This is a genomic window from Stenotrophomonas sp., assembly GCF_050737575.1.
Lineage (GTDB): Bacteria > Pseudomonadota > Gammaproteobacteria > Xanthomonadales > Xanthomonadaceae > Stenotrophomonas.
In genome coordinates this window covers 1-112,262 of record NZ_JBOHXW010000011.1, presented here as the reverse complement: position 1 = coordinate 112,262, position 112,262 = coordinate 1, and the positions used below count along the sequence as shown (strand labels likewise).

Genomic DNA, 112,262 nt, shown 5'->3' with positions numbered 1-112,262 from the left:
GTAGGCATCAAGCATGACCTTGATCACGCCGATCAACGTTTCCAGCTGCGGGTTGTCACCGATGTGGGTGACGCTGCCGACCATGTTCACGTTGACGCGACGGAAGAACACGCTGGCCTTCTGGCCGATGGTCACCATGTCGATCTCGGCGCCCTTTTCCTGCCAGCCGCGCATTTCTGTCACAGCCTTGCGGAACAGGTTGTTGTTCAGGCCGCCAGCCAGACCGCGATCGGACGAGATCACGATGTAACCGACGCGCTTGACGTTCTCACGCTCAACCAGGAACGGATGCTGGAAATCGGTGCTGGCCTGGGCCAGGTGACCGATGACCTGCTTCATCGCCTGCGCGTACGGACGCGAGGTCTTCATCCGATCCTGCGCCTTGCGGATCTTGGAGGCCGAGACCATCTCGAGCGCGCGCGTCACCTTGCGGGTGTTCTGCACGCTCTTGATCTTGGTTTTGATTTCGCGTCCGCTTGCCATTTCTCGCTCGCTCTACTTACTTGGTTGAGGAGCGGCCGAGTGGCCGCTCCCTGCCGGTCGTCGCTTCGCGATTACCAGCTGCCAGTGGTCTTGAACTCGGAGATGCCCTTCTTGAAAGCGGCTTCAATCTCGTCGTTCCAGGCGCCGGTGGCATTGATCTTGGAGACCAGCTCACCTGCGGTGTTGGCGAAGTGCGCATGCAGGCCCGCTTCGAAGCCCAGCAGCTTGGCGACCGGCACGTCGTCGAGGTAACCCTCGTTGACGGCGTAGATCGACAGCGCCTGGTCGGCGATGGACATCGGCAGGTACTGCTTCTGCTTCATCAGCTCGGTGACGCGCTGACCGCGCTCCAGCTGCTTGCGGGTCGCTTCGTCCAGGTCCGAGGCGAACTGCGCGAACGCAGCCAGCTCACGGTACTGGGCCAGCGAGATACGAATACCGCCGGACAGCTTCTTGATGATCTTGGTCTGGGCCGAACCGCCCACGCGCGACACCGAGATACCGGCGTTGACGGCCGGACGGATACCGGCGTTGAACAGGTCGGTTTCCAGGAAGATCTGGCCGTCGGTGATCGAGATCACGTTGGTCGGAACGAACGCGGAAACGTCGCCGGCCTGGGTTTCGATGATCGGCAGCGCGGTCAGCGAACCGGTCTTGCCGGTGACGGCACCGTTGGTGAACTTCTCGACATACTCTTCCGACACGCGAGCTGCGCGCTCGAGCAGACGGGAGTGCAGGTAGAACACGTCACCCGGGTAGGCTTCACGGCCCGGCGGACGCTTCAGCAGCAGCGAGATCTGGCGGTAGGCAACGGCCTGCTTGGACAGATCGTCGTACACGATCAGGGCGTCTTCGCCGCGGTCCATGAAGTACTCACCCATGGTGCAGCCGGAGTAGGCGCTGATGTACTGCATCGCAGCCGACTCGGAAGCGGTAGCGGCCACGACCACGGTGTGGGCCAGTGCGCCATTCTCTTCCAGCTTGCGCACGATGTTCGCAACGGTCGAAGCCTTCTGGCCGATCGCGACGTACACGCACTTGATGCCGGTGCCCTTCTGGTTGATCACCGCATCGATGGCCATCGCGGTCTTGCCGGTCTGGCGGTCACCAATGATCAGCTCGCGCTGGCCACGGCCGATCGGAATCATGGAGTCGACCGACTTATAACCGGTCTGCACCGGCTGGTCGACGGATTTGCGCCAGATCACGCCCGGCGCAACGCGCTCCACCGGAGCGGTCTGCGAGGTGCCCAGCGGGCCCTTGCCGTCAATCGGCTCGCCCAGCGCGTTCACCACGCGGCCGAGCACTTCCGGACCCACCGGCACTTCCAGGATGCGACCGGTGGTCTTGGCCACGTCGCCTTCGCGCAGGTGCTCGTAGTCACCCAGCACCACGGCGCCGACCGAGTCACGCTCCAGGTTCAGCGCCAGTGCGTAGGTGTTGTTCGGCAGTTCGATCATTTCGCCCTGCATCACGTCGGCCAGACCGTAGATGCGCACGATGCCGTCGGACACCGAGGTCACGGTGCCTTCGTTGCGCGATTCCGCGGACAGGGCGACCTTCTCGATGCGGTTCTTGATCAGTTCGCTGATTTCGGAGGGGTTGAGCGTGGTAGCCATCGTCAAGTCCTAGTGCCGGCAATCAAGCCGGACGTTAAATTGAATTCAGTGTGCGAGTGCGGTCTGCAGGCGCGACAGCTTGCCCTTGAGCGAACCATCGATAACCACATCGCCGGCATCGATCACGGCGCCGCCGATCAGCGAAGCGTCCACCGCGGTCGATACCTCGACGTCGCGGCCGAAGCGCTTGCGCAGCGCGGCCTTGATCTTTTCCAGCTCGTCTGCCGACAGTTCAGCAGCCGAAGTCACCGTGGCTTTCAGCACGTTTTCGGCGTCGGCGCGCAGCTGGTCGAACAGGCCGGAGATTTCCGGCAGCTGCTGCAGACGGTGCGACTCGGCCAGCAGCCCCAGGAAGCGGCTGTAGGTTTCACCTGCCGCTTCCGGAGTCAGCAGGGCAACGGCATCGCCGCGGCCCAGCTGAGGGTTGGACAGCAGGGCCGACACGCGCGGATCGGCGGCAACGCGGGCGGAGAACGCAAGCGCGTCCGACCACGGCGCGAACTTGCCATCCTCACGCGCAATCGCGAAAGCGGCGCGGGCGTACGGGCGGGCAAGCGTGAGGGCCTGGCTCATCTCAGATCTCCGCAGCCAGCTCGTCGAGCAGCGCCTTGTGGGCGTTGGCATCGATTTCGCGCTTGAGCAGCTTCTCGGCGCCGCTCACGGCCAGTGCGGACACCTGCTTGCGCAGATCTTCGCGGGCGCGATTGGCAGCAGCGTCGATTTCAGCCTGGGCCAGATCTTTCTGACGGTTGGCTTCAGCAACGGCTTCGTTCTTGGCCGCTTCAACGATCTGGTTGGCGCGGACATGAGCCTGATCGATGATTTCGTTGGCCTTGCCACGAGCGTCCTTCAACGCTTCGTTGACCTTTTCCTGCGTCTGGGCCAGATCTTTCTGGCTGCGATCGGCAGCAGCCAAGCCTTCAGCGATCTTCTGCTGACGCTCTTCGATAGCCTTCATCAACGGCGGCCAGATCAGGGTCGCGATGATCCAGATCAGCGCGGCAAACGCCAGGGCCTGCGCAATGAGGGTGAAATTGATATTCATGGATTAGCTCAGTCGCTGTGTCGGGGGTGGTTGCGCCGCCGTGGCGACGCAACCGAACCTTCATCCGAGGCCGGATGCCCGAAGGCAACCGGCCATCTCACTGCAGCTGGATCAGCCAGCCAGCTTGGCGGCTTCGGCCAGCAGCGTGGAAGCCAGCGGGTTGGCGAAGGCCAGCAGCAGGCCGACGGCGACCGAGATGATGAACGCGGCGTCGATCAGGCCGGCGGTGATGAACATGCGGACCTGCAGGACCGGGATCAGTTCCGGCTGGCGAGCGGCCGATTCCAGGAACTTACCGGACATGATGGCCAGACCGAGGCCTGCACCCAGCGCGGCCAGGCCGATCATGATGCCGACGGCAAGGGCGGTGGAGCTCTGAACTTGGGCGAGGTTGGTCAGGACGGCGAAGTACATGGTTATCTCCAGGAACTTAAGTAGCTAAGGGTGATGAAACGGATGAAGGTTGAAACTGGTTGAAGCTTGTAACTCAGTGACTGTCTTCCGACAGGCTCAAGTACACGATGGACAGCATCATGAAGATGAATGCCTGCAGCGGGATCACCAGCAGATGGAACAGCATCCAGCCCAGGCCGAATGCACCACCGGCAATGGCACCGAACAAACCGGCACCACCCAGCACCCAGATCAGCAGGAAAACGATTTCGCCGCCGAACATGTTGCCGAACAGTCGCATCGCCAGAGAGATCGGCTTGCTCAGCCACTCGACGATGTTGAGGATCAGGTTGAACGGCATCATCCACTTGCCGAACGGGGCCGTCAGGAATTCCTTGATGAAGCCCAGCACGCCCTTGGACTTGAGCGAGAAGAAGATCATCAGGAAGAACACGCTGATCGACATGCCCAGGGTGGCATTGACGTCAGCGGTCGGCACCGGCTTCCAGTAGTGGATGCCCGCCCATTCCAGCGGCTTGGAAATGAAATCGGCCGGGATCATCTTGATGAGGTTCATCAACAGGATCCAGAAGAAGATGGTGATCGCGATCGGCGTCACCAGCTTGCTCTTGCCGTGATAGGTGTCCTTGGCCTGGCGGTCAACGAACTCCAGGCAGATTTCAACAAACGCCTGCCACTTGCCCGGCACGCCGGCCGTGGCCTTGCGCGTCGCCATCCAGAACGCGAACACCATCAACAGGCCCATCAGGACTGAAGTAAAGATGGTGTCTACGTGGATCGTCCAGAAACCGCCGCCTTCACCGACCGGAGCGGTCAGGTTCTGCAAGTGATGCTGGATGTAGCTGGTAGGAGTTAGAGCCTCGCCCGCCATGTGTCCGTAACCTTTATGAATTCGATCAACGTCTGGCCAGAGCCAGGACTTGGAACATCATTCCCACCGCCAAACCCGCGAACAGCGGCAGCGCGGGAAGCTTCAACCAGACAAGGCCAATTGCAAACACGGCGATGACCAGTACCCATTTCAGCAACATCGCCAGAATCAGGCGCATCATTGCCGAACCAGCGGCCTGAACGCCGCCACCGAGTGCCATACGGGCCGCAATCCAGCCCCCTGCCACCACTGCCAGACCCGACGCCGCAGCGCCGATGGCGGACTTAGGCCCCGCCATGAAGAGGAAGGCCAGAGCCAGGACAGCCACTGCTGCCAGCGGATAGACCGCGGCGCGCAACATCAGTCGCCGACCCGCGTCAACGGAGTTCAGCACGTCAAAGTGTCCTGCAAGGTGAAAGTGGGAACCGAATCGCGCAGAGGCGCCTCGTCGAGCCGCGAAAGTATAACAGTGAGACATTTTGAGAGACAACCGGCATCTGGCATCCCATTTGACTATGCAAGTTGCCGCAATTTCAGGAATTTTCGCCAAATCGGCCCTTTTTGCAGGCCGCGGATGCGGCAATGCAGCAGCGGGAACTTCCTGCCAGCACCCCGGTCTGACCCCTGCGTCTGCCGCCATTACCTCGTCGATGGCGGCGGATCCGGGTGAGGTGGTGCTGCCAGCCCTCTGCAGCACCACCTCACCGCATTCATTTTCAGGCATCTCTACACATCACCTACACGCGTGGTCACGCCGACGGTACGCACGACCTATCAAGGTCCATTGCTTTCAAGCAACACGAAGGCAACAACGATGCGCAATCCCCGCTTCATTCCCGTAATCGCTCCCTGCGCGTTGGCGCTGGGTCTTTTCAGTGCAGCCGCGGCACACGCCGCCGAAGACGATCCGCGTTTCACGCTGCGCTTGGGGGCGATGAACATCGACACCGACAACACGATCCGTGGCAGCACCAACATCGGCGGGCAGGATGTCGATGTGTCCGAAGATTTCAGCATGGGCGGCAAGGAATGGGAGCCGCGCGTGGATGGCATGTTCCGCATCAGTGATCGGCAGCGATTGATCTTCGACTACTTCAAGTACGACAAGGATCGCCGCGAGACACTCGGTGATACGGTCAACTACGGTGACACCACGGTGCCTGCCGGCAGCTTCGTCAAAGGCGAACTGAAGTACCAGGTCGCGACGCTGGTCTACGACTATTCGGTGGTGGACGGTGAGAAATTCGACGTCGGCCTGCAACTGGGTGCCGAGTACGCCAAGATCAGCGCAGATGCCTATGCCGATCTTGGCGATCTCTACCAAGGCCGTTTCATCAATGAAAAAGCCGACGGCATCGCGCCGGTGGTGGGCGCGCGATTGACCTTCACGCCGTCCGAGCATTGGATGATCAACCTGCAGGGCCAGTACCTCAACACCAGCTGGGGCAACTTCGACGATTACAAAGGCGACCTGAGTCGTGCGAATGCAATCGTGCAATACAACGTCAACCAGAACTTCGGCATCTTCGCCGGCTACGACTGGTTCAAGCTGGATGCCGACAAGCGCGGCAGTGATGGCGTTGTCGGCTTGAAGCAGGAATTCAAGGGACCACTGGCGGGCGTGAGTTTGTCGTTCTGACGCGACGTTTGTAGCGCCGAGCCATGCTCGGCAGCGGCTGCAACGCGACATCACTGCTCGCTACAAAGGCTGCCCTCACCTCCACTCCGTGCCCCAGCCCTTGCGCTGGCGCAAGGGCGTTCGGGGAGCAGCGAACCAATGGTTCGCAAGCTGCTCCTCTCACCCCGCACGCGGGAGAGGGGCTTGTAGCACCGCGCGCTTATCCGGGCTACGGCGCAGGCGGCGGCATCAACTGGGTGGCCACGCAAATGTAATCCGCCAACGGCATCTCACCCACAGCCGCGCGACGTTGATCAACTTGATCCGGCACCTCCATCGGCTTGGGTTGCCACTTTCCACCCACCGCCAACAACTGGCTGCCATAACGCTGCGGCTGCTCCGAGTTCACCAGCACGCGATCCGTCAGCAACGCGAATTCGCGCGATGACACTTCGCCGCGCGCTACGAGCGGCATGATCTGCTCCAACACGCCGCGCTGGAAATCCACATCACGGTCAGCATGCTGCACCAGCAACCAGGCAGCAGATAAGCCATCCGCGCCAACCTGAGCAACACCCGGAAGCCCGCGGTATTCGGCAACGATCTTTTTTATTTCCGGCAAGTTGGCCGCATCCACGGCAAGCATCTTCTCGATCATCGACGGCGACCAGTCGCCGGTGCGCGCCTCCTGATCGACACGCGCCATCTCAAGCAGTTGCACACGCAACGCCGGCTCGCTTGCAATCACATCAGCCTGCACACCGACGCGGGACGGCCGATGCAGCTTGGCTGCTTCGATGAAGGCCGCCGCATCCGGGCACTTCAACAACGCCGCAGCAAGCGCTGGGTCGTCATCATCGGCCCGCGCATTGCACGCAAACGCCAACATCGCAACCGCCGAAATCGCCCGCAACATTCCCTTGCTCCTTTCCAATCAGCAGATACAACGACGCCCCGGTGAAGGGGCGTCGTGTGAATTACTTCTTCTTCGGAATGTACAGATCGGTGATGGTGCCGTCGTAGATTTCCGCTGCCATCGCCACCGACTCACTCAAGGTCGGATGTGCGTGGATGGTGTGGCCGATGTCTTCGGCTTCGGCACCCATTTCGATGGCCAGACCAATTTCGGCGAGCAACTCACCGGCATGCACGCCGACGATGGCGCCGCCGATGACGCGATGGGTTTCTTCGTCGAAGATCAGCTTGGTGAAGCCTTCGGTGCGACCAATACCAATCGCGCGACCACTGGCCGCCCACGGGAACTTGGCCACGCTCACCTTCAAACCCTTGGCCTTGGCCTCGGTCTCGGTGACGCCCACCCAGGCGATTTCCGGGTTGGTGTAAGCCACCGACGGAATCACGCGGGCCACCCATTCCTTCTTCTCACCGAAGGCCACTTCCGCGGCCAACTTGCCTTCGTGCGTGGCCTTGTGAGCCAGCATCGGGTTACCGACGATGTCGCCGATGGCAAAGATGTGCGGCACGTTGGTGCGCATCTGGCGATCCACCGGAATGAAGCCGCGATCGGTCACTTCCACACCAGCCTTGTCGGCGTCGATCTTCTTGCCGTTGGCCGAGCGGCCCACCGCGACCAGCACGCGATCAAAGGTGGCGCTTTCCATCGCCGGCTTCTCGCCTTCGGTGGCAGCCTCGAACGTTACCGTGATGCCCTTCTTGTCGGCCGTGACGCCCGACGCCTTGGTCTTCAGGTGAACGTCGATGCCCTGCTTCTTCAGGCGGTCGGCCAGCGGCTTGACCAGATCCTTGTCGGCACCCGGCATCAGCTGGTCCATGAACTCGACCACGGTGACCTTGGCGCCGAGCGCGCTGTACACGGTGGCCATTTCCAGGCCGATGATGCCGCCGCCAACCACCAGCAGCGAACCCGGCACTTCGGCCAGTTCCAGCGCGTCGGTGGAATCCATCACGCGCTTGTCGTCCCACGGGAAGTTCGGCAGCTTCACTGCCTGCGAACCGGCGGCAATGACGCACTGCTCGAAGCGCAGCAGCTGGGTCTTGCCGTCGTCGCCGGTGATTTCCAGCTCATTGGCAGAGACGAACTTGGCCAAGCCGTGAACGGTGCGGATCTTGCGCTGCTTGGCCATGCCGGCCAGGCCCTTGGTCAGCTGACCGACGACCTTTTCCTTGTACTCGCGCAGCTTGTCCAGGCTGATCTTCGGCGCGCCGTACTCGATGCCCAGTTCATTGGCGTGCGAGGCGTGGTCGATGATCTCGGCCGCGTGCAGCAGCGCCTTGGACGGAATGCAGCCGACGTTGAGGCAGACGCCGCCGAGGTTGGCGTAGCGCTCGATCAACACGGTATCCATGCCCAGATCAGCGGCACGGAACGCAGCGGTGTAACCACCCGGACCGGCACCCAACACCACGATGCGGCACTCGATATCCGCAGTGCGACCGCTGGACGGCAGTGCCTTGGCGGCAACGGCGGGGTCCGGTGCGCGGTGCGATGGCGTTACCGGCGGCTTGCTGCCCGGTGCAACCTTGCTGGCCGGGGCAGCCGCAGCGGCGCCTTCGGCTTCCAGAATCACCACGACATCGCCTTCGGACAATTTGTCGTCGAGCTTGACCTTGATTTCCTTGACCACGCCGGCTGCCGAGGACGGCACTTCCAGCGTCGCCTTGTCCGATTCCAGCGTGACCAGGCCCTGATCCTTGACCACCGTGTCGCCCACGGCCACCAGGATTTCGATCACCGGCACGCTGTCGTAATCGCCGATGTCCGGCACCTTCACTTCGACCAGACCGGTGGCCGCCGGTGCACTCACCGCGGCTGCAGCGGGCGCAGCAGCCGGTTGTGCCGGCGCTGCCACAGGCGCGGCCGGTGCAGCCGCCGCCGGAGCCGCCGCAGCGACAGGCGCAGCGGCCTCGCCTTCGGCTTCCAGAATCACCACCACGTCGCCTTCGGACAGCTTGTCGTCGAGCTTGACCTTGATTTCCTTGACCACGCCTGCGGCCGAGGACGGCACTTCCAGCGTCGCCTTGTCCGACTCCAGCGTGACCAGCCCCTGATCCTTCTTCACTGTGTCGCCCACAGCGACCAGGATTTCGATCACCGGCACACTGTCGTAATCACCAATGTCCGGAACCTTGATTTCAATCGTCGCCATTGTTTTCTCCAGTGGGCTCAGCCGGCGTCTTCGCCGGAGAACCGGTTGTGCATCTTGTCGAGCGCGCGTTCGATTGCCTCGTAGCGCTTCTCGTACTTTTTGTCTTTGCTGTGTGCCAGTTCGGTCAGCAGCGTGGCCTGCTCCAGCAGCGCTTCCAACTGCCCGCAACCCGGCCGCAGTCCGCTGTAGCGTTCACCGTTGATGGTGAAAGAAACCACCTCGCCATCGGTGACCGGCGCACGCGCCGCCACTTCCGGCGTGGACAACGCCTGGGCCCAGACCTGGACCACACGCTGCGCCAGCGCATCCGGCAACGGTGCCCGTGCGAATGACGGGCTCTGCTCCAGGCGCAGGTTGACGCCTGCCCGGCTGGCGCCGCTGTTCCAGCTGTAGATGCGCTTCTCGGCCATCCCTGCCAGCACGGTCCACTGGCCGCTGCCCGCGTCACGACGCAACAACACCTGCGATTCCTCGCCCCGCGCCGGCAACATCAGCAACGACAGCGTGTCTTCGGCCTGCCCGCCCAACAACTGCGACGCGGCCTGACCGTAATTGCCCACCGCCGGCGGCCAACCTTCGCCCACCACCGGCTCGCACTGGCGCGCGGCCAGTGCAGGCACGGCCAGCACCGCAAGCAGTGCCAGCAACAACGCGCGCTTGGGCGCGGTGCGCATCACAGAAGGACGCGACGCATGTCGGCCAGCACCTGCGACAGGTACGTGGTGAAGCGTGCAGCCAGCGCGCCGTCGATGACGCGGTGGTCGTAGCTCAGCGACAACGGCAACATCAGCTTCGGCGCGAATTCCTTGCCGTTCCAGATCGGCTGGATCGCCGACTTGGACACGCCGAGGATGGCCACTTCCGGTGCATTGACAATCGGGGTGAATGCGGTGCCACCGATGCCGCCCAGCGAGCTGATCGAGAAGCAACCGCCGCTCATGTCGGCCGGGCCCAGCTTGCCGTCACGGGCCTTCTTGGCCAGCTCGGTGGTTTCCTGCGCAATCTGCACCACGCCCTTCTTGTCCACGTCGCGGATCACCGGCACGACCAGGCCGTTCGGCGTGTCAGCGGCAAAGCCGATGTGGAAGTACTTCTTCAGCGTGAGGTTCTCGCCGCTGGCATCCAGCGAAGCGTTGAACTCGGGGAACTTCTTCAGTGCCGCGGCGCTGGCCTTGATCAGGAAAGCGAGCATGGTCAGCTTGATGCCGGCCTTCTCGTTCTCCTTGTTCAGCGCAACGCGCAGGCCTTCCAGGTCGGTGATGTCAGCCTGCTCGAACTGGGTGACGTGCGGGATCATCGCCCAGTTGCGGGCCAGGTTGGCGCCGGAAATCTTCTTGATGCGCGACAGCTGCACCACTTCGGTTTCACCGAACTTGCTGAAGTCCACCTTCGGCCACGGCAGCAGGTTCAGGCCGCCACCGGCTGCGGCCGGCGCAGCGCCGGCAACCGCAACACCACCGGTGAGCAGGCCCTTGACGAACTTCTGCACGTCGTCCTTGGTGATGCGGCCGCTCTTTTCGCTGCCGGACACCTGCGCCAGGTCCACGCCCAGCTCACGGGCGAACACGCGCACCGCCGGGCTGGCATACGGCACCTTGGACGGCAGCACGCCTTCGGCGTTGAACTGCACCGGCGGGCTGGCCGGCTTGCCGGTCGGCACTGCGGCCGGTGCCGGCGCGGCAGCCACCGGGGCGGCGGCCACTGGCTCAACCTTGGCGCGGGTTTCGGCGGCGGCCTCGACCTTGGCCGGCGCCGCGGGTGCGGCTGCAGCAGCCGGCTGGGCGGCGGTTTCGGTGACCTCGATCAGCGCCACAACCTTGCCTTCAGACAGGTTGTCGCCGACCTTGACCTTGATCTCCTTGACCACGCCGGACACCGACGAAGGCACTTCCATCGTCGCCTTGTCCGACTCCAGCGTGACCAGACCTTGGTCTTTCTTGACCGTATCGCCGACGGCAACCAGCACTTCGATCACCGGAATGTCGCTGTAGTCACCGATATCGGGGACAAGGGCTTCCTTGATTTCGGCCATGAAACTACTCCAGCAACAGTGAGGGAATCCTCTATTGTGGCGTCCCCGGGCCGCAGCGCCAACCGCTAGTGCTGAATTCGCCTGCGTATGTCCCTGGTCAGGCGCAAGCCAGCGCCGGCAGGGCCTTGGCCTTGCGCCGCCCATTGGTGGACAAGCTGACTTGCCGCTTGTCTCCGATGTCCTGCCCGGTCAGCCGCCCCAAGGCCGCGTTGTGGGCGATTCCGACGGGTGCAACCACGGCCGCAACTGGCCCCACGCCTCCAGCAGGCGCGGCAATGACCACGCCGCATTGGCCGGACTGGTCGAGGGCAGCGACAGCACCGGCAACGCAACCGCCACAACCGGCAAAGCCGGTTGCACCCACCGCTGGAACGCAGCGTGTGCTGCACCGCCGTTACAGGCGATGACCTGCAGCGCGGGCAAACCCGCAATCAGCGCCGGCAGCGGATTGGCCACTTCGCTGCCACGCACGATTGCCGCATCCAGACTGCCGCTGCGCCGACATTGACCAATGACATCCCACACGCCCACGCCGGCACGCTGCAACTGCTGCATGCGTTGCGGGTAATCCAGCGTTGCATCGAATCCGCACAGCGTCGCCATCACCGGCCAGAAGCGATTGCGTGGATGCGCGTAGTAACGCGCTTCATGCAATGACACCGCACCTGGCATCGAACCCAACACCAACACGCGACAGTGCGAATCCACCTGCGCGGGCAATCCCTGCAACACGTTGTTCTCCATCACAGCCACCACACGACCGTGAACAGAAATTTTGTGTTTGCGCGTGTGTCCATGGGATTCCACTCATTTTTGCTGAACATCAACATAGCGAAAAACCCCTGCGTTTAGCGCGATTCATCTACGCATCGCTACGGTTGGCACGCCCCGCAACGAGGGCCTCGACAACAACGATAGTCCCGACTGAGAGACTGAGGAGTCTGTTATGCGTTCGATCAAAATTCTGAGCCTTGCCACCCTGGGTGCACTTGCACTGTCGTCCACTGCGTTCGCGCAGGATGCCAGCAGCGACACCGCGTCGGGCAAGCATTTCGCGGTCGTCGGCGGCATCACGTTGCTGCAGCCCAAGAGCGATCCGATCAATGGCATCGACAAGTTTGACGGTGGCCCGGCGCCGACCGTGAGCGCCAGCTATTACTTCAACGACAACATCGCCGTTGAGTTGTGGGGCGCTGTCGACAAGTTCAATCACCGCGTGCGTACCGATGGCGGCGCCAAGGCCGGCACCGTTGAGCAGCAGCCGCTTGCGCTGAGTGCGCAGTACCACTTCGGCGCAGCGGACAACGTGTTCCGTCCGTTCGTTGGCCTGGGCTACTACGAGTCGAACTTCAGCAACGAGAAGATCGATGGACTGTCTGACACCGGCAACCATGTGGGTGTGGACACGGCCAAGGGCGCCATCGGCACCGTGGGTGTGGACATGAACATCAACTCCACCTGGTTTGCGCGTGCCGACGCACGTTACATGCATGCACGCCCTGACCTGCGCGTGGCTGGCAGCAACGCCGGCGAGCTGAAGATGGATCCGTGGACCGTGGGCTTCGGTATTGGTGCGCGCTTCTGATAAGCGACATCGTTCCGGTTTAGTGGAGCATGAAGAGCACGGGCCGTTCGCGGCCCGTGTTTTTTTATTGCTCTGTTGTCGGCGGCAGCTTGTGCTGCTCTCCCCTCTCCCCAACCCCTCTCCCGCAAGGGGAGAGGGGCTTTGAAGCGCAGCGAGCACAAGCATTGTCTGCGACCGCAGCTGTAGCCCCTCTCCCCTTGCGGGAGAGGGGCGAATTTCGCCTGCACACTACGGGCTGCCGTCATCACTCCACTGCAGGGCGAGGTAGTCGAAGTTGGTCTGCAGGCGCGGTTTGACGATGTCGAAGAAAGGCGACACATCGAAGTCGCGCGGGGTGTAGAGGCTGTAGTTGCGGATGTGCAGAATTTCCTGCCGCTGCTGTCGCGCACCGGCCTGCGCGGAGACGGTTTCGATCTCCGGCAGGATCGGGTAACGGATCGACTCGAATGCCTGCGCCAGTAACGTCGAACAGATCGCCTTGGTCGGTTCACCACTGCCCAGTGCAATCAAACGTCGACGCATATGCCCAGGCACCGGCGGCTGCCGGATGAGGTAACGGGCCAGATCGAAGACGTTCTTCAAGTCGTAGCTGTAGCCGAGGCGGGCGCGCATGAAACCCACCAGTTGCTCCACGGCCGCCGGTGCCAATCCCTGCGGGCGGCAGATGCGGGTGTGTTGATGGGCGAATTCACTGAGCGGAATCCGGCGCACGCCCTCCTCCACATCCACGTCGATCATCATCGGTTGTGGCTTGCCGCCTTCCACCAGCGATTCCTCGCCGATATACAGCGCCGCATGCGACCAGGTGGATTGGCTGAGGTATTTGATGGCGGTGGAAAAGCGACTATTGCCTTCCACCAACAGCACATCACCGCGCCGCAAGGTATGCAGCAGCAATGCGGGATCACTGGTGGAGGGCCGCGCCTGGTTGCGGCGCGGCTGCGCCAGAAAATGTGCCAGATGCCGCCCAAGCAAACTCAACAAGCCCATTGCATGACCTCCCCGAACCGTAGCGCCAGCGTAATGGCTGCGCGGCCCTGCCGCCATGCAGCCGGCTCAGATGGATAGGCAGAAGCTGCGTGCGTCGCGGGCTTGAGCTGCCTGCGCGGCTTGGACGTCGCGGGCTACATCGGCCTCGACGCTGCCCCGCCTTCCGTCACTCAGTGCGGGCTGCGGTCGTAACCACGGTAGCGCTGGTGATGCCGCACCCTGCGTCGCAGCAGCAGTGCGTACATGCCCGCGTAGCCCAGCAGCACCGCCGCCATTGCCAGCAAGCCGGCGTGACTGAGCCAGCCCGTCTGCGGCCACGCCACACCATTTACCGAGGCCTGCCAGCCTTGCACCATGCCCGCCACCACGCGCACCAGAATCATCAGGGTGAGTGCCAGCACCAGCCAGGTGTTGGGCTTGTAGAACAGGGTTTCGGCATTGGCATCGAAGCGGGTCAATGCATGCCCCAAGGCACCCAGCAGGAGCCCGGCCAACCAACCCAACGCGGCATACGTCCACGCGCCCGGCCACCAGAAACCGGCGACGGTGGCAAAGATCGCAAACAGCACGGTGGACACCGCCGTGCCCCAGAGATTGAACGTGACCAGCCACGGCCGCGCCAGCCGACGTGCGCCGCTGCTACGGAAGCGTTGCCACAGCGACAACGGCAGCAGCATCAACAGGATGGCCAGAAACACCAGCAAGGCGAGTGGCACTGCAAGAAGCAAAGGCATGGTCACGTGATCCAGTGATGCCGTGCCTGCGATCAATGCGTGCACAGCCGTGTAGAGGTGCACGCGCGGCAGCAGACCGGAATGGAAGACCCGCCATCGTGCGGGTCAAGACTACGCAGCGGCGTGTCATCGCCGCGTGGGCAGATGGCCTGCTGGAATCACGGACGTTGGGGTGATCGCAGGCTGGGACGAAATCCCAGCCTACGGTGTTGCCGGCGCGCGGGGCTCCCGCTTTGCGGGCGGCTGAGCGGAGCGGTGCTCCGCTGCGATATCTACCGGGAAAGCTGCTTGCCGAGCGTGGCTCGGCACTACATTTACCGAGTCGATCAGAACGCAGGCAGGACTGCGCCCTTGTACTTCTGTTCGATGAAGGCTTTCACTTCCGGGCTGGTCAGCGCCTTGGCGAGCTTCTGCACGCGGGGGTCGTCCTTGTTGTCGGTGCGCGCGACCAGGAAGTTCACGTACGGCGACTCGCTGCTTTCAATGGCCAGCGCGTCCTTGGTCGGGTTGAGGCCGGCATCGAGTGCGTAGTTGGTGTTGATCAACGCCAGATCGACCTGGTCGAGCACGCGCGGCAGCATCGCCGAATCCAGTTCGCGGAACTTGAGCTGCTTGGGGTTCTCGACGATGTCACGCTGGGTGGACAGCGCGTTGCTGGCGTCCTTGAGCTTGATGACGCCGGCGGTGTCCAGCAGGATCAGCGCGCGGCTGTTGTTGCTCGGATCATTCGGGATGACCACGTCGGCGCCGTTGGGCAGTTCGGCCAGCGATTTGATGCGGCGCGAATAGGCACCGAACGGTTCGATGTGTACACCGGTCACGGTGACCAGCGTGGTCTTGCGGTCGCGGTTGTAGGCATCCAGGTACGGCTCGGTCTGGAAGTAATTGACGTCTACCTGTTTCTGCACCAACTGGTCGTTGGGCTGCACGTAATCGTTGAACACGCGCACGTCGAGTTTGATGCCCTCTTTCTCCATCAGCGGCTTGACCACATCCAGAATCTCGGAGTGCGGCACGGCGGTGGCGGCGACGATCAACTTGGCGTCGTCGGCAGCGGGCTTGCCGCAGGCCGAAAGTGCCAAGGCGGCAGCGAACAGGGGAAGAGCGAGCAGCTTGTTCATTGGAATCAGAATCCTGTGGGGAAGGACGGTGGCACTACGCTAGCAGGCCGACACGCTGCGTGCCGGTCTGTCGTCATTGCATTATTTTCGGCTGTAATGCGAAACCAAGCGGTCGCCGATCATCTGCAGCACCTGCACCAGCACCAGCAACAGCACCACGGTGACCAGTGCGACATCGGTATGCGAGCGCTGGTAGCCATCGCGGAAGGCCAGGTCGCCCAGTCCACCGGAACCAATCGCACCGCCCATCGCGGTGAAGCCGATCAGCGCGATGGTGGTGACCGTGGCGCCGGCAATCAGACCGGGCCGCGCTTCGGGCAGCAGCACCTTGAAAACAAGCTGTCGCGTGGTGGCGCCCATTGCCTGACTGGCTTCGATGACGCCGCGATCCACTTCACGCAATGCGGTTTCCACCAAGCGCGCGTAGAACGGTGCGGCGCCGACAACCAGCGGCAGAATCGCGCCGCGCACGCCGAGCGAGGTGCCCATCAAACCCAGCGTCACCGGGATCAGCACGATCATCAAAATGATGAAGGGCACCGAGCGCAGCAGATTCACCAGCAGCGCCAGCACGCCGTAAACCACCGGCTTGCGGTGCAATTGCGGTGAGCCGGTGAGGAACAGCAGCACGCCCAGCGGCAGGCCGATGGCCATGGTCAGCGGCAGCGAGCCGGCCAGCATCAGCAGGGTGTCGAAGGTGGCTTGACCGATGTCGGCCCACTTGCCGGCATCCAGATGGCGGAAGAAACCGCCTGCGGTAGCGAGCATCATCGGCGCAGCTCCTGTACATGGACGCCGGCCGCGATGAAGGCGGCCTGCGCGGCGTTCTGATCACCGCCCACCAGGGCAACGGTGAGCTGGCCGTAAGGCGTGTCCTTGATGCGGTCGATGCGGCCGGACAGGATGTTGTAGTCCACGCCGGTGTCGCGGGCGATGCGCCCGAGCAGCGGTTCGTAGGTGTCGTTGCCGAGGAAGGTCAGGCGCATGATGCGGCCGCCAACTGCGGCGTAGCTGTGCAGTTGCTCACTTTCGTCCACATGCTCGGATTCGGAGACAAAGCGGCGCGTGGTCGGGTGCTTGGGATGCAGGAACACATCGGTCACCGGGCCCAGCTCGACCAGATGGCCGGCGTCGAGCACGGCAACGCGGTCGCAGACGCGGCGGATCACATCCATCTCGTGGGTGATCAGCACGATGGTCAGGCCCAGCTCGCGGTTGATCTTGCCCAGCAGCGCCAGCACCGAGGCGGTGGTCTGCGGATCGAGCGCGCTGGTCGCCTCGTCGCACAGCAGAATCTGCGGGCGCGTGGCCAGGGCGCGGGCAATGCCGACGCGCTGTTTCTGGCCGCCGGACAACTGCGCCGGATATTTGTTTGCGTGCTCTTCCAGCCCAACGGTGCGCAGCAGCTCGGCCACCCGGGTATCGATCTCGGCCTTGGGCGTGCCGGCCAGCTCCAGCGGGAAGGCGACGTTGCCCGCCACGGTACGGGCCGACAGCAGGTTGAAGTGCTGGAAGATCATGCCAATGCGGCGGCGCAGCGCACGCAGGCCATCGGCGTCCAGCGCGGTGGCATCCTGCCCGTCGATCAGCACCCGCCCGCCGCTGGGTTCTTCCAGGCGGTTGATCAGGCGGATCAGGGTCGATTTGCCAGCGCCGGAGTGGCCGATGATGCCGAACACTTCGCCGGCCTGGATCTGCAGGTCGAGCGGATGCAGCGCCGTGATCGCGCGACCGTCGACGAGGTAGGACTTTTGCAGGTTCTGGAACGCGATCACTGCCAGGGCAACCGGGGGGTCAGAAGGGGGGCGTGCAGCCTAGCAGCGCAGGCCGCCCGGCGCGCGTGCTGCGTCGGTCAATCTTATTCCTTTTGGTTCTAAGTGGTGGCCGTCGTAGGCGCAGCCTTGGCAGCAAAGCGCCGCGCTACCCGGCCATGACGCCTGTCTGTGATGGCGGCCTGCCCGCCAACGGAGCCGGAACCGGTGCCGGTGCCGGTGGCGGTTTCGCGGCCGAGGCCGCTCCTACACGCGCTGATCCAGCGCCAACAGTTCAGAGGTGATCGATCTGATCCGGCCGCTGGGCACGCTGCACCCGCTCGCGGTGCAGCAGGTACAGGCCGCTGGCGACGATGATCGCCGCGCCGGCCCAGGTCCAGCGGTCGGGCAGCTTGTCCCACAGCAGCAGATCCCAGCCGATCACCCAGACCAGGCCGGTGTATTCCAGCGGCGCGATCATCGAGGCCTGGCCCAGTTGGAACGCCCGGGTCAGCGCGATCTGCCCCAGCGCACCCGCCAAACCCATGCCGGCAATCAGCGCGGCGTGCTTCCATTCCAATGGCCGCCATTCCGGCCAGGCAAGCACGCCGGCGCCGATGGCCATGATCAGCAGGAACCACACCACCATCGATTGCGGCGTATCGGTGCGGGTCAGCAAGCTGACCGTGACCGCGGCGATGGCATAGGCGGTGGCCGCCAGCAGCACCATCAGACCGGGGAAGGAGATGAGGCCGTCCACGCCGGGGCGCAACACCACCAGCACGCCGATCAGGCCGATGCCGATGGCGATCCAGCGACGCGGCCCGACATGCTCACCCAGCAGCGGCACCGACAACGCCGCCACCAGCAGCGGCGCGACGAAGTAGATGGTGTACGCGGTGGACAACGGCAGCGTGCGCAGCGCGTAGACGAAGCAGCCGATCATCACCATGCCCAGCACGCCACGCAGCAGGTGCAGGCCCCAGCGCACCGGGATGATTGAGCGCGGGCCGGCCGAGGCCAACACCCACACCAGCACGAACGGCAACGACGCCGCACCGCGCAGCATGGTGACCTGCAAGGTGGGATAGCTGGCCGCCAGCATCTTCATGCCGGCATCCATCAGCGAAAAGAAGGCGACGGCCGCCAGCATCCAGACGATGGCGCGCGCAGGGGATTTGGTTGGAGACATGGCCGGATTATCCCCTGTCGTGCGGATTGCGGATATCTCCGGGCAGAAGCGCGGCATGATTCGCGCCCTCGCATGGGCGCGGCCCCAGGAGGAGGTTGCCGAGCGACGCGGTTGGCTTCAGGTGCAGAGCCCCCCGCCCTCCCCTTGCCTTCGGCAAAGAGAGGGGTTGGCCTTCGTTCTTGTTCCGCGCAGGCCTTGTTCTCTGCTCGTTTTGGCGAAGGAAGGCGGCCGTTCGCCTAGAATGACGGCTGATTTCATTGATGGGAGCAGGCCGATGCCTTCCTTTGACGTTGTTTCCGAAGTTGACAAGCACGAGCTGGCCAATGCGCTGGACCAGGCCAACCGTGAACTGTCCACCCGCTTCGATTTCAAGGGCGTGGATGCCAAGTTCGATCTGGAAGACGAGAAGCTGATCAAGCTCACCGCGCCGACCGACTTCCAGCTCAAGCAGATGGCCGACATCCTGCGCCTGCGTCTGGCCGCACGGAACATCGATTTCCGCTGCATGGAGTTTGGCGATATCGAAACCAACCTCGGCGGTGCGCGTCAGCAGGTCACCGTCAAGCAGGGCATCGAGCAGAAGCTGGCCAAGCAGATCGCCGCCAAGATCAAGGAAGCCAAGATCAAGGTCGACACGCAGATCAACGGCGACAAGCTGCGCGTCAACGGCAAGAAGCGCGATGACCTGCAAGAGGTCATGGCGCTGTTGAAGAAGGGCGAGTTCGAGCAGCCGCTGCAGTTCGACAACTTCCGCGATTGATTCATGGCTGCAGCAGGGTCAGTCGCCCTGCTGCAGTTTGCGGTACAGCGTGGTGCGCGAAATGCCCAGCTTGCGCGCCGCCGCGCTGACGTTGCCGCGGTAGCTGTCCACTGCATCGCGTACCGCCTGGATGCCCTGCGCACGCAGCGAGCCCTTGACCGCATCGCGTGCGGCAGCCGGGATGGCCACGCTGCCGCGTCGCGTTACCGGCGCGCGCAGGTACTGCACCTGCAATGCGCTGTCTTCGGAAAAACGTACTCGCCGTGCCGGCCCGGCCTGCAACAGGCGCCGCCGCTGATGCACGTTGGCGGCAGCGAACACTTCCTCCAGCGTCACTTCCGGCAACGGCCCACGGCGCGGCAAGCCCAGCAACCGCCGTGCGACGCGATTGGCCGCACGAATGCGGCCGTTCTCTTCGATGGCCAACAATCCCTGGAACGGCGTGTTCAACCAACGGGCGTCGTGCTGCAAGGCCAACAGGTGGCACGGCCGGCATTCCTGCAGCAGCCGGTTCTCGATGGACAACGCGCCCTGCCGGAAGTAGTCCAGCAGGTAATCCGGATCGCGCTCGCCCAAGCCCGTGACGTTCAACGCACCGGCCACTTCGCCATCCAGCCCGTGCAGCGGCACGCTCAGGCAGAACATCGGCGTGAAGTGGTCCAGATAGTGCTCGTTGCCGCGCACCAGGATTGGCGTGTCCTCGCTCAACGCGCAGGTCGGTGCGTTGGTGCCCAGGTGCGACTCACGCAACTGCCGGCCCACCTGGATGGTCCGCAGCAGCGGTGAATCGGTCAGCCCGTGCTCGCGTTGGGCCACGATCACGCCCTGCGTGTTGATGCAGTACATCAGCCATTGGCGGCCGCCAAAGGCGGACCACAACTGATCCATGTCGTGCTGCGCGCAGCGCGCCAGGCGGCGATCGGCGTGGCCTTCCGGCTGCGGCGGGCGGGCCACGCGCGGCAGCTGAAGCGGCGTTTCGTGCTGCTGCATGCCCGCGGCACGCAGGCGTTCCCACGACCGTTGCAGCGGCTGCGCCAGCAGGTCATCCGGCAGCGGCGCGCCATCGGAGAATTCTTTGCGTGCGCTGGCCAACAACTGCTGGTGTTCCAACGCCGCGCCACGCGTGGCGTGTCCTTTGGGTGCGCTCATTGGGGGGCTCCTGCTTCAGAACGAGTACGCGGGCGCCTGGCCCTTGATGGTCAACCACTGCCACTGAGTGAACTCATCAATGTTGGCCGGCCCGCCTATGCTGGTCCCGTTGCCCGATACGCCGACTCCACCAAACGGGTTGATGGCCTCATCGTTTACCGTCTGGTCATTGATGTGCAGAAGCCCGGTGTGCAGTTTTTCGCTCAGTTTGAGCGCGCGCCCGACATCGCTGGAGAGGATGCCCATCGACAATCCATAGACCGTGTCGTTGGCCAGCGACACCGCATCGTCGTCGCTGTCGAACGGCACCACCACGGCGACCGGGCCGAACACTTCTTCACGAAATGCCGGGTTTTCCCGGGTGACATCGGCCAATACCGTCGCTTCAAAGAACAACTCGCGGTAATGCCCACCGGCCGCCAACATCGCGCCGGCAGCCAGCGCATCGGCAACGATCTTCGCGGCGTGATCGCGCTGTTGCGCGTTGATCAGCGGCCCCAACGCGACATCCTCGCGCGCCGGATCGCCCACCTTCAGCGCCCTGGCTTTGGCGACAAATTTTTCCAGGAAGCGTTCATAGATACGCCGCTGTACCAGGATACGGCCGGTGGCCATGCAGACCTGTCCCTGATGCAGGTACGCGCCCCATGCGGCATTGGCCACGGCCAGGTCCAGATCGGCGTCGTCCAGAATGATCAGCGAGTTCTTGCCGCCCAGTTCCAGCGACATCTTCTTCAACAGCTTGCCGGCCGTCTCCCCCACTTTGCGACCGGCAGCGGTGGAGCCGGTGAACTGGATCATGCGGATGTTCGGATCGGCGGTGAGCGCGGCACCGGCGTCGCCTTCCCCCGGCAAGACGTGCAGCACGCCAGCCGGCAGGCCGGCCAGTTCAAACAGCCGCGCGATGACGAACCCGCCGCACACCGTAGTGCGCGGGTCGGGCTTGAGCACGACCGCATTGCCCAGCGCCAACGCCGGCGCCACCGCGCGCATGGCCAGGTACAGCGGGAAGTTGAATGGGGAGATCACTCCGACCACCCCCAGCGGACGGCGCCGGGCCAGGCTCAGGCCGGCTGACCGCGTCGGCAGCACCTCGCCCAGCGCGCGCGACGGCAAGGCGGATGCTTCATGCAGGGCGCGGGTGACGATACTGAGTTCCGCGCGGGCCTTGAGCCGGGTGGCACCGCCTTCGCGGACCAGCCAATCCTCGATCTCATCGACATGCGTCTCGGCCAACGCCGCCGCGCGGCGCAGCACGCCGGCACGGGTTTCGTACGGTGCCGCAGCCCACAGCCGCTGCGCCTGCGCGGCGGCGGCAGCCGAGCGCGTCACCTGCGCCGGGTCGGCCAATGCGACATGGCCGAGCAGCGCAGCAGTGGCCGGTTCCACTACATCACGCAGCGGACCACCGGCACTCCACTGTCCATCGAATTGCTTGCCCGACCACAGCTTGGTGGGCAGAAATGCGTGCGTTGCCATCTTCCAGAACTCCATTGCAGGGGGTAGTTCGCCGATTGGACACCTGCCCACATCGCTTGCCTATTGGCCGCCAGCGGCAATCGGCCAAGCCCTTGTCGTGGAAGTGATTTGAACGGCGGCCGATGTCCCATGCGTGGACAGTCACACCGGCGTCGTGACGGGCTGGCACTACAATCGCCTACCCAGCACGCATGCAAGGCCACCATGAACGACACCACCGCGCCCCTCGGCGACCCGATCGCCGTCACCCGGAACTGGCTGGAGAAGGCCGTTATCGGCCTGAACCTGTGCCCCTTTGCCAAGGCGGTGTACGTCAAGCAGCAGGTGCGCTTTGTACTCAGCGACGCCAGCACCCCCGAAGCCCTGCTGGAAGAACTGGCCGAAGAACTGGTGCTGTTGCGTGACACCCCGGCCGAGCAGATCGACACCACCTTGCTCATCCACCCGGACGTGCTGACCGATTTCCTGGACTACAACGACTTCCTCGAAAACGCCGACATGGTCGTGGAAACGCTGGATCTTCAGGGCATCCTGCAGGTGGCCAGTTTCCACCCGCAGTACCAGTTCGCCGGCGCCGCGCCGGATGACGTGAGCAACTACACCAACCGCGCGCCGTATCCGATCCTGCACCTGTTGCGCGAAGACAGCGTGGAACGCGCGGTCGCCGCCTTCCCGGATCCGGACGTGATCATCGAACGCAACATCGAAACCCTCGACAAGCTGGGTGTCGAGGGCTGGAACAGGTTGCTGTCTGGCGACAAGGCGCACTGAACGATTCGGGACAGCAATCGTCCCGTGGGCTGGGCTGAAATCCCAGCACCCGCAATGTGATTCAAGGCCAATGCGACGCTGGGATGTCATCCCAGCCTACGCAGCGCGTGCTGCTTCTACGCGGTAGCGATTTCGGAGTTGCCCAGCATCGGCTGCAGCAATGCATGCACATCGTGCAGCGAGCCGGCGATGCGGTGGCCCAGCGCGCGCACGGTGTCATCCGGGTGCACCAGGTCGGGCACTTGAATGGCGGTCATGCCGGCGCCGAGTGCGGCGCGGATGCCGGCCGGGGAATCCTCCAGCGCCAGACAACGTGCCGGCGCATGGCCCAGCCGCTGTGCGGCCAGCAGATAGATATCCGGCGCGGGCTTGGGATGGGACACATCGCTGCTGGTCACCACCGCATGGAAATACGGCAACAAGCCCGCCGCTTCCAGTTTGCGATCCGCACGCGGCTGGCGCGTGGAGGTGGCGACCGCGCGCGGAATGTCGTGGGCCTTGAGCAGTTCCAGCAATTCGACGATGCCCGGACGCAGCGGCAAGCCGGCGTGGGTGCGTTCGTCGTACAACAGATGACACTGCTCGGACATCGCGTCCACCTGCGCATCATCAGCCAGATGCTGGCGCAACATCGCGCGGCAATCGCGGTCACCAAAACCGACCATGCCGAGGAAGAACGAACGCTCCAGCACCAGTCCGAATTCCTCGGCCGCCTGGCTCCAGCACGCCACCGAAACCCGCTCGCTGTCGATCATCAAACCGTCCATGTCGAAGATGACGGCGTCGGGAAGAAACGGCAGCGCAGTGAGGGTGTTCATGCAGCGAACAAGGTGTCCAGATCAGCGGCGGTCAGCATCCGCCATTGGCCTTCTTCCAGCCCATCCAGGCTGAGACCGCCAATGCGGCTGCGGTGCAGCGACGCCACATGATTGCCGGTGGCGGCGAACATGCGACGCACCTGGTGATAGCGGCCCTCGTGCAGCACCAGCTGTGCGTGACGCGGGTCGTGCACGTTCAATTCGGCCGGCAGCAGCGGGGTTTTCTCCGACTCCAGCAGCAAGGTGCCGCTGGCGAACAACGCCGCTTCGTTGCCACTCAGGTCCTGCGCCAACTCCGCCTCGTAGACCTTGGACAACTTGGACTTGGGCGAGATGATCCGGTGCAGCAGCGCGCCGTCGTCGGTCATCAGCAGCATGCCGCTGGTGTCGCGATCCAGCCGGCCCACGGTCGACAACACTGGCGCACGCTCGCGAAAACGCGGCGGCAGCAGGTCGTAGATCAAGCGGCCCTGGTCCTTGGTCGAGCAGGTGTAACCGGCCGGCTTGTGCAGCATCAGGATCATGCCGGCCTTCGGATCCAGCGGTTCGCCGTCAACGCGGATCGCCTCATGCTCCAGCTTGTCGTCGGCATACAGCACCTCGCCATCGGCGTCGGTGATACGGCCTTCGCGGAACATCTGCTGCACCTGCTTGCGGCTGCCGTAGCCGAGGTTGGCAATGAGCTTGACCAGCCTCACGCACGGCCCCCGCGCGTACCGACGATGACCTTGAAGCCATCACGCTCGGCGGCCACATGCACCTTGCCGAAGCTCTCGTTGAGGATGTGCTCGTACGGCAGGTGGCGGTTGGCCACCATGAACAACTGACCGCCCGGGCGCAGCGCTTCGGCGGCCACGGCGATGAAGCGGCGGCCGATGTCCGGGCGGTCTTCGCGCGCCGGGGTGTGGAACGGCGGGTTGGAGACAATGAAGTCGTAGCGGCCGTCGATGCCGGCGGTGACATCCTGCCAACGGAAGCCGAGCTGCGCGGTGCTGTCGGCCAGGTTGCGGCGGGCCAGCGCCAGCGCACGCGCTTCGGCTTCGTACAGATCCAGCGCGGTGACGTTCGGGCAACGCGCCAGCACTTCAGCCGACAGGTAACCCCAGCCCGCGCCAAGGTCGGCACCACGGCCGGCCAGCGTCGCCGGCAACTGCTCGACCAGCAGCGCCGAAGCCGGGTCGATACGGTCCCAGGCGAACACACCCGGACGGCTGTGGAAACGGCCATCGAGGATGGTGCGCGGCGCATCCAGCGCAGCCCAGCGCTTGCGCAGGGCTTCGTCATGGCTGCCGTCCAGCGGCGCGGTCCAATAGGTACGGCAGTGATTCTTGGTCAGCTTGCCGCCCAGCCCGGCCAGCTGCTGCAGGTCGCCTTCGCCGGAGCGCGCGCCTTCGTTGTTGGACTGGCAGGCCACGATCTGGCCACCCGGCGCGACCATTTCCAGCGCACGCGCAAACAGGGCGCGGGCTTCATCGCGCTGACGCGGCGGCAGCACCAGCACCAGCGGGTAACGCTCACTGGATTCCTCCAGCACCTGCTCGCTGCGCACTTCCCAACCGCTGCGCTCCAGCGCCTCGGCGAACGGGCGGAAGCTCTGCGCGCAGACCAGCTGCGAGGCGGTGGCGTGCTCGCCCAGCGGCCAACCATCGCGGGCGCGCAGGAACAGCACCTTGCCCTGCGGCCAGCGCAGATTGGAGGCGGAGAAGGGAAGGAACAGGGTTTCCAGCGGGGCGTCGTACGGAGCGGGCATGCCGATACTTGGTCGAACGGGGGCGCCCATTCTACCGGCGTGGCCGTCACCGGGCCCGTACGGGGTCGAAACGGGCGGTTGGCGGGCCGGAAAGTGCTGGGCGGGATTTCGGAAAGGCCTTGGTTGGCCGGCGCTTCGGGAGTGTCGAGCCCTGCTCGGCAGGGGCTTTCCCGAGGTCCATCCATTCTTCCTGCCCTTTTCGTAACTCGTCGTCCTTTCGAGGAAAAGACCTGAGTCAGGGCGAATTCGAGTGTTTCCGGCATTGGAGCTGAAGGGCGGAAACAAGCCAAAAAGCAACGGCGGCCCTCACCCCAACCCCTCTCCCGCTGGCGGGAGAGGGGCTCAGATTCGCCGTTGATCGGTATGCGGGAGTAACGAGCTGCCGGCGCCGAAGCGTCCACCCCGCCCTACAGCGTCTCCGCCATTGGCAGACGCACTACCTGGCGCACGCTGTCCAGCCACAGCAGGTGCTGCTGGGAGATGCGGACCAGGTCGTCCAGGCGCACGGTGGCATTCACCCCGGGGCAGTCGTCGTGGTCGGCGAAATGCTGCAGCACCGGCCGCATCGTCACCGTGCCGGCCACGCGGGCGCCGCCGTCCAGCACCAACATCACGCGCGCTTGCCCCGGCAGTTCACCCGCCAGGGTTTCAAGCAGCGCGATCGTGATTGGATCGCTGTAAACGTGGGGCGCGTACTGGGCCATGACGGCGTCCGCAGGTGACGGTGATCACACTACCCCCGTCGCGCGTGAACTCCATGCAAAGAAACTCAGGGCAGGCGCGCGTCGCGGATGGCGCCTACCAGTTGGGCGACGCTGTACGGTTTGGCGATGTGGCCCTGGAAGCCGGCCGAAAACGCGCGCTTGCGGTCATCGGCACGCGCCAGTGCGGTGACCGCCACGGCCGGTAGCTCGTCGCCGGGTACGCCCATGGTTTCGCGCAGGGTGTGCACCAGGCCGTAGCCGTCCATGCCGGGCATGCCGATGTCGCTGATCAGCACATCGAAGGCGGTGTGTCCGCGCAGGTCGAGCAGTTCCAGCGCCTCGGCCGCAGTGGCCGAGATCACCACCGATGCGCCCTGCTCTTCCAGCACGCGGCGGATGTAGCCAAGCATGTCCGGCTGGTCTTCCACCGCCAGAATGCGCACGCCCTGCAGCGCGTTGGCGGCGACCACCTGGTCGCTGATGCGGCCGCGCTGCACCTTGCGGCGCGGGCGGCCCACGGCCTTCTGCACCTGGAATTCGGGCAGGCGCACGCGGAACGTGGCGCCGCACCCGGCCCCTTCACTCTCGGCCGAGACCGTGCCGCCGTGCAGTTCTGTCAACTGCTGCACGATCGCCAAGCCCAATCCCAACCCGCCGTAGCGGCGCGTGGTGGTGCCGTCGGCCTGGCTGAAGCGACTGAAAAGGTGTTCCAGGAATTCCGACGCGATGCCATCGCCGTCGTCGTGTATCTGCACCACGTAATGGCCGTCTTCCTTCCACAACTCCACGTCGATGTGGCCATCGACCGGGGTGAACTTGATTGCGTTGGACAACAGGTTGGACAGCACCTGGCGCAGCCGCGTGGCATCGCCGAGCACCGGACACGGTTTGTCCGGGGTCGTCACGCGCAGCGTCTGCGCCTTGCCTTCGGCCACCAGCTCCTGCGCGCGTACCGCTTCGCGCACCTGCTCGGCCAGGTTCAGCACTTCCACTTCCAACTGCACCTTGCCCAGCAACATGCTGCTCAGGTCGAGCATGTCGGACATCAGATGCTTCTGGGTCATCGCGCTGCTGGCGATCACTTCCATGCCGCGACGCATCGGGTGGTCGCTTTCCATGCGCTGCAGCAGCAACTCGCTCCAACCAAGAATGGTGGTCAGCGGCGTGCGCAGTTCATGCGACAACGTGGCCAGGAACTCGTCCTTCATCCGCGCCATGCCTTCGGCGGTATTGCGTGCCGCGCGCTCGGCTTCCAGCAGTTCTTCACGCGCCATTTCAATCTCGCGGCGCTCGGTGATGTCCGGGCTGCTGCCGGCCAGGCCGATGAAACGGCCATCGTGCGAAAAACGCGGCACCGCGTTCATTTCCAACCAGCGCCATTGCCCATCGTGACGACGCACGCGCACGTTGATATGCAACTCGCGGCGCTCGACCAGCGCAGCCTGCAGTTCGTACTCGAACGGCGCCAACTCATCGGGATGCAGCAGCTTGCGCCACCAGCGTGGGCCGAGGTCACTGTCCTGCGCGATGCCGAAGAACGCGGTGAATGCCGTGTTGGCAAACCGCACATGGCCCAGGTCGTCCAACACCCACACCGGCATTGGCAAACCATCGGCCAATGCGCTGAAGCGCGCCTCGCTTTCGGCCAGATCAGTCTCGATGCGCTTGCGTGCGGAGATATCAAACAGCAGCACCGCCACCTGCCGCTGCTCGGGCGCGCCGATGCGCACCGCCTCCACCGAATACCAGCGGCCCAGCTGCGACACCTCACGCTCGAACTGGGCCATCACCCCTTCGGTGGCGACCCGCCCGAGCACCCGGAACCAGTAGTCCTCCAGTCCCGGCAGCACCTCGTGCGCGCTGCGCCCCTTGGCGGCCTGCAAGCCGGTAATGCGCTCGAACGCGGCGTTGACCTTGCGGTAGATGAAGTCCACCGCGCGGCCTTCCTCGAACACCATTTCGATCACACAGAAGCCCGAGCCCACGGCGTCGAACACGTCCCGATACAAGGAGGTGCTGCCAATATCTTCTTCGGCCAGGGTCAGCGGCGGTTCGTGATTGAGCGGGAGCATCGTCTGCAGGTGAAGGAAGCCAGCGGCGGGAGTTCTGACGCGTCCGGGAGTCTGGGCAGCGCGCGCTTTACGGAGTGTGATGATGAACCATCACGCCACTCCACGCCGCCGTTACCTGGGCCATTCATTGCCTCGTATGGCTTGCAGGCGCACACTGTGTCCACTTCCAAGCCATAGGAGTTCGTCATGAAAACCCTTACCGTGACTGGACTTGCCTTGGCCTGCCTGCTGGCTGTGGGCAGCGCTGACGCCAAACCGCGAAACGTTGCCGACCCCGAAGCCCCGCGCGCCCTGACGGCGGAAGGACCGGTGCAGGTACAGTGGAGCGACCCCGCCCAGTTCACCGAGTTGCGCCAGAGCCGCAACCGCCGGGACGCCCAGCGTGGCGACTGGGTGGAGACGCTGGCCGAACACCTGCGCAAGCAGGCCAGCAAGCAATTGCCCGAAGGTCAGAAGCTGGACGTGACCATCACCGACATCAAACTCGCCGGTGACTACGAGCCGTGGCATGGCCCCAACTTCGACGACGTGCGTTTCATGCGCGACGTCTACCCACCGCGCATCAGCCTGCAGTTCACGCTGACCGATGCCAATGGCCAGGTAATCGAGCAGGGCGAGCGCAAGCTGTCGGACAGCGGCTATCTTTTCAACAGTTCGCGGCCGAGCAACACCGACCCGCTGCGCTACGAAAAGCGCCTGCTCGATGAGTGGGTACGCCGCGAGTTTCAATCCGAAAACAGAACTGCCGGCCGATAACGGCGCAGTGGTTTTGCAGACAAAAAGGGCCGCATTGCGGCCCTTTTTTTGCGCCAAAGATTCAGTGCCGTTGTGGGAGCGGCTTCATGGGGCCGGTCGAACGCCATCGGAATTTCAGTGAATGAAAAAGCCGCATCGCTGCGGCCCTTTCGTTTACCCGGAGATGTACACGCGCGGTGTGCGCTTGAGACTGCACGGCAAGCGGTACGCACTGGTGTTGCAGCGCGGTGCCAGCTCGGAAATCGTCGGCGCGTTGCCCCACAACTGCACGATGCTGTCACGGCCGGCCTGCGGGTGATCGGTGAGATCAACGGTGAGCATGTCCATCGACACGCGGCCGATCAATTGCCCCGGAACGCCATCGATCAATACCGGTGTGCCGTTCGGTGCGAACTGCGGGTAGCCATCGGCATACCCCATCGCCACCACGCCAACGCGGGTCGGCTTGTCGGCGACAAAACGTGCGCCGTAGCCCAGCGGTTCGCCGACGGCCAGTTCGCGTACCGCGATCACCCGCGACTGCAACGTCATCACCGGGCGCAGCTGCGCCGCGTGCGGGCTGGGCTGCGGGTACAACGGATCGGCGCCGTACAGCATCAGGCCCGGGCGTACCCAGTCGCTGCGCACGTCCGGCCAGCCCAGCAATGCGGGTGAATTGCACAGGCTGGTTTCGCCGGCCAGGCCGTCGATGGCGCGGGTAAAAATATCCAACTGCTCGCGGGTGCGGTTGCTGTCCAGCTCGTCGGCGCGGGCCAGGTGCGTCATCAGCACCAACGGGGCGACGTTCGGCAACGCGCTCAGGCGTGCATGCGCGTTGCGGAATTCTTCGACCGACAAACCCAAGCGATGCATGCCGCTGTCCAGCTTCAACCAGATGCGCAGCGTGGCGTTGGTCTTGAACGCTTCCACCGCTTCCAGCTGCCATTGCGACGACACCACCGTCCACAGATCGTGCTCGACGATCAACGGCAGTTCGGCGGCGTCGAAGAAGCCTTCCATCAGCAGGATCGGCCCACGGATGCCGGCCTGGCGCAGCTCCAGTGCTTCTTCGATGCAGGCCACGCCAAAGCCATCGGCTTCGTCCTGCAGCGCGCGGGCGCAGTTCACCGCACCGTGGCCGTAGGCGTCGGCCTTGATGATGGCCAGCGCCTTGCCACCGCCCAACTGCTTGGCCAGGCGGTAGTTGTGCCGCAGCGCGTCCAGGTCGATCAGTGCCTGTGCCGGGCGCATCAGTGCTGCCCCTTGCCGTAGCGGAAGATATCCAGGCCTTCGGTACTGATCTGCGGCGTTTTACCGCTCATCAGGTCAGCCAGGTAACGGCCCGAGCCGGCGGCCATGGTCCAGCCCAACGTGCCGTGGCCGGTGTTGAGGAACAGATTGCGGTACGGCGTGGCGCCGATCACCGGCGTGCCGTCCGGCGTGGCCGGGCGCAGGCCGGTCCAGAACACGGCCTTGGACAGGTCACCGCCATCGGGATACAGGTCGTTGACCACCTTCTCCAGCGTGGCGCGGCGACGCGGCTCCAGCGACAGATCAAAGCCGGCTACCTCCGCCATGCCGCCGACCCGGATGCGGTCTTCAAAGCGGGTGATGGCGATCTTGTAGCTCTCGTCGAGGATGGTCGAATTGGGCGCCTTCGCCGCATCGGTGATCGGCAGGGTCAGCGAGTAACCCTTCAGCGGATACACCGGCAGTTGCATGCCCAGCGGTGCCAACAGCTGCGGCGAATAACTGCCCAGCGCCAGCACGTAATGATCCGCGGTTTCCAGCTTGCCGTTGATGTACACGCCGGTGATGCGGTCGCCGTCGCGCTTGATCGCGGTGATGGTCTGGTCGAAGCGGAACTCCACGCCAGCCTCCGCCGCCAGCGCCGCCAGTTTGTCGGTGAACAACTGGCAATCGCCGGTCTGGTCTTCCGGCAGGCGCAGCGCGCCGACCAGCATGTCGGTCTTGCTGGCCAGTGCCGGCTCAACGCGGGCAATGCCCTGGCGGTCCAGCACTTCATACGGCACGCCGTACTCGCGCAGCACTTCGATGTCCTGCGCGGCGGCGTCCAGCTGTTGCTGGGTGCGGAACAACTGGGTGGTGCCCAGCAGGCGGCCTTCGTAGTCGATGCCGGTGGCGGCGCGCAGCTCATTGATGCAGTCGCGGCTGTAATCGGACATGCGCACCATGCGCGCCTTGTTCACCGCATAGCGGGCCGAGGTGCAATTGCGCAGCATCTGCCACAACCAGCGGTACTGGTTGAGATCGCCGGTCGGGCGGATGGCCAGCGGTGCGTGTTCCTCGAACAGCCACTTGATGGCCTTGAACGGCACGCCCGGCGCGGCCCACGGCGAGGTGTAGCCGAACGACAGCTGGCCTGCATTGGCGTAGCTGGTCTCCAACGCCGGCGCGGGCTGGCGGTCGACGACGGTGACGTCATAGCCAGCCTGCCGCAGATACCAAGCACTGGTCGTGCCGATCACACCGGCGCCGAGCACGAGAACTCGCATTGTCTTCTCCTGACCCCATCATTCCCTGCACCGGGGTGGCCAGGGACTGGAAACGGCGCAGTATATTCACGCTTGAGCAGTGTTTATCGCTGTATTGCATGACCAATACAGGGTAATTTCCCGTTTCGTTCATCAAAAACAGAGCGCCATGGCCACCCGCAGCCGCGAACTGGACAAGATCGACCGCAAGATCCTGCGCATCCTGCAGCAGGAGGGGCGTATTTCCTTCACCGAACTGGGCGAACGCGTCGGACTGTCGACCACGCCCTGCACCGAGCGCGTACGCCGGCTGGAACGCGAAGGCGTGATCACCGGCTACTACGCGCGGCTGGACCCGCAGTTCGTCAAAGCCGGCCTGCTGGTGTTCGTGGAGATCAGCCTGGCCTACAAATCCGGCGACATCTTCGAGGAGTTCCGGCGCGCCGCGCTGAAGCTGCCCAACGTGCTGGAATGCCACCTGATGTCCGGCGATTTCGACTACCTGCTCAAGGCCCGCATCAACGAAATGGCCTCCTACCGGAAGCTGTTGGGCAGCACCTTGTTGACCCTGCCGCATGTGCGTGAATCCAAGAGCTACATCGTGATGGAAGAGGTGAAGGAGACCTTGTGCCTGCCGATCGATGATTGAGGCCCGGTAGTGCGGCGCCATGCTCCGCTGGAGCATGGCCGGTGAAGCCACTGCCGAGCATGGCTCGGCACTACGCAGCCACACCTGCCCGCACCGCGTCACTCATCGCTACCCGTCGGTCGGCTGCTCTTCGGCGGCGGCACCACGCGCTGGCCGGTGCCGCTGGGCACGGTGTCGTAGTACCTGCCGGTGCGGCTGTCCATCACCCGGTTGGGGCCGGTCTGCCGCATGTGATTCAACGGTTGGCCATCGCTGCCGTAGATCGGGCGCGGCGTGGTTGGTTGGGTGATCGGCGTGGGCTTGTTGATCGGCTTGGGACGCAGCGCCGGTTTTTCCAGCCGCTCGCGCAGACGCGCGTTCTCGGCCGCCTGGCTGCGGTCGTCCGCCTTCGGTGTGGGGGTCGGCGGAGGCGGCAACTGCACCGGCCGCGTCGCCGTGGGCGGCGGCGGTGTTTTGAGCTGGGCCACGGCCACGCCCGGCAACAAGGTCGCCAACAGCATCCATCCGGTGAATCGCTTCATCCGCTGCCCCTGTCCGAAACCTGCGCCCAGCATGCGCCGGTGTGGCTGGCGCACGAGTGAACGCACCGCGCGCGATGGATTGGTGCGAGGGTCGCATCGGCCTACCATGACGCCCTGCCCCACGGAGCCATCACCATGACCGCCTTCGACCTCACCCCGCCCACTGCCAGCCAACGCGATGCCCTCGTCGCCAGCCTCAATGACGAGGAAAAGCGCGTGCTGCTGCATCACGGCACCGAGGCACCGTTCTGCGGCGTGTTCCTGGACAACAAGCGTGACGGCGTTTACTGCTGCCGGCTGTGCGCGCTGCCGCTGTTCCGCAGCGATACCAAATTCGACTCGGGCACCGGCTGGCCCAGCTTCTTCGCCCCGTTCGAGCCGGCGCATGTGCGTGAAATCCGCGACGCCAGCCACGGCATGGTACGCACGGAAATCGTCTGCGCCCGTTGCGGCAGCCACCTGGGCCACGTATTCCCGGATGGCCCGCCGCCGACCTTCGAGCGGCATTGCCTGAATTCGGTATCGCTGGGCTTTGTCGGCTTGGGCGAGGCCTACCCGAACCCGCTGCAGCGCGATGGTGCCGAGGCATCGTTGGCGGTTTGATTGACTGAAAGCAGCCGCTCCACGTTTCCCCTGCACGCGGGGGAAACGCCGACAGATGTAAGCGGGAACCCGGCGCTACCCGGCAAAACCCCGCAAGCGCATGGCATCGCGCCACAACCGCCGCCGGACTGAATTCTCAGTTCCGGGCGCGACTTCGCCCATCGGGCCTTGTCCTGTCGTAATCCGGCCGTTTACCCACTTCACACTTCAGATCCGGGCGCCGGGGCCGACAACGGGATGTCCCCTACTGCCGTGCCTGCCCCCATGCTTATTCTCGTCGGCCTGCTCATTGTCATCATCAGCGTGCTCGGCGGTTACGTCGGCGCCCACGGTCGCTTGGGAGCACTCTGGCAACCCTACGAACTGGTCATCATCGGCGGCGCGGCGCTGGGCGCGTTCCTGATCGGCACGCCGTTCAAGACCGTCAAACAAACCCTCCGCGCCGTGGTGGGGACGTTCAAAGGCCCGCAATACAAGCGCCAGGACTATCTGGACGTGCTCAGCCTGCTCTACGAACTGCTCAACAAGGCCCGCCGCGAAGGCTTCATGGCGCTGGAAGAGCATGTCGAGAATCCGCAGGACAGCCCGGTCTTCGCCAACTACCCAAAAGTGCTGGCCGACCATCACCTGCTGGACTTCATCACCGACTGCCTGCGGCTGATGATCGGCTCCAACATCGAGCCGCATGAGCTGGAACCGCTGCTGGAACTGGAGCTGGACAAGCACCATCACGAGGCGATGGAACCGGCCCATGTGCTCAACAAGGTGGCTGACGGATTGCCCGGTTTCGGCATCGTCGCGGCAGTGCTGGGCATCGTCATCACCATGGGTTCCATTGGTGGCGACATCAAGGAAGTCGGCGCCCACGTTGCCGGCGCGTTGGTGGGCACCTTCCTCGGCATCCTGCTGGGCTACGGCTTTGTCGGCCCGCTGGCGGCAGCGGTGGAAGCGCGCGCCGAACAGGACGCGCGCATCTACGAATCGGTCAAAACCGCGCTATTGGCCTGCCTGCGTGGCTACAACCCGAAGATCGCGTTGGAGTTCGCGCGCAAGACCGTGCCGTCTGCATTGCGCCCGGGCTTCAGCGAGTTCGAGCAGCACCTGAAGTCGGTCAAGTAAGGCGCACGCCATGACCGAGACCAAGCCAACGGTGATCGTGCGCCGGGTGAAGAAGGTGCAGAAAGGCGGCCACCACGGCGGTTCGTGGAAGGTGGCCTACGCCGACTTCGTCACTGCGATGATGGCGTTCTTCATGGTGATGTGGCTGCTGGCCGCCACCACCAAGCCCGAGCGCGCGGCCATTTCCGATTACTTCCGCAACCCCAGCCCGTTGAGTGGCGCCAGCAGCACGCCGGCACCGGGCATGGCCGGCCCGGGCGGCGCCAGCACCTCGATGATCAAGCTCGGCGGCGCCACCGATGTGTCGCGCGGCAACAGCAATGATCCCTTCCAGAACCAGCAGGAAGCCGTGCCCACCGCCGTGCGGGAACGCGAGCGCGAGAAGCAGCGGCTGGAAGCGCTGAAGCAGGAGCTGCAGGAAGCCATCAGCAAGAGCCAGGCGCTGGAGCCGTTCAAGGACCAGCTGTTGCTGGACATCACGCCAGAGGGCCTGCGCATCCAGATCGTGGACCAGCAGAACCGGCCGATGTTCGACCTGGGCAGCGCGCGCCTGATGCCGTACACCAAGGCGATCCTGGTGGAGCTGTCGCACTTCATCAACCAGGTGCCCAACCGCATCAGCATCACCGGCCACACCGACACCACCGCGTATTCCACGCAGTTGGGCTACGGCAACTGGGAGCTGAGCGCCGACCGCGCCAATGCCGCCCGCCGCATCCTGCTGGAAGGCGGCATGGACGAAGCCAAGGTGGCGCGCGTGGTCGGCTTGTCCTCGTCGGTGTTGTTCGACAAGGCCAACCCGCAGAACCCGATCAACCGCCGCATCAGCATCGTGGTGATGACCAAGGATGCCGAAGCTGCCGCGCTCAACGAGACCGGCTCGATGGCGTTGCCTGCGTCGGCTGCGTTGCCTGCGGGTGCCGCCATTGCGCCTACGGCTGCTGCCGCCGACTGACGGCGCTGTTCGCTGCGCGGTTCGGTGGGAAACGGGGCAGAAGCGCTTCATCGCAATCTGATGGATCACAGAATTTCCCGTCTCTCCCCTTCGCTACGCGAAAGGGAGGGGGCAAAAGCATGACTGCGCTGCGGGCTGATCGAACTGCATGAACCACTCCCTCCCTTGCGCCAAAGGCGGAGGGGAGGGCTGGGGAGAGGTGCCTTTGGCTGGTTCCCAAAGGCCCAAAAAAGCCACTTCCAACCGCCTTTACCCGCCAAGTCAGGGCACATGCGGCGTGGGCGCCTACAATGGGCGCTGTTTTCTCCTACGACCGAGACTCATGTCCAAGCTGTCCAAAGCCAAGCGCGACAAGCGCAAGAAGCAGGCCCCGCGCCGCCCGTTCTCCCGCCTGAACGGCCAGCAGCCGGTGCAGAACCACGCCGTGCTGATGAATGAAGAAGGCCAGGTGGTTGCAGCCATCGGCATGCAGGGCAGCGAATGGCTGCTGGCCATCGGCGGCCAGACCATGGGCAATGCCGACAACCCGGTGCCGATGCTGGCCATGCTCAAGCACCTGTCCAACGTGCAGGAAAAGGAAGGCCGCAAGGTCACCCTGGAATACTCCGCACAGCTGCAGCAGATGATCGACGACCTGGCCGCCGACGAAGGCAAGACCGCCGACGACTACCTGGCCACCCTGGTGTCCGAGTTTGAAGGCGTGGACGACGAAGCGACGGAAGAAGCTGACGTGATCGAAGCCGATGCGGCACCGGCTGCCGAGGTTGCAGCGGACGCGGACGCCGAAGACAAGCCCAAGGCCTGAGCCCGGGCCACTCGTGACGGTCTATATCGACGATGCGGTACATCCCTGGCGCGGCGAGCGCTGGGCGCATCTGATGGCCGACACCTTGCCCGAGCTGCATGCGCTGGCGCAGCAGCTCGGGATCCCCCGCCGCGCCTTCCAGAATCGCCCCAGCGGCGTGCATTACGACGTGCCCGCGCCGCTGCGCGAACAGGCCATCGCACTCGGCGCGCAGGCGATTTCGCGGCACACCGATCGGGACATGATGCGCAGGGTGATCGCCAACGCGCGGGCGCTGTACCAGCCGTAGCAGCGATCTTGGCTGCGACATCGATGGCAATGCGCTAGCGGGAGTGACCCGCAATCCGAGAATCCATGTGCTTCGCGGCCGAGGCCGCTCCTACGGGCGGGACTGCGATCAGAACGGATCGCTGCCCGGCCGCACTTCCACACCCAGCAGCGAGCACAGCGCCAGCATCGCCTCGTCGTCACGGCGCAGCGCGATCCAGCCGGCATAGGCATCGCCGCCGGTGTTCCAGTTCCACACGGTATAGCCGTACTCACGCAGGCGATCGTGGGCGATGGTCATCAGCGTGGGCACGTCCATGTCGGCGGCGAAATCCTCGTCGTCCATGTCGCCGCCCCACTCGATGCGCAGGCCCCAACGGGCCGCGATTTCATCCAGCGCGGTGATGAACGAGTCGGTGTCCTTCCAGTCCACGTAGAAGCCGGCGCGCCAGTCGATGGCGTCTTTCAGGTCCCACAGCCAGGATTCGTCGCTGAAGTCATCTTCAGCGCCGGCACGGGCCTCGCGCCAAGCGTCGAACTGCTGCAGCGCGGTCTCTTCATCGCCGGGGTTGATCAACCACAACAGGTTCCAGACCCGCGCCGGATGGTCGTCCTCGTCGAAAGTCGGCTGCAGTTCGTCGGAGTCTTCGTAATCTTCGCTGTTGTCGGGCATGACGGTTTTCCACTACGTGATGCCGCGCATTCTGCGGCCGCCAGCGCTGCAGCGAAAGCCATGGCTCCCGAGCAGACACCGACAGCGGTTATCCTTGCGCCCGGAAGATGGCCACGTTGGCCTTCAATGAAGCACTGATATGAGCGAGACCCCTCCCGATCACCTGGCGATCAACCCCCAGAGCCCGTTCCATGACGCCGCTGCGCTGGAGCGCGGTATTGGCGTGCGCTTCAACGGCATCGAGCGCGATGACGTGGAAGAGTATTCGGTCACCGAAGGCTGGATCCGCGTACAGGCCGGCAAGTCCCGTGACCGCCGCGGCAACCCGATGACGCTGAAGATCAAGGGCACGGTAGAGCCGTATTTTCTTGAGCTGAAGAACGCGTAAGGCGCAAAAGCTGCCCTCACCGCAAAGCCAAAGCACCAGCACCCTCATCCGCCCTTCGGGCACCTTCTCCCGCATTGCGGGAGAAGGGAGTCATCAAGCATGGCTGCAATCTGATAGCCCTCTCCCGTTCACGGGAGAGGGCTCAGAACAGGACAGCTGCTGCATTTGAAGCCCCTCTCCCGCCTGCGGGAGAGGGCTCAGAACAGGACAGCTGCTGCGTTTGAAGCCCCTCTCCCGCCTGCGGGAGAGGGCTCAGAACAGGACAGCTGCTGCGTTTGAAGCCCCTCTCCCGCCTGCGGGAGAGGGGTTGGGGTGAGGGGAAGCTTCTAAAGAGCTTCTAAAAAGCCCCAAACCCAACTTCTAGTCCCGCTTCCGGCTTTCCAGCAGGTCCAGATTGCGGATCAGCTTGCGCGATATCTCATCGGAGATCTGCCCGCGCCGGGTCAATCGGAACAATTCATCGCGCTCGGCTTCCAGTCCTGCCGCGCGCAGGCTGCGGTAGGCCTGCTCCATGCGCTTGACCTGCTCCGGGTCTTCATCCGGGCCCTGGCCTTTTTCCAGATTGCGCTGATACAGCAAGCTCACCCGCGAGGCGGCGTCGTTGTACAGCTGCATGGCGGTGGTGCCCTGCCCTTCCACCAATTGCTGGCGGGTTTTCTCCACCGCCGCCAATGCAGCCTTGGAGGCCAGCCTGCGGGCCAGATCCTCCTCGCGGCGCACGTTGTCGTCCTTGGGCAGTTCCAGGCCCTTGAGCAGGCGCGGCAGCAACAGGCTGGCGCCGACCAGCGACACCAGGATCACCGCCGCCGCCAGGAAGATCACCAGGTCACGCGCCGGGAACGGCTCGCCACCGGGAATCATCAGCGGCAAGGTCAGCACGCCGGCCAGGGTGATGGCACCACGCACGCCGGCCACCGACATCGCCAGCACCACGCGCCCCGGCGTGTGCGTGCCCTTCTCGCCGCGCATGCGCGCCTTGAGCAGGCTCCAGCGCAACGACAACCACACGAAGGTCAGCCGCATCACCACCAGCATCGCGTTGATGGCCAGCACATACACCACCAGCCACCACGCGCTGTGCTGGCCACTGAGTTCCATGAACTGGATGGCGCGCTCGACGATGCCCGGCAACTGCTCGCCCAGCAGTACGAAGATGATGCCGTTGAAGGTGAACTGCACCATGTTCCAGACCGCGCTGCGCTGCACGCGCATGCTGCCGCTGATGCGGCCCGTGAGCTCGACGTAACTCATGGTGATGCCAGCGGCCACGGCGGCGAGGATGCCAGAGGCGTTGAGTTCTTCGGCCAGCAGATACGCGGCGAAGGGAATCAGCAGGTTGACCAGCAACGCGGCGCCCGGCTCCTCACCAAAGCCATGCCACAGCCAGCGCTGGAACACGGACACGCCCCAGGTCACCGCCACGCCGATGGCCAGGCCCGCCAACGACACCCAGACGAAGGTCAACGAAGCTTCGGCCAGCGAAAAGCTGCCGGTCATCACCGCGGCCACCGCAAAGCGGAAGCACACCAGGCCGGAGGCATCGTTGAGCAGCGACTCGCCTTCCAGGATGTGCATCAGCCGCTTGGGAATCGGCGCGCGGGAAGCAATGGCACTGACCGCCACCGGATCGGTCGGCGAAATGATCGCCGCCAGTGCAAACGCCACCGCCAGCGGCATGGATGGGATCAACCAATGGATCAGCAGGCCGGCGCCGACCACGGTGAATACCACCAGGCCGAACGCCAGTTCCAGGATCGCCCCCTTGTCGCGGAACAGGCCCTGCTTGGGAATACGCCAGCCATCCAGGAACAGCAGCGGCGGCAGGAACAGCAGGAAGAACATATCAGGCTCAAGCGCATGACCACGATTGAACACACCAGCAATCAACGCGCCCAGGCCGATCTGCACCAATGGCAGCGGCAATGAGAACGGCAGGATTCTTACCAGGTAACCGCTGGCGACAACGGCCACCAGCATCGCCAGGACGACTTCGATCGTGTGCATGCTTCTTCCAGAAACGGGCGCGTGCAGAACCAGACAAGGGCCTGCGCCGGAGACCGGAAAAAATTAGCACAGCAGACGATGAATGCGAGGACGAGGTGGTGTTTCGTCAGCTGGGGTTGGGTGTGAAAAGCCCCCCTCCCCAACCCTCCCCTGCTTCGCAAGGGAGGGAGTGGAAGCTGCAGCTGCAGTTGCGTTATTGCTTCAACGCGCGCCGTCGAAGCGATAGATGTCCATCGCCAGGAAGCCCATGTCGATGCCGGCATCAATGCGCGTGGCGCCCAGCACATCGGAACCGGCTGCGCCCATCGCGAAGTACAGCGGCAACAGGTGTTCATCGGTGGGATGCGCCTGGGTGGCGAACGGCGCCTGCTGGCGGTAATCGAACAACGCCGACACATCGTTGTCGCCCAGCTTCTGCTCCACCCACTCGATGAAAGGCCGCACGTACGGCGCTTCCTTGCCCTGCGGGTAGTTGCGCCACTCGTGCAGGTTGTGGGTGATGCTGCCGGAACCGATCAACAACACGCCCTGCTCGCGCAGCGATGCCAGCGCGCGGCCCATTGCGAATTGATGCGCCGGCCCGAGCATCGGCTGGATCGACACCTGCAGCACCGGAATGTCGGCCTGCGGATACAGATAACGCAGTGGCACCCAGGCACCGTGGTCCAGACCACGGTTCGGGTCGATGGACGACGTCAGGCCAGCAGACTGCAGCCGCTCGGCAACTTCCTGCGCCAGCTCCGGCGCGCCCGGTGCCGGGTACTGCAGTTGGTACAGCGCGTCCGGGAAACCGCCGAAATCGTGGATCGTCTCCGGCATCGCGGTGCCCGACACCTGGGGCGCGCGTGCCAGCCAATGCGCCGAGGCCATCACGATGGCGCGCGGGCGCTGCATGCCGGCGGCCAGCTCGGCCAGGCGCGGCCCCACCAAGCCCGGCTCCAACGCGGTCATCGGCGAACCATGGGAAATGTAGAGCGAAGGCAAACGGCTCATCGCAGCTGACTCCAGCAAGACGGGAACATGCCAGCAAGCTTATTGCGCGTACGTCTGGCAACAAATAACCTCGGCGGCAACGTTTTATTGCGGAAGCGGAAACAATGGACACCATTGATGCCATGCGGGTATTCGTCGCCGTGGTCGAACGCAACGGCTTCAGCGCCGCTGCCGATGCCTTGGATATGTCCACCGCCGCCGTCACCCGGCAGATCGCCGCGCTGGAAAAGCGCCTGTCCGCGCGCCTGCTCAATCGCACCACGCGCCGGGTCAGCCCGACCAGCACCGGTGCCGCGTATTACCAGCGCTGTGTCCAGCTGCTGGCCGAATTCGACGCGCTGGAGGCCTCGGTCGGTGCACAGGCGCTGCAACCTTCCGGTCGGTTGCGGATCAATGCGCCGGTCAGCTTCGGCATCACCCGATTGGCGTCGCTGCTGCCCGGCTACAGCGCGCGTTACCCGCAGGTGGAATTGGATTTGTCCTTGTCCGACCGGCTGGTGGACATGGTCGAAGAAGGCTTCGATCTGGCCATCCGCATCACCCGCCAGCCGTCGCCGTCGTTGATCGCGCGGCGTTTGGCACAGGCCCGCATCACCTTGTGCGCGGCGCCGTCCTACCTCGCCCGGCGCGGCGCACCGGCAACGCCACAGGCGCTGGCCGAGCATGATTTCCTGTCTTACAGCTACTCCGCCACCGGCGACAGCTGGACCTTGCGCGGGCCGGAAGGCGACACCAGCGTGACCTTCACCCCGCGCATGCGCGCCAACAACGGTGAGGTGCTGCGCGAGGCGGCCATTGCCGGCATGGGCATCATTGCGCAGCCGGATTTCATCATCGACGCGGCGCTGGCCAGCGGCCAACTGGTGCCGGTGCTGCCGGAATGGGAAGTGCCGCCCATCGACATCCATGCGGTCTACGCCAGCCGCAGCCATCTGGCGCCGAAAGTCCGCAGCTTCATCGACTATCTCGTGGAGTGCATGGGCGAGCCGTAAGCAGGCGATCCGCAGGCAGGCGTTGATGCACTGCAGGCAGACGGCTGGGGGATCACAGCCACGTCCGTTCGTAGAACGCTACCGGCGCTGCGGCCAATTCACTCCGCGTCGCGCTGCGCCGCCAGCAACACCAGCACATCGGCCAGCGGCATCGGCCGGCCCAGCAGATAACCCTGCACCTGGTCGCAGCCATGCGCCGCCAACCAACCGTATTGACCGTCGGTTTCCACGCCTTCGGCAATCACCGTCAGGCCCATGCTGTGGCCCAACGACAACAGCGCGCGGCAGATGGCGGCATTGCGCGGGTTGGTTTCAACATCGGCGACAAAGCTGCGGTCGATCTTCAGCGAATCCAGCGGCAGATGCTGCAGGTACGACATCGACGAGAAGCCGGTGCCAAAGTCATCCAGCGAAATATGGATGCCGCGCTCGTGCAGGCGTTGCATGGTCTGCAGCGCCTGGCCCGGATTGCGCATCAGGCTGCTCTCGGTCAGCTCCAACTGCAGCGAACCACGCGGCAGGCCGAACTCCTCAATGGCGCGGCTGAACTCGTTGGCCAGATCGGTGTTGAAGAACTGCACCGCCGACACATTCACCGCAATCGGCAACCGGCCCCAGCCGGCCGCCGCCAACTGCTGCTGCGCCTGCGCCGCATTGCGGATTACCCAGCGGCCCAGCGCGATGATCAGGCCGGTGTCTTCGCACAATTGAATGAAGTCGCCCGGCGGAATGAAGCTGCCATCCGCCTGCGGCCAGCGCAGCAAAGCTTCCAGTGCGACTGGACTGCCGTCTGCGGCGTGGCGGATGGGCTGGAAATGCAGGTCGAATTCGTTGCGATCGATGGCCATGTGCACGCGCCCGGCCAACTGCAACCGCTCGGTGTATCGCGCCGCCATCGCCGGGATGAAACGCGCCAGCGGCACGCCGGTTTCGCGCGCGGCGTGGGCCGCCTGCGCCGCGCGGCCCAGCACCTGCTCAGCCACGTCGCCATCGTCCGGGCTGCTGGCCACGCCGATACGCGCTTCCAGTTGATGGAAGGTGTCGCGCCCGCGAATGGGTTCGGCTACGGCTTCAAGCAAGGCATCCAGTGCCAGCTGCACATCGGCCGGCCTGTGTATCGCCAGCACGAAATCTTCCGCCGGCTGGTGCGCCAACAAGCCATAACGTGCGGCCAGTCCACCAAGCCGCACCGCCACCGAGCGCAGCGCGTCTTCGCCGGCATCGCGCCCGAGCGTGTCGGCAATCATCTGCAGGCCACGCAGCTGCACATGCGCGATGGTGTAGCCGCTCACACCGGCATCGAGCTTTTCGGCCAGCGCACGCACGGTCAACAAACCGGTGCCGGCGTGATGGCTGGCGCGGTACGCCAGTTCCTTTTCGTAACGCAGGCGCTGGCTGACATCTTCGGCCAGCACCAGGCAGGCATCGTGCCCGTCGAATTCCAGCCGTGCGCCATGTGCCTGCACCTGGAAGATGCTGCCATCCTTGCGCTTGTGCCGGTGCACGGGCAACAACGTCGGTTGACCATTGGCGGTGCCCAGCACGGTGCGCCGTATCGCTTCGCGGTCTTCCGCCGGGCGCACGTCCAGGATCGACATGGACAGGAATTCTTCGCGGCTGAAGCCGTACTGGTCCACCGCGGCCTGGTTCACTTCAAGAAACCGCAGCGTGGCCAGATCAAAAATCCAGAACGGCGCCGGGTTGCGGTCAAACACCAGACGGAACTGCCGCTCCGCTTCCTGCGCACGCGCCTCGGTGTGCACGCGCTCGCTGATATCCACCACGGCGCCGGCCAGACGCGGCAATTGGCCGGGACTGTTGACCCGATCACCGCGCGCGGACAACCAGCGCAGCGAGCCGTCAGCCATATGCAGGCGGAACATCGCGTTCAACGCGCCCTTGCCGTCGCGGGCGTGGTTGAGCATCACCCGCAGCCAGGCGCGGTCTTCTTCGTGAACGCGGCCGAAGAACGCATCCAATGTGGAAACACGGGTCGGCAGATCCAGCATCTGCTGGGTCAGCAATGACCAGTCCAGCAGCGGTTCCTCGCCGTGGATGGACCAGGTGCCGACCTTGCCCACCTCGTGCGCCAATTCCAACTCGGCGGCACCGGCCTGCAGCTCCTTGCTCAGGCGCCGCTCCTGCCATGCACTGCGGCCAAGGCTGTGCAGCAGGTAAGCCAGCCCGACCAGATAAAGCAGAAAGATGGCGATGGCCGCGTACAAAAATACAAACCAGCGCGCCATCACTTCCTTGTAGGACAGTGCGGCGTACAGGCTCAGCGGGTAATCGGTAGGCACGCTGACGGCGGCAATGCGGCGTTGGCCATCGGCAGGGCTTTCGACCACACCTTCCGCCACGACTTCGGGTGAAGGCGTCAATATCTTCATCGGTGCGGGCAATTGCTTGCCGATATACGCGGCCGGGCTGCGGCTGTGCGCCAGCAATTGCCCGTAGCGGTTGCCTATGGAGGCCACGCCGTCGTGGCCAACATCCAGTCCGCGCACCACCTCCTGGAACAGGCCCAGCCGCACCCGCGCCAACAACCATTGCCCCTGCTGCATGGGCAGGGCGGCGCGCACGACCCACGCACCTTCGGGCAGTTGCTCCAGGGCGCCGATATACAGATCACCGCTGAACAACCGGTTCTGCGGCACCACCCAACTGCGCAGGCTGGCATCACCGCGCCCCTGCGATAGCGGCTGGCCGTGGTCATCAACCAAGGTGATCGAGGCCAGATCGCGGTTGCGTTCCAGCACGCCCCGGATATTGGCTTCCAGCAGTTCCACGGCCTTGTCCGGCACCTGCCGGTAGAACTCGCGGCCATCGCTGCCAGCGCCACGCAATGCACGCTCAAGGGTTCCCAGCTGCGCACGCAGCAAACGGTCGCTGCCGTTGGCCAGGGCCATGCTCTGCCGCTGTGCGGCCTCAAGCCGGGTGCTGCGGTCATTCCACAGCATCATCGCCAGTGCGGCGGCCAGCACCACCGCCACCAGCACGCCGGCAAAGGCGACCACCCGCAGTGGATGCGCTTGTACCCGGTTCACAGGGGTTTCCAGCGCATCAGTGGGCAGCGGGCAGCGGGCAGGCATCACGTGGTTGTTCCGGAAGCGTGGGCAACAGGGAGCCAGCGGGGAGCGACCACGCGCCATCGGCATGTGCCCGCGCTGCAAGTGTCTCCCCAGACACCACTGGCAGCAAACCTCACACAGCATGCAGCAGAACCCCTACCGGCGTGAAGAGCAAAAAGCCGCTTTTTTGCTGCAACTGCACCGCTGATCAAACGCCAGAGTCCGCATCTGCATCCCCGTGGACACAGGTCTAGACTTGGGCGGCCTTTCAACCTGGAACCCGCCATGGCCCTGCAACGCTCCCTTCTGATGTTGGCAATCGGTGCCGCACTCTCGCTCAGTGGTTGCAACAAAGACGCGCCGGCAGCGGCCGACAAGACAACGCAGGCGCCGGCTACCACCGCAACGGCCAAGGCGCAGCTGGGCAGCTTCGGTTTCGACGCGGCCGGCATGGACCGCAGCGTCGCGGCTGGCGACAACTTCTTTGATTTCGCCAATGGTGAATGGGTCAAGCGCACCGAAATCCCAGCGGACCGTTCCAGCCAGGGCAGCTTCAACGTGATCGCCGAAAAGACCCTGGCCGACACCCGCGCGATCATGGAAGAAAGCACCAAGGCCAGCGATGGCGAAGCCCGCAAGATCGGCGACTACTACGCCGCCTTCATGGACGAAGCCGCCATCGAAGCGCGTGGCACCGCTGCAGTGCAGCCGCAATTGCAGGCCATCACCGCCATCGCCGACAAACAAGCGCTGGCCAAGGCACTGGGCGGCACGCTGCGCGCGGACGTGGATCTGCTCAACGCCACCAACTTCTATACCCCGCACCTGTTTGGCGTGTGGGTGTCGGCGGATCTGCTGCAGCCTGATCGCAACGCGCCCTACCTCGTGCAGGGCGGGCTGGGCATGCCGGACCGCGACTTCTATCTGCAGGACGGCCGCATGGCCGAGCTGCGCAACACCTATGAAGGCTATGTCGCCAAGCTGCTGGAGTTGTCCGGTGACCGCGACGCAGCGGCCAAGGCCGCACGCATCGTCGCGCTGGAAACCAAGATCGCCCGCGCGCATGCCACGCAGGAAGAAACCAACGATGTCGAAAAAGGGGCCAACGCCTGGAAACAGGCTGACCTGAGCAGCAAGGCACCGGGCCTGGACTGGGCCGCATTCCTGGACGGCGCCGGCTTGAGCGCGCAGCAGGATTTCATCGTGTGGCAGCCCAAGGCCGTCGCCGGCCTGTCCACGCTGGTCGCCGCCGAGCCGCTGGACACCTGGAAGGAGTACCTGGCCTTCCACGCGCTGGATGAAGCCGCGCCGTACCTGCCCAAGGCCTTCGCCGATGCGCACTTCGGCTTCCACGGCACCGCGTTGAATGGCACCCCGCAGCAGAGCGAGCGTTGGAAGCGCAGCGTGGCGGCCACCAACGATGCCATCGGTGAAGCCGTCGGCAAGCTCTACGTTGAGCGCCACTTCGACGCGGCGACCAAGGCGCGTGCCGATGAAATGGCCAAGAACATCATCGCCGCCTTCGCCAAGCGCATCGACGCGCTGGAATGGATGTCGCCGGAAACCAAGGCACACGCCCAGGCCAAGGTGGCCGGGCTCAAGGTCGGCATGGGTTATCCCGCGAAGTGGCGCGATTACAGCGCGCTGGAAGTGAAGCGCGACGACGCACTGGGCAACGCACAGCGCGCCTCGCTGTTCGAGTACCAGCGCAACCTCGCCAAGCTCGGCCAGCCGGTGAATCACGACGAATGGGCGATGCTGCCGCAGACCATCAATGCGATGAACGTGCCGCTGGAAAACCGCTTGGTGTTCCCGGCCGCCATCCTGCAGCCGCCGTTCTTCGACGGTGCCGCCGATGATGCGATCAACTACGGCGCGATTGGTGCGGTGATCGGCCACGAAATCAGCCACGGCTTCGACAATGCCGGCGCGTTGTTCGACGAAACCGGCAAGCTGCACAACTGGTGGACGGCCAATGACCTGAAACAGTTCAACGCCGCCGGCGACGCGCTGGCTGCGCAGTTCAGCAGCTACGAACCCTTCCCCGGCGTGCACGTCAACGGCCGCCTGACGCTGGGCGAGAACATCGCCGACGTCGCCGGTCTGGCCACCGCGCACGATGCCTACCGCATGTCATTGCAAGGCAAGCAGGAACAGACGCTGGAAGGCTTCACGCCAGACCAGCGCTTCTTCCTCGGCTTTGCCCAGGCGTGGCGCAGCAAGGCACGCGAGCAGGCACTGCGCAATTCGCTGCTGACCAACGTGCACGCACCGGGACAGTTCCGCAGCCTGACCGTGCGCAACCTCGACGCGTGGTACCCCGCGTTCGAGGTGAAGGAAGGTCAGGCGCTGTATCTGGCACCGGACAAGCGGGTCAAGGTCTGGTGACTGGCGTTGTGGATGTTGGATAGAGAAACGGGCGCTTCGGCGCCCGTTTTCTTTTGGTCGATGTGAGGGGTTGCTGCGTTGGTGTGCGGTCGCGCTGGAGCAAAAGCTCATCCCTCCCCACCACCAGACCCATCAAGCAATCACGCCGGCCACTGCATCAGAATCGCCGGATCTTCACCGACCCGCTTGCACGCGCGGGTGGAAATTCCATCGTTCAACGCAATGCGGAACAACGGTGCCACGCTGCGCAGCATGCGCGCCGACACCACCGACTGCAGCTGTTGGCCACGGCTGCGGCCGATCAACTGTTCGGCCCATTGCGGCAACAAGGCCGCACCGGCCGCCAGGAACACCTCGCGCGACATGCCTGGCAACGGCACCGGCAGGCGCACCGCGCTGAGCACGTCCAACACTTCGCGTGAGCGGTCATCCATGCGCAGCTGCGGCTGCTGCGCGGCGAAATAGTCCTGCACCTGCGACTGACTGGCCGGCACATGCGTGGCGCCCAGCGCTTCGGCAACGCGCCGGTATTCGTTGTAGTAACGATCGGCAATGGCCTCCGGCACTTCGCGACAATAGCGTCGGCAGCCTTCCAGGAAGCCATACGCTTCGGTGACGTGCACCCAGGTCAGCAGTTCCGGATCATCAGCGGCGTAGTCGCTGCCGTCGGGCACGCGGCCCACCACCTGCGCGTGAATGCGTTTGACGCGTGCAATCAGCTTGTCCACTTCGGCACGCGGCGCGTAACTGGTGCCGGCCACGAAGCTGGTGGTACGGCGCAGCCGCCCGACCAGGTCATCGCGGAAGTTGGAATGGTCATACACGCCGGCCAGCGCACGCGGGTGCAACAGCTGCAGCATCAACGCGCACAAGCCACCGGCCAACATGCCGGGAAATTCAGAATGAATGCGCCAGGTGACGCTGTCCGGGCCGAACCAGCCCGGCTCGCCAAGCGGCGCGTCATAGTCCACCCCGCTCTGATTGCGGGGGAAAGCATCAAGGACCCAGCGCCGGATCTGGGCGGTGGCGGCATCGGAAACACGACGGGACAAGGACGACATGGGCGCTATCGTACCGTTCCCGGCGCGCAACCGGCTTCCCACCTTGGTCGCAGAGCGCTTATGCCGGTACAGACAGCGGCGGCGGGGCCACGTTTCCACGGCGATGTGCAAGCGCAGCACAACTTTTCACCGGCCTTCTTCCATTCCGCTACTTGGGCGATGTTGCGCCGCAGAAATTCGGCCACAGGCGAGGATTCACCTGCCGTCCGCTACGCGCCGATGCTGCGCACCCCCATTGCCAAGCGTCCTGAAAGTGCTAGAACTAAACCCGCCTGACCGCTTCACGCTTATTCGTCGCTCGTTCCAGCAAGGTATCTGCAAGGAGCTCACCATGATTGCGTTGTTCAAAGGTTTGGGATTGTTGCTGCAGGACAATGAACTGTACGGCCAGCCGTTCGAGAAACAGGTCGATCACTGGAAGAACCTCAGCGACCAGCAGATTCGTGACGAAGTCGCGGTGCTGGCGCAGGCAAAGTGCCAATGGTTGATGGCCTCGATCGTGCTTTGGCAGGCGTCCTCGCTGCTGATCCTCGGGCTGATCACCAACTACCTGTGGCGGGATGATTTCCACATCACCTTTACCCGCGTGGTCATCGTGCTGGGTTCATGGGTGTCGATCCTGTTCGTGATCTGGTTCATGGCCAACATGTTTGACCACACGGCCGGCTTTGAGCGCTGGATGAAGGCCTTCAACAGCCGCGCGCGCATCAGCTCCGATGCCGACAGCGTGGATGACGTGGCCGAAGCGCTGGACATGGCGCAGCACTATCCGGAAGTGCTGGATTACAAGCAGGCCGTCACCGCCAACCGCGAGCTGCGCCATGAAGACATCCGCATCATGCGCGAGCTGGGCCGCATGCGGCAGCACTCTGAATTGGTCGGCAAGCTCAACCACATTGGTGACGATGGCTTGAGGTTGCAGCCGGCGTTCTGAGTCCAGAGCTCCCCCTCATCCGCCCCTTTGGGGCACCTTCTCCCGCACGCGGGAGAAGGGAGAAAGAGCAGAGGCAGGCGTTCTGAGTCCAGAACTCCCCCCTCATCCGCCCCTTTGGGGCACCTTCTCCCGCACGCGGGAGAAGGAAGAAAGAGCAGAGGCAGGCGTTCTGAGTCCAGAGCTCCCCTCATCCGCCCCTTTGGGGCACCTTCTCCCGCACGCGGGAGAAGGGAGAAAGCGCAGAGGCAAAGGCCAGAACAGCAGAGCCAAAGAGCAGAGCCAAAATCAAAAGCAACCACCCATCGCCGCGCTCGTCGCGGCGATGTTATTTGCGGATCAATACCTGCTGGCCGAAGCCTTCCGGCAGGTTGTTCATCTGTCGGGTGCGGCCGACCAGCACCACGAAATCCATCAACGGCTCGCGGTTGCAGACCTGCGCGCCCTGCCCTGCACCGCACTGTTCGCGATACAGCTGATACACGCAGCTGCCGCTCTCGCTCTGCAGGCATTGGAATTTGGCTACACCGGAGCGCACGGTGGTGCGGCTCAACAGGGCCTGCTCACCGCTGATGCGCGTCACTGAAGTCTGCCCGGGTGGCTCGTTGATCCCCAGCATCGACAACAGACTGCCCAGCAACATGGTCAGGTAATGCATGGCACTTCTCCTGGCAGAACGGTGGCGGCGTTACATGCCGCGGAACAGACTCATGAACGGTTGGCTGACCGCCAACGTCTCGCTGCGATGCTTCAAACGCAGGACGCCACGGCCACTTTCCTCGCGACTCACCGACACCACCGCCTTCATGTTGACGATGGTGGAACGGTGCACTTGCCGGAAACAATTCGGATCCAATGCCGCCGCCAGTTCACGCAGCGAGCTGCGCAGCAGCAGTTCTTCATCGGCGGTGACCACCGAGGTGTATTTGCTGTCGGCGCGGAAATACAGCACCTCGTCCAGCATTACCAAACGCGTTTCGCGGCCGTTGCTGGCGGTGATCCAGGCCAGCGGCGGTGCGGTCTGCGGCGCGCCCGGTTGCTGCACCAGCTGCTTCAACAAACGATCCAGCATGCTGGAATCCGGCATGCCGGCCTGGCGCCGTGCCAACACCCGCTCGCGCGTGGCCAGCAAGCGCTCGTCGGTCACCGGCTTGAGCAGGTAATCCACCGCGCCTTGTTCAAACGCGGCGATGGCGTATTGGTCGTAGGCGGTAACGAACACCACCTGCGTCTGCGGACTCACGCTCTGCAGTGCGCGCGCCACATCAATGCCGGTGACGCCGGGCATGCGGATGTCGAGGAAGGCGAGGTCGGGCTGGTGGCTTTCCAGTGCTTCCAGCGCGGCGGCACCGTCTTCGCATTCGGCAACCACCCGCAGCTCCGGCCACAAGCGCTGCAGTTGCTGGAGCAAGGCCGCGCGCAGCAGCGGTTCGTCTTCGGCAATGAGCGCCTCAAGGAACATGTGGATACTCCGGCACCGGCGGAACAATGACGCTCGCAGGGGCAAACGGCGGCGGCACCGACGCCACATACGGCAGGCTGATGGTTGCGGCCACACCGCTGGGGAAGTTGGACACCATCGCCAGCGAGGCCTGCTCGCCGCAGGTCAGCCGCAGCCGTTCGCGCAGGTTCTTCAAGCCAATACCGGTGCCGCTGCTGTGCGTGGTGATGCCTTGGCCATCGTCGGCCACGGTGACGGTCAGTTGACCGCCGAGCTCGCGCGCCAGAATCCACACCGTGCCGCCACCGGATTTCGGTTCCAGGCCGTGTTTGATGGCGTTCTCCACCAGCGTCTGCAGCGACATCGACGGCAAGGCGACATGGTGCAACGCCTCGGGGACATCCACCTGCAGCGTCAGCCGTGCGCCCATGCGGATGCGCAGGATTTCCAGATAGGCGTGCACGCGTTCCAGCTCCTGGCCGAGCGTGGACACCGACTGGTCGATGCCCGGCAACGAACTGCGCAGGTAGTGGATCAAGTGACCGAGCATCTGCTCGGCACGCTCGGGGTCGGCGCGGGTCAGCACCTGCGCGTTGGCCAGTGTGTTGTAGAGAAAATGCGGTTCCACCTGCGCATGCAGCAGGTTGAGGCGGGCGACGGTGAGTTCTTTCTCCGCCTCGGTGCGTGCGGCCTGCGCGCGTTCTTCGCGACGCTGCTCGGCAACCTTTCCGCTCAGTGCGTGCGTCACCGCTTCGGCGTTCTCGAAGTTGCTGCCTTCGTCCAGCAACAACAGGTCCACCCAAGCGCCGGCGTCCGGTTCAAACAACAGCGTGACGCTGCTGGTGTCGGTGCCCGGGGTAACGCGTGCGGTGATCTGGTTGCGCTTGATCGCCAGCCGCGCCAGCAGATTCCAGCGTGACGGCGGACGGTCACCGTAAGGATCCGCACGGCGCTGCAGGGCACGCAGTTGCAGCGTGCCGACCGAGCGCTCGAAACCTTCCAGCCGGGGCATCTGACCAATGACCTCTTCCAGCACGCGGAAGGCGGTGGCCGCATCCAGCGGCAGCTCCACCTGGCGACGATGACGGTTGCCCAGGGTTTGTGCGTCGAGGCGGTCGGCGATCAGCGAGACGCGGCGGACGTGGCCAACAATGGCGCTGAGCGTGAACACCATCAGCGTCATCGCCAGCAGGCCGTAGATCCAGCCCGGCGGTTCGTCCATGCCACTGAACAGGCCGCTCCACAGGAAGCCGCCGACCACGAGCGTGAGCGCCCATACAGCGAGAATGCGGAAGCCGAGGAAGAGGCTGGCGAACATGGTCGGGGCCGAAGTGGGGGAGCTGGCGTCGAGGATAAGTGGCTGCCGCCCATGCACAAGCGCCGTGCGACAAAACGTGGATATCGGCGACCAAACGGGACAAGCCGTCGACCGGACCGGGTCAGCCGCCGGGCCGGGCCTTCTCGTAGCGCACGTCGCCGTCGTCCAGGGCCGCCACCGGCACCCAACCGTGGCGGCGGTAGAAACCATTGGCACGCACCGGCTCACGCCCGTCGGTGCTGAGCCAGATCCGGGCATGCCGTGCGAACAGCGCCGCTTCGGCCGGCTGCAGCACTGCCGTGCCCAGGCCCTGCCCCTCGAAGGCGGGCCGGACGAACACCGCGAACAGACACGCGTCATCGAGGTCGATCATCGAGAACGCCACCGGCTGTCCGTCTACTTCTGCCAGCCAAGCACACGGCGCAGCCGATACGGCGGCGGCGAGGGACTCGGCATCAATCCCCATCTGCGCCATCTGCTCCCGCGAGAGGTGGTTCTGGGTGACGCTGGTACGGATGTCGAACAAGGCCTCGACATCGGCCGCAACGGCCAAACGAACGTTGAACATCATCGTCGTGTGCGCTCCAAGCGCGGTGGGCGGTTCATCCGCGCCGCGACTGCCAGGCCGGCGGCAAGTCCCATTGCACCAGTGCATCGACGCAACGCCCCCACAGGCGCTCGCCATCCGGGCTCCATTGAACCTGCTGCAGCTCCGAGCAGTTGCCGCGATCGGCCTGCAGGGTCAACGAGCGGCCGCTGTCCAGATTCCACACCACTGCCGCCCGACCGCCGCCAGCATTACCCAGTGCAAGCAGACGGCCGTCAGGCGAGCCAGCAGCGACCTTGAGCGAATCCTGGCCAGGCAGGGTCAGCGAATGACGCACCTTGCCGCTGTCCATATCGACCACGTGCATGCCCGGATTGCGCTGCTCGCCGTCTTTCAACACGAAGCCCACCGCGATCCAGCGCCCGTTGACCGAACCAAACGGCTCCGGCGTCCATTGCGTCATGCCGATGTTGTCCTGTGTATCCGCTCCACCGTAGCGGCGCGGCAGTGGCAACACCCGCAGCACACGACCGCTGCTGCCATCCAGTTCGGTGAGGCCGAATACATCCTCGATCCAGACGTTGGCCATTGGACCATCCCACTGCACCGGCTTGACCTGTGCATTGCCGGGTAAATTGCCGCGCATCACATGCTGACGCGGCGCGGCGAAACGCAGCGCGTAGTCCCAGCGCGCACCATTTTCGGCGGCGGTCTGGCTTGGCGCCCACAGCTTGAAGGTATCGCGCTGGCCCGTGTAGTCACGCCGGTAGGCCAGCGGCACGCCGTTGCCATCGTGGATGTAGCGAACATAGCTGTCGCCGAGCACGCCCTTCTGGTCGAACGCCAACGGATGCGCCACCAGCGCCGGATGCGCGCTGTCGTAGCGCATCACCTGCCCGTCCGCCAGCAGGTGCACCACCTGCCCACGCACATCAGCTGCCAGCATCCAGCGGGTCACGCTCGGTTGCGGGGACGTCCACAGCGTACGTGGTGTGTCGCCATCCGCAGGCGACCAGCGCATCACGGTAAAGGGGTAGTTCTGCACCAGCAGTGCGCTGCCATCGGCCAGCACCTGCATGCCATCGGCGTCGAAGGTTTTGTATGCCCCCACCCGCTCGATGCGCAGCACGCGATTGGCCTTGATGATCGCCGCGTCTGCATCTGGCGCTTGTAACTGCGGCTCGATGATGGCGGTCATCGGCGCAGGCGGTGCGATCCAGTCCGATGCGTCTGCGCCGATCCGCAACCCGGCCCCGGGCAACGCGCTCAACGCCTCGAACAGCGGGGTAAACACCGGCTGCGGCACGCTGTTGCGCTGAATCCGTGCCTGCGGGCCGCTGCTGAAAATATTGGCGTCGGCCAACGCACGTAATTGCCCCACGATGCCGCCGCCGGGGTTGGGCCAGTCGTCGTTGCGCCACAGGGTGATGGCGGTGGCCGGGCGGCCCATCACTGCATCCAGCTGGGTCACACGGACATGGATGGTGCTCTTGCTGCGCCCCATCGCACCGAGGCGTTGCTCGGCGCTGCCGATCCAATAGTTGAACGCATGCTGCAGGGCTGGCATGCGCTCGCCGCGTCCTTCAAAACGGAAGTTCCGTTCGAGCCGCGCCATGCGGCCGGGGATTTCCGAGTCGAGCAATGCCCCGTCGCTGACGTACTGCTGCAGTTGCGGCAGTTCGTACTGACGCAGGTATTCACGCACCAGTTCGGGCCGACGCGCCATCAGCACATCGCCCCAGCCTTGGTCGATGCGCGACACCTGGTTGCTGCTGAGTTCGCCGGTCAGGGTGCCCATCGGCTTCAGTGCGGATTGCACCACCGGCAGCACCTGCGCGAACGGTACGTCCACTACCATCTGCACCCGCGGCAGACGCTTGCCGTCCTTGCCCAGTTGGGGCGTACGCAATGCGGCAGGAAGCCGGTCCTCAACCAGATCCGGTGAGGATGGCAGGATCTGCCAGTTCGGCGGCAACGTCGCGGCAGCGGCGCACAACGGAACGGCCATCCCCGCCAACCAGAACATCACGCCCCACACCCTTCTGTTCGACATCCCTGTTCCTTGCTGCTGCACGCGCCAATGGTAGGTGAGTGAGGTCAAACAGGGCGCGAATCAATGGCGGTGATTAAGGCAGGACAAACGCTGCCCTCACCCCAACCCCTCTCCCGCAAAAACGGGAGAGGGGCTTTGAGCAGTGCCCCTTTGGGGCACCTTCTTCCGCTGCTTACTTGCGTTCTGCTGCGCTCGCATCGCGTACCGCGCGGAACGCTTCTTCCTGGCTCCAGTTCGGCCATGCGCGCGAGTTGGCGAGGTTCTCGCCGAGGGTGTAGACCACTTCCAGGTCGCGTACCGCGCCGGCGAAGGTCCAGTCGGCCTGCCATTCGTCGCCTTGCTGGTGATAACGCTTGGCGGTGTAGTCGTCTGATGCCTTCTTGCCGGCCTCCACGCCGCCGTCGATCCAGTCCTGACCTGCCGCATACGACAGCGCCGGCACGCCACGCTTGGCGAACGGGAAGTGATCGGAGCGGAAGAACAACCCGGCTTCCGGCTTCGGGTCGGGCGTGTAGCGGATGTCCCAACCCTTGGCGACATCCTTCAGTTGATCCAGCAGTTCCATCTTGGCCGAGCCGTAGATGCCGAAGTCACGCGACGGGCTGTACGGCGACATGCCGTCCATGTTGATCACCGCCACGGTCTTGGACAGCGGATACAGCGGGTGGCTGGCGTAGTACTCCGAACCGAGCAGGCCCTTCTCTTCGGCAGTGACCGCCAGAAACAGGATGGAACGCTGCGGCTTGGGCTGTGTGGCAAAACCACGCGCAAGCTCGATCATCGCAGCGGTGCCGCTGGCGTTGTCCATCGCGCCGTTGAAGATGCGGTCGCCACGTGCGTCCGGCTCGCCGACGCCGATGTGGTCCCAGTGCGCGCTGTAGATGACGGTTTCGTCGGCGTGGCTGCTGCCTTCCAGGCGTGCGGCCACATTGTGCGAGGTGATGACTTCGGTCTTGACCTGGTAGTTGGCCGAGAAGGTTTCGCCACGCAGTTCCACCGGCTGGAAATCACGCGACTGCGCCTGCTGCTTCAGTGCATCGAAATCCAGTCCGGCGCGCTTGAACATGGCCACCGCCAGATCATGCTGCACCCAGCCTTCCAGCGCCGGATGCGCCTCGGCCGGGTTGTCGCGCACCACGTCGAACATGGTGTTGGTGTTGGAACCGGCCACCGTTGCCCAGCCGTATGACGCCGGTGCGGTTTCGTGGACGATCAGCACGCCGGCAGCGCCCTGGCGCGCGCCTTCCTCGTACTTGTAGGTCCAGCGACCGTAGTAGGTCATGCCCTTGCCGTCGAAGTCGCCTTCGCCGCTTTCAAAGTCCGGGTCGTTGATCAGCACCACGGCGATCTTGCCCTTCAGGTCGACGCCCTTGAAGTCGTCCCAGTTGCGCTCGGCCGCTTTGACGCCGTAACCCACGAACACCAGCGGTGCGTTGTTGATCGCCACGGCGCTGTCGCCATTCATCGCCGCGCGCACGGCCACCTGCTGGCCCTGGGTCAAGGTCTGCGGCTTGCCCTGGCTGGTCAGCGTGAGCTGCGGTTTGCCGACAATGTCGCCCTTGAGCAATGGCACGGCCTGCGTCCACAGGCGCTTGCCGTCCTGCAGGTCACCGCCCGGCTGCAGGCCGGCGTCGGCAAACTGCTGGCTCAGGTAGGCAACGGTTTTTTCCTCACCTGCCGAGGCCGGTGAGCGGCCTTCGTAGGCGTCGGAGGACAGTTCCTTCACGTCGGCGGAAATCCGCGCGCCATCAAATTTGGGCGGTGCGGCCATCAGGGCCGTAGACACCGACATCGCCAACAGGCTGATCACTACTCGCTTCACGCATTCTCTCCACTGGTCAGGCAACCGTTGGAGTGTAGCCAGCCGCCGCGCTCAGTGCGCAGTGCCGGAGGACATGGCCGCGGCGCGGGCCAGCAATACCTGGCTTTCGCGCGCGTTGCCGCTGAGCTCGGCGGCCTGCTCGAAGGCGGCACGCGCCTCGTCATGGCGGCCGAGCCGGGCCAGCAGGTCGCCGCGTACTGCGGCCAACGGCGCATAACCCTGCAAGCGTTCGTCCTGCTGCAGCGCCTCCAGCAGCGGCCATGCCGCCGCGGCGCCGTGCGCCTGGGCGACCGCGACGGTGCGATTGAGTTCGATCACCGGCGACGGCATCACTTCGCCCAAGCGCGCATACAGCGTGGCGATACGCGGCCAATCGGTATGTTCGGCGCGGCGTGCACGGGCATGGCAGTCGGCAATGGCGGCCTGCAGCACGTAGGGATCGTCGCCGCCATGCAGCTCCAGTGCGCGTTCCAGCGCCGCCTGGCCACGGCCAATCTGCAGCCAATCCCAGCGGCTGCGGTCCTGATCCAACAGCAGTACCGCAGCGCCATCGACGCCGGTACGCGCACGCAGTCGCGAGGCCTGCAGCTCCATCAGGGCGAGCAGGCCCAGCACCGGAATGGTGTTGGGCATCAGCCCCACCAGCACGCGACCAAGCCGCAGCGCTTCTTCGCACAATGCCGGCCGCGTCCAGTCATCGCCGGCGCTGGCTGCATAGCCTTCGTTGAACACCAGATAGACCACATCCAACACCGACTGCAGGCGCTGTGTCAGTTCATTGCGACGCGGTACTTCAAACGGTACCTGCCGTTCGGCGAGCAGGCGTTTGGCACGCACGATGCGCTGGGCAATGGTCGGCTCCGGTTGCAGATACGCACGCGCGATTTCATGCGTGGTCAAACCGCACAACAGGCGCAGGGTGAGTGCCACGCGCGCTTCGGCAGGCAACAGCGGATGGCAGGCAACGAATACCAGCCGCAGCAGGTCGTCGCCGATGTCATCGATGTAATCGTGCGCATCCGCGCCCATGACGTGATCCTGCAGCTCGTCCAGCACCTGCGTCTGCCGCTGCGCATGCAGACGCCGCTGCCGCAGGCGGTCGATGGCGCGCCGCTGTGCGGTCGCCATCAGCCAAGCGGCGGGATTGTCGGGAATGCCTTGGTGCGGCCAGTGTTCGAGCGCGGCGACCAAGGCGTCCTGGGCCAGCTCTTCGGCGCTGTCCAGGTCGCCCATCATGCGCGCCAGGCGCGCGACCAGGCGCGGCGATTCCATCCGCCACAACGTGTCGAGCCTTTGCTGGAGATCTGCATGTTCCATCAGGCCGCGATCACACCACTGTGCCGAGGTCGCCGCAAGCGCTCCGGCAATGCTCATCGCTTGGGAGCGCGCGAGTCATCGCGTTCATCAACGCACCGGGACGCGCAGCGATCTCCGCGCCCTCCCCTCCGTCACACGAAAGGAAGGGCGCTGAAACGGCGGCCGCCGCGCAGGCATCACTGTTCCACAAAGGTTTTGAAACCGCCCCAGAACATCCGCTTGCCATCGAACGGCATGGTTTTGACATCCATGCCAGCCAAGCGTGGATCGGCCATCGCTTTCGTGTTGACGCGGTCGCGGTGCGCACGCGAGCGATAGACGATGTAGGCGAAGATCACCACCTCATTCGCCTTCAGCTTCACCGACTGCGGGAACGAGGTGTGCTTGCCCGGCTTGACGTCATCGGCCACGGCCTCCACGTAGGCCAACGCACCATGATCCTTCCACACCGTGGCGGCCTTGCGCGCCATGCGGCGATACTCGGCAAGCCGTTCCTGCGGCACCGGAACCACGAAACCATCGACGTAACTCATGTGTCTCTCCTGCTTGATGTTGTCTGTGCGCTGACCGGCCGCCATCGCGACGCGATCACGCAGTGATTCAACCGGGCTCGCCATCCATGTGTGCGATTTCCCACAAGTGGCCGTCCAGATCCTGGAAGCCGCGCTGGTACATGAAGCCGTAATCGCGTGCTGGCATCAGCTCGCTGGCGCCCGCCGCCACGGCTTTGTCCACCAACGCATCGACCGCGGCGCGGCTGTCAGCCGACAGGCAGGTGATGACTTCGGTCTGCTTGCGCGCATCACTCAACGGCTGCGGGGTGAAGGTCTGGAAGAACGGCTCCACCAGCAGCATCACGAAGATGCAGTCGCTGATCACCATGCAGGCCGCATTCTCGTCGCTGAACTGCGGATTGAAGCTGTAGCCCAGTGCAGCGAAGAACGTTCTGGATGCCTCCAGATCACGCACCGGCAGGTTGACGAAGATCATCTGTGGCGTGGTCGTCATTACTGACCTCCTTCCATCGGCTTCATGCAGTTGACCATCCACGGCTTGCCGTAGCGGTCCACCAACATGCCCCAGCGCTTGGCCCAGAACGTCTCGGCCAGCGCCATCTGCACCTGCCCGCCTTCGGCCAATGCGGCGAACACGCGCTCGGCTTCCTCGACGCTGTCCACATCGACATTGATGGTGGTGGCAGTCTGCCCTTCTGCCTGCGGGCCATCGGCCGCCATCAGGATCGCCGCGCCCACTTCCAGCTGGCAGTGCGCGACCTGGTCGGCGTCCGGCGTGAAGCCTCCGCAGCCTTCCATATCCATGTCCGGACTCGGCGGCATGTCGCCGTATTTCATTTCCGAAACCACCTTGCCACCGAGTGCCTTGGCATAGAACGCCATCGCCTCGTGGGTGTTGCCATTGAAGCCCAGGAACGGAATCAGTTTCATGGTCGTGCTCCTCGCGGTATGAATGAGATCAGTTGTTCTGGCCGATGCGGTCGCGCAGACGTTGCTCCTGCGCACGCAATTCCGGAGTGAAGGCTTCACCGAAGTCCGCGTCCTCGAAGATCGGGCGGATCTCCACCTCCACGGGGTCTGCGCCTTCGGCGTTGAACGGCGCCCGCTTGAGCCACTCCACGGCCTCGGCCATCGAGCGCACCTGCCACAGCCAGAACCCGGCCACCAGTTCGCGCGTCTCGGCGAACGGGCCGTCGGTCACGCTGCGGCCGGACGGGCCGTCAAAGCGCACGCGCACACCTTTGGCACTGGGATGCAGGCCTTCGCCGGCCAGCATGATTCCGGCGTTGACCAACTGTTCGTTGAATGCGCCCATCGCCGCCAGCTCGGCCTCGCTGGGCATCACCCCGGCCTCGGTATCGGCATTGGCTTTCACCAGGACAATCACTTTCATCGCAGCATCTCCGTCGCCGGCCCATTGCCGGCTCACATCACATACGACGAGCCAGCGCGCGGATTCTCGACATCGCCACGTACTGTTTTTCTGAACGCATTAATGCGGCAACGCAGCAGAATCCGTGCGGCAAAATGCGCGTCTTCCCTACAAGGCGTAGCGCGATGAAATTCCTGTTGCTGATCTACATCGAGCCCACGTTGCTGGAGGCATTGCCGGCAACCGAGTACGACACACTGATGCGCGGCTGCATCCAGCACGCGGACAAGCTGCAGGTCAAAGGCACGCTGCTGCTGGCGCAGAAGCTGCAGCCGACCAGCACCGCGCAGACGCTGCGCACCCGCCAGAACCAGCCCCGCATCACCGACGGACCCTTCGCTGAAACGCGTGAAGTGCTGGCCGGCTTCAATCTGATCGAAGCCGCTGATGCCGATGAAGCGATGCGCATCGCCCAGCAATTCCCGTGGTCCGCTTACGGCAGCATCGAAGTGCGGCCGCTGGATGACATGGATGCTGAGCGGCTGCGGGTGGGTGCGTGAAACAACACGGCGCCTGAGGCGAAGCGACCGGCGCGAGACAAACCTCTCTCTTGTTCTGCTGCGCACGCTTGGGGTGCCTTGACAGCGCCGGTGTGGACGGCGTGCTGCACTTCTCATCACTTCATAGCGCCTCGCTCCCATCGACGCACCACTTGCGCCGTTTTTCTGTGCCTTGTGAAGCACGGTTACGGCATGTCAGCGCATCGGTATGAAAGGCACAGTTGTGTCGCAAGTTGTTGAATAAGCGAGCAGCAAAAAGTCCCGCACAGGGAACAGTTCAAAACTCATCGTCATCGCCAACACCAAAGTTACCGTCTGTTCACTTGATGCACCGCCTTCCACTTCGGAGCGCGGCGTCGGGAAGACAGTCACTCTGGAGAGAGGAAGATGAGCAAACGGAAAACGCTCCACCGCGCCACCCTATGCGTGGCATTGGGCCTGTGCATCGCAACCACGGCGTATGCGCAGTCCAATGCAACAGGATCGATCTTTGGCAACGCTGCACCGGGTAGCACCGTCGTCATCCAAAACTCAGACACCGGGCAGACACGCAATGTCGTGGTGGGGTCCAACGGGCGCTATCAAGCGCCCTCGCTGGCCTTGGGAAACTACAAGGTTGAACTGACCAAGGATGGAAAGACGGTTTCCGTCCGCGACAACGTTTCCGTGGTTCTGGGCGGCGCAAGCCAGGTGAGTTTCGTCGCAAGCGCCGACGCCACCACTCTGGATGCGATCACCGTCACTGGCGTCAACACGCCTGCCATCGATGTATCAGGTACCGACATCCGCTCGGTATTCACCGCGGAACAGTTGAGCAAGATCCCGGTGGGGCGAACCATCAACGCCATCGCGTTGCTGGCACCGGGCGTAGTGGCTGGCGATTCGCGTTACAGCGGTGTGGCGTCCTTTGGTGGCGCGTCGGTGACGGAGAATGCGTACTACATCAACGGTTACCCGGTCACCAATCCGATGACCGGCCTGGGGGCAAGCACCCTGCCCTTTGATGCGATGGATCAAGCGCAAGTGTTGGTCTCTGGCTATGGCGCCGAGTTCGGCCGCGCTACCGGTGGCGTGGTCAACATGGTCTCAAAACGGGGTGGCAACGACTGGAAGTTTGGCGGCCAGGTCACTTGGAATCCGAACCCGGCTTCCCGTCGCAACCTCTACCTTCCGTCGGTCGGCTTACCCCTTGACGGCCAGATCTATCAAAACCTGCGCGACTACAAGGATGAATCGACCACCTATGGTCTCTATGCCAGCGGCCCCATCATCAAGGACCGCCTGTTCTTCTACGCTACCGGCGAACTGCAGGAGCGTGATGTCGAGAGCTATGGCGCGCGCGCAGGTTCCACCACGTCCTACGGCGAGCTCGACTATCGTCTGCCGCGATGGCTGGCCAAGGTTGACTGGAACATCAACGACAACCACAGCATCGAACTGACCGCAGTGTCCGATGTCACCAAGCGCACCGACTACCTCTACCCCTACGCATATACCCAAGCCGTCGCCAACACCAATAACGCAGCCTCCGGCGAATCACTCCAGCCGATGCAGCACGGCAGGACCCGCATGGGTGGCGGCGAATACAAGGATGGCGGCGAGCTGTACGTCGGCAAGTACACCGGCTATCTCACCGACAACCTGACGCTGACGGCGCTCTATGGTCGCCAGAAACTGGACCATACACGCGCGCCGTGGGGCTACGACCCCAGTGTCACGCCGGTGCGCGGCACGCCGTTTGCCGGGGCCAACAATCTCAGCTTCGGCACACTCACCCAGCTGCCCTATTCCGACGCCTTCGACAAGACCGACGGTGGCCGCCTGGACTTGATGTGGGTGGTCGGGGACCACACGCTGCGCCTGGGCTACGACGAGTTGAACACCAAGTCCCGCGAAGGCACGACCACCGCAGGCGCTGCCGGCTACTACTGGAACTACAACTACGGCGCACCCAACACCGCACTGCAGGGTGGTGGCGGCTTCATCATTCCCGACAACGGTCGCTACGTTTCACAAGTGATCTACAACAACGGTGGCGAATTTGAGGTGGAGCAGTACGCGTACTACCTGGAAGACCGCTGGCAGGTGTCGGACAACGTGTTGCTGTCGCTGGGCCTGCGCAATGAAAATTTCACCAACTACAACGGCGACCGCATCGCCTACCTTGATGGCAAGAATCAATGGGCACCCCGCATCGGTGTCACGTGGGACGTAAAGGGTGATTCGAGCCTGAAGGTGTTCGGCAACGTGGGCCGCTACCACCTCACCGTGCCCAACACCGTCGCCCAGCGCGGTGCCTCGGGCTCCACCTTCACCAACGAATACTTCTCGTATGACGGCATCGATCCGAATACGGGCTTGCCGCTGAACACCACGTCGATCAGTCCCAACGGCCCCTACTCATCCAACGCGGAGTACGGCCAGGCGCCCAATCCCAACGCGGTGGCCGCGGCTGATCTGAAGCCCTACTTCCAGGACGAACTGGTATTGGGCTTTGAGAAGAAACTCAGCGACAACCTCGTCGGCGGTATGCGTTACGTGTATCGCGAACTGGGCAGCATGATCGACGACATGTGCGATCCACGCGGCGCCATTGCCTGGGGCGTCGCCAATGGCTATGACAATGTCTTCGATTCGAGCGGATTGAAGGCCGGTGATGCGGATTTCAACGCCGCGGACACCGAAGCGGCGCGGCTGTGGACCAACAACACCAGTGGCTGCCGCATGGGCAATCCTGGCCAGAAAAACACCTGGGTGCTGTACGACGATGCGGGCAATCCGCACCGGGCCAACTTCGACGGCGGCTTCCCGAAGATGGTGCGCAAATACCATTCGGTGAACCTGTCCATCGAACATCCGTTTGCCAACGGCTGGTACTACCGTCTGGACTACCTCTGGTCACACAACTATGGCAATGGCGAGGGCATGACCAACTCCGACATTGGCCAGGATGTCGCCCAGGCGGCCCAGACTCAATCCTGGGACCATGTGGAACAGGCTGAAGGTGGCTTTGGTGATCTCCCCAACGACCGCCGCCACCAGTTCAAGGCGTTCGGCTGGTATCAGCTCAACGATGAGTGGCGTTTCTCAGGCACGTTTGTCGCCTATTCGGGGCGTCCCAAGAACTGCAACGGCATGTACAACGGCGTCAATGCCCAGGATGAATTCGCCACGGGCCATGTGTTGTACAACGGGCCCTATTACTGGTTCTGCAATGGCGAGTCCGCACCGCGCGGATCACGCGGCACCCTGCCGTGGACCACACGCATGGATGTGGGCGTGAGCTACTCCCCGCGCTTCGTCCCCGGCAACAAGCTGCAGTTCAACTTCGACGTGTTCAATGTATTGAATCGGCAAGTCATCCAGAACGTCGTGGAGTACGGCGAGAACGGCGGCTTTGGCGTGCCATATCAACAGGCAGGGCGGGTACTGAGCTACTCGGCGCCCCGCAGCATGCGTTTCAGCATGAGGTATGACTTCTAAGCAGGGCACGGTTGCACAGGAGGCGCGTCGATGCGGCGTACCTCCTGTTGCCCATCCATTGTTTCACTGCGGCGCGTTGGGAGTGATGCACTGCCACTGTCCATCAAGCGGACACTTCCGTACTGAAATTCGCTCGCCATTTTTTGAATGGCGCTCGAAATAAGGCATCAACGCGCAATCGTGGCATCAGAGAAAAATCTCGCCATCTGCTATCGCCCCGGCTCCGGTCGGGGTCTTTTTTTGCCAGAAAACGCACGCCATATACCAACGATTTCGCTGCCATTGAGGACTGCGCTAGCACACCGCTCTCCGATTCTCTTAGACGAAAAAAATCATATAGAACATTCATTTTTTCATACCCAAATGTCGTTTCATTCGGCATGGAAAAAACTTGTTAATGAACTGGAACTTCATTCCGACACGTCCGGGCAATGAAGTCACCGTCATCGACCAAGGAATTCCCATGCGCCGTGCAACGCAAGCCGTTCGACTACAACGCACCGCTCTTGCGGTCATTCTGACTTCGGTCATCGCCACCGTTGCCGCACAGAGCACTACCGGCTCGCTGTTTGGCAACGCGCCGGCAGCAGCCGGCGCCACCATCACCGTGCAGAACGGCTCCGGCCTCAGGCGTTCGGCAACGGTCGATGCCAATGGCCGCTACAACCTCGGCTCATTGCCGGTCGGCAATTACTCAGTCACGCTGCAACGCGATGGCCAGGTGATCGACACACGCGAGAACGTGCTGTTGAAAGTCGGCACGGGCACCGAAGTGTCGTTCGGTGATGGCGGCGCCACTACGCTGGATACGGTAACGGTCACCGCCACCAGCGCGCCGAAGATCGACGTCACCAATACGGTTTCAAAATCGGTCATCACCGCTGAGCAATTGGCGGTGTTGCCGCTTGGACGCAGTGCCGAAGCCATTGCATTGCTCGCACCCGGTGTCGTGGCCGGCAGCCAGCTGTTCTCGAATGGCTCACGCTCCGTACTCTCCTTTGGCGGCAGCAGCGTTTCCGAAAACGCGTACTACATCAACGGCTACAACGTCAGCAATCCACTGAGCGCCATCGGCGGCGTGAGCCTGCCGTATGGCTCGATCGATCAGCAGGAAACCTATACCGGTGGCTACAGCGCACGTTATGGCCGCTCCACCGGCGGTGTGATCAATCAGCTGGGAGCGCGTGGCACCAATGCGTGGCACTTCGGCGTGCAGACCACCTGGTCGCCCGACAATCTCGCCGCGTCGCCGCGTGATATCTGGTATCCACGCGAGGGCTCGATCTACCGCTATCGCGACAACGATACGGCGACACGCACCACCACCAGTGGCTATGTCAGCGGCCCGCTGATCGAGGACCGCTTGTTCGTGCGGCTGGCTGCTGAAAGCGACAAGTCCGACGGTGTGTCCACCAGCAGCATCGAGGCCGCGCAACAGGCGCGCAATCACTACACGCTCAGCTCGCCGAAGTTCTACGGCAAGCTCGATTGGAACATCAACGACAGCAACACGCTGGAGTACTCACGCATCCAGAACACCGACCGCCAAAGTGGCTACTACACGGCGTTCGACTACGACGACCGCAGCGAGGGCGAACGCACGGGCGTCTACCCGAACACGACAAAACTGAAGGACAGCTACGACATCTTCAAATACACCGGCTACCTGACCGATGCGCTGACCCTGAGCGCCACCTACGGCCGCAGCAAAGAGGACAACCTGGTCTCCAACCGCAGCGACTCACCGTTGCCTTTCATCAGCGGCGCGGTGTTCCAGGATCCGACAATCACCGGCGGCATTCCGATCCGAAACTCACAGGTCACCAGCGCGGGCAAATCCGATGATGCCGGCAGCAGGACGCGCGGGCTGCGCGCCGATCTGGAGTACCGCATCGGCGACCACCAGCTGACCGCCGGCATCGACAACATGTATTACAACGCGCACAACGAAGGCCAGGCGATGACCGGGCCGGGCTATGCGTGGATCTACTCACAGCTCAATCCCAACGAGTCGCCCAGCAGCAGGTTTGGTATCGCTCCGCCGGGCGGTGAAGGCTACACCGTGCAGAAGTACATCTTCTCCACCACCACCAGCATGAGCGTTGAGCAGAAGGCGTATTACCTGGAAGACCACTGGCAGATCACACCGGACTGGCTGCTGACGCTGGGCCTGCGCAACGACAAGTTCACCAACTACAACAGCTCGGCGGTGCCCTACGTTGAAAGCGGTGACCAATGGGCGCCGCGTGCTGGCGTGAGCTGGGATGTGTTCGGTGATTCCTCGCTGAAGGTGTTCGCCAACCTGGGCCGCTACTACCTGGCGCTGCCCAACAGCGTCGCCATCCGCGGTGCCTCGGCCTCGACGTATACCCGCGAATACTTCACCTATGCGGGCATTGATGCCAACGGCAATCCGACCGGCTTGACCGCACTCGGCCCGGGCCCGGTGTCGGTCAACAACGAGTACGGCATCGCGCCGGACCCGCATTCGGTTGCACCGACCGACCTGAAATCGCAGTACCAGGATGAGCTGATCCTCGGCTTCGAGAAAACGCTTGGCAGCACCTGGAACAGCGGCGCCAAGGTGACCTACCGCCGTCTGCAATCGGCCATCGATGACGTCTGCGATCCGGATCGGATGGCGGACAAGTTGGCCAACGCCGGGGTTGATCCAAATTCGGTCACGATTCCGGGCTGCTTGATCTTCAATCCCGGCAAAACCAACAACTTCCTGTTGGCCAATGTCGACGGCACCGGCTACACCCCGCTGCAGATGAGTGGCCGGGACTGGGGCTTCGGCAACCAGAAAGCCAAGCGTGACTATGTCGCCGTCGATCTGTTCCTCGAACATCCGCTGGCCGACAAGTGGTACGGCCGCGTGGATTACACCTGGTCGCGCAACTTCGGCAACACCGAAGGTCAGGTGAAGTCGGACATTGGTCAGGCGGATGTTTCCAAAACGCAGGACTGGGATGGGAGCTACCTGATGGAGTACTCCGGCGGCTACCTGGCCAACGACCGTCGCCATCAGCTGAAGGGCTTCGGTGCGTACCAGTTCAATGACGAATGGACTGCCTCGGCAACGTTGAGCATCGTCTCGGGCATGCCCAAGAGCTGCCTGGGTTACTACGGCGCCGACATCAGTGATCCGATGGGTTATGGATCGTCCTATCACTACTGCGATGGCGCGCCGTCGCGGCCGGGCGATGCCGGTCGCCAACCGTGGACCAAGCGCCTGGACCTGGGTGCGCAGTACCGGCCGTCCTTCGCCGAGCAGAAGCTCGCCTTCGCCCTGAATGTCTTCAACGTGTTCAACGAACTGAAGCCGCTGCAGAGCAATCCCGTCTACGAAGTGGGCCCGAAGATGGAGTCAGAAACCTACGGCATGGGCGCGGCCTACACGGCACCGCGTTCGGTGCGCCTGTCTGCCTCTTACGATTTCTGAGCGTAAGCGTTTCGCAGCTCCACTCTCTCTCCTGGATGCTGCATTTCACGCCCCGGCTTCATGCCGGGGCTTTCTTACGGGCGTTCGTTGTGCGGTCAGTAGCCACCGAGAGATCACCAAGACGCCCCCATTCAGCAAATTGTTAATCTTCAAAAACGTTCAATTTCAATGACTTGAATTTAGTTGCAGCTGTTATTGCAAAATCCTTGTAAGTGAAATTAATATTTCGTTCAGCTGTAACGGAAATTTCATCCTGACCAGCTCAAGACATGAAATCGTTTCCATCGATCAAGGGAATTCAATGAGCAGTGCAAAGCAAACAGTCCGACTGAAGCGCACCGCGCTCGCGGTAATTCTGACTTCGGTCATCGCCGCTGCGTCGGCCCAAAGCACCACAGGCTCCCTGTTTGGCAACGCCCCCGCGGCCGCAGGCGCCACCATCACGGTGCAGAACGAATCCGGCCTCAAGCGCTCGGCGACCGTCGATGCCAATGGCCGCTACAACCTCGGCTCGCTGCCGGTCGGCAACTACTCGGTCACGCTGCAGCGCGATGGCCAGGTCGTCGACAAGCGCGAGAACGTGCTGCTGCGCGTCGGCGCCGGTACGGAAGTTTCCTTTGGCGGTGGTGGCGCCACCACGCTCGACGCGGTGACGGTCACTGCAGCCAGCATGCCGAAGATCGACGTCTCCAACACCGTGTCCAAGTCGGTGATTACCTCCGAACAATTGGATGTGCTGCCCCTTGGCCGCAGTGCCGAAGCCATTGCCTTGTTGGCTCCAGGCGTCGTGGCTGGTAGCGGCGAGTTCTCCAATGGTTCGCGTTCGGTATTGTCCTTCGGTGGCTCCAGCGTCACCGAGAACGCTTACTACCTCAATGGCTTCAATGCATCGAACCCACTGAACAACATTGGCGGCGTCAGCCTGCCGTATGGTTCCATTGACCAACAGGAAACCTATACCGGCGGCTACAGCGCTGGTTACGGCCGCTCCACCGGTGGCGTGATCAACCAACTCGGCAAGCGTGGAACCAATGAGTGGCACTTTGGTTTCCAGACCACCTGGGCACCCGACAAGCTGGCCGCTTCGCCGCGCGATGTCTGGTACCCGAACCAGCAACTGGGCCCAGGCTATGAGTACACCGATGACAAGAAGCCAGGCACGCTGTATCGCTACCGCGATGGTGACACTTCAACCCGCACCACCTACAGCGGCTATGTCAGTGGCCCACTGATCGAAGACCGCTTGTTCGTACACCTGGCCGCAGAATCGGAAAAGAGGGAAGGCGTTGCCACCGCTAGTTCCGCAGCAACCATCAAAGGCCACAACAACAGCACCATCAGCACGCCGAAGTTCTATGGCAAGGTCGACTGGAACATCACCGACGATCACACGCTGGAATACACCCGCGTCCAGAACACGGATCGCACCAGTGGCTACTACACCGGTTTCGACTACACCAACCTGCAGAGCGGTGGCCGCACTGGTTCCTATGCTGATACCTTGAAGATCAGAGATGACTTCGACATCTTCAAGTACACCGGCTACCTCACCGAGGACCTGACACTGAGCGCGGTCTGGGGCCGTGGCAAGCAGAGCAACCTGCAGTACAACCCACGCGAATCGGACAACCCGTACCTCAGTGGCGTGAGCCTGCAGGACCCCAGCATCGTCGGCACCACACCGATCCGTAACGACCAAGGTGCACGCGACAGAAAGGCACTGGATGCCGGCAGCAAAACCCGCGGCCTGCGCGTGGACCTTGAGTACCGCATTGGCGACCATCAGCTGACTGCTGGTATCGACAACATGTATTACAACGCCCACAACGAAGGGCAGACCATCACCGGCCCGGGTTACGCGTGGTACTACTCGCGCATTGCCCCGGATCAATCGCCAAGCCCCGGCTTCAACATTGCGGCACCGGGCGGTGAGGGCTACTTCGCCTACAAGTACATCTTCTCCACCACCACCAGCATGGCGGTGAAGCAGAAGGCCTACTATCTGGAAGACAACTGGCAAGTCACGCCGAACCTGCTGCTGACGTTGGGCGTGCGCAACGACAAGTTCACCAATTTCAACAGCGCCGCTGTCGCCTATGTGGAAAGCGACAACCAATGGGCACCACGTCTTGGCGCCAGCTGGGATGTATTCGGTGATTCATCGCTGAAGGTGTTCGCCAACCTGGGCCGTTACTACCTTGCCCTGCCGAACAGCGTCGCCATCCGTGGTGCATCTGCATCCACGTATACCCGCGAGTACTTCACGTATACCGGCATCGACGCCAATGGCGTTCCTACCGGGCTGATCGCTCTGGGTGATGGTCCCGTCTCCTCCAACGGCGAGTACGGCCAGACGCCTGATCCGGCGGGCATTGCGCCCACCGATCTCAAATCGCAGTATCAGGATGAGCTGATTCTGGGCTTCGAAAAGAGCATCGGCCAGTCCTGGAACAGCGGTGCCAAGGTCACTTACCGTCGCCTGCAGAGCGCCATCGACGACATCTGCGACTCCGATCTGATGGCGGAAAAGCTGACGGCAATGGGTGCCGACGTGGACAACCTGGAAATCCCGGGTTGCGTGATCTTCAATCCTGGCAAGACCAACACCTTCCGCGCCAAGCATCTTGATGGCTCCGGCTATACCTCGTTCACGATGAACGGCCAAGACTGGGGATTCGGCAGCCAGAAGGCCAAGCGTGATTACGTTGCAGTGGACCTGTTCATCGAGCATCCGCTGAGCAACAAGTGGTATGGCCGCGTGGACTACACCTGGTCGCGAAATTTCGGCAACACCGAAGGTCAGGTCAAGTCCGATATCGGTCAGGATGACGTCTCCAAAACTCAAGATTGGGATGCCGCTTACCTGATGGAATATGCCGGCGGTTACATGGCCAACGATCGTCGCCATCAGATCAAAGGCTACGGTGCCTATCAATTCAACGATGAATGGACCGCGTCGGCCACCGTTCGCATCATGTCCGGCATGCCGAAGAGCTGCCTGGGCTACTACGGTGATGGACATACCGATCCGCTCAATGGCTATGGCTCGTCATACCACTACTGCGATGGCAAGCCTTCGCGCCCGGGTGATGCCGGCCGTCAGCCGTGGACCAAGAAGATCGACTTGGGTGTGATGTACCGTCCGGCTTTTGCCGATCACAAGTTGGCCTTTGGCCTGGATGTGTTCAACGTGCTCAACGAACTCAAGCCGGTTCAGACCGATGCCCAGTTCGAGAGCGGCCCGTACACGATCTCCAACACCTACGGAATGGGCACCTATTACACCGAGCCGCGTTATGTACGTCTGAGTGCTTCCTACGACTTCTGATCGTGAAAGCACGACTACAAGGTAACCTCTCTTAAATGATGTACTTGAAGCCCCGGCATCCTGCCGGGGCTTTTTTCTGCCGCCGGCGACAACGCGACAATGTGTAGAGCGGAGCCACGCTCTGCTGCCACATTTCCCGTGCAGTCACCTGCCGAGCAGGGCTCGGCACTACCTGCGGATGCTTCCGCAGGAATGCATCTGCGATGGCTTACCGCACCACCACCTGCAACTCCCTTCCCGCCACCGCCTCATTCCCGCTGTAGTCCTTCGCGGTGATGCGGATCGTGTAGTTGCCCGGCTGCAGTTCGGCCGGTTGCAGCAACCCGGTTGCCAGTTGCCCATCACGCACGGTGTTGGTCAGCACATAACGAAAGCGCGTACTGCTGCTGCCGTGCACGGTGATGCCGCTGTCGGCGGCATAGGCCGCCTTCACCGCTTCGCGCTGCGGCGGCATGCGATTGAAGATCAGATTCATGCGCGGAGTTTCGTAGCCCGGTAGCGGCTGCTGGTTCGCATCGAGTAGCTGGTAGCCCAGTGCATACAGGCCAAGTCGGCGACGCGGCAGGTTGTTGTCGACTTGATCCCAGGCTTCCACCACCAGTTGCAGACCGCCACCATCGCGCGCTACCTGCAACCGCCCATCCACCTTGTCGCGCAGGCGTTGATCGGTGCTGTCCAGCAGCGCGATGTCGTCGATCTTCGGCGCTACGTGATCGGCGTAGTTGTTGAAGCCAAGACGCACGGCGTTGCGCTCGTAGCCCGATGGCCCCACCGCCAGATGTACATGCGCCTGGTTGTTGATGCTGCCCAACGCATCGCCCGGCTGGAAGCGGGTGCCGCGACGCACACGCACACGATCAAGCCGCCCGGTTTCATCGTTGAGCAGCTGGAACCGCGCCGCATCGAGCGGACGATTGGCCGCATCGCGGCCCACTTTCATGTGGATGTAGTCGAGCTTGTCCAGCGAGAACCCTTCGGCCTGCCCGCCCAGCGTCCAGGTGGATGCCGGACTGCTGACCTTGCCACTGGCAATCGCCAGCACGGTCTGACCCACGTCACCCCGCACATCGAAGCCGCTATGCAGATGGTGGCGACTCTCGCCGCTGAAATTGCCGCGCACTTCACCCAGCGTGCCGGTTACTTCATGCCAACCGGTCTGCGGTGCCAACGGCCAGCGGCCCTGATTGCGCGGCAGCGGGTTCTCCGCTGAAGGCCCCAACTCCGCGAGTTGCGGCACCGTGCCGGCCGGCAGTTGCTGCAGATGGTGCACGCGATGCGCATCGGCATCGCTCACCACCAGACTTCCATCGGCGGCTATCGCAACACCGGCCGGGCGCGCGAAGCGCTCGGCATCGTTGCCGGCCACCGCCACCACATGGCCGCTGGGCGACACCTGCAGCACGCGCCCACTCAATCGTTCGCCAACATAGACCACACCGTCATGCGTCAGCGCCAAGGTCATCGGCCCCCACAGCACGCGCTCGCCACCACCGCCCATGCGGGTGCTGACCTCGCCTGCCGGGGTGATGATGCGTAGTGCATTGTTCTGCAGGTCCGCCACCCAGACGTTGCCGTGCGCATCCACGGCCACATCAGTGGGCGTATCGAAGCGCGCCTGCGCGGCGGGGCCATCGACCCACGCAGGCTGCTCGCCACCGGCCAGCGTCCACACGCGGCCATCGGTTTCGATCACGCGGATGCAATCGTTCCAAGTGTCGGCGACATAGACGCGGCCATCGGCGCCGACCGTCACCCCCATGGGTCCATTGAACTGCGCCTGCGCTCCGGCGCCATCGGCAAAGCCGGGGCGACCGTTGCCGGCCAGCGTGGTTACCTGGCCTTGTGGCGTGACCTTGCGGATGGCGTGATTGCCGGTGTCGGCAACATATAGATTGCCGTGCGCGTCCAGCGCGATGCCCGAAGGCGTGTTGAACGCCGCAGACGGCCCGCTGCCATCGGCAAAGCCTTCACGGCCACCCGCGAGCAGATGGAACAGACCATCGGGCGTGCGATAGACGATGCGGTTGTTGTCGCCGGCATCGGCCACGAACAGCACGCCGCCGCTGATCGCCACGCCCCACGGATCACTGAAGCGTGTCTGTGCCTGCGTGCCTTGGGCGTTGCCGGCGATACCATCGCCGCCCAACAAGCCCACCTGCGCCTGCCAACCCAATGGCGTCGGCGCCGGGCCGCTGGGCAACGGGGGCTGCGGTGCCCACAGGAAACTGGCAGCCAGCGCGGCCCCGGTGACAACGACGACAGCGCCCACCCAATATTTGCGTTCCATCCACCCACCCCGTTCCAGAGCAGGCACCATAAACGCAGAACCGCCGCGCGGAAACCCACGCATGCACACTCGCCTGACCATGGCGCAACACCGCATCACCCTGCAGCCCGCCGAGACGGAAGCCATTGAGCTGTCGCTGTCGTTGACGGATCTTCTCGATGCAGGGCTGCGGCACTTTCCACCATCGGAACTGGCGCTTGAGCGGGCCATCGCCCTCAGCGAAGACGCGCTGATGCCGCATGTGGCCGCGCTTCGCAGCCATCCGCTGGAAGTGTTGGTCGCCGCAGACGATGCACTTGCTGCGCTGCCGTTGCTGCTGGGACGTGAGCATTCCAGCGCGTTGCAGTTGAGCATTGACGACGTGGAACGCGGCTTCAATCAGGTGGCACAGGTTGCCGCCGGCATGCCCGCGCAGTCAGTGGGCTTGTCGGCACAACCCGCATTCGTCGCCGCGTTGCTGGTGGTGCGCGAACTGATGCATCACGTCGGCTGGAAGCGACTGCAACTGCCGTAGGTCGCGACAGCGCGTCGAAGGTTCAAGCGCAACCTGCATAAAAGCTGGGCTTGCTCGGGCTGCGAGATCCGCTTCTGCTTGAATGCTGAAGCGCTGCGTCAACACCGCTTATTGCGCCGGCCGCTCCGGGCCGGTGCCCATGGCTTCGCGGTAGCGGGAGTACAGCGCCAATACCTTGTCCACGTATTGCCGCGTTTCCGCATACGGCGGTACGCCACCGTAGCGGGTGACCACGCCAATACCGGCGTTGTAGGCAGCTGCAGCCAAGGTGCGATCGCCCTTGTAGCGGCCCAGCAATGACTTCATGTAACGCGCGCCGCCGTCGATGGATTGTGCTGGAGAAAACGGATCGGTCACGCCGTACTCGGTGGCCGTTTCCGGCATCAACTGCATCACGCCCTGCGCGCCCTTGGGCGAGATGGCCTTTTCGTCGAACGCACTTTCGGCATGCGCCACCGCGCGCAGCCAGGCATCGTCCACGCCGGTTGCCTTGGACGCCGCGCGAAACTGCCGCGCATGCCGATCCAACTGCGGCATTCCCACGCGGCCCAGTCCTTCATGCGCCGGCTCGCCCGGTGGCGTGGCGGCGGTGAAACGCAGGTACGGGCGCGACCCGGGTAGGTTGCGTGTGGAGTACACCAACTTGCCGTCCTGCTCACGCTCGTAAAGCGTGCCGCTGAACACACCGAAGTTGCCCCAGAGATTGGGCGTCTGCACCGCGTTGTCGTCCACCGTCATCGCTTTGCAGGTGGAACCGGGCTCCGGTGCGGTAGCCATGCTCACCGTGCCCTTCTGCACACAGCGATAGATGGTGCGCGCCTGCAACGGCGCGCACACGCCCATCAACAGCAGCAACATCGCAACCACCGCCGTGCGTGACATGCCGGGACCGGATCAAGGGAATCGCCGCTGATGCTGAACCCGGTCATTTGAACGACAGGTGATGAAAAACCCGGCCGGCGCGCCCAGAATGAACGGCCCCCTTCTTGCTGCCCGTCATGCCTGATTCACTGCCCCTGCTCGGCTTTGCCAATCCGCTGTTCCATACCGGCCGCAATACCAGCGTGCGGCGTGGAGAGCGCTGGCATGGCATTGCGCTGGCGCGTATCGAACTGGGCGGCGGGCGTGTCTCTGAACCGCTGACGCTGCAGACCGAACGACGCCGCTTCGATACGCTGATCGCCGCCGAGCTGCGCGACGAACACGACCCGGCCTGCCGCACGCCGGAAGGATTGCTGGCGGTGATGCAGCAGCTCTATCCGGGCTTCCACCCTGACGAAACCGTCACCCTGGTGCACTTCCAGTGGCCGCCGCCGTAGGAGCGGCCTTGGCCGCGAAGCCGGTACTGCCATCGAAACCGGCATCAAACCGGTTGCAGGAAGCGCCAATGCTGCAATCCGAAGGACATCGGTAGTTTCTCGGCCGAGGCCGCTCCTACGGAAGCAACGCCGCCACACAGGTAGGGACGCTCCCCACCCATGCAGCGACGCGATCCGTCAACGCGCGTTGGCCGCGCGCAGGTGTGCACCCACCGGCTGCGAGAAGGTGCGCTTGTCGCTGACATCCCAATTGATCGACCAGGTCATCACGCCGCGGAAATCCGGATACGGCTGCGCGGGCTTCACCTCGTCGCACTGCGTCGCGGTGGTCAGGCAATCGAAGGCGCGGTTGATGTCAGCCGGCGTCGCATAGCCATTGCCTGCAGCACGCAGACCCGACGGCAATGCCAGCGCCACCTGGTCGGCGCGCAGGCCTTCAAAGCGTCCCTTGCCGCCGGCCAATGCAAAGCCTTCGATCAACATCGTTGCCGAAGCCACCATCATGTCGACGCTGCCGCCCGGGTACTTTTCCGCGCGGTACGGCGTGGGCAGGCCGCCGTTGTTGTAGAGCTGCACGTGCAACAGATCCAGCTCCTCGCGCAGTCCATCGATCAACGGCAGGTACGCACCCCAGATGCCTTCCATCGACACAAAACCACCCTGCACATACGGGTGCTCCGGCGCCATCGACACATACAGGTTCGGGTACATGCCGTGCAGGCGCTTCACGGCGGAAATCAGATGCGGCGTGACCGGCGCGCCGTGCACCACGCCGGCAATTTTTTCCAGATCGATATCAATGCCGTCCAGCCCGAAGGTGTTGATCGCTTCGGCGGTGGTGCGCACGAAGTTGTCTTCGTCACGCTGGGTGTTGAGCGTCACCGTGCCCAGCTCACCACCGAACGACAGCACCACGATCTTGCCCTGTGCGCGCTTGGCGGCGATGTCGGCAATCAACTGTGTGCGATCCAATGCGCGGTCTGGCGTGAACGCCACCTTGCCCTCGCCCATGTCATCGGCGAACGCCAGCACGATCACATCCCAGCTGTCGTCCACCTTGCCCACCGGCAACAGCCCTTGGCCGTTGTCGAAGTTGTGCAGATAGCCCACCAGCGCGTGCCTGGGCAGCGGATGACTGTGACCGGGCGCGACGCCGGCCTGTGTGGCGGCCGCGGGCTTGGCCTGGCAACCAAAGGTAGCCGCGAGGGCCAGCACACATGACAACAAGGTGATCGACTTCATCGCATTCCCGGAGCGTGTAAGAACCCCGATTCTAGGCACGCGAATCGCCGAAAAAACACACCAAAACAATTAGTTATGAAACCTGTCCGACTTTGACCCGCGCATGTCCGTGGCGTGACCGAGGCGCAGCGCGCTACGACAGACCCGCTGTCATTCGCAGCCGCCCGAGCCGCCAACACGGCCGCCATTCCAGCGCGCTTGCCGGCGTGCGCAGGACAAATCCATTCAACTGCAGGCCTTCATGCGCCGCTCGGCATCCCACAAGGCACGCCGCGCCTGGTCATAGGCGCTGTCGGCGGTACTGGGCAAGGTGTGCTCGGCCTCGGTGGGATCGGCGCCATTGTTGTAGCGGTATTCCACCCGCTGCAGCGTATCCAGGTGCGCCAATGCCGGCGCCATCCAGCGGGTGCGTTGTTCGGCACTGCAACGTGGATAGCGGCCTTCCAGTGCGCCAATCGCGACGCGAATGCGGCGGCTGGCTTCGCCTTTCATGTCCGGCACTTTCTCGAAACGAATCGGCGCAGCTTTGTATGCGTCGCCGGTGGCCTCACTGCCCAGGTCCGACGGCCGCTCATGCAGCGCCGGGTTGAATGCGACTTCCGGTGGACGCCGCGGTTCTGCGGCCTGGATGTCACGCCCGTACAGCGCACGCTGCGCACGCGATTGGCTGGTGCCTGCAGCTTTACCACTGAACAGATTGGCGGTCGCACGTTCGCCAACACCGGTCGCAAGTTCATCGCGATGCTCGAACACGCGCTCCACCGAAGCCTTCTGCCGTTCGCCCGCTGCATCGGGAAGATCGGGCCTGCCATCGCTGCCGTACAGACGCTTCAGCAGATCGTCGTTGGGTTTCGCAGCAACAGGCGGCACGACCGCAGCGGAGACAACGGGCTGTGCGCGTGCCGGCTGATCAAGCGGCGTCACCGGATCAGGCACCGCTTCCACCGGAATCAACACAGGCTCCACCCGCAGCGGCTGAGTAGCTGTCGACGGCAACCAGCGCAGTTGCACGCGCGACTCACGCGTCGGTGGCGCGGCCTCGGGCATCTGCAACAGCAAGCGCGCCAACGCCGACAGGAATGCCAGCGCCGCCATGCCGGCAACGGTCCGTATCCACACAGGTTCGGGCTGACTGCGGTAGTGCAAGTGCATGCATATCCATCAAAGGAACTCCGCAAGGCGGCTACCGGCCCTGCCACGGCACATCTGCGCAACACACTGACCGCGACAAGGACGGCAAGTTCCAGCCATGGCAACGTTCCGGGGGTGATCCTTTCATACCGGTGGGCGATGATTGGGCCAAGGCGGGCCTTCCCTGCATTGAAAGGAGCTGTTCCGTGAACGACGTTGCATCGCAGAACCTGGACGAAAGCATCGCCAAGCAGCTGTTCTTCGGCCATATCGCCGAAGATGCCCTGTTTCCCTATCCGCAGATCCGCGAACGTGACCGCGAGATGCTCGGCTTGATGACCGATGCCATCGACCAGTTCCTGGGCGAAAAGACCGCCGAGCTGCGCCAGTACGATCGCGATGCCGAGCAACCGCCGGAGTTCATCCAGGCGCTACGCGACATGGGCTTGTTCGGCCTGATCATTCCCGAGGAATACGGCGGCATGGCGCTGTCCAACGGCGCCTATGCACGCGTGCTGGGCCAGACCAGCAGCCACGACAGTTCGGTGTCGCTCACTGTGGGCGCGCACAGTTCCATCGGCATGAAGGGTTTGCTGCTGTTCGGCAATGACGAGCAGAAGCAGCGCTACCTGCCGGCATTGGCCAGCGGCGAAATGATCGCCGCGTTCTGCCTCACCGAATCCGGCGCCGGCTCGGATGCCGCTGCCATCCGCACCAAGGCCACACGCAACGACGACGGCACCTGGACGCTCAACGGCGAAAAGATCTGGATCACCAACGGCGGCATCGCCGATTTCTACACCGTGTTCGCGCGCACCGACACGCCCGAAGGCAAGGTCACCGCGTTCATCGTTGAAGCCAAGTGGGACGGCGTCAGCCACGGCCCGCACGAAGACAAGATGGGCATCCGCGCCTCGTCCACCACCACCGTTGCCTTCAACGACGTGCGCGTGCCGGCGGCCAATGTGCTCGGCCCGGTCGGCAAGGGCTTCAAGGTGGCGATGAACATCCTCAACAGCGGCCGCACCGGTTTGGGCGGCGGCGCGGTGGGCGGGATGCGGGCACTGATCCGCATGGCCTGCGCACAGGCCAACGAGCGCAAGCAGTTCGGTCAGCCGATTGCCGAGTTCGGCCTGGTGCGCGAAAAAATCGCGCAGATGACGGCCGATTGTTTCGCCGCCGAAAGCACCGTGTGGATGGTCGCGCACCTGATCGACAGCGGCCGCACCGACTACTCGGTGGAAGCGGCGATGAGCAAGGTGTTCGCCAGCGAAGCGGTGCAGCGTTGTTGCTACGAGTCGCTGCAGATTGCCGCCGGCAACGGCTTCATGCGCGAGCTGCCGTACGAGCAGATGACGCGCGACACGCGCATTCTTTCGATCTTCGAGGGCACCAACGAAATCCTGCGCTTGTACGTAGCGCTCAATGGCTTGAAGGGCGTGGGCGCGACACTGAGCGAACTGCAAAGCGCGGTGGGCGGCATCTTCAACGACCCGATCAAGGGCTTCGGCGTGCTGGGTGATTACGCCGGTCGTCGCGTACGTGAGGCGACGGGCTATGGCTCTGGCATCCGCACGCCGGTGGCCGAGCCGCTGCGCCCGCTGGCGCGTCTGTGCGAGAAATACACGGTGGAATTGTCCAAGGCCTCCGACCGCCTGCTGCGCAAACACGGCAAGCACATCGCCGACCAACAGCATGCGCAGAAGCGCGTCGCCGACATCGCCATCGATCTGTTCGTCGGCCTGTGTGTGTTGTCGCGCGTGGAGAGCCTCATCCAGACCAAGCACGCGGCAACGGAGGATGCGATCAAGATCGCGCGGCTATTCGCGCGCCAGGCGCGTCGTCGCATGGCCCGCAACGTGCGTGGACTGGAACGCAACGAGGACGAGATCATCGAATCACTGGCCGCCTCGGTGCTGGAACGCGGCGGCTACGCGTGGGACGTGATGTAACGGGAAGACCGTAGGAGTGGCCTCGGCCGCGACGCCTACGATGTCTCTGCTGCAAGCAATTTCTGCAATTGCAGGAATCTCGCAACGGATAATCGGTATCGGCTTCGCGGCCCAGGCCGCTCCTACACCCAGCGTTGTTTGTTCAATGCCCCGCTGGCGCATCTTCCAATGCCAATGCGCCTTCGCGCAGCACCCGCCGCAGCAAGGTGCGGCCATTGCGGTCCAGGCCATGCACGCGCGGCTTCACGCCGTGATGGCGGTAGCGGCTCACCACTTTCTCCAACGCGGCCACGGCGGTGATGTCCCATAACTGCGCGCGTGACAGATCAATCACCACCGCGCGTCCTTCCGCGACACGCGGATCAAACGCATCAATGAACGCATCGGCCGACGCGAAAAACACCTGGCCGCTGACTGCATAGCGCAGGCTGCCATCGGCTTCTTCGTGCGCTTGCACCTGCAGCAGACGGGCCACCTTCAGCGCGAAGAACACGCCACTCAGCAGCACACCGATGCCCACACCGGCCGCAAGATTATGCGTGCCCAAGGTCACCGCCACTGTCGCCAGCATCACCACGCCAGACAAGCGCGGATGCCGCATCAACGCGCCGAGGCTGCGCCAATCGAACGTGGAGACGCTGACCATCACCATGATCGCCACCAACGCAATCACCGGCACCTGCGCCACCCACGGCTTCAGCAGCACCATCAACACCAGCAGGAATACGCCGGCAAACAAGGTGGACAAACGTCCCCGGCCGCCGTACTTCACGTTGCCAACGGTCTGACCGATCATGCCGCAGCCGGCAATGCCGCCAAACAGGCCGGCGGCGATGTTTGCCACGCCCAAGCCGGTGCATTCGCGGTTCTTCGGGCTGGGTGTGTCGGTGAGTTCATCGACCACACGCGCGGTCATCATCGACTCCAGCAAGCCGACCATCGCAATTGCCAGGGCCGGCATCGCGATGATGCGCAGGGTCTCCAGATCAAACGGCAAGGCCGGCAAGCCCATCCAATGCGGAAAGGAATCCGGCAGCTTGCCGAGATCGGCGACGGTGGGCAGCTCCAGTTTCAACCATGACGCCAGCACGCTCAGCACGACGATGCAGATCAACGGCGAAGGAATCGCCCGCACTCCCGGCAACGGCAGCCGCGGCAATCCGTAGATCAACAGCAGGCCCAAGCCAAGCATCACCCAGGTGATCGCGGTGGCGCCGTGCAGCTGCGGCAGTTGTGCGGAGAAGATCAGGATGGCCAGCGCATTGACGAAGCCAGTCCGCACCGAGCTGCTGACAAAGCGCATCAATACGCCCAACCGCAGCACACCGAACAACACCTGGAACACGCCCGCCAACAGGCCGGCGGCGAACAGATACGGCAGGCCATGCGCGCTGACCAGCGGTGCGGCCACCAAGGCAACCGACCCGGCAGCAGCGGTGATCATCGCCGGCCGCCCACCAAACACCGCAATCACGATGCTCAGCACGAACGAAGCGAACAAGCCAACCTGTGGATCCACGCCCGCCACGAACGAAAAGGCGATGACTTCGGGAATCAGCGCGAAGGTGGCGACCGCGCCAGCCAGCATTTCACGCAGCGGATCAGCGCGCCATTGCGCCAGTTCGGTGTTCAGGAAGGACATACGCGTGTGCCGCCAGTGCTTGCCGTGGGAACCGGCGGGTACTGGCGAAATCAAAGGAGGGGCGCGAATTATGCCTGCTGCGGCCCGCTGGCCGCGGCTTGGGAGGCAAAATCGCGCCGGCGGCAGGAAGTTCGCACTCTCCCCCTCCCCAGCCCTCCCTTTGCCGCGGGCAAGGGTGCTGAGAAGGGGTGCCTTTCGAGCCCTCACCCCCGGGCTGCGTTAGCATTCCCGTCCCGCATCACCGCAGTCCCCCGCATGTCCCATTACACCGGCCCCTTGCTCACCCGCCCGCTGCTCGATCAGCTACAAGCCGCGTTGAAGCAGGGCGCAAGCAACCTCAGCGCCTCGTTCGACCTGGGCCGCAGCGAAGACAGCGTCAGCCTCGACAACGATGGTTGGCAGTGGCGCGGCCACCATTACCCGTGGCCAGCCAAGCTCAAGGACCGCACGATCTACTACTGGGACGGCGATGAATTCAGCGCTGCGTCGCGGTTCGGCAGCGGCCTGTACAAGCTGGTGCCCACCGATTGGGGCGTGCCCACCTTCGAGATCGACGGCATCAAGATGCTGGTCAGCGCGAAGGTGTCGCCGATGGATGATGCGCGCAGCAAGGTTGCGCTGGTCGCCCCGCGTGGCAAGCAGGTGCTCGATACCTGCGGCGGCATGGGCTACTTCGCCGCATGTTGCCTGGACGATGGCGTTGCCGGCCTGCATTCGTTCGAGAAAAGCAGCGAGGTGCTGTGGTTGCGCACACTCAACCCGTGGTCACCCGATCCGGATGCCGACTACGCGCAGGGCCGCCTACATCTGAAGCACGGCGACGTTTCCACTGAGATCGAGCACATCGCCGATGCCTCGATGGACGCCGTGCTGCATGATCCACCGCGCTTCGGCATCGCCGGTGAACTGTACTCGCAGGTGTTCTACGACCACCTGGCACGCGTGCTGCGTACCGGCGGCCGTTTGTTCCATTACACCGGCAGCCCCAACAAGCTCACCAGCGGCCGCGACGTGCCGCGCGAAGTTGCCACGCGTCTGCAGAAGGCCGGCTTCAAAGCCGAGCTGGCGTTGGACGGCGTGCTCGCTATTCGTCGTTGATCGTCAGCGTGGCTTCTCCGGCAACGCGAACGCAATGACATAGTCGCCCACATCCTTCGAGTACGCCGAACCACCGACCGACACGAGAATGTATTGCCGCCCGCTCACTGGCGACACATAGCTCATCGGCGTTGCACTGGCGCCGACGGGCAACGGCGCTTTCCACACTTCGCGGCCATCACGCGCGTCGTAGGCGCGCAGGTAGTAATCCTGGAAGCCGGCAAAGAACACCAAGCCCGCATCCGTGCTCAAGGTGCCGCCGTACGTCGGCATGCCCATCTTCATCGGCAAGCCCAAGGTAATGCCGGCCGGGCCAAGTTGCTCGGCGGTGCCCGCCGGTATCTGCCAGGCGATGCGGCGCGTGCGCAGATCCAACGCACTGATGGTGCCGAATGGCGGTTGCACGCAGGGCACGCCAAGCCGCGAGAGCCAGATGGTGGTGTACACGCCGTACGGGGTGCCAGCCTGCGGCGAAGGCCCGTGCCCATCACTCACCGGCGGGTGTGTTTTTGAGAATGCCGCGTACGCCTCACGCGGAATCAACTGGAAGATGCTCGGCACGCGGATGTCATTGAGAAACACGCGCTGGTTCTGCGTATCCACCGACACGCTGCCCCAGTTCATGCCGCCAATATTGCCCGGATGCTGGATCGCCATCTCCGTGCCCGGCGGGGTGAAGTCACCGTCGTAACGCATCTTGCGGAACGCAATGCGGCAGGCCAGCTGGTCGAACATGGTCATGCCCCACATCCGCCGCTCTTCCAGTTTCTGCACACCAATGGACGGCATGCCTACCGAGTACGGCTGCGTGGGCGACAGTGTTTCCTCCGGCACCGCGCCATTCTGCGGCACAGGTTTTTCCACCACTTCGGTCAGCGGCCGGCCGGTCGCGCGGTCCAGCACGAAGATCTGCCCGCGCTTGGTGGTCTGCAGCACTGCGGCGACATTGCGCCCGGTTTCATCGGGGAAATCGACCAATGCCGGTTGCGAGGGAAGATCGTAATCCCAGATGTCGTGATGCACCGTCTGGAACTTCCAGCGCGGGCGGCCGGTGGTGATGTCCAAGGCCACAAGGCTGGCGTTGTACTCGGCCGATCCCGCCGGGCGCCCCTGACCAAAGTAGTCCGGCGTGGCATTGCCCAGCGGCGCGAACACCAGACCGAGCGTGTCGTCATACGCCGCAGCGGTCCACATGTTCGGTGTGCCGAGTGTGTAGGTCTGTCCCTCCGGTGGCAGCTTGGTGATCTCCGGGTTGCCCAGGTCCCACGCCCACACCAACGCACCGGTGCGTGCATTGAAGGCGCGGATCACGCCAGAGGGTTCATCGCGGCGTTGGTTGTCCACCACCCAACCACCGATCACCACCAGATCACGCGCGATCAACGGCGCCGAGGTCTGGAAGTAGAAGCCGCGATCAATCGGCCCCATTCCCTGCGACAACTGCACGGTGCCGGCATTGCCGAAGCCCGCACACGGTTGGCCAGTCTTTGCATCCAACGCGATCAAGCGTGCATCGGCGGTGGTTTCGATGATGCGTTCCGCACAGGTCTGCACCGCCATGTGGCTGCCGTCGGCGAGGTCGGCTGCATCGGTTGATGCAATCGTCATGGCGTCGGCCGGCAAACGATAAAAGCCCACGCCACGACAACGCTGCCAGAACGGCGCACGCACCACCGGATCGTGCTTCCAGCGCAATGCGCCGGTGTCGGCGTCCAACGCACTGACGATATTGTTGCGCGAGCACGAATACACGGTATCGCCGATCTGCAACGGCGTGTTCTGGTCCACGCCCGGGCCGGAGTCGCCAGTGCGGTACATCCACGCCTGCGTCAGCTGCGCGACGTTGTTCACATTGATCTGATCAAACGGCGCATCGCGAAGGCCTTCCGTCGTGCGGCCATACGCACTCCAATCCGACGCCGCGTTGTCGCCCTTCGGCGTTTGATAGGCAATGCTTTTATCCGGCTGGATCACGCCGTGCTGGCGGAAGGCGAATGCAAACCCGACCGCGAACAGCAACGCGAACGCTGCCGCGCCCAACCACCTCAGCTTGCCGCGCCAACCGGGCGACGTGCCCTGTGCCGCAGGCGCCAACAGCAAGGCAACGGCCGCCAAGGCCAGCGGCGCCATCACCCGCGGAAACAGCGCCCAATAGTCCGCACCGCTTTCCCACAGCGCCCAGACAATCGTCAGCAGCGCGACGGCGGCCACGATGCCTGCCCCGCCCTGGCCACGCCACATGCGCCATGCGCCCCACAGATACGCCGCACCGGCGAGCAGGTAATACGGCGAGCCTTTCAGCAGCAGCAACCAGATGCCGCCGGCCAACAGGCCCAGGCTGATCAGCCCCAATACAAGCGCAAAAACACGCCGCAGCACATGCATGCCCCTCTCCTTTCCCGATGGAACCCCGTCGCCCGCGCCGGCCTTCCCACGGCCACGGACAACAGCAGCATTCGGCTGATCTTCTCCAATGCCGCAACACGACCGCGTCAACGGATCTTCACTTGGCGGTGACGCAGGCAACCCACCAAGGCGACTACAGATCGTAGGAAAGCAGGTCGTAGCCGGTTGCAGCGCGCACCACCCGTTGGTGGACGAACGAACCGCTGCCACCGTTGGTCATCACCACGATGCCGCGGCGACGCGGTGCATCGCCGATCGCGAAGTTCTTGAAAATGCCGCTGTTGCTGCCCGAGTGATAGAACATCGGACCATCGCGGGTCTGCTCCATGTTCCAGCCCAACCCCTTCTCGGTCCATCGGCCGGGCACCGTGATCTGCGGCGTCAGCATGGCCAATCGCGATGCCTCGGTGATCTCCCATGACGCACGCTGCGGACGCGTCATCATCAAGCTCAGGAAGGCCGCATAGTCCTGCACGGTGCTGCGCAGGCTCGCCGCCGCATTGGCAAGAATGTCGCCCGGCCACATCACCAAACCGGGTGGCGCAAGCGCCATCACCTCAGGCAGCGCGCGCTCGGCATCTTCGTACTTCCACGCAGACAGCAGCTTGCCCCAGCGCGGCGCAACCTGCTGCGCCGCACTCCATTGTTCGCGCAACACCTGCGGCGGCACGCCTTCATCAAGGCGGTCATGCGCACGCTGGCCATGGACCGAACGCGCAGCAAGATCCGCGTTCCACGCATAGCTGCTGTCGCGCAGGTTTGCCGGTGCGAACAGATGCGCCTGCATCGAATCATCCAGACTCTGACCAGTGATCGTTTCGACCACCAATTGCAGCCAGAAGAAGGCCTCGCCGGAGTAGTTGATGCGTGTGCCAGGCTTGACCTTCGGCACCAGCTTTTCAGTTGCCGGAGATTTGCGCCAATCCGGCAATCCGGTGCTATGCCGCAACACATCCCGCGCAGTAATCAGCGCAAGCCACGGATGATCCCCCAGATACTCAGGACGCCGATAGCGCACCAGCGGACGATCCAGATCAATCAATCCCCGGTCTGCCAGCTGCATCACCAGATAGGCAAACATCGGCTTGCTCAGCGAGGCATTCTCGAACACTGTTCGCGCGTCAATCGGCGCCCCGGTCAGCGCATTGGCCACACCGAAACCACGGCTCCACGCCACCGCACCGTCCTCGACCACGGCAATGCCAACCCCGGGAACCGCAAAGGCCTGCATGATGCGCGGCAACTCAGCAAGAAACGCATCACTGGGAATCCACGAGCGCGAACCAGCATCTCCACACGGAGCCGCCAACACGGGAACCGAGGGCAACACACTCAACGCACCGAACGCGGCGGCATGCGCGATAAAACGACGACGACCTGGAACCGGATGAATCGGCATTTCCCGCGACCCTCAATCGTGGAGCGGTCTGCTTGCGGTGATCGCTTCGGCACGCAGGCCAAAACGGGCGCTTCATGCGTGCTGCTGCAGGTACTTCTGCAAAGCAAGTACCTGCCTATGGTGGGCCCACCAGGATTCGAACCTGGAACCAAAGGATTATGAGTCCTCTGCTCTAACCGTTGAGCTATAGGCCCGCGCGACGACACAGTGTAGTGGAGCCGGCGTTGGGCGACTACTTCCCACGGTCTGGTTTCAGCCTAGACGGAACTGCGCTGCCATGCAGCGGCCGCGCACTACTCCAGTCAGAGGTGCCTTGCCGCAACACCCTTCGATGCACACAAAGAAAAACCCCGCCGAAGCGGGGTTTTTCATTTCAACTTCCAAGACTCGACAATTACTCGATATCGAGGAAGCTACGCAGCTGCTCGGACCGGCTCGGGTGACGCAGCTTGCGCAGCGCCTTGGCTTCGATCTGGCGGATACGCTCGCGGGTCACGTCGAACTGCTTGCCCACTTCTTCCAGCGTGTGATCGGTGTTCATGTCGATGCCGAAGCGCATGCGCAGCACCTTGGCTTCCCTCGGGGTGAGGCCAGCCAGCACGTCACGCACGGTTTCCGACAAGTTGATGTTCACCGTGTTTTCGATCGGGGACTCCACATTGGTGTCCTCGATGAAGTCGCCCAGATGCGAATCCTCGTCGTCGCCGATCGGGGTTTCCATCGAGATCGGCTCCTTGGCGATTTTCATCACCTTGCGGATCTTGTCTTCCGGCATGTCCATTTCCTTGGCCAGCTCCTCCGGCGTAGCCTCGCGGCCGTACTGCTGGAGCATCTGACGGGAAATGCGGTTCAACTTGTTGATCGTCTCGATCATGTGCACCGGAATACGGATGGTGCGCGCCTGGTCGGCGATCGAGCGGGTGATCGCCTGGCGGATCCACCAGGTGGCGTACGTCGAGAACTTGTAACCGCGGCGGTATTCAAACTTGTCCACGGCCTTCATCAGGCCGATGTTGCCCTCCTGGATCAGATCCAGGAACTGCAGGCCGCGGTTGGTGTACTTCTTGGCGATGGAGATCACCAGACGCAGGTTGGCCTCCACCATTTCCTTCTTGGCCTTGCGCGCCTTGGCTTCGCCATAGGCCATCACGCGGCTGATTTCCTTCAGCTCGTCCAGCGACAGCTGGGCGTGCTTTTCCAGATCGATGGTGGCCTGCTGTTCGGCAACAATCTGATCCTTGACATCACGCAGGGCCGAAGACCACTTCTGCTTGCGCTTGATCGCGTCTTCCACCCATTCCAGGTTGGTCTGATTGCCTTCCCAGGAACGGATGAAATCCTTGCGCGGCATGCGCGCAGTAATGGTCGCCAGGTGCAGCACGCGGCGCTCCTGCGACTTGACCTTGGTCATGGTGTCGCGCAGCAGGCGGACCAGCACGTCGGTCAGCGGCAGCGGCAGCTTCAAGGTAATGAAGGTCGCCGACAGCTCTTCGCGCAGCTTGGTCATTGCCTTGGTGTCACCCTTGGCATGGGCCTTCTTGAACTTGGCAAGGTCGCTGGCCAGCAGTTCCATGCGGCGAGCAACTTCCAGCGGATCCGGACCGGTCGGGCCGGCTTCTTCTTCCGCCTCGTCGCCATCGGCGTCGTCGTCACCGTCTGCTTCGGCTTCTTCGCTGGTGTCTTCAGCCGCGGCCGGAGCCGGAGCCGGCACTTCTTCAACCAGGTCGTTGAAGCCGACGATTACTTCGGCCAGACGCTTCTTGCCTTCCTTGTGGGTTTCGTAATCGGTCAGCACCGATTCCACGGCAAGCGGGAAGGTACCCAGGGCGGCTTGCACCTGGCCCAGGCCTTCTTCGATGCGCTTGGCGATGGCGATTTCGCCTTCGCGGGTCAGCAGCTCGACCGTACCCATTTCGCGCATGTACATGCGCACCGGGTCGGTGGTGCGGCCACCTTCGGTGTCGAGTGCGGTAAGTGCAGCAGCAGCTTCTTCGGCCGCGGTGTCATCGACTTCGCGGTTGCCGGTATTGCCATCGCTGAGCATCAGCGTGTCGGCGTCGGGGGCAACCTCGTGGACATCAATGCCCATACCGGTGATCAGACCGATGATGTCCTCGATCTGCTCCGGATCGACCATGTCGTCAGGGAGGTGATCGTTGACTTCGGCATAGGTCAGGTAGCCCTGTTCCAGGCCCTTGCTGATCAGAAGCTTGATGTCGTTTTGCTGGGCAGGACGTTCGTTGGCCATGTAGTGCTCGCGCCACCGGCGATTGTGAAGATAGGGAACCTAGCATTATACCAGCGCAGCATAACGCTTGCCGGGCGGTGGTTTCACGGCGCGTCAGGGTCTGAGCAGGAAGGTCACGGGCCCGTCATTGACCAGGCTGACAACCATATGGGCGCCAAACCGCCCGGTTTCCACCCCTGCGGCATGTTTTTCGCGGCAAATCTCGACCAACCGATTGAAAAGGCGTTCAGCCTCGGCGGGTGGGGCGGCGCTGGTGAAGCTGGGCCGCATGCCTGACCGGGTATCGGCGGCAAGGGTGAATTGGCTGACCAGCAGCAGCCCGCCACCGATATCCCGCAGCGAACGATTCATTTTGCCGGCATCGTCGGCGAAAACCCGGTAACCGAGCAGGCGGTCCGCCATCCGCGTCAGGGTCGCTTCGTCGTCACCCGGCTCCACGCCCACCAAGGCCAGCAGGCCTTGGTCGATCTGACCGACCACCACGTCATCAACGCTGACGGAGGCCTGGGTGACGCGCTGGATCAGGGAAAGCATGGGGGCTCCTTCGGGACAATCGGGCACCTTAGCACCGGCTCCACGCAGGACCATCGGGCTACGCGCAAACCGACCGCACGGCCTAGACTTGTGCCGATGAAACCGCAAGCCACCGCCAAACTTTATTACCGCCTCGCTTCCGCAGTGACCCACTTGCCCTGGTCCTGGCAGCGGTCGCTGGCCGATACCGTGGCTTGGCTGTGGGTACGGATTGATGCCCGCGAGAGCCGCGTCACCCGTCGCAATCTGGAGTTGACCTATCCAGAATTGGCCCCCGCCGAGCGTGCCCGCCTGCACCGGGAAGTACTGCGCACCACCGCGCGCCAGGCGCTGGAAACGCTGTATCTGTGGACCCACGATCCGGCCACCAACCTGGCCCGGCACCTGCGCGAGCGGCACGGGCAGGATCTGTATGACGCAGCTCTGGCCTCAGGCAAGGGCGTGATCGTGGTGGCGCCGCATTACGGCAACTGGGAGCTGCTGAACCAGTGGCTGGCCTCGCGCGGCCCCATCGCCATTGTCTATGCGCCGCCGGAGAACCCGGTCGGCGATGAATTCCTGCAACTGGTGCGGGGCGGCCACAACGTCCGCCAGGTGCGTGCCGAAGGCCCGGCGGTGCGGCAGCTGTTCAAGGTACTCAAGGACGGCGGCGCCACCGGCATCCTGCCCGACCAGCAGCCAAAGAATGGCGATGGTGTGTTCGTGCCCTTCTTCGGGGTACAGGCGCTGACCATGACCTTGGTCAACCGCTTGGCCGAACGTACCGGCGCCACCGTGCTGCATGCCTGGTGCGAGCGCACCGGCCCCGACCTTGCCTTCGCCTTGCATGTGGAGCCGGCCTCGCCGCAGATCGCCGATCCCGATCCACTGGTAGCAGCCAGCGCACTCAGCGCCGGCATTGAAGCCATCGCCCGGCGCGATCCGGCGCAATACCAGTGGACCTACAAGCGCTTCACCCTGCGTCCGCCGGGCAGCGGTGAACATGATCCCTATGCCACCGCCAAACATCCGCACTGACGCAGCTACCGCAACACAGCGTCGTCAGCCTGTCGATTGAATCCCCAGCCGACGACCCCCATAAGGTCAGCGATGAGCGCCCAGTCCCCCTCCCCCGTTTCCGCCCTCGCCGTTTTCGGCGAAACCGCCGCTATCCGCTGCGAACGTGCCGCTGCCGAGCTACGCGCCGGCCGCCCTGTCGTTATCGTCGATGGGCAGCGCCGGGTCGCGACCACCGCACTGGACAGCAGCTCGCCAGCCGGTTTCGAGGCCTTCGCCCAAGCTGCGGCACAACAGCACTATCTGCACCTCACCGCGCCGCGTGCCCAGACCCTGGGCATCCCGGGCACGCTGGGCGTGCGCATTCCATTGACCGGACAGGCCTTCAACACGCTTCCCGCGCTGGCCTATCTGCGTGACGCCACGGCGCCCGACGGTACGCCGGCCGCCGGCAACGACATGGACGCCGCCAGCGTCGAAGTCGCACGCCTCGGCCTGCTGCTGCCGGCGATGGTGTCGGTTGAATTGAGCGTCGGCAGCACACCATTTGATGGCTGCCTGCACCTGACCCTCGATGACCTGCGCGAAGGCGCACGCCAAGCCGGCCAGGACTACGAACTGGTCACCCGTTCACCGGTGCCGCTGCGCGATGTCGGCATGAGCGAGTTCGCCGTGTTCCGTGGCGGCGTGGCCCAGCGCGATCAAGTAGCAGTGATTGTCGGCACCCCGGACCTGCAGGGTGCGGTGCCCGTGCGCGTGCATTCCTCGTGCCTGACCGGCGATCTGTTCGGCTCGCTCAAATGCGACTGCGGCGACCAGCTGCGGCGCGGCCTGCACACGTTGAAGGAACTGGGCGGCGGCATCCTGCTGTATCTGGACCAGGAAGGTCGCGGCACCGGCATTGCCGCAAAGATGCGCGCTTACGGCTATCAACACGAAGGCCTGGACACGATCGACGCCGATGCGCTGCTCGGTTTCGGCGCCGATGAGCGTCGCTACGGCAGCGCCGTGGCGATGCTGCGTGCGCTGGGCGTGGAGCGCATCCAACTGCTGACCAACAATCCCACCAAGGTGCAGCGGCTGCGCAATGCCGGCATCGAAGTGGTGGGCTGCGTGCCAGTCACCGGCGAAATCACCACCGAGAACGAACAGTATCTGCGCACCAAGGCCGCACGCGCCGGGCATCATCTGGATGTAGATGCGCTGATCATGGCCGCGCAGTAAGGCCGGCGTGGGTGTGCGGGGTTGGGACAGGTGCACGAACACCCCTCCCCTTCACTCGCCCCGGCGCTAAAGCTATCGTCGGCAGATGACTGAGCCTCCTGCACTCCTCGAATCCATCGCCGCCGACACCTCGTGGCAATCATTGCCGCCACGCGGCGCGCTGCTTGCCGCACTGGGCGCCGGCCTGGCAACCGCCATTCCCTTCGCCGCCGCGGGCGGCGTCCTCGCCCTTGCACTGGACTACCCGCACTGGCTGCTCGCGGCATTGGCCGGGGCAGCGGTGGGCTTGTTGCTGGGCGCGTGGATCGGCCGACGCCGGCACCAGCTCACCTTCTGGCAATTGGATAGCCAGGCATTGGGCGTGCGTCGCGGCCATATGTGGCAGAGCGAGAGCCGGGTGCCGGTTTCGCGCGTGCAGCACCTGGACCTGCAGCGTGGCCCGCTGCAACGCATGGCCGGCTTGGCCACGCTGATCGTGCATACCGCCGGCACGCGCATGAACACCGTCGCCATCCCAAGCCTGGATTACGCCGACGCCGAGCGCCTGCGTGACCAGCTTGCCCGTCAGCTCGATCACGACGACGCGCTGTGAACGACTCACCTCCTTCAACCGACAACGAACAGCGTCTACATCCGTGGTCGTGGCTGTTTGTGCTGCAGCAACAGATTCAACAGTTGTTGTTGCCACTGGTTGCCTTGCTGATATTCGGCAGCCGCAAACAGGAAGAAAACCTGTTCTACCAATGGGCGCCGCTGATCGTAGTGGTCGCGCTGGTCGCCACCGCGCTCCTGCAATACCTGACCTATCGCTACCGCATCGACAGCGATCGTTTGATCATTCGCAGCGGTGTGTTCGAGCGCACGCGGCGCGAGATTCCCTTCGCTCGCATCCATAACGTGGTGGTCCATCAAAGCCTGTTGCATCGCCTGTTTGGCGTAGCCGAACTGCGTCTGGAATCCGCCGCAGGTGACAAGCCTGAAGCGCAGATGCGCGTGCTCAAACTTACCCAGGCGCTGGAGTTGGAACAGCTGATCCGTCAGCGCGGTGATGCCACAGCAACCGAAGACGGCAGCGTCCCCGCCTCCGACGAACTGCTCGCATTGCGCCTGCCCGAACTGGTGCGGCTTGGCCTGATCTCCAACCGCGCCATGGTGGTGGTTGCCGCAGCCATCGGCGCGCTGTACCAGATGCTGCCGCGCGACATCACCGAAAACTTCATCGAGCAGCAAGGCAAACAGGCCGTCGGCTACGCCAGCCAACTGCATCTGGGCACGACCACGCTGGTCGCCAGCGGCGTCGCATTGCTGGTCACCGTGCTGCTGTTGATGTGGTTGATGTCGATTGGTCTGGCGATCCTGCAGTACTACGGCTTCCGCCTGAGCGAAGCGGACCAGCGATTGACTGTCGAACGCGGCCTGTTGACTCGGCTGCGCAGCAGCGTCGCACGCCGCCGCATCCAGGCATGGACCTTGCGCGAAGGTGCATTGCATCGCTTGTTCGGCCGTCGCCAACTGCGCGTGGACATCGCCAGCGGTGGCGGTAACGAAGAGAAGCAGGGGCGTGCACTGAAGGAACTGGCGCCACTGGCAACACCGGCGAGCTGTGATGGATTGCTGCAGCATCTGCTGCCGCAACTGCAGTGGCCGCCAACGCAATGGCAGGCCGTGTCCACACGCGGCTGGTGGCGGTTGTGTCTGCCCGCATTGATCGTGACCTCCGTGCTGGCCGCGGTACTCACCTACGAAACCGGCCCGTGGGGCCTGCTGCCACTGCTGTGGTTGCCGTGGTCGGCATTCAAGGCGCACCGGCAAGTGACGCGCATGGGCTACAACATCGATGCACAGCGCGTGGCCGTGCGCGGCGGCTGGTGGAACCGTTGGTGGCGCATCGCCGAGCTGGACAAGCTGCAGGCACTGCGACTGGACCGCTCACCGCTCGACCGCCGCTTCGGCACCGCCACGCTCACGTTGGACACGGCCGGCGCACTCGGCGCCCCCGCGCTGCAACTGCGGTTTCTGGAAGAACAGCGCGCGCGGGAATTGATGGAGCAGCTTGGCCGGGAGATGGCGCGGCGCAAATTGCGCTGGTGAGGGTTGCTTGAGCTCCCCCTCTCCCCAACCCCTCTCCCGCGAGGGGAGAGGGGCTTTAAAGCTGCAGTCGCTCACATAGCTTCAACTCGACGCACACCGAGCCCCTCTCCCCTCGCGGGAGAGGGGTTGGGGAGAGGGGTTGCGAGCGAAGCAGATCGCTATCAGACCCGCAGAACCCGCTTCACCGCACGCCACACCCCCACCACCCTCAAGTCCGCGCAGGCCCCCAATACCCAATGCGCTTGCGCAGCTTGATCTTGCGCCACCAGTTGCGCGGCTTGGGCTTGCGGTTGCGCCCCCCCTTGGCGATGAAGTCGTCAATGGCCTGCAGGATGCGCTCGCTGGACTGTCCGTCGCGGTACGGGTGCAGCTGATCGGCAAACTGGCGTACCGCCGCCATCAATTCCGGCGGGCGCGACAGCGCGGTGCGGATCGCGCCCTCGAACTGGGCCGGATCGTCGATATCCAACAACTGCGGGCCCGGGCGGCGGTTCTTGAAGGTCACCACCGGCTTGTACGTCAGCAGAAACTCGTTGAGTGCCGAAGAGGTGTCCGAGCACATCATGTCCACCTGCGGGAACAGGTCCAGGATGTTGTCGTCATCGGCAAAGCGCAGGTACGGGCCTTCCAGCGCGCGGTACTTGGCCACCACTTCCGGGTCCATCTTCGGGTGGAAGGTGACAATCCAACGCCATTCGCCGGTCTGCGACAGCCGCTTGATCTCGTCGTGCAGAATGCCCGCCGCGCTCCATGAAGGCGAGAACGTGGAGTGGTACAGAATCACCGGCGGCTCGCGTACCGGCTCAGGCTCATCGTGCAACTGGCTCATGAACGGGTCGATCTTGGGGAACCCGGTTTCCACCACCGAGAAGTGCCCCAGCTCCCTGGCCAGTTCGGAAAACGCAGCCGTATCGCGCGGGCCCGTGGTGCAGTACAGGTCGAAGAAGCCACGCACATAGATATGACGCGGCTTGCCGGCATCGAAGCCGTGGAAGGTTTCCACTTTCACGCCCGGGAAGAAATGCGGCACCGCGTTGGACGAAGTGATCACCGCGCACGGGTTCCACTGCCGCACCTGCTCCACCGTCAGCAGGGTTTCATCGTCGGTCAGGTCTTCCGCACCAGGGCCATCGAAGAACCATGCCGCTTCGTCGCCGCGCGCCCGGATCGCCGCCTGCACCGGCCGGAGGATGGCCAGCGCGTAGCGCTCGGAGCCGTACAGCAGATAGTGGCGTGGCACGGTGCAAACTCCTGAATAGCGCGGATATGCGGCCGATTATCGCATCGCCAGCAGACAGCGTCGCTGCTAGGCTTTGGCCCGGTCACCCGCGCCAGACGGCCTCATGCCCAACCCACAATCGCCCGCGCCCGCCCAACGCCCCCGGCTTTCGGCCTGCATCATTGCCTTCAACGAAGCCGACCGGATTGGCGACTGCCTGGCCTCGTTGGCGTTCTGCGACGAGATCGTGGTGGTGGATTCGTTCTCGACCGATGCCACCGTCGCGATTGCCGAAGCCGCCGGCGCACGCGTGCTGCAACGCGCCTTCGATGGCTTCCGCAGCCAGAAGGCCTTCTGTGTGGAACAGGCCAGCCACGACTGGGTGTTATGTCTGGACGCCGACGAGCGCGTTGACGCCCGCCTGCGCGCGGCCATCGAGGCCGAACGCGATGGCGGCTTTCCGCGCGCCAAGGGCTACCGTTTCGCCCGCTGCTCGGAATACTTCGGCCGCTTCCTGCGCCACGGCACCGCGTATCCGGACCGCGTACTGCGGCTGTTCGACCGCCGCCACGGCGGCTGGCGCGGCGACCGCGAGATCCACGAAGCCGTATCGGTGGACGGCCCGATCGCCCTGCTTGAAGGCGACCTGCTGCACCACCCCTATCGCAGCTTCCTGCAATTGCTGGACAAGAAGCAGAAGTACGCTCGGATGATGGCCGAGCACGAGTTCCGCCGCGGCAAGCGCGCCAGCCTCGGCAAGTTGATCATCTCCCCGGCCTGGCGCTTCTTCCGCAGCTACGTGTTCAAGCGTGGCTTCCTGGACGGCTGGCCCGGCCTGATCGAAGCCTTCGTCAGCGCCAACTACGTCCGCCAGAAGACCATCATGCTGTGGCTGCTGCAGAACGGTCAGCCGGTGGTGGTGCCGGGCGCGGGAACCGACCGCAGTAAATGAACGGCGGGGTGCTCGGGAGCTTTATCTGAACCCTGCCCCGCATCCCGCCTGTATAGGCACAGCGGCGCGTTGAAGATGGCAAGGCCCGTCGCTAGAATTCTATGTTGCCGTGATTCAGAGTCAGCCTGGCTGCCAGGTGGCCACTGTTTAGTATCGCCGCCACCTTCCCAGCGGCGCCTTGAGCGCCCTTCCGGTATGACCTCATCACGTGAATGATCTCCCTGTGGCCCCCTCAATACCGGCATTGCGACAGATCCGCACCCGACTGCTGACTGCCGGACAGTGGTGCGCTGCGCTGAGCCTGTTTGCCGCGCCCATCAACAAGCCGGCCACCACCGCGCTGATCGTCCTGAGCCTGTTTTTTTCGCTGCTCGGTGCCGACGTACGCAGCCGCTGGCAGGCGGCCCTTCGCGAACCCGTGGTCATCGGCTTCCTGATCTGGTTTGCCGTCCTGTTCGCCAGCGCGCTGCATTCGACGTTGCTCCATGACGCACCCGCTTACCGCGAATCCTCGCTGTGGAGCTGCATCTACCCGGCGTTGATGGCCAGCCTGTTGCGCGACTCGCGCTGGCGCTGGCGCGCCTTGTTGGCTTTTGCCGTCGCAGCGGGCCTGGTGGTGCTGATCTCCTATCTGATGCAGTTCGGCCTGGTTCCGCAACGTGCTATCGCCGAAGCAACGCCGTCGATGCGCAATACCGTCTTCAAGGAATACACCCAACAGGGGCTGGCGAGCCTGATTCTGATGTCGATGCTGGTGGCGGTCGCACTGAAAAGCCCTTCGCCGCGCCTGCGCAAGATCCTTCTGCTCGTGGCTGCGGTGGTGCTGTGCAACGTGGTGCTCGTCATCCAGAGCCGTACCACCTACATCGTGTTGCTGCCGCTGTTGGCCTACTGGATCTATCGTTTGGTCGCGCACCACCTCAACGGCTGGCGCACCCTTCTGGTCAGCGCAGTTTTGGCGGTTGCAACCATCACGGCACTGTGGTCCACGCCCAGCATTCGCGAACGCATGGTGAGCGCCGTTACCGAAGAGGTCGATGACTATCTCACCACGCAGGAACCAACCTCCAGCGGCATCCGGCTGTGGCTATGGCAGCACACGCTGCCGATCATTGGCGATGCCCCCGTGTTCGGGCATGGCCTGAACCGCTGGGAGCCCATCTACCGGGAGCAGATGCGCACCATTCCTGACTCGGCGCCTTTCATCACCGGGCATCCGCATCAGGAACTGCTGCTGATCCTCGCCGAAGAAGGTACCGTCGGGCTGCTCATCTTCACTGCGCTGCTGCTCGGCCTTGCCTACCATGCGTCAAAGTTGGGTGACCCACAGAAGGGAATCCTCACGAGCATCGTGATCATCTATTTCGCCGCAGGCCTGGCCAACGGACTGTGGAGCAACTTCACCCACCGGCATGTCTTCATCCTGCTGGTGGCATGCATACCGGCAGGCGCGTTCCCCTGGTATGCCAAAGACAGGAAGATAGAATCCACCCCATGAGTGCCGGCCTGTCCCTCGATGATGTAACCGTTGTATGCGTCACCTACAACAGCGCTGCCATCCTGGAAACATTGGCCGGCACACTGGCGCCGTTCCGCAATGTCACGATCATCGACAACGCCAGCACTGACGACACCGCAGCGCATGCATCACGCCTGATTCCGCTGGCAAAGATCATCACCCGCAACTTCAACGCCGGCTTCGGCAGCGCCAACAACCAAGCGATGGCCTGCGTCCAAACACCGTTCGCATTGCTATTGAATCCCGACTGCGACATCGCCACCGCCGACGTGCAACGCCTGCTGGATTGCATGCAGCGCTTTCCGCATGCAGGCGTAGTCGGCCCGCAGAACTGGCGCAGCGAGACGGTGCCGCAGATCTCGCATCGCGACGCGTTCTTCAAACCTGCCAACTGCGACTCCTGCGCCGTTCCGGACCACGTCATCAAAGCCGAGTGGGTCCATGGCTGCTGCCAGTTGATCCGGGTCAGCGCCTTCCGCGAGATCGGCGGCTTCGATGAAGTGTTCTTCCTGTATTACGAAGACGACGACCTTTGCCTGCGCATGGCCAAGGCTGGCTACGAATGCCTGCTGGAACCTGCGGCGCGCAACTTCCACAAGGGCGGCGCCTCTTCCGCCCCCAGCCTGCGCACCGATTTCATCAAGCGTTTTCACTACGCGCGATCGCGGCAGATTGCCATCCGCCGGTATGTCGGAACGGGTGCCGCCCGTTGGCATCTGGCCAAGCTACTGGCGGCCTCAATCCCCGCCACAGTGCTGTACAGCCTGCTGCTACGCCGCAGGCACGCGATTAAATGGGCAGCGTGGGGCTATGCCGCGTTGACGAGCGCCCTGTCTCTGGACGTAATGCCAGGCCGCGGGAAGACCCACACACCCTGACAATACGGACAGCCCAGGCCGTGCCACCTCGCCGCGTATTGCAATGGCGATCCAGCAAGCCCACCACCCCCAGAAACTAATCGTTATGATTCAGCCCGACGCTTCAAAGTAACTTCTCCGACAACACCGGCCTGCCAAAAACCCAAGCTCGCACAGCTTCTTAAAGAAAGCGTCGCGCAATGCCGGATACCAGGGATGTGTAGTGACCGACAATGTCTTCCAATCTGCTTCTACCGCGCACGACCTGCTTCGGCTCGGGGTGCATGCAAGCATTGGAATGACTCAGCGCTGGGCGCAGGACATCGATGGCGGTTCACACCGACATGACATCCGGCCCACGTCGACCACAGCTGATACGTGCGCTCATCCATGAAACTGCTCTATACCAATTTCCACGAAGGGAATGGCGGCGGCCATACCACCTACATCCGCGAACTGGCACGTGCGCTTGCAGGAACGCATGAGGTCCATGTCGCGGCTCCGCCCAGCAGCCGCTTGTTCGCTGAAGCAGCGATACTGCCGAACGTGCAAGTTCTCGCACAGTCGTTCCCAAACGGCCTGCGCTGGCCACCCACAATCCTCCGCGCCGTGCGACAGCTGCGCGACTATCTGCGCACCCACCAGTTCGATATCGTCCATGTCAATGGATCAGCAGATCATCGTCTGTTGATCTCGGCGATGAAGGGCATGTCGCCCCGTCCGCGCATTGTGCTGACCAAACACAACACCAAGCCGATGCAAGGACTGCGCCATGTTCTGCGTGCGCGGCGGCACACCGATAAAGTCATCGCAGTGTGTGAGTACGTCCGGCTGCAACTGGAGGCGACGCCGTACCGTGTCTGCCAGCCGCAGACCGTTTACAACGGCGTGGACACCATGCTGTTTGCGCCACTCGATGACGGACAAGCCAAGGATCTGCGCGCGCAACTGTCGGCTGCCACCGACACACTGTTGATTGGCAGCAGCGCTGGCACCGGCAACTACAAAGGTTGGACCGACTTGGTTGATGCGCTGAACCTGCTCGACGCGCAAGAGCGTCGCAGAGTACATGTGGTCATCGCCGGCATTCCGCCAACAGCCAAGCAATTGGCACAAGTGCACGCCGCCAACCTGCAGTCGCAGTTTCATTTCCCGGGCCTGTTGGAAGATGTGCGGCCGGTGATTGCCGCGTTGGACGCGGGCTTCGTGCTTTCGCATGACGTGGAAACCATCTCGTTCGCCTGTCGCGAAATGATGTCCATGGGCAAGCCGGTGATGGTGACCAACTACGCGGGCCTGCCGGAAAATATTCGCACTGGCGAAGATGGCTGGGTGGTTCCGGTGCATGGACATCAGGCCATGGCCGCGACGTTGCGCCAGATGCTCCAGGATCCGCAGGCGCTGCATCAGATGGGCGATGCAGCACGCGCGCATGCGCTGGCCGAGTTCGGGATCGAGGATTTTGTCCGTGCAACCGAAGCGGTTTACCGCGAGCTACTGAGCCATCGCTGATAGCGCTAACAACAGGCAACTCTCCGATGCCTGCAGCCCCAAGCCAAACCAGCGGAGGCGCGTGATCACCACACTAGGAGCGCGCGCCCGGCACATCCACGTTCCGCCCAAGGCTCACACGCGGCGCAAGTAGTACGCGCTTGGAATTACACCACCTTCACCAACCGCGCATAAAAGAACCCATCACCATCGCGCTCACCGGGCAGGCGCTGGCGGCAACCGCCTTCGTCGTGGCCCAATGCTTCGGCAAGTGGCTCCAGCCGTGCATCCGGCGTGCGCGCGAGGAACTCGGTGATCTGCTGGCGGTTTTCCCGGCGCAGAATCGAGCAGGTCGAATACAGCAGCACGCCACCCGGGCGCAGCACCTGCCATAGCGCGTCGAGCAGACGTGCCTGGATGGCGGCCAGCGCGGTGATGTCTTCGGCGCGACGGTGCAACAGCACGTCAGGCTGGCGGCGGATGATGCCGGTGGCCGAGCACGGCGCGTCCAGCAACACCGCGTCGAACGCCACGCCATCCCACCATGCGGCGATATCGCCCGCATCCGCCGCCTGCACCTGTGCATGACTGCCCACGCCGGTACGCGCAAAGGTTTCGCGAATCCGCTGCAGGCGGCGCGCATCCACGTCGAGTGCGACCAGTTGCAACGTCGCATCGCGTTCCAGCAGATGCGCCGCCTTGCCGCCGGGTGCGGCGCAGGCATCCAGCACCCGCGCGCCAACGGCTGGCGAAAGCGCATCCGCCACTTGTTGCGCGGAGAAATCCTGCACCGACACCGCGCCCTGCGCGAAATCCGGCAGGCTGGCGACCGGCACTGCAACGGGCAGCCGGATTGCATCGGCCGACGCGGGCTCGGCCACTGCATCGATGCCCGCTTCCTGCAGTCGCGCCAGATACGCATCGCGGCTGTGCTGCTGGCGATTCACCCGCAGCCACAACGGTGCCGGCTTCAAACTGTTGGCGAAGATTGCCTCCGCGTGCTGCGGCCAGTCCTGCCGCACCTGCGCCAGCAACCACGACGGCCAGGCATCTTCAGCGCGCGCTTCCGCAAAGCCTTCGCGTTGAGCGCGGCGCAACACCGCGTTGACCAAACCGGCCTGACGCTCGCGGCCCAGCGCACGCGCTGCTTCCACCGTCGCCGACAACGCGGCATGCGCCGGCAGTTGCAGCACATCCAACTGCGCGAAGCCGGCCATCAACAGGCCACGCAGATCCGCTTCACGCGGGCCCAACGGCTTCTGCAGCCACTGCCCCAAGGCCTTGTCGTACACGGTACGGCGGCGCAGCGCAGCAAAGCAGATCGCCTCGAGCAACGCGCGATCACGGCTGTCATCAAGCTTGGGCAACGCAATGGACAGCTCGGCTTTCAGCGAACGACCGCGCCCCAGCACTGCCGCCAGCACTTTGGCCGCCAGCGCGCGGGTCTGCACGCCGGGCGCTTGCACAACCACTTTGTTGCCCCACGGCGTGGACGTTGTTGCAGTCGCCATCCGCTCAGCCCTCGATCCGCAGATCACGGCGGGCGTTCAAATAATCCGCGGCGGTGATCGCCTTGCCACCCTCACGCTGCACCACGCGCAGGCGCAATGCGCCTTGCCCGCAGGCAATGTCGATGCCCTCACGCGCCGCGGCAATCACCGTGCCCGGCGCCTTGCCCGCATTGCCTTCCACGGCGACGGCGCCATGGATGCGCACGCGCTCGCCAGCCAGCGTGGCTTCGGCGATCGGCCACGGATTGAAAGCCCGCACTTTGCGCGCCAGCGCGGCGGCGTCCTGGCTCCAATCGAGCCGGGCTTCGGCCTTGTCCAGTTTGTGCGCGTAGGTAACGCCAGCTTCCGGCTGCGGCCGCGCCATCGGCTTCAAGCCGGCACGCAACAGACCCAGCCCATCGGACAGCACCTGCGCGCCCAGCTGTGCAAGACGGTCATGCAACTGGCCGCCGGTATCGGTTTCGCTGATCGGCGTGCTCAGGTGCAATAGCACCGGGCCAGTGTCCAGACCTGCTTCCATCTGCATCAGGCAGACGCCGGTTTCGGTATCACCGGCTTCAATCGCACGCTGGATCGGCGCGGCACCGCGCCAACGCGGCAGCAACGAGCCGTGCACGTTCCAGCAGCCGTGGGTCGGAATGGCCAACACCGCCTTGGGCAGGATCAGGCCATACGCCACCACGACCATCAGATCAGGCTGCAGCTCGCGCAGTTGCTGCTGGGCTTCAGGCGTTTTCAGCGATTCGGGCTGGAACACCGGAATACCGCGCGCAATGGCATCCAGCTTCACCGGCGACGGCATCAGCCCACGGCCACGGCCGGCCGGACGATCAGGCTGGGTGTAGACCGCCACCACTTCGTGATGACGCGCGGCGGCCGCCAGCGAGGCGACGGCGAATTCCGGCGTACCGGCAAAAACGATTTTCATGGCAGTGAACCGGAAAAAGAGGAACAAGGAAGGGGGATCAGCCGCGCGCGACGAGCTTCTCGACCCCGTGCAGCACGGTCGCAGCGGCGCACAGACCGCAATGGGGAACACCCGGGAAGGCGGGCCGGATCCAGCGCGGTCAGCCAGCGCCGTGATCGTTCATTCCCGCTTCCCGGCGCCCCGTCCCCCGCACTCAGGCAACGTGCTTGCGCTGCTTGGCCAGCTTCTTGCGCACCATCTCGCGCTTGAGCGGCGAGAGGTAGTCGATGAACAACTTGCCGTCCAGGTGGTCCATCTCATGCTGGATGCAGGTGGCCAGCAGGTCATCGGCAGCCAGCTCCTGCTCCTTGCCGGCGCGGTCCAGGAAGCGCACCACGATGGAATCGGCGCGAGTCACATCGGCATAGATGCCGGGCACCGACAGGCAGCCTTCCTGATAGACGCGGCCACTGTCGCTGGCGCTGATGATCTGCGGGTTGATGAACACCATCGGCACGTCATGTGCTTCGCTGACGTCGATGACCATGAAGCGCTGATGCACGTCCACCTGACTGGCGGCCAGGCCGATGCCAGGCGCCTCGTACATGGTTTCGAACATGTCATCGAGCAGTTGCTGGAAGGCCGGAGTGGTCACTTCGGCAGCCTCGACGAGCGCAGCCTTGGTGCGCAGCCGCGGGTCAGGGAATTCGAGAATGGGCAGGAGGGCCATTGGGGGTACCGATAGAGGGATGCCGCATATTTCGGCAAGACATCCCAATTCTACCGCTTGAGCTTGCCCGACGCCCCGCTTTCTGGAATATAGTGCGGCAACCTGTTGGGGAATCAGGCGGATCATTAACCATGTTGAAACAATTCCGTACGGTCGCTGCCGTTGCGCTGCTGACCGTCACGACCTATGCCGTAGCCGTGGAAATGAATGGCGCTCACCCTGACACCTACGTGGTGCGCAAGGGCGACACGCTGTGGGATATCTCGGCCCGTTTCCTGAAGAAGCCGTGGCTTTGGCCGGAAATCTGGCAGGCCAACCCGCAGGTGAAGAATCCACACCTGATCTATCCGGGTGACGTGCTGAGCCTTGCCTACCTGGACCGTGTGACCGCTCAAGCCGGCCCGCGCCAGGAAGCACCGATCAACACCATCCCGCTGGCGGATGTGGAGCCCTTCTTGAAGAACCTGACCGTCGTGGACAGTTTCAAGGAGCTGCCCTACGTCGTCGGCCTGGAAGACAACCGTCTGCGCGCCAGCGCCGGCCATCAGGCGTATGTGGTCGGCCTGGAGAATGCCCAGCCGGGCCAGCGCTACCTGGTGGTGCGCCCGACCATGCGCTACGGCCAGTCCAAGCCCAGCGACGACCTGGATATCCGAGGCAACGCCCTCCCGGGCGCCGGCAATCTCTGGAAGGACTACGTCGCCAATGATCGCCGCGGCGGATTCCTGGGCTACGAACTGGCGCAGGTCAATATCGGCACCCTGACCCAGGTGGCTGGCGGCGATACCGAAGCCTCGACCCTGCGCCTGGAAGACAGCGGCCGTGAAGTCCGCGCTGGCGACCGGCTGATGCCTGTGCAGGCGCAGCCGTACGACCTGCAGTTCATTCCGCACGCTCCAACCACTCCGATGGCCGACGGCCAGCTTCGCGTGCTGGCCATCAGCGACACATTCACCTCCGGTGGCCCGCGCGATGTGATCGCCATTTCTGGCGGCGCCAGCGATGGCATCGACAACGGCACCGTGTTCTCGGTGTGGCGCAGCGGTAGCCACGTCACCGACCGCGTCACCGGCATCAGCAGCTCGCGCGCCGATGACGGACTGCGTGGCAGTGCTGGCCGCATCTCATTGCCGGATGAATATGCCGCGCATGCGATGGTGTTCCGCACGTTCGACAAGGTCAGCTACGCGCTGATCATGGAAGGCACCAAACCGACCCGTTTGGGCTACGAGCTGAAGCATCCCGACGCGCAGTAAGCGCCGACCGGGGGAAACCCCGATGATGCAAAACGACGGCGCCCGAGGGCGCCGTCGTTGTTTGCGCTGGACGCTGAGCCGATGCCTTCCTCCATCTCCAGCAACACGCAAGCCGCCGATCACAGCGCCGCCCTGCTCACCATGCTGCTGGCCGGCGGGCCACTGGCACCAATGCGCGGCTTGCTTGACCACTTCGACCATCCCTCCGCCGCGGTCACCGCCGGAGCCGATGCCTGGCGCGCCGCCGGCTGCACGCCCGAACAATGCCGCGCCCTCGCCCGGCCTGATCCGGCCGCGCTGGAAAACGCGCAGGACTGGCTCGCAGCGCCCGATCACCATCTACTCGGCCAGGACGATCCAGACTATCCATCGCTACTGCGCGACAGCCCGAACTCCCCGCTGGCGCTGTTCATTGCCGGCACCCCCACCCAATTGTGGACGCCCGCCATCGCCATCGTCGGCAGCCGCGCGCCCAGTCCGGGCGGGCGCGACAATGCCCGCGATTTCGCGACCGAACTGGCCAGGAACGGGCTCACCATCGCCAGTGGCTTGGCAGCCGGCATTGACGCTGCCGCGCACCGCGCCGCACTGGCCTGCGGCGGCATCACTTATGCCGTGGTCGGCACCGGGCCAGATGTGATCTATCCGCGCCATCACCGGGAACTGCAGGCCCAAGTCGCCGCGCAAGGCGCGGTAGTCAGCGAATATCTGCCCGGCACGCCGCCCCGCAGCGGCCAGTTTCCCGCGCGCAACCGGCTGCTGGCTTCGCTCACCCTGGGCACGGTGGTGATCGAAGCGGCCGAGCGCTCCGGCGCGCTGATCACCGCGCGATTGGCCTCCGAAGCGGGCCGCGAGGTGTTCGCCCTGCCCGGCTCCATTCACAATCCGATGGCACTGGGCTGCCACCGCCTGATCCGGGAAGGCGCCACCCTGGCCGGTCGTCCGGCCGACATTCTTGAGGGCGTGGCCAACCTGGCCGGGGAATTGGCTAGCGCCTTGCAAAGCCGCCTGCAGGCCCCCATCTCCTGTGCACCGGCGGCTTGCCGCCCGGCATCCGCCCTACCGGACCCCGACTACCAGCGCTTGTGGAACGCACTGGGCTTCGACCCCACCGGTATGGATTCATTGATCGAGCGCACTGGATTGACGGCCGCCAGCCTGTCCTCCATGCTGCTGGTCATGGAACTTGAAGGAAGCGTGTCGTCCGTTCACGGTCGTTACACCCGTAACTAAAGTTTCTTCACCTCCACAGCGCCAATGGCGCAGGCCGAGGGGCAATGAAAGAGAGCATTCTGGACGTCCTGCTGTACTTGTTTGAACACTATTTCAGCGAGGACGCTGATCTCATCCGAGACCGCGACTCGCTACAGAACGGCCTGATCCAGGCCGGCTTCAGTCCCACCGAAATCAGCAAGGCGTTCGACTGGCTCGATGCCTTGGCCGAGCATCGCCCGGCCGTGGCCCAAGGCAGGGTCGACGGGCCTGTGCGCGTGTTCCACGGTCCCGAGCTGGACAAGCTGGATGTGGAATGCCGTGGCTTCCTGCTGTTCCTGGAGCAGCAACGCATTCTGGATGCCGACCAGCGCGAGCTGGTGCTGGACCGCGCGATGGCGTTGGACCAGGACGAGTTGGATCTTGACGACTTGAAGTGGGTTGTCCTGATGGTGCTGTTCAACCAGCCGGGCGCCGAAGCGGCCTACGCCTGGATGGAAACCCAGATGTTTCTCGACGAACCCGAACCCCTGCACTGAGCCCCAGGCCATGCACGGACGCATGAGAAAAACCCTGTGAGCCAATGGTTCTACGCTGAAGACAACCGCGAGCGGCGTGGTCCGGTAACGGACGACGCCGTTGTTGCATTGTTCCGTTCCAGCCAACTTTCGGCAGACACGCTGGTCTGGCGTGAGGGTGCCGGCGACTGGCAGCCACTGCGGCACTTCGCCGACGAACTCGGCCTGCACGAGCTGGGCCATTCAACGCCTTCTGCAGCAGAATCGGTCAACGTGCCGCCACTGCCGCCCTCGCTGCACACCACGTTTACGTCACACCCATCGTCGCCGCCGCGCAAACCGGCGACCTCGGGCTGGGTCATTTTCGGCGCCATCGCCGGCGTGATGGGCGTGGCCGTGCTGACCATTGGCGGCCTGCTGGCGGCCATCGCAATCCCCTCCTATCAGCAATATGTGATGCGCTCCCGGGTTGCTGCCGTGGAAGCGCAGCTGGCGCCGCTGAAGGTTGAGGTGGCCGACTTCGCCACGCGCAATACGCACTGCCCGACCAATGACGACGACGGCTTCGGCAGCCCGGAAAGTTATGCCGATGGTGATATCCGTCAGGTGTATATCGGTGATCCGGAGAGCGACTACTGCGGGTTTGAGGCCGTCTTGAACATGCCAAACCAGAAACTGCTTGACGGAAAATCCCTCTGGCTCGACTACGATACGCAGTCAGCCACGTGGGAGTGCAGTTCCGATGCGGCCGATAAATATCTATCTTCCGGCTGCCGCAGCATGAGCCGTCGCGACCAGAACTTCCACGGGGAATGAAATGAGTGAGTGGTACTACGCCGATGCCCAGCGCGAGCGGCACGGGCCGGTTGATGCCGGCACAATCCGCGAGAAATTCCGTCAGGGTGAGCTGGATCTGACCACCTTGGTGTGGCGCGAAGGCATGTCGCAGTGGCAGCCGTTGTCCGCTGCCGCCGAAGAACTGCAGTTGCTGGTGCAGGCCACGACCGGCATCGACCTGCGCGGTGATTACGCCGCCATCGAGAGCGGCACTGCGCCGGAACCGGCCATCCTGTCGGCGACAACCGTGCATTCTCCATATGCCGCGCCGGGCAGCGTCACGCTGGATTCAAATCATGTGGTGGCCGGTGGCGACATTGTCCATGCCGGCTTCCTGCGCCGCTTCGCGGCCTCGGTGATCGATAGCCTGGTCACCGGCGTGCTCTCGTACGCGTTGCTGATTCCACTGGCGCTGGTGATGGGCGTGAGCTTGATGAGCCTGGCGCAGTCGGAAATGGCGGGCGCCGGTGCATTGGTCACGTTCTACATCCTCAACTACGCCATCAGCATTCTGGTGCCGGCCATCTATTTCGGCTGGATGCAGTCCTCCAACAACATGGCCAGCCTCGGCAAGATGGCGGTGGGTGCCAAGGTGGTGCGCGTCAATGGTGAGCGCATCAGCTTCTGGCGCGCCTTCCTGCGCTACATCGCGATGGCCGGCCTGGCACTGGTGACCTGCGGCATCGCCATGCTGGTGTCGGCGATCATGGTGGGCGTCACCGAGCGCAAGCAGGGCTTGCATGACATGATCTGCGACACCGTCGTGGTCGATAAGTGGGCCTTCACCGAGCATCCAGAGTGGCAGGAGCGCGGTTTGGGCACGGTGACCATCGTGGTTCTATCGCTGTTTGGCCTGTTGTTGGCCGCTGTGGTGGTGCTGGTGATCGTTGCTGCGAGCATCGGCGCCTCCGGTTTCAACAGCTGAAGGATGGCCGGGCGCGCTTGACAGCGGCCGTCCCGGCGTGATTCCTCTACAGGCACAAGCTGAACGCCCGGGCCCCTGCCCGGGCGTTGATCTATGCACAACGGCGACATCGGCTTCACTATCGTGCCGGTTTACGCCACCCTAGCGCCCCCACCGGGGCGCTTTCCGCCCCCATAAAGTACTGACATGCCCAAGCACCTGCTCATCGTCGAATCGCCCGCCAAGGCCAAGACGATCAACAAATACCTCGGCAAGGACTTCACGGTTCTGGCCTCGTATGGGCACGTGCGTGATCTGGTCCCCAAAGAGGGCGCGGTCGATCCGGACAACGGTTTCGCCATGCGCTATGACCTGATCGAGAAGAACGAAAAGCACGTTGAAGCCATCATCAAAGCCGCAAAGGGCGCCGATGACATCTTCCTGGCGACCGATCCGGATCGCGAGGGAGAAGCCATCAGCTGGCATATCGCCGAGATCCTGAAAGAGCGCGGGCTGACCGAAGGCAAGCCGATGCAGCGCGTGGTGTTCACCGAGATCACCCCGCGCGCCATCAAAGAAGCCATGAACCATCCGCGTGACATCGCGGCCGACCTGGTCGATGCGCAGCAGGCACGCCGTGCGCTGGATTACCTGGTCGGCTTCAACCTGTCGCCGGTGTTGTGGCGCAAAGTGCAGCGCGGCCTGTCCGCCGGCCGCGTGCAGAGCCCGGCGCTGCGCATGATCGTCGAGCGCGAGGAAGAGATTGAAGCCTTCATCTCGCGCGAATACTGGAGCATCGAAGCCGATTGCGCGCACCCGTCGCAGCACTTCAATGCCCGCCTGATCAAACTGGACGGGCAGAAGTTCGAGCAGTTCACCGTGACCGACGGCGACACCGCCGAGGCCGCGCGCCTGCGCATCCAGCAGGCCGCGCAGGGCGCGCTGCACGTCACCGATGTGGTCAGCAAGGAGCGCAAGCGCCGCCCGGCTGCGCCGTTCACCACCTCCACGCTGCAGCAGGAAGCCTCGCGCAAGCTCGGCTTCACCACCCGCAAGACCATGCAGGTGGCGCAGAAGTTGTACGAAGGCGTGAACATCGGCGATGAAGGCACGGTCGGCCTGATCTCGTATATGCGTACCGACTCGGTGAGCCTGTCGCAGGATGCGCTGGCCGAGATCCGCGACGTGATTGCCCGCGATTACGGCACCAGCTCGCTGCCGGACAAGCCCAACACCTACACCACCAAATCCAAGAACGCGCAGGAAGCCCACGAAGCGGTACGCCCGACGTCGGCACTGCGTACGCCGGCCCAGGTGGGCAAGTACCTCACCGACGACGAGCGCAAGTTGTACGAGCTGATCTGGAAGCGTGCCGTCGCCTGCCAGATGATCCCGGCCACCTTGAACACCGTCAGCGTCGATCTGTCCGCCGGCAGCGAGCATGTGTTCCGCGCCAGCGGCACCACCGTGGTGGTGCCCGGCTTCCTGGCCGTGTACGAGGAAGGCAAGGACACCAAGAACGCCGAGGACGATGACGAAGGCCGCAAGCTGCCGGCGATGAAGCCCGGCGACCGCATTCCGCTGGACAGCATCCAGGCCGAGCAGCATTTCACCCAGCCGCCGCCGCGCTTCACCGAAGCGGCGCTGGTGAAGGCGCTGGAGGAATACGGTATCGGCCGTCCGTCCACCTACGCCTCGATCATCCAGACCCTGCTGTTCCGCAAGTACACCGAGATGGAAGGCCGCAGCTTCAAGCCGACCGACGTGGGCCGCGCGGTCAGCAAGTTCCTGTCCAGCCACTTCACCCAGTACGTCGATTACGACTTCACCGCCAAGCTCGAAGACGAGCTGGATGCGGTGTCGCGCGGCGAAGAAGAGTGGGTGCCGCTGATGGAGCGCTTCTGGGGGCCGTTCAAGGAACTGGTCACCGACAAGAGCGAATCGCTGGACCGCACCGACGCTGGCAGCGCGCGCGTGCTGGGCCCTGACCCGGTCAGCGGCAAGGATGTCACCGCACGCATCGGCCGCTTCGGCCCGATGGTGCAGATCGGCAGCGTTGAAGACGAAGACAAGCCCAAGTTCGCCTCGCTGCAGCCGGGCCAGAGCATTTTCTCGATCTCGCTGGACGAAGCGTTGAAGCTGTTCGACATGCCGCGCAAGCTCGGTGCCGACGCCAATGGCGAGGAAGTCACCGTGGGCATCGGCCGCTTTGGCCCGTTCGCCAAGCGCGGCAGCACCTACGCCTCGCTGACCAAGGAAGACGACCCGTACAAGATCGACCTGGCCCGCGCGGTATTCCTGATCGAAGAGAAGGAAGAAATCGCGCGCAACCGCATCATCAAGGAGTTCGAGGGTTCGGACATCCAGGTGTTGAACGGTCGCTTTGGTCCGTATATCAGCGACGGCAAGATGAACGGCAAGATCCCCAAGGACCGCGAGCCGGCCTCGCTGACCTTGGCTGAAGTCGAGCAGCTGATGGCCGATACCGGCAAACCGGTGCGCAAGGGCTTCGGCAAGAAGGCCGCCGCCAAGAAGACCACGGTGAAGAAAGAAGCCGCGCCGAAGAAAGCCGCTGCCAAGAAGGCACCGGCAAAGAAGGCGGCGACCAAGAAAACCGCAACCAAGAAGGCGGCTGCGAAAAAGGCCACCAAGAAGACGGTTGCCAAGAAAGCCGTAAAGCGCACGGTCGCCGACGACGCACCGCCGTTCTGAGCCCGGTTACCGCCTGCCACGCCGGCAGGAGGATAATCAGCGCTCCCGCATCAAGCCGCCTCCGGGCGGCTTGATGCATTTACAGCCCACGCCGTCGTGCTGCAGGTTGGCGTGCAAAGCCGCCGCCAGCGTCCGAGCGTGATGCGGCGATTCAACAGGATGCTGGCCATGCGTGAACTTGATCTGGAATCCGTCGTCCCGGTGCTGCAGGCCGGCGGCGTCATCGCCTACCCGACCGAAGCGGTCTGGGGCCTGGGCTGTGATCCCGCCAACGAGGCGGCGGTGATGAAGTTGCTCGCGCTCAAGCAGCGACCGGTCGAGAAGGGAATGATCCTGGTCGCCGCCAGTCCTGCGCAGTTGGACGGTTGGGTGCAGTTGGATGCACTGGCTGACGAGCGCCGCCACGCGGTGCTGGAAAGCTGGCCCGGCGCCAATACCTGGATCGTGCCGGCCGGCGCGCGCGCGCCGTGCTGGATCACCGGCGAGCACAGCGGCATCGCGGTGCGGGTCAGCGCGCACCCGCAGGTGCAGGCGCTGTGCGCAGCCTGGGGCGGCCCGCTGGTGTCGACCAGCGCCAACCTGGCCGGGGAGCCGCCCGCACGCAGCCGCGAGCAGCTGGACCCCGCCTTGCTGGCCCTGCTCGATGGCTTGTTCGACGGCACAACCGGTGGCTTGGCTCAACCCACCCGTATCCGCATCGCCGCCACTGGGCAGGTGCTGCGGGATTGAACCGGCGGTGGATGCGGGCGCGAGCTGCCGTCCGCCTGACACCCGCTAGCACCGGCGCCGGCCGCATTCCGCTCTCACCTGCAACCTGCACCGGTGGCAGATACAAGCGGCCTCGCCCGCGAAGCTGATACCGCACGTGTTCGCATGGAATCGTGCGATTGCATGCGCTTCCATCACGACAGGCTTGCCAGCTTCGCGGCCAAGGCCGCTCCTACACACGCCTGCCGCCCTCGCATGGCACCATGCCGCCATGTCCGCCCGCCTGCTCCCGCTTGGTTTCCTGGCCCTGCTGCCGATCCTGCCCGTGGCGGCGTGGGCGGCCGATCCGCCAGCTGCCGATAACGTGCGCATCTACCGCTGCGTGGGCGCCAATGGCGCGGTGTCGCTGCAGGATGCGCCTTGCAAAGGCGACCATCACCAGCAGGTGCTGGACATGGTCCGGCCCAAGGATGCACCGCCGTCAGTAATACCAGCCGCAGCACCGGCCGCTGCGGCACCGGTGATCGAACGCGAAGTGCGCGTGGTCACCGTGCAGCCGCCGCAACCGATGTACGAATGCGTGTCGCCCGAAGGCGACCGTTACACCAGCGACAACAACGAAGGGAATCCGCGTTGGGTGCCGACCTGGGCATTCGGCTACGCATCGCCACATCACGGTCATGGCCCGCGCCCGCCGCGTCCACCCGGTTCCGGCGGCGTGCCGTGGCACCCCGGTGTTGCGGTACCGACGGGCTCGGTGCTGGTGCGCGATACCTGCCATGCGCTGCCACAACAGGAAGTCTGCGCGCGCTTGAAAGACCGCCGTTGGGAACTGATCCGCCGCTACAACAGCGCGTTGCAGAGCGAGCGCAAGACGCTGGTGCGCGAGCAACGCGGCATTGAGGCGCGGCTCAACCAGGATTGCGGCGGCACATGAAATCCCTGCTCACGCTCGCGTTGTTGTTGAGTTGCGGCGCGTTGCAGGCCGGCGAAGTGGTGTTCTACCGCTGCACCGATGCCAACGGTGCGTTGACCGTGCAGAACATGCCGTGCCCGAAGGGCGTGCAGCAGACCACCAAAGTGATGCAGGCCGTTGCCACGCCGGCGCCTGTTTTCGTCGCCCCATCACCCGCGCCCGCACCGGCTGCAACCGTGCTGCCGCTGTTGTCCGCGTTACCGCACGCGCCACTGGCTGAAGCCGCCAAACCACCGGCGCCCGCACCTGCAGTCATCCGCAAACCGCTGCCACCGCTGTTCCAATGCCGCACTCGCCAAGGTGAAAACTACCTGAGTGAAACCGGCGATCCGCCGGGCCGCTGCCTGGCCTTGCGGGTCACCGGCTTGGACGGCAACCCGGAGACCGGTGCCGGCGAAGCCTGCGAAATCGTGCGCGATACCTGCACCGCGGTGGAAGCCGCGCACCACTGCGCCACCTGGAAACAGCGCGTGCGTGATGCGGAAGCCGCGCCGCGTTCGGCCACATCGACGGGGGCGGCGCAGTCACTGCAGAACGAACATCAGCGCCTGCAGAAACTGTGGGACAACAGCGACTGCGTCGAACCGACGTAAGCCGCGCTCAGAAACCGTAACGCAGGAAGCCGCCATCCACCGCAATGCACTCGCCGGTGATGTAGCTCGATGCTGGCAAACACAGGAAGCCAACGGCGGCAGCCACTTCTTCCGGCTCACCGATGCGACGCATCGGCGTGCGGGCGATCACTTCGTCGTAGTAATCCGGATCGGACAGTGGCCCGGACGTACGGCGCGTGCGGATGTACCACGGCGCCACCGAGTTGACGCGGATACCGTCCTCTGCCCATTCGCAGGCCAGGTTGCGGGTCATCTGCTGCATCGCCGCCTTGGTCATGCCGTAGACCACGCCGCTGCGCACATGGGTGATGCCCGACACGCTGCCGACGTTGACGATGGCCGAGGACGCATGCCGGGTGAGCAGCGGATAGGCGAATCGCGACAACTCGAACGCGGAGAACAAATTGCTCTCGAAAATGCCGCGCCATTCGTCTTCCGAATAATCATTGGCCGGCCTGCTGACATTGCCGCCGGCATTGTTGATCAGCAGGTTGAGCCCGTCGCAATGATCTTCGACCCAATCGAGGATGGCGTGGCGGTCCTCGTCGTCGGAGACATCGGCGGACAAGCCGTGGATTTCGCGCTCGGGGAATGCGTCGGCCAGTTCATCGCGCGCGGTTTCCAGTGCGTCGGCATCGCGACCGACGATCAACAGGTCGGCGCCGAAGCCCAGCAACTCGCGTGCAATCGCCAAGCCGATGCCGGCACTGGCACCGGTCACCAACGCGGTCTGCCCATCCAATCGCCAACGCTGCGGATTCATTGCTGCTCCTCATCAAAACCAGAATGCGGCGCCGCAAAGGGACGCTGCAGGGGGATGCGACTAGGATAGCGCCTGAGTCCTGTGGAGCATGCCGATGACGCGTTATCCCTGCTTGATGCTGTTGGCGCTGCCGTTGCTGGCCGCGTGTGGCAAGCCGCAGCCGCCGGAAACCGAACGCCGCCCGGAGCCGCAGGCCGCGGCGATGACGGAGGCCATTGCCGAGCCGTTGAAGCAGGCCAAGGCTGCGGCGGCGGCCACTGAAGATGCTGCGAAAGCGGAGAAGGCGGCTTTGGATGCGGCGGGGGCTGCGCCGCAGTAGCGAAAAGCTGCCCTCACCCCAACCCCTCTCCCGCCAGCGGGAGAGGGGCTTTTGGTTCTGCTTGCCGGAGAGGCATCCTCCGCCACTGAGGATGCCGCGAAGGCGGAGAAGGCGGCTTTGGATGCACCGCAGTAGCGAGAGGCTGCCCTCTCCCCAACGACTCTCCCGTAAAGGGAGTGTGGCTTTTAGGTTGCGATTGCGGGAGGGGATTCGGGCGCTAAAACAACTACGCCGCCC

The 112,262-nt window shown here is 63.9% G+C and carries 99 protein-coding genes and 1 tRNA gene; 41 read left to right on the top strand and 59 right to left on the bottom strand.

Features of this window, described 5'->3' with window-relative positions; translation table 11 throughout:
• The 7 genes from ACREP4_RS16840 to ACREP4_RS16810 form a co-directional block, all read right to left on the bottom strand.
• Nucleotides 1-483: F0F1 ATP synthase subunit gamma (locus ACREP4_RS16840; RefSeq protein ID WP_431597349.1), on the bottom strand; the 483-nt coding region annotated here is incomplete at its 3' end.
• A gap of 71 nt (nucleotides 484-554) precedes the next feature.
• Nucleotides 555-2,102 carry a F0F1 ATP synthase subunit alpha gene (atpA, locus tag ACREP4_RS16835; RefSeq protein ID WP_431597348.1) on the bottom strand — a complete coding sequence of 516 codons (1,548 nt, stop codon included), beginning with the start codon at nucleotides 2,100-2,102 and terminating at the stop codon, nucleotides 555-557.
• Between the two features lie 45 nt (nucleotides 2,103-2,147).
• Nucleotides 2,148-2,675: a F0F1 ATP synthase subunit delta gene (locus tag ACREP4_RS16830; protein ID WP_431597347.1), complete on the bottom strand. Its 528-nt coding sequence runs from the start codon at nucleotides 2,673-2,675 to the stop codon at nucleotides 2,148-2,150.
• 1 nt (nucleotide 2,676) lies between these two features.
• Nucleotides 2,677-3,147: a F0F1 ATP synthase subunit B gene (locus tag ACREP4_RS16825; RefSeq protein WP_431597346.1), complete on the bottom strand. Its 471-nt coding sequence runs from the start codon at nucleotides 3,145-3,147 to the stop codon at nucleotides 2,677-2,679.
• 111 nt (nucleotides 3,148-3,258) lie between these two features.
• Nucleotides 3,259-3,561, bottom strand: a complete 303-nt coding sequence (gene atpE / locus ACREP4_RS16820) for a F0F1 ATP synthase subunit C (RefSeq protein WP_057635707.1) — start codon at nucleotides 3,559-3,561, stop codon at nucleotides 3,259-3,261.
• Between the two features lie 73 nt (nucleotides 3,562-3,634).
• Nucleotides 3,635-4,432 (bottom strand): F0F1 ATP synthase subunit A, encoded by a 798-nt coding sequence (atpB, locus tag ACREP4_RS16815; protein ID WP_431597345.1) that lies wholly within the window; start codon nucleotides 4,430-4,432, stop codon nucleotides 3,635-3,637.
• 25 nt (nucleotides 4,433-4,457) lie between these two features.
• On the bottom strand, nucleotides 4,458-4,826 hold the full coding sequence (locus ACREP4_RS16810; protein ID WP_431597352.1) for an ATP synthase subunit I: 369 nt from the start codon (nucleotides 4,824-4,826) through the stop codon (nucleotides 4,458-4,460).
• Nucleotides 4,827-5,246: 420 nt separating this feature from the next.
• Here ACREP4_RS16810 and ACREP4_RS16805 point away from each other — a divergent pair, with 420 nt between their 5' ends.
• A complete protein-coding gene (locus ACREP4_RS16805) occupies nucleotides 5,247-6,071 on the top strand; it encodes a hypothetical protein (protein ID WP_431597344.1) in 825 nt (274 codons plus the stop codon).
• A 208-nt stretch (nucleotides 6,072-6,279) separates the two neighbouring features.
• Here ACREP4_RS16805 and ACREP4_RS16800 read toward each other — a convergent pair whose 3' ends face one another.
• The 5 genes from ACREP4_RS16800 to ACREP4_RS16780 form a co-directional block, all read right to left on the bottom strand.
• Nucleotides 6,280-6,966: a DUF6624 domain-containing protein gene (locus tag ACREP4_RS16800; RefSeq protein ID WP_431597343.1), complete on the bottom strand. Its 687-nt coding sequence runs from the start codon at nucleotides 6,964-6,966 to the stop codon at nucleotides 6,280-6,282.
• A 61-nt stretch (nucleotides 6,967-7,027) separates the two neighbouring features.
• Nucleotides 7,028-9,178 (bottom strand): dihydrolipoyl dehydrogenase, encoded by a 2,151-nt coding sequence (gene lpdA, locus ACREP4_RS16795; protein WP_431597342.1) that lies wholly within the window; start codon nucleotides 9,176-9,178, stop codon nucleotides 7,028-7,030.
• Between the two features lie 17 nt (nucleotides 9,179-9,195).
• Nucleotides 9,196-9,852, bottom strand: a complete 657-nt coding sequence (locus ACREP4_RS16790; RefSeq protein ID WP_431597341.1) for a hypothetical protein — start codon at nucleotides 9,850-9,852, stop codon at nucleotides 9,196-9,198.
• Entirely contained in the window at nucleotides 9,852-11,354 is a 1,503-nt protein-coding gene (gene aceF, locus ACREP4_RS16785) for a dihydrolipoyllysine-residue acetyltransferase (RefSeq protein ID WP_431597340.1), read from the bottom strand. The genes ACREP4_RS16790 and aceF overlap by 1 nt, the downstream gene beginning before the upstream one ends.
• Before the next feature lie 45 nt (nucleotides 11,355-11,399).
• Nucleotides 11,400-11,954, bottom strand: a complete 555-nt coding sequence (locus ACREP4_RS16780; protein ID WP_431597339.1) for a DNA-deoxyinosine glycosylase — start codon at nucleotides 11,952-11,954, stop codon at nucleotides 11,400-11,402.
• A 202-nt stretch (nucleotides 11,955-12,156) separates the two neighbouring features.
• Here ACREP4_RS16780 and ACREP4_RS16775 point away from each other — a divergent pair, with 202 nt between their 5' ends.
• The gene (locus ACREP4_RS16775) at nucleotides 12,157-12,795 is read left to right on the top strand and encodes an OmpW/AlkL family protein (RefSeq protein WP_431597338.1); all 639 of its coding nucleotides are present in this window, start codon (nucleotides 12,157-12,159) and stop codon (nucleotides 12,793-12,795) included.
• A gap of 228 nt (nucleotides 12,796-13,023) precedes the next feature.
• On the opposite strand, the gene ACREP4_RS16770 is transcribed toward ACREP4_RS16775, so the two are convergent.
• The 6 genes from ACREP4_RS16770 to ACREP4_RS16745 all read right to left on the bottom strand — a co-directional run bounded on the left by ACREP4_RS16770 (nucleotide 13,024) and on the right by ACREP4_RS16745 (nucleotide 18,583).
• Nucleotides 13,024-13,785: a YiiX/YebB-like N1pC/P60 family cysteine hydrolase gene (locus tag ACREP4_RS16770; RefSeq protein WP_431597337.1), complete on the bottom strand. Its 762-nt coding sequence runs from the start codon at nucleotides 13,783-13,785 to the stop codon at nucleotides 13,024-13,026.
• A gap of 170 nt (nucleotides 13,786-13,955) precedes the next feature.
• Entirely contained in the window at nucleotides 13,956-14,519 is a 564-nt protein-coding gene (locus ACREP4_RS16765) for a DUF1453 domain-containing protein (RefSeq protein WP_431597336.1), read from the bottom strand.
• Between the two features lie 326 nt (nucleotides 14,520-14,845).
• On the bottom strand, nucleotides 14,846-15,640 hold the full coding sequence (locus ACREP4_RS16760; RefSeq protein ID WP_431597335.1) for a MetQ/NlpA family ABC transporter substrate-binding protein: 795 nt from the start codon (nucleotides 15,638-15,640) through the stop codon (nucleotides 14,846-14,848).
• An 81-nt stretch (nucleotides 15,641-15,721) separates the two neighbouring features.
• Complete coding sequence (locus tag ACREP4_RS16755; RefSeq protein WP_431597334.1) at nucleotides 15,722-16,411, bottom strand: methionine ABC transporter permease; 690 nt, start codon at nucleotides 16,409-16,411, stop codon at nucleotides 15,722-15,724.
• Nucleotides 16,408-17,415, bottom strand: a complete 1,008-nt coding sequence (locus ACREP4_RS16750) for a methionine ABC transporter ATP-binding protein (protein WP_431597333.1) — start codon at nucleotides 17,413-17,415, stop codon at nucleotides 16,408-16,410. Before ACREP4_RS16750 ends, ACREP4_RS16755 begins: the two co-directional genes overlap by 4 nt.
• A gap of 271 nt (nucleotides 17,416-17,686) precedes the next feature.
• Nucleotides 17,687-18,583: a DMT family transporter gene (locus tag ACREP4_RS16745; RefSeq protein WP_431597332.1), complete on the bottom strand. Its 897-nt coding sequence runs from the start codon at nucleotides 18,581-18,583 to the stop codon at nucleotides 17,687-17,689.
• A gap of 274 nt (nucleotides 18,584-18,857) precedes the next feature.
• Here ACREP4_RS16745 and ACREP4_RS16740 point away from each other — a divergent pair, with 274 nt between their 5' ends.
• Complete coding sequence (locus ACREP4_RS16740) at nucleotides 18,858-19,343, top strand: YajQ family cyclic di-GMP-binding protein (protein ID WP_431597331.1); 486 nt, start codon at nucleotides 18,858-18,860, stop codon at nucleotides 19,341-19,343.
• Nucleotides 19,344-19,361: 18 nt separating this feature from the next.
• Here ACREP4_RS16740 and ACREP4_RS16735 read toward each other — a convergent pair whose 3' ends face one another.
• Nucleotides 19,362-20,492, bottom strand: coding sequence for a helix-turn-helix domain-containing protein (locus ACREP4_RS16735; protein WP_431597330.1), 1,131 nt, complete (start codon nucleotides 20,490-20,492; stop codon nucleotides 19,362-19,364).
• A 15-nt stretch (nucleotides 20,493-20,507) separates the two neighbouring features.
• Complete coding sequence (locus ACREP4_RS16730) at nucleotides 20,508-21,986, bottom strand: benzaldehyde dehydrogenase (RefSeq protein WP_431597329.1); 1,479 nt, start codon at nucleotides 21,984-21,986, stop codon at nucleotides 20,508-20,510.
• 189 nt (nucleotides 21,987-22,175) lie between these two features.
• Here ACREP4_RS16730 and ACREP4_RS16725 point away from each other — a divergent pair, with 189 nt between their 5' ends.
• The gene (locus ACREP4_RS16725; protein ID WP_431597328.1) at nucleotides 22,176-22,742 is read left to right on the top strand and encodes a DUF1415 domain-containing protein; all 567 of its coding nucleotides are present in this window, start codon (nucleotides 22,176-22,178) and stop codon (nucleotides 22,740-22,742) included.
• Nucleotides 22,743-22,858: 116 nt separating this feature from the next.
• Here ACREP4_RS16725 and ACREP4_RS16720 read toward each other — a convergent pair whose 3' ends face one another.
• The 5 genes from ACREP4_RS16720 to ACREP4_RS16700 all read right to left on the bottom strand — a co-directional run bounded on the left by ACREP4_RS16720 (nucleotide 22,859) and on the right by ACREP4_RS16700 (nucleotide 28,086).
• Nucleotides 22,859-23,560 (bottom strand): HAD family hydrolase, encoded by a 702-nt coding sequence (locus ACREP4_RS16720; RefSeq protein ID WP_431597327.1) that lies wholly within the window; start codon nucleotides 23,558-23,560, stop codon nucleotides 22,859-22,861.
• On the bottom strand, nucleotides 23,557-24,258 hold the full coding sequence (locus ACREP4_RS16715) for a pseudouridine synthase (protein WP_431597326.1): 702 nt from the start codon (nucleotides 24,256-24,258) through the stop codon (nucleotides 23,557-23,559). The genes ACREP4_RS16720 and ACREP4_RS16715 overlap by 4 nt, the downstream gene beginning before the upstream one ends.
• Nucleotides 24,255-25,310, bottom strand: coding sequence for a class I SAM-dependent methyltransferase (locus ACREP4_RS16710; RefSeq protein WP_431597325.1), 1,056 nt, complete (start codon nucleotides 25,308-25,310; stop codon nucleotides 24,255-24,257). Before ACREP4_RS16710 ends, ACREP4_RS16715 begins: the two co-directional genes overlap by 4 nt.
• A 407-nt stretch (nucleotides 25,311-25,717) precedes the next feature.
• A complete protein-coding gene (locus ACREP4_RS16705) occupies nucleotides 25,718-26,014 on the bottom strand; it encodes a DUF3247 family protein (protein WP_431597324.1) in 297 nt (98 codons plus the stop codon).
• A gap of 65 nt (nucleotides 26,015-26,079) precedes the next feature.
• A complete protein-coding gene (locus ACREP4_RS16700; protein ID WP_431597323.1) occupies nucleotides 26,080-28,086 on the bottom strand; it encodes an ATP-binding response regulator in 2,007 nt (668 codons plus the stop codon).
• Nucleotides 28,087-28,272: 186 nt separating this feature from the next.
• On the opposite strand from ACREP4_RS16700, the gene ACREP4_RS16695 reads away from it, so the two are divergent.
• Complete coding sequence (locus ACREP4_RS16695; RefSeq protein WP_431597322.1) at nucleotides 28,273-28,842, top strand: DUF3016 domain-containing protein; 570 nt, start codon at nucleotides 28,273-28,275, stop codon at nucleotides 28,840-28,842.
• Nucleotides 28,843-28,995: 153 nt separating this feature from the next.
• On the opposite strand, the gene alr is transcribed toward ACREP4_RS16695, so the two are convergent.
• Both alr and ACREP4_RS16685 read right to left on the bottom strand, forming a co-directional pair.
• Nucleotides 28,996-30,072: an alanine racemase gene (alr, locus tag ACREP4_RS16690; RefSeq protein WP_431597321.1), complete on the bottom strand. Its 1,077-nt coding sequence runs from the start codon at nucleotides 30,070-30,072 to the stop codon at nucleotides 28,996-28,998.
• Nucleotides 30,072-31,337: a D-amino acid dehydrogenase gene (locus tag ACREP4_RS16685; RefSeq protein ID WP_431597320.1), complete on the bottom strand. Its 1,266-nt coding sequence runs from the start codon at nucleotides 31,335-31,337 to the stop codon at nucleotides 30,072-30,074. Before ACREP4_RS16685 ends, alr begins: the two co-directional genes overlap by 1 nt.
• 148 nt (nucleotides 31,338-31,485) lie before the next feature.
• On the opposite strand from ACREP4_RS16685, the gene ACREP4_RS16680 reads away from it, so the two are divergent.
• Nucleotides 31,486-31,965, top strand: coding sequence for a winged helix-turn-helix transcriptional regulator (locus ACREP4_RS16680; RefSeq protein ID WP_431597319.1), 480 nt, complete (start codon nucleotides 31,486-31,488; stop codon nucleotides 31,963-31,965).
• A 98-nt stretch (nucleotides 31,966-32,063) separates the two neighbouring features.
• Here the strand turns inward: ACREP4_RS16680 and ACREP4_RS16675 are convergent, their stop codons facing one another.
• Nucleotides 32,064-32,486: a classical arabinogalactan protein 4 gene (locus tag ACREP4_RS16675; RefSeq protein ID WP_431597318.1), complete on the bottom strand. Its 423-nt coding sequence runs from the start codon at nucleotides 32,484-32,486 to the stop codon at nucleotides 32,064-32,066.
• Nucleotides 32,487-32,621: 135 nt separating this feature from the next.
• Here ACREP4_RS16675 and msrB point away from each other — a divergent pair, with 135 nt between their 5' ends.
• The 5 genes from msrB (at nucleotide 32,622) to ACREP4_RS16650 (ending at nucleotide 36,257) form a co-directional block, all read left to right on the top strand.
• Complete coding sequence (msrB, locus tag ACREP4_RS16670; protein ID WP_431597317.1) at nucleotides 32,622-33,089, top strand: peptide-methionine (R)-S-oxide reductase MsrB; 468 nt, start codon at nucleotides 32,622-32,624, stop codon at nucleotides 33,087-33,089.
• Nucleotides 33,090-33,353: 264 nt separating this feature from the next.
• The gene (motA, locus tag ACREP4_RS16665) at nucleotides 33,354-34,208 is read left to right on the top strand and encodes a flagellar motor stator protein MotA (protein WP_431597316.1); all 855 of its coding nucleotides are present in this window, start codon (nucleotides 33,354-33,356) and stop codon (nucleotides 34,206-34,208) included.
• A gap of 10 nt (nucleotides 34,209-34,218) precedes the next feature.
• Entirely contained in the window at nucleotides 34,219-35,163 is a 945-nt protein-coding gene (motB, locus tag ACREP4_RS16660) for a flagellar motor protein MotB (RefSeq protein WP_431597315.1), read from the top strand.
• A 322-nt stretch (nucleotides 35,164-35,485) separates the two neighbouring features.
• The gene (locus ACREP4_RS16655; protein WP_431597314.1) at nucleotides 35,486-35,968 is read left to right on the top strand and encodes a hypothetical protein; all 483 of its coding nucleotides are present in this window, start codon (nucleotides 35,486-35,488) and stop codon (nucleotides 35,966-35,968) included.
• A gap of 13 nt (nucleotides 35,969-35,981) precedes the next feature.
• Complete coding sequence (locus tag ACREP4_RS16650; protein ID WP_431597313.1) at nucleotides 35,982-36,257, top strand: DUF4031 domain-containing protein; 276 nt, start codon at nucleotides 35,982-35,984, stop codon at nucleotides 36,255-36,257.
• 108 nt (nucleotides 36,258-36,365) lie between these two features.
• Here ACREP4_RS16650 and ACREP4_RS16645 read toward each other — a convergent pair whose 3' ends face one another.
• Nucleotides 36,366-36,908: a DUF6630 family protein gene (locus ACREP4_RS16645; protein WP_431597312.1), complete on the bottom strand. Its 543-nt coding sequence runs from the start codon at nucleotides 36,906-36,908 to the stop codon at nucleotides 36,366-36,368.
• Between the two features lie 139 nt (nucleotides 36,909-37,047).
• Here ACREP4_RS16645 and ACREP4_RS16640 point away from each other — a divergent pair, with 139 nt between their 5' ends.
• Nucleotides 37,048-37,296: a DUF3297 family protein gene (locus ACREP4_RS16640; RefSeq protein ID WP_431597311.1), complete on the top strand. Its 249-nt coding sequence runs from the start codon at nucleotides 37,048-37,050 to the stop codon at nucleotides 37,294-37,296.
• A 360-nt stretch (nucleotides 37,297-37,656) separates the two neighbouring features.
• Here the strand turns inward: ACREP4_RS16640 and ACREP4_RS16635 are convergent, their stop codons facing one another.
• Nucleotides 37,657-39,300, bottom strand: coding sequence for a Na+/H+ antiporter (locus ACREP4_RS16635; protein WP_431597310.1), 1,644 nt, complete (start codon nucleotides 39,298-39,300; stop codon nucleotides 37,657-37,659).
• A 201-nt stretch (nucleotides 39,301-39,501) separates the two neighbouring features.
• Nucleotides 39,502-40,293: a dioxygenase family protein gene (locus tag ACREP4_RS16630; protein WP_431597309.1), complete on the bottom strand. Its 792-nt coding sequence runs from the start codon at nucleotides 40,291-40,293 to the stop codon at nucleotides 39,502-39,504.
• Between the two features lie 104 nt (nucleotides 40,294-40,397).
• On the opposite strand from ACREP4_RS16630, the gene ACREP4_RS16625 reads away from it, so the two are divergent.
• Nucleotides 40,398-41,285 (top strand): LysR family transcriptional regulator, encoded by an 888-nt coding sequence (locus ACREP4_RS16625; protein WP_431597308.1) that lies wholly within the window; start codon nucleotides 40,398-40,400, stop codon nucleotides 41,283-41,285.
• Nucleotides 41,286-41,383: 98 nt separating this feature from the next.
• Here the strand turns inward: ACREP4_RS16625 and ACREP4_RS16620 are convergent, their stop codons facing one another.
• Nucleotides 41,384-44,377: a bifunctional diguanylate cyclase/phosphodiesterase gene (locus ACREP4_RS16620; protein ID WP_431597307.1), complete on the bottom strand. Its 2,994-nt coding sequence runs from the start codon at nucleotides 44,375-44,377 to the stop codon at nucleotides 41,384-41,386.
• 264 nt (nucleotides 44,378-44,641) lie between these two features.
• Here ACREP4_RS16620 and ACREP4_RS16615 point away from each other — a divergent pair, with 264 nt between their 5' ends.
• On the top strand, nucleotides 44,642-46,744 hold the full coding sequence (locus tag ACREP4_RS16615) for a M13 family metallopeptidase (RefSeq protein ID WP_431597306.1): 2,103 nt from the start codon (nucleotides 44,642-44,644) through the stop codon (nucleotides 46,742-46,744).
• Nucleotides 46,745-46,884: 140 nt separating this feature from the next.
• On the opposite strand, the gene ACREP4_RS16610 is transcribed toward ACREP4_RS16615, so the two are convergent.
• Nucleotides 46,885-47,805 (bottom strand): oxygenase MpaB family protein, encoded by a 921-nt coding sequence (locus ACREP4_RS16610; RefSeq protein WP_431597305.1) that lies wholly within the window; start codon nucleotides 47,803-47,805, stop codon nucleotides 46,885-46,887.
• A 331-nt stretch (nucleotides 47,806-48,136) separates the two neighbouring features.
• On the opposite strand from ACREP4_RS16610, the gene ACREP4_RS16605 reads away from it, so the two are divergent.
• On the top strand, nucleotides 48,137-48,739 hold the full coding sequence (locus ACREP4_RS16605) for a hypothetical protein (protein ID WP_057635919.1): 603 nt from the start codon (nucleotides 48,137-48,139) through the stop codon (nucleotides 48,737-48,739).
• A 325-nt stretch (nucleotides 48,740-49,064) separates the two neighbouring features.
• Here the strand turns inward: ACREP4_RS16605 and ACREP4_RS16600 are convergent, their stop codons facing one another.
• The 11 genes from ACREP4_RS16600 to ACREP4_RS16550 all read right to left on the bottom strand — a co-directional run bounded on the left by ACREP4_RS16600 (nucleotide 49,065) and on the right by ACREP4_RS16550 (nucleotide 59,142).
• Nucleotides 49,065-49,394, bottom strand: coding sequence for a hypothetical protein (locus ACREP4_RS16600; RefSeq protein WP_431597304.1), 330 nt, complete (start codon nucleotides 49,392-49,394; stop codon nucleotides 49,065-49,067).
• A gap of 30 nt (nucleotides 49,395-49,424) precedes the next feature.
• Nucleotides 49,425-50,198, bottom strand: a complete 774-nt coding sequence (locus ACREP4_RS16595; RefSeq protein WP_431597303.1) for a LytR/AlgR family response regulator transcription factor — start codon at nucleotides 50,196-50,198, stop codon at nucleotides 49,425-49,427.
• Entirely contained in the window at nucleotides 50,188-51,495 is a 1,308-nt protein-coding gene (locus ACREP4_RS16590; RefSeq protein WP_431597302.1) for a sensor histidine kinase, read from the bottom strand. The genes ACREP4_RS16595 and ACREP4_RS16590 overlap by 11 nt, the downstream gene beginning before the upstream one ends.
• Nucleotides 51,496-51,616: 121 nt before the next feature.
• Nucleotides 51,617-52,066 (bottom strand): N-acetyltransferase family protein, encoded by a 450-nt coding sequence (locus ACREP4_RS16585; RefSeq protein ID WP_431597301.1) that lies wholly within the window; start codon nucleotides 52,064-52,066, stop codon nucleotides 51,617-51,619.
• A gap of 31 nt (nucleotides 52,067-52,097) precedes the next feature.
• Nucleotides 52,098-54,095, bottom strand: a complete 1,998-nt coding sequence (locus ACREP4_RS16580) for a hypothetical protein (RefSeq protein WP_431597300.1) — start codon at nucleotides 54,093-54,095, stop codon at nucleotides 52,098-52,100.
• Nucleotides 54,096-54,267: 172 nt separating this feature from the next.
• Nucleotides 54,268-55,917 carry a M28 family metallopeptidase gene (locus ACREP4_RS16575; RefSeq protein ID WP_431597299.1) on the bottom strand — a complete coding sequence of 550 codons (1,650 nt, stop codon included), beginning with the start codon at nucleotides 55,915-55,917 and terminating at the stop codon, nucleotides 54,268-54,270.
• 51 nt (nucleotides 55,918-55,968) lie between these two features.
• Complete coding sequence (locus ACREP4_RS16570; RefSeq protein ID WP_431597351.1) at nucleotides 55,969-57,234, bottom strand: RNA polymerase sigma factor; 1,266 nt, start codon at nucleotides 57,232-57,234, stop codon at nucleotides 55,969-55,971.
• Nucleotides 57,235-57,410: 176 nt separating this feature from the next.
• Nucleotides 57,411-57,767: a DUF1428 domain-containing protein gene (locus tag ACREP4_RS16565; protein WP_431597298.1), complete on the bottom strand. Its 357-nt coding sequence runs from the start codon at nucleotides 57,765-57,767 to the stop codon at nucleotides 57,411-57,413.
• A 67-nt stretch (nucleotides 57,768-57,834) separates the two neighbouring features.
• Entirely contained in the window at nucleotides 57,835-58,242 is a 408-nt protein-coding gene (locus ACREP4_RS16560) for a VOC family protein (protein ID WP_431597297.1), read from the bottom strand.
• On the bottom strand, nucleotides 58,242-58,679 hold the full coding sequence (locus tag ACREP4_RS16555; RefSeq protein WP_431597296.1) for a VOC family protein: 438 nt from the start codon (nucleotides 58,677-58,679) through the stop codon (nucleotides 58,242-58,244). Before ACREP4_RS16555 ends, ACREP4_RS16560 begins: the two co-directional genes overlap by 1 nt.
• A 28-nt stretch (nucleotides 58,680-58,707) precedes the next feature.
• A complete protein-coding gene (locus ACREP4_RS16550; protein WP_431597295.1) occupies nucleotides 58,708-59,142 on the bottom strand; it encodes a YciI family protein in 435 nt (144 codons plus the stop codon).
• Between the two features lie 164 nt (nucleotides 59,143-59,306).
• Between ACREP4_RS16550 and ACREP4_RS16545 the strand changes: the two genes are divergently transcribed.
• From ACREP4_RS16545 to ACREP4_RS16530, 4 genes are all read left to right on the top strand, one after another.
• A complete protein-coding gene (locus tag ACREP4_RS16545) occupies nucleotides 59,307-59,681 on the top strand; it encodes a YciI family protein (RefSeq protein WP_431597294.1) in 375 nt (124 codons plus the stop codon).
• Between the two features lie 387 nt (nucleotides 59,682-60,068).
• The gene (locus ACREP4_RS16540; RefSeq protein ID WP_431597293.1) at nucleotides 60,069-63,164 is read left to right on the top strand and encodes a TonB-dependent receptor; all 3,096 of its coding nucleotides are present in this window, start codon (nucleotides 60,069-60,071) and stop codon (nucleotides 63,162-63,164) included.
• A 463-nt stretch (nucleotides 63,165-63,627) separates the two neighbouring features.
• The gene (locus ACREP4_RS16535) at nucleotides 63,628-66,609 is read left to right on the top strand and encodes a TonB-dependent receptor (RefSeq protein WP_431597350.1); all 2,982 of its coding nucleotides are present in this window, start codon (nucleotides 63,628-63,630) and stop codon (nucleotides 66,607-66,609) included.
• A 301-nt stretch (nucleotides 66,610-66,910) separates the two neighbouring features.
• Nucleotides 66,911-69,937 (top strand): TonB-dependent receptor, encoded by a 3,027-nt coding sequence (locus tag ACREP4_RS16530; protein ID WP_431597292.1) that lies wholly within the window; start codon nucleotides 66,911-66,913, stop codon nucleotides 69,935-69,937.
• A gap of 208 nt (nucleotides 69,938-70,145) precedes the next feature.
• Here ACREP4_RS16530 and ACREP4_RS16525 read toward each other — a convergent pair whose 3' ends face one another.
• The gene (locus tag ACREP4_RS16525) at nucleotides 70,146-72,224 is read right to left on the bottom strand and encodes an NHL repeat-containing protein (RefSeq protein ID WP_431597291.1); all 2,079 of its coding nucleotides are present in this window, start codon (nucleotides 72,222-72,224) and stop codon (nucleotides 70,146-70,148) included.
• 61 nt (nucleotides 72,225-72,285) lie between these two features.
• Here ACREP4_RS16525 and ACREP4_RS16520 point away from each other — a divergent pair, with 61 nt between their 5' ends.
• Nucleotides 72,286-72,738 (top strand): hypothetical protein, encoded by a 453-nt coding sequence (locus ACREP4_RS16520; protein WP_431597290.1) that lies wholly within the window; start codon nucleotides 72,286-72,288, stop codon nucleotides 72,736-72,738.
• Nucleotides 72,739-72,846: 108 nt separating this feature from the next.
• Here the strand turns inward: ACREP4_RS16520 and ACREP4_RS16515 are convergent, their stop codons facing one another.
• Complete coding sequence (locus ACREP4_RS16515; protein ID WP_431597289.1) at nucleotides 72,847-73,620, bottom strand: lytic transglycosylase domain-containing protein; 774 nt, start codon at nucleotides 73,618-73,620, stop codon at nucleotides 72,847-72,849.
• 116 nt (nucleotides 73,621-73,736) lie between these two features.
• On the opposite strand from ACREP4_RS16515, the gene ACREP4_RS16510 reads away from it, so the two are divergent.
• A complete protein-coding gene (locus ACREP4_RS16510) occupies nucleotides 73,737-74,057 on the top strand; it encodes a hypothetical protein (protein WP_431597288.1) in 321 nt (106 codons plus the stop codon).
• A gap of 177 nt (nucleotides 74,058-74,234) precedes the next feature.
• Here the strand turns inward: ACREP4_RS16510 and ACREP4_RS16505 are convergent, their stop codons facing one another.
• Nucleotides 74,235-75,299, bottom strand: a complete 1,065-nt coding sequence (locus tag ACREP4_RS16505) for a chitinase (RefSeq protein WP_431597287.1) — start codon at nucleotides 75,297-75,299, stop codon at nucleotides 74,235-74,237.
• 225 nt (nucleotides 75,300-75,524) lie between these two features.
• Nucleotides 75,525-76,451, bottom strand: coding sequence for a hypothetical protein (locus tag ACREP4_RS16500; RefSeq protein ID WP_431597286.1), 927 nt, complete (start codon nucleotides 76,449-76,451; stop codon nucleotides 75,525-75,527).
• Nucleotides 76,452-76,636: 185 nt separating this feature from the next.
• On the opposite strand from ACREP4_RS16500, the gene ACREP4_RS16495 reads away from it, so the two are divergent.
• Nucleotides 76,637-78,382: an acyl-CoA dehydrogenase family protein gene (locus ACREP4_RS16495; RefSeq protein WP_431597285.1), complete on the top strand. Its 1,746-nt coding sequence runs from the start codon at nucleotides 76,637-76,639 to the stop codon at nucleotides 78,380-78,382.
• A 142-nt stretch (nucleotides 78,383-78,524) separates the two neighbouring features.
• Here the strand turns inward: ACREP4_RS16495 and ACREP4_RS16490 are convergent, their stop codons facing one another.
• Entirely contained in the window at nucleotides 78,525-80,024 is a 1,500-nt protein-coding gene (locus ACREP4_RS16490) for a SulP family inorganic anion transporter (RefSeq protein WP_431597284.1), read from the bottom strand.
• 255 nt (nucleotides 80,025-80,279) lie between these two features.
• On the opposite strand from ACREP4_RS16490, the gene ACREP4_RS16485 reads away from it, so the two are divergent.
• Nucleotides 80,280-81,122, top strand: a complete 843-nt coding sequence (locus ACREP4_RS16485) for a class I SAM-dependent methyltransferase (RefSeq protein WP_431597283.1) — start codon at nucleotides 80,280-80,282, stop codon at nucleotides 81,120-81,122.
• Between the two features lie 3 nt (nucleotides 81,123-81,125).
• Here the strand turns inward: ACREP4_RS16485 and ACREP4_RS16480 are convergent, their stop codons facing one another.
• The 5 genes from ACREP4_RS16480 to dtd all read right to left on the bottom strand — a co-directional run bounded on the left by ACREP4_RS16480 (nucleotide 81,126) and on the right by dtd (nucleotide 87,709).
• Entirely contained in the window at nucleotides 81,126-83,507 is a 2,382-nt protein-coding gene (locus tag ACREP4_RS16480) for a membrane-bound PQQ-dependent dehydrogenase, glucose/quinate/shikimate family (protein ID WP_431597282.1), read from the bottom strand.
• Between the two features lie 154 nt (nucleotides 83,508-83,661).
• The gene (locus ACREP4_RS16475) at nucleotides 83,662-84,927 is read right to left on the bottom strand and encodes a serine hydrolase domain-containing protein (protein WP_431597281.1); all 1,266 of its coding nucleotides are present in this window, start codon (nucleotides 84,925-84,927) and stop codon (nucleotides 83,662-83,664) included.
• 118 nt (nucleotides 84,928-85,045) lie between these two features.
• A tRNA-Ile gene (locus tag ACREP4_RS16470) sits at nucleotides 85,046-85,121 on the bottom strand.
• Between the two features lie 200 nt (nucleotides 85,122-85,321).
• Complete coding sequence (rpoD, locus tag ACREP4_RS16465) at nucleotides 85,322-87,175, bottom strand: RNA polymerase sigma factor RpoD (protein WP_431597280.1); 1,854 nt, start codon at nucleotides 87,173-87,175, stop codon at nucleotides 85,322-85,324.
• 93 nt (nucleotides 87,176-87,268) lie between these two features.
• Nucleotides 87,269-87,709, bottom strand: coding sequence for a D-aminoacyl-tRNA deacylase (dtd, locus tag ACREP4_RS16460; RefSeq protein ID WP_431597279.1), 441 nt, complete (start codon nucleotides 87,707-87,709; stop codon nucleotides 87,269-87,271).
• A gap of 96 nt (nucleotides 87,710-87,805) precedes the next feature.
• Here dtd and ACREP4_RS16455 point away from each other — a divergent pair, with 96 nt between their 5' ends.
• From ACREP4_RS16455 to ACREP4_RS16440, 4 genes are all read left to right on the top strand, one after another.
• Nucleotides 87,806-88,726 carry a lauroyl acyltransferase gene (locus ACREP4_RS16455; RefSeq protein WP_431597278.1) on the top strand — a complete coding sequence of 307 codons (921 nt, stop codon included), beginning with the start codon at nucleotides 87,806-87,808 and terminating at the stop codon, nucleotides 88,724-88,726.
• Between the two features lie 72 nt (nucleotides 88,727-88,798).
• Complete coding sequence (gene ribA, locus ACREP4_RS16450; RefSeq protein WP_431597277.1) at nucleotides 88,799-89,929, top strand: GTP cyclohydrolase II RibA; 1,131 nt, start codon at nucleotides 88,799-88,801, stop codon at nucleotides 89,927-89,929.
• Nucleotides 89,930-90,014: 85 nt separating this feature from the next.
• Complete coding sequence (locus ACREP4_RS16445; RefSeq protein WP_431597276.1) at nucleotides 90,015-90,521, top strand: PH domain-containing protein; 507 nt, start codon at nucleotides 90,015-90,017, stop codon at nucleotides 90,519-90,521.
• Entirely contained in the window at nucleotides 90,518-92,020 is a 1,503-nt protein-coding gene (locus ACREP4_RS16440; RefSeq protein ID WP_431597275.1) for a PH domain-containing protein, read from the top strand. The genes ACREP4_RS16445 and ACREP4_RS16440 overlap by 4 nt, the downstream gene beginning before the upstream one ends.
• Before the next feature lie 208 nt (nucleotides 92,021-92,228).
• Here ACREP4_RS16440 and ACREP4_RS16435 read toward each other — a convergent pair whose 3' ends face one another.
• On the bottom strand, nucleotides 92,229-93,260 hold the full coding sequence (locus ACREP4_RS16435) for a CDP-glycerol glycerophosphotransferase family protein (protein WP_431597274.1): 1,032 nt from the start codon (nucleotides 93,258-93,260) through the stop codon (nucleotides 92,229-92,231).
• A gap of 103 nt (nucleotides 93,261-93,363) precedes the next feature.
• Between ACREP4_RS16435 and ACREP4_RS16430 the strand changes: the two genes are divergently transcribed.
• From ACREP4_RS16430 to ACREP4_RS16415, 4 genes are all read left to right on the top strand, one after another.
• Nucleotides 93,364-94,191, top strand: coding sequence for a glycosyltransferase family 2 protein (locus tag ACREP4_RS16430; RefSeq protein WP_431597273.1), 828 nt, complete (start codon nucleotides 93,364-93,366; stop codon nucleotides 94,189-94,191).
• Nucleotides 94,192-94,435: 244 nt separating this feature from the next.
• Complete coding sequence (locus tag ACREP4_RS16425) at nucleotides 94,436-95,689, top strand: O-antigen ligase family protein (protein ID WP_431597272.1); 1,254 nt, start codon at nucleotides 94,436-94,438, stop codon at nucleotides 95,687-95,689.
• Complete coding sequence (locus ACREP4_RS16420; protein WP_431597271.1) at nucleotides 95,686-96,588, top strand: glycosyltransferase family 2 protein; 903 nt, start codon at nucleotides 95,686-95,688, stop codon at nucleotides 96,586-96,588. Before ACREP4_RS16425 ends, ACREP4_RS16420 begins: the two co-directional genes overlap by 4 nt.
• A gap of 369 nt (nucleotides 96,589-96,957) precedes the next feature.
• Entirely contained in the window at nucleotides 96,958-98,079 is a 1,122-nt protein-coding gene (locus ACREP4_RS16415) for a glycosyltransferase family 4 protein (RefSeq protein ID WP_431597270.1), read from the top strand.
• 146 nt (nucleotides 98,080-98,225) lie between these two features.
• On the opposite strand, the gene rsmB is transcribed toward ACREP4_RS16415, so the two are convergent.
• From rsmB to def, 3 genes are all read right to left on the bottom strand, one after another.
• Nucleotides 98,226-99,569 (bottom strand): 16S rRNA (cytosine(967)-C(5))-methyltransferase RsmB, encoded by a 1,344-nt coding sequence (gene rsmB, locus ACREP4_RS16410; protein WP_431597269.1) that lies wholly within the window; start codon nucleotides 99,567-99,569, stop codon nucleotides 98,226-98,228.
• Between the two features lie 4 nt (nucleotides 99,570-99,573).
• Nucleotides 99,574-100,497, bottom strand: coding sequence for a methionyl-tRNA formyltransferase (gene fmt, locus ACREP4_RS16405; protein WP_431597268.1), 924 nt, complete (start codon nucleotides 100,495-100,497; stop codon nucleotides 99,574-99,576).
• A 193-nt stretch (nucleotides 100,498-100,690) separates the two neighbouring features.
• Nucleotides 100,691-101,206, bottom strand: coding sequence for a peptide deformylase (def, locus tag ACREP4_RS16400; RefSeq protein WP_431597267.1), 516 nt, complete (start codon nucleotides 101,204-101,206; stop codon nucleotides 100,691-100,693).
• A 131-nt stretch (nucleotides 101,207-101,337) separates the two neighbouring features.
• Between def and ACREP4_RS16395 the strand changes: the two genes are divergently transcribed.
• The 9 genes from ACREP4_RS16395 to ACREP4_RS16355 all read left to right on the top strand — a co-directional run bounded on the left by ACREP4_RS16395 (nucleotide 101,338) and on the right by ACREP4_RS16355 (nucleotide 110,922).
• Complete coding sequence (locus ACREP4_RS16395; protein ID WP_431597266.1) at nucleotides 101,338-102,462, top strand: LysM peptidoglycan-binding domain-containing protein; 1,125 nt, start codon at nucleotides 101,338-101,340, stop codon at nucleotides 102,460-102,462.
• 81 nt (nucleotides 102,463-102,543) lie between these two features.
• The gene (gene dprA / locus ACREP4_RS16390; protein WP_431597265.1) at nucleotides 102,544-103,695 is read left to right on the top strand and encodes a DNA-processing protein DprA; all 1,152 of its coding nucleotides are present in this window, start codon (nucleotides 102,544-102,546) and stop codon (nucleotides 103,693-103,695) included.
• 44 nt (nucleotides 103,696-103,739) lie between these two features.
• Nucleotides 103,740-104,213, top strand: coding sequence for a DUF494 family protein (locus ACREP4_RS16385; protein WP_269789890.1), 474 nt, complete (start codon nucleotides 103,740-103,742; stop codon nucleotides 104,211-104,213).
• A gap of 36 nt (nucleotides 104,214-104,249) precedes the next feature.
• Complete coding sequence (locus ACREP4_RS16380; RefSeq protein WP_431597264.1) at nucleotides 104,250-105,008, top strand: pilin; 759 nt, start codon at nucleotides 104,250-104,252, stop codon at nucleotides 105,006-105,008.
• A 1-nt stretch (nucleotide 105,009) separates the two neighbouring features.
• On the top strand, nucleotides 105,010-105,954 hold the full coding sequence (locus ACREP4_RS16375) for an RDD family protein (RefSeq protein WP_431597263.1): 945 nt from the start codon (nucleotides 105,010-105,012) through the stop codon (nucleotides 105,952-105,954).
• A 186-nt stretch (nucleotides 105,955-106,140) separates the two neighbouring features.
• Nucleotides 106,141-108,645 (top strand): DNA topoisomerase I, encoded by a 2,505-nt coding sequence (locus ACREP4_RS16370; RefSeq protein WP_431597262.1) that lies wholly within the window; start codon nucleotides 106,141-106,143, stop codon nucleotides 108,643-108,645.
• Between the two features lie 168 nt (nucleotides 108,646-108,813).
• The gene (locus tag ACREP4_RS16365) at nucleotides 108,814-109,374 is read left to right on the top strand and encodes a Sua5/YciO/YrdC/YwlC family protein (RefSeq protein ID WP_431597261.1); all 561 of its coding nucleotides are present in this window, start codon (nucleotides 108,814-108,816) and stop codon (nucleotides 109,372-109,374) included.
• A 250-nt stretch (nucleotides 109,375-109,624) separates the two neighbouring features.
• On the top strand, nucleotides 109,625-110,290 hold the full coding sequence (locus ACREP4_RS16360) for a DUF4124 domain-containing protein (RefSeq protein ID WP_431597260.1): 666 nt from the start codon (nucleotides 109,625-109,627) through the stop codon (nucleotides 110,288-110,290).
• Nucleotides 110,287-110,922, top strand: a complete 636-nt coding sequence (locus ACREP4_RS16355) for a DUF4124 domain-containing protein (protein WP_431597259.1) — start codon at nucleotides 110,287-110,289, stop codon at nucleotides 110,920-110,922. Before ACREP4_RS16360 ends, ACREP4_RS16355 begins: the two co-directional genes overlap by 4 nt.
• A gap of 7 nt (nucleotides 110,923-110,929) precedes the next feature.
• Here the strand turns inward: ACREP4_RS16355 and ACREP4_RS16350 are convergent, their stop codons facing one another.
• Nucleotides 110,930-111,706, bottom strand: a complete 777-nt coding sequence (locus tag ACREP4_RS16350; RefSeq protein ID WP_431597258.1) for an SDR family oxidoreductase — start codon at nucleotides 111,704-111,706, stop codon at nucleotides 110,930-110,932.
• Nucleotides 111,707-111,800: 94 nt separating this feature from the next.
• Here ACREP4_RS16350 and ACREP4_RS16345 point away from each other — a divergent pair, with 94 nt between their 5' ends.
• The gene (locus ACREP4_RS16345; RefSeq protein WP_431597257.1) at nucleotides 111,801-112,025 is read left to right on the top strand and encodes a hypothetical protein; all 225 of its coding nucleotides are present in this window, start codon (nucleotides 111,801-111,803) and stop codon (nucleotides 112,023-112,025) included.
• Nucleotides 112,026-112,262 lie beyond the last annotated feature (237 nt).

Coding starts and splice junctions, on each gene's coding strand:
- ACREP4_RS16685 (WP_431597320.1), bottom strand. CDS start 31,337: ATGCGAGTTCTCGTGCTCGGCGCCGGTGTGATCGGCACGACCAGTGCT.
- ACREP4_RS16510 (WP_431597288.1), top strand. CDS start 73,737: ATGCCTGATTCACTGCCCCTGCTCGGCTTTGCCAATCCGCTGTTCCAT.
- rpoD (WP_431597280.1), bottom strand. CDS start 87,175: ATGGCCAACGAACGTCCTGCCCAGCAAAACGACATCAAGCTTCTGATC.
- ACREP4_RS16620 (WP_431597307.1), bottom strand. CDS start 44,377: ATGCCTGCCCGCTGCCCGCTGCCCACTGATGCGCTGGAAACCCCTGTG.
- ACREP4_RS16515 (WP_431597289.1), bottom strand. CDS start 73,620: ATGTCACGCACGGCGGTGGTTGCGATGTTGCTGCTGTTGATGGGCGTG.
- ACREP4_RS16395 (WP_431597266.1), top strand. CDS start 101,338: ATGTTGAAACAATTCCGTACGGTCGCTGCCGTTGCGCTGCTGACCGTC.
- ACREP4_RS16550 (WP_431597295.1), bottom strand. CDS start 59,142: ATGAAAGTGATTGTCCTGGTGAAAGCCAATGCCGATACCGAGGCCGGG.
- ACREP4_RS16590 (WP_431597302.1), bottom strand. CDS start 51,495: ATGTTCGCCAGCCTCTTCCTCGGCTTCCGCATTCTCGCTGTATGGGCG.
- ACREP4_RS16720 (WP_431597327.1), bottom strand. CDS start 23,560: ATGAACACCCTCACTGCGCTGCCGTTTCTTCCCGACGCCGTCATCTTC.
- ACREP4_RS16695 (WP_431597322.1), top strand. CDS start 28,273: ATGAAAACCCTTACCGTGACTGGACTTGCCTTGGCCTGCCTGCTGGCT.
- aceF (WP_431597340.1), bottom strand. CDS start 11,354: ATGGGCGGCGCAAGGCCAAGGCCCTGCCGGCGCTGGCTTGCGCCTGAC.
- ACREP4_RS16725 (WP_431597328.1), top strand. CDS start 22,176: ATGAACGACACCACCGCGCCCCTCGGCGACCCGATCGCCGTCACCCGG.
- ACREP4_RS16600 (WP_431597304.1), bottom strand. CDS start 49,394: ATGCATTACCTGACCATGTTGCTGGGCAGTCTGTTGTCGATGCTGGGG.
- msrB (WP_431597317.1), top strand. CDS start 32,622: ATGACCGCCTTCGACCTCACCCCGCCCACTGCCAGCCAACGCGATGCC.
- ACREP4_RS16790 (WP_431597341.1), bottom strand. CDS start 9,852: ATGCGCACCGCGCCCAAGCGCGCGTTGTTGCTGGCACTGCTTGCGGTG.
- atpA (WP_431597348.1), bottom strand. CDS start 2,102: ATGGCTACCACGCTCAACCCCTCCGAAATCAGCGAACTGATCAAGAAC.
- ACREP4_RS16475 (WP_431597281.1), bottom strand. CDS start 84,927: ATGCCGATTCATCCGGTTCCAGGTCGTCGTCGTTTTATCGCGCATGCC.
- ACREP4_RS16345 (WP_431597257.1), top strand. CDS start 111,801: ATGACGCGTTATCCCTGCTTGATGCTGTTGGCGCTGCCGTTGCTGGCC.
- ACREP4_RS16430 (WP_431597273.1), top strand. CDS start 93,364: ATGCCCAACCCACAATCGCCCGCGCCCGCCCAACGCCCCCGGCTTTCG.
- ACREP4_RS16655 (WP_431597314.1), top strand. CDS start 35,486: ATGTCCAAGCTGTCCAAAGCCAAGCGCGACAAGCGCAAGAAGCAGGCC.
- ACREP4_RS16645 (WP_431597312.1), bottom strand. CDS start 36,908: ATGCCCGACAACAGCGAAGATTACGAAGACTCCGACGAACTGCAGCCG.
- ACREP4_RS16350 (WP_431597258.1), bottom strand. CDS start 111,706: ATGAATCCGCAGCGTTGGCGATTGGATGGGCAGACCGCGTTGGTGACC.
- ACREP4_RS16530 (WP_431597292.1), top strand. CDS start 66,911: ATGAGCAGTGCAAAGCAAACAGTCCGACTGAAGCGCACCGCGCTCGCG.
- ACREP4_RS16700 (WP_431597323.1), bottom strand. CDS start 28,086: ATGCTCCCGCTCAATCACGAACCGCCGCTGACCCTGGCCGAAGAAGAT.
- ACREP4_RS16830 (WP_431597347.1), bottom strand. CDS start 2,675: ATGAGCCAGGCCCTCACGCTTGCCCGCCCGTACGCCCGCGCCGCTTTC.
- ACREP4_RS16490 (WP_431597284.1), bottom strand. CDS start 80,024: ATGTCCTTCCTGAACACCGAACTGGCGCAATGGCGCGCTGATCCGCTG.
- ACREP4_RS16630 (WP_431597309.1), bottom strand. CDS start 40,293: ATGAGCCGTTTGCCTTCGCTCTACATTTCCCATGGTTCGCCGATGACC.
- ACREP4_RS16740 (WP_431597331.1), top strand. CDS start 18,858: ATGCCTTCCTTTGACGTTGTTTCCGAAGTTGACAAGCACGAGCTGGCC.
- ACREP4_RS16825 (WP_431597346.1), bottom strand. CDS start 3,147: ATGAATATCAATTTCACCCTCATTGCGCAGGCCCTGGCGTTTGCCGCG.
- ACREP4_RS16775 (WP_431597338.1), top strand. CDS start 12,157: ATGCGTTCGATCAAAATTCTGAGCCTTGCCACCCTGGGTGCACTTGCA.
- dprA (WP_431597265.1), top strand. CDS start 102,544: ATGCCTTCCTCCATCTCCAGCAACACGCAAGCCGCCGATCACAGCGCC.
- ACREP4_RS16710 (WP_431597325.1), bottom strand. CDS start 25,310: ATGCCCGCTCCGTACGACGCCCCGCTGGAAACCCTGTTCCTTCCCTTC.
- ACREP4_RS16370 (WP_431597262.1), top strand. CDS start 106,141: ATGCCCAAGCACCTGCTCATCGTCGAATCGCCCGCCAAGGCCAAGACG.
- ACREP4_RS16580 (WP_431597300.1), bottom strand. CDS start 54,095: ATGTCGAACAGAAGGGTGTGGGGCGTGATGTTCTGGTTGGCGGGGATG.
- def (WP_431597267.1), bottom strand. CDS start 101,206: ATGGCCCTCCTGCCCATTCTCGAATTCCCTGACCCGCGGCTGCGCACC.
- ACREP4_RS16360 (WP_431597260.1), top strand. CDS start 109,625: ATGTCCGCCCGCCTGCTCCCGCTTGGTTTCCTGGCCCTGCTGCCGATC.
- alr (WP_431597321.1), bottom strand. CDS start 30,072: ATGCGCCCGGCACAGGCACTGATCGACCTGGACGCGCTGCGGCACAAC.
- ACREP4_RS16610 (WP_431597305.1), bottom strand. CDS start 47,805: ATGTCGTCCTTGTCCCGTCGTGTTTCCGATGCCGCCACCGCCCAGATC.
- ACREP4_RS16445 (WP_431597276.1), top strand. CDS start 90,015: ATGACTGAGCCTCCTGCACTCCTCGAATCCATCGCCGCCGACACCTCG.
- ACREP4_RS16505 (WP_431597287.1), bottom strand. CDS start 75,299: ATGAAGTCGATCACCTTGTTGTCATGTGTGCTGGCCCTCGCGGCTACC.
- ribA (WP_431597277.1), top strand. CDS start 88,799: ATGAGCGCCCAGTCCCCCTCCCCCGTTTCCGCCCTCGCCGTTTTCGGC.
- ACREP4_RS16755 (WP_431597334.1), bottom strand. CDS start 16,411: ATGATGCTCGCTACCGCAGGCGGTTTCTTCCGCCATCTGGATGCCGGC.
- ACREP4_RS16615 (WP_431597306.1), top strand. CDS start 44,642: ATGGCCCTGCAACGCTCCCTTCTGATGTTGGCAATCGGTGCCGCACTC.
- ACREP4_RS16420 (WP_431597271.1), top strand. CDS start 95,686: ATGAGTGCCGGCCTGTCCCTCGATGATGTAACCGTTGTATGCGTCACC.
- dtd (WP_431597279.1), bottom strand. CDS start 87,709: ATGCTTTCCCTGATCCAGCGCGTCACCCAGGCCTCCGTCAGCGTTGAT.
- ACREP4_RS16675 (WP_431597318.1), bottom strand. CDS start 32,486: ATGAAGCGATTCACCGGATGGATGCTGTTGGCGACCTTGTTGCCGGGC.
- lpdA (WP_431597342.1), bottom strand. CDS start 9,178: ATGGCGACGATTGAAATCAAGGTTCCGGACATTGGTGATTACGACAGT.
- ACREP4_RS16455 (WP_431597278.1), top strand. CDS start 87,806: ATGAAACCGCAAGCCACCGCCAAACTTTATTACCGCCTCGCTTCCGCA.
- ACREP4_RS16480 (WP_431597282.1), bottom strand. CDS start 83,507: ATGCATGTGCTGCGGCGTGTTTTTGCGCTTGTATTGGGGCTGATCAGC.
- ACREP4_RS16485 (WP_431597283.1), top strand. CDS start 80,280: ATGTCCCATTACACCGGCCCCTTGCTCACCCGCCCGCTGCTCGATCAG.
- ACREP4_RS16680 (WP_431597319.1), top strand. CDS start 31,486: ATGGCCACCCGCAGCCGCGAACTGGACAAGATCGACCGCAAGATCCTG.
- motB (WP_431597315.1), top strand. CDS start 34,219: ATGACCGAGACCAAGCCAACGGTGATCGTGCGCCGGGTGAAGAAGGTG.
- ACREP4_RS16705 (WP_431597324.1), bottom strand. CDS start 26,014: ATGGCCCAGTACGCGCCCCACGTTTACAGCGATCCAATCACGATCGCG.
- ACREP4_RS16745 (WP_431597332.1), bottom strand. CDS start 18,583: ATGTCTCCAACCAAATCCCCTGCGCGCGCCATCGTCTGGATGCTGGCG.
- ACREP4_RS16570 (WP_431597351.1), bottom strand. CDS start 57,234: ATGGAACATGCAGATCTCCAGCAAAGGCTCGACACGTTGTGGCGGATG.
- motA (WP_431597316.1), top strand. CDS start 33,354: ATGCTTATTCTCGTCGGCCTGCTCATTGTCATCATCAGCGTGCTCGGC.
- ACREP4_RS16765 (WP_431597336.1), bottom strand. CDS start 14,519: ATGCCTTTGCTTCTTGCAGTGCCACTCGCCTTGCTGGTGTTTCTGGCC.
- rsmB (WP_431597269.1), bottom strand. CDS start 99,569: ATGGCGACTGCAACAACGTCCACGCCGTGGGGCAACAAAGTGGTTGTG.
- ACREP4_RS16545 (WP_431597294.1), top strand. CDS start 59,307: ATGAAATTCCTGTTGCTGATCTACATCGAGCCCACGTTGCTGGAGGCA.
- ACREP4_RS16500 (WP_431597286.1), bottom strand. CDS start 76,451: ATGCACTTGCACTACCGCAGTCAGCCCGAACCTGTGTGGATACGGACC.
- ACREP4_RS16375 (WP_431597263.1), top strand. CDS start 105,010: ATGAGTGAGTGGTACTACGCCGATGCCCAGCGCGAGCGGCACGGGCCG.
- ACREP4_RS16385 (WP_269789890.1), top strand. CDS start 103,740: ATGAAAGAGAGCATTCTGGACGTCCTGCTGTACTTGTTTGAACACTAT.
- ACREP4_RS16595 (WP_431597303.1), bottom strand. CDS start 50,198: ATGTTCCTTGAGGCGCTCATTGCCGAAGACGAACCGCTGCTGCGCGCG.
- ACREP4_RS16560 (WP_431597297.1), bottom strand. CDS start 58,242: ATGACGACCACGCCACAGATGATCTTCGTCAACCTGCCGGTGCGTGAT.
- ACREP4_RS16365 (WP_431597261.1), top strand. CDS start 108,814: ATGCGTGAACTTGATCTGGAATCCGTCGTCCCGGTGCTGCAGGCCGGC.
- ACREP4_RS16535 (WP_431597350.1), top strand. CDS start 63,628: ATGCGCCGTGCAACGCAAGCCGTTCGACTACAACGCACCGCTCTTGCG.
- ACREP4_RS16415 (WP_431597270.1), top strand. CDS start 96,958: ATGAAACTGCTCTATACCAATTTCCACGAAGGGAATGGCGGCGGCCAT.
- ACREP4_RS16640 (WP_431597311.1), top strand. CDS start 37,048: ATGAGCGAGACCCCTCCCGATCACCTGGCGATCAACCCCCAGAGCCCG.
- ACREP4_RS16800 (WP_431597343.1), bottom strand. CDS start 6,966: ATGTTGCGGGCGATTTCGGCGGTTGCGATGTTGGCGTTTGCGTGCAAT.
- ACREP4_RS16585 (WP_431597301.1), bottom strand. CDS start 52,066: ATGATGTTCAACGTTCGTTTGGCCGTTGCGGCCGATGTCGAGGCCTTG.
- ACREP4_RS16635 (WP_431597310.1), bottom strand. CDS start 39,300: ATGCACACGATCGAAGTCGTCCTGGCGATGCTGGTGGCCGTTGTCGCC.
- ACREP4_RS16520 (WP_431597290.1), top strand. CDS start 72,286: ATGCACACTCGCCTGACCATGGCGCAACACCGCATCACCCTGCAGCCC.
- ACREP4_RS16355 (WP_431597259.1), top strand. CDS start 110,287: ATGAAATCCCTGCTCACGCTCGCGTTGTTGTTGAGTTGCGGCGCGTTG.
- ACREP4_RS16780 (WP_431597339.1), bottom strand. CDS start 11,954: ATGGAGAACAACGTGTTGCAGGGATTGCCCGCGCAGGTGGATTCGCAC.
- ACREP4_RS16540 (WP_431597293.1), top strand. CDS start 60,069: ATGAGCAAACGGAAAACGCTCCACCGCGCCACCCTATGCGTGGCATTG.
- atpB (WP_431597345.1), bottom strand. CDS start 4,432: ATGGCGGGCGAGGCTCTAACTCCTACCAGCTACATCCAGCATCACTTG.
- ACREP4_RS16730 (WP_431597329.1), bottom strand. CDS start 21,986: ATGGAGTTCTGGAAGATGGCAACGCACGCATTTCTGCCCACCAAGCTG.
- ACREP4_RS16555 (WP_431597296.1), bottom strand. CDS start 58,679: ATGAAACTGATTCCGTTCCTGGGCTTCAATGGCAACACCCACGAGGCG.
- fmt (WP_431597268.1), bottom strand. CDS start 100,497: ATGAAAATCGTTTTTGCCGGTACGCCGGAATTCGCCGTCGCCTCGCTG.
- ACREP4_RS16760 (WP_431597335.1), bottom strand. CDS start 15,640: ATGAACAAGCTGCTCGCTCTTCCCCTGTTCGCTGCCGCCTTGGCACTT.
- ACREP4_RS16565 (WP_431597298.1), bottom strand. CDS start 57,767: ATGAGTTACGTCGATGGTTTCGTGGTTCCGGTGCCGCAGGAACGGCTT.
- atpE (WP_057635707.1), bottom strand. CDS start 3,561: ATGTACTTCGCCGTCCTGACCAACCTCGCCCAAGTTCAGAGCTCCACC.
- ACREP4_RS16605 (WP_057635919.1), top strand. CDS start 48,137: ATGATTGCGTTGTTCAAAGGTTTGGGATTGTTGCTGCAGGACAATGAA.
- ACREP4_RS16625 (WP_431597308.1), top strand. CDS start 40,398: ATGGACACCATTGATGCCATGCGGGTATTCGTCGCCGTGGTCGAACGC.
- ACREP4_RS16525 (WP_431597291.1), bottom strand. CDS start 72,224: ATGGAACGCAAATATTGGGTGGGCGCTGTCGTCGTTGTCACCGGGGCC.
- ACREP4_RS16770 (WP_431597337.1), bottom strand. CDS start 13,785: ATGGGCTTGTTGAGTTTGCTTGGGCGGCATCTGGCACATTTTCTGGCG.
- ACREP4_RS16735 (WP_431597330.1), bottom strand. CDS start 20,492: ATGAGCGCACCCAAAGGACACGCCACGCGTGGCGCGGCGTTGGAACAC.
- ACREP4_RS16805 (WP_431597344.1), top strand. CDS start 5,247: ATGCGCAATCCCCGCTTCATTCCCGTAATCGCTCCCTGCGCGTTGGCG.